An 81,802-nucleotide genomic window follows, 5' to 3' on the forward strand; every position below is an offset into this window, starting at 1 on the left:
CCCACTCACCGCCCCACCCCCACCCCGTCAGCGCCCCGTGCGCACCCCGTGAGCGGGCGCGCTCAGAGTCGGCGGTGTCGGAGGGAGCAGCCCCCGGCGCAAACCCCCGCCGGGCTCGCCGCCCGCAGGGCCGGAACAGGGAGCACACCATGTCGCAGCACCAGCAGGCCCGCACCACCGCCGCCACCACCCTTGCCGACAAGACCGCCCTCGTCACCGGCGCCTCCCGAGGCATCGGGCGCGGCATCGCCCAGCGGCTCGCCGCCGAAGGCGCCCTCGTCGCCGTCCACTACGGCACCGACGGGCCCGCCGCCCAGGAGACCGTCGACGCCATCGTCGCGGCCGGCGGCCGCGCCTTCGCCGTCGGCGCCGACCTCACCACCATCGACGGCGTCGAGCAGCTCGCCGACGCCGTCCGCAGCGGGCTGCGCGCCCACACCGGTGTGGAGTTCCTCGACATCCTCGTCAACAACGCCGCCGTCACCGGGCAGCACCTGGCGTACGCGGAGACGACCCCCGATCTCTTCGACCGGCTCTTCGCGGTCAACGTACGCGCCCCGTTCTTCCTCGCCCAGCGCCTGCTGCCGACCCTGCGCGACGGCGGCCGCATCATCAACATCGGCTCCGCCGTGACCCGCATCGCGCTGGAGGGCGAGTTGGCGTACACGATGACGAAGGGCGCGATGGAGACGTACACCCGGACCCTCGCCAACGAGGTGGGGGCCCGGCGGATCACGGTCAACCTGGTCGCGCCGGGGCCGACCGAGACCGACCGGACCCGTGCCTTCTTCCGGTCCTCTCCCGAGATGGAGGCGCGGATGACGCAGGCTCAGGCGCTGCCGTGGATCGGGCAGCCCGCCGACATCGCGGACCCGGTCGCCTTCCTCGCCTCGGAGGACGCGCGCTGGATCACCGGGCACGTCCTCGACGCCTCGGGCGGGACCTACCTGGGGCCGAAGCTCTGAGAACCGGGAGCCCGTGTCCCGACTCCGCACGCCTCGGCCCAACTGCCGTGGTGGGATGTGGGTCATGAACAATTCCCTCACCGATGTGGCCGGGTTCCTGGTCGGGCACGCGGCCGTGGCCGGACCGAACGCCCTGAGCGGCACGACCGTCGTGCTCGCCCCGCCCGGCGGCGCGGTCGCCGCGGTCGAGGTGCGCGGGGGCGGCCCCGGCACCCGGGAGACCGACGCCCTTGATCCGAAGAACGTCGTCGAGCGCATCGACGCCGTCGTGCTGACCGGCGGCAGCGCGTACGGGCTCGACGCGGCGGCCGGGGTGATGGCCTGGCTGGAGGAGCGGCAGCGCGGGGTTCGGGTCGGGCCCGAGCCGCACCAGGTGGTCCCGGTCGTGCCCGCGGCCTGCCTGTTCGACCTGGGGCGCGGCGGCGACTGGCGGGCCCGGCCCGACGCGGCGGTGGGCCGGGCGGCCGTCGAGGCGGCCGGGACGGAGGTCACGGAGGGGAACGTGGGGGCCGGGACCGGCGCCGTGGTCGGCGGCCTCAAGGGCGGCGTCGGCACCGCCAGCGTCACCCTGGCCTCCGGGGTGACGGTGGCCGCCCTCGCCGTCGTCAACGCCGTCGGCTCCCCCGTCGACCCCCACAACGGCGCCCTGTATGGGGAGTACGGGGAAGATTCACCGGCTCAACTGCCAACCCCCGAAAGACACTTGGGCGCCCAGGCTCGGCTCGCCGCCGCCCGTGTCGAGATGCCGCCCCTCAACACCACCCTCGCCGTCGTCGCCACCGACGCCCGGCTCACCCGGCCGCAGGCGCAGAAGCTCGCCGGGACCTCCCACGACGGGCTGGCCCGCGCCGTTCGCCCCGTACACCTGATGCACGACGGGGACACGATCTTCGCCCTCGCCACCGGATCGCATGATTCCGGGCCGGACGGGACGGACAAGGCCCTCAGCCCCGAGGAGTTGAACCACATTCTCGCCGCGGGGGCCGACGTCGTCGCGCGGGCGATCGTGCGGGGCGTGCGGGCCGCCGGCAGTGTCGAGGGGCCAGGGGGAACTTTCCCCTCTTATGGGGATCTGTACGGGAGTTGAGGGCCGAGAGGCTCTCGATTGTGACCTCCGTCACCATCGATTCTCGCAACCATTGGGCCATTTGGGTTCTCTATGTCCGTACTGGATTCATTTCGCAGTACACCACGCAGACATGGAGTAGCCCGTGACACCGCCGGCGTCGGACAACGCAGCGCAGCCTCAGCAGTTCAGCAGCACCCCGCGCCCCGCGCGTCCGTTTGCCCGGCGCCGGGTCCGGCTCATCGCGGGAGCGGCGGGCCTCCTGGTCGGCGCGCTCGCGCTGACCGCCTGCGGCGGCGACGCCAAGGCGAGCGACGACAGCAAGAACGGCAAGGGCGCGGACGCCTCGGCCGCCAAGGACGCCTCCACGCTGAAGATCACCATCTCGGCGAAGAACGGCTCCACCAACGCCTCCATCAACGACGTCACCGTCAAGGCCGAGGGCGGCAAGCTCTCCGACGTGACGATGACCGAGGTGCAGGGTGGCAAGGCCGTGCCCGGCACGCTCGCCGCCGACGGTCTTTCCTGGAAGCCGACCGGCAAGGTCGAGCGCGGCACCCAGTACAAGATCGCCGCCAACGGCAAGGACGACAAGGGCCGGGCCGCGACGGAGAACTCGCAGTTCTCCACCGTTTCGGCCAAGGACAGCTTCATCGCCAACTACACCCCCGAGGACGGCTCCACGGTCGGCGTCGGCATGCCGGTGTCCTTCGACTTCAACAAGGAGATCACCAACAAGAAGGACGTCCTCTCGCACATCACGGTGACCAGCAGCAGCGGGCAGCAGGTCGTCGGGCACTGGTTCAACTCCCAGCGCCTGGACTTCCGGCCCGAGGAGTACTGGAAGGCCGGCTCCAAGGTCACCATGAAGATCAACCTGGACAAGGTCGAGGGCGCCAAGGGCGTCTACGGCGTGCAGTCGAAGGAAGTCACCTTCACCATCGGCCGCAACCAGGTCTCCACGGTCGACGTGAAGACGCAGGAGATGACCGTCCAGGAGGACGGCAAGACCATCAAGACGATTCCGGTGTCGACCGGAAGTTCCGAACACCCCACCTACAACGGGCAGATGGTGATCTCCGAGAAGTTCACGCAGACCCGCATGAACGGTGACAGCGTGGGCTTCGGCGGCGAGTACGACATCAAGGACGTGCCGCACGCGATGCGCCTGTCCACCTCGGGCACCTTCATCCACGGCAACTACTGGGGCGACCCGTCGGTGTTCGGCAACGACGGCACCAGCCACGGCTGCGTCGGCATGAAGGACGTGAAGGGCGCCGCAGGCGACACTCCTGCCAAGTGGATGTTCGACCACAGCCTCATCGGTGACGTGGTCGTCGTGAAGGGCTCGCCGGACAAGACCATCGCCCCGGACAACGGCCTCAACGGCTGGAACATGCCGTGGTCGCAGTGGACGGCGGACAGCACCTCCTGACCAACTCCCTTTCTCCACAGCAGACTTGACCGGCCGGTAACCCTTTTACGGGGTGCCGGCCGGAAAAGTTTCGGCCATGCCCGCTGCGCGATCCGCCCTCAGGGGCTACGTTGAGCACCTTCTACGTGACCAACAGCGACGGCCAGGAGAAGCCTTGGTGCTCCATGTGCCCCACCCGCTCGACGGCGAGCGCGGCCCCGGCGACGACTCGGCCCAGGAACAACTGGCCGCAATCCTGGGGCGGGCCCTGAACTCCTTCGATCTGCCGGACGAGCTCGTCGAGCGCCTCGCCCTGGCGATGGCGCACACCACTTCGCTGCACTCCTCGCTGCACACCTCGGCGGCGGGCCCCGGCGGCCACCGCCTGAGCCGCGAGACGTACCGGCACTGCTATCTGCTCCTGGACGGCACCACCGTCACCCTGTGGGAGCTCGCCCACCACGACGGCCGCGAGTACGCGCACGAGGTGTACGCGGCCGAGGAGGACGCCCGCATCGCCGCCGCCCGGCTGCGCCGCCGGGCCCTGCCCCACGAGGCCACCCACCCGGACGACGAATTCGGCGCGCTGGAGGCCGAGTTGGGTGCGTACGGGGGCGGCGCCGTCGACCCGCTCCAGGACTTCGAGGACGGCTGGGAGGCCGGCTTCGGCCCCGACTTCCTCGCCGGGCAGGACCGCCCGTCCGCCGGGCGCCCCCACCCGTACGCCCCGGACGACTCCGCGGACCACGCGCGCCGGCTGCTTCGCCGCGCCGAGAACCCGGACCGGCCCGGCGAGCGCACCGCGCTCAGGCTGCGGGCCGCACACGCGCACCGGATCACCCAGGCCTTCGGCAGCCACTGCCGCACGACCGGCCGGGATGCCGCGTTCACGCTGTACGAGCACGCGTTCCTGCTGCTCGACGGCGGCGAGCTCAGCCTGTGGGAGGTCGAGCACACGGCGACCCCGGACGGCCGCCACATGTGCGAGGTGTACGCGACCGAGCGGGCCGCCAGAGCCGCCATGGAGCGCCGCGCGCACGTGAGTTGAGGGCCGCGGCCCGGGCCCCGAAGGACCCGCGGACCCTCACCTCACGGCCGTACGCTCACCTCACGCGCACGCGTCAGGAGCTGCGCGGGTCGAGCTGGCGGATCAGGCCCGCGAACGCGGCCCGCTCCGCCTCGGTGAGCGCGACCTTCTCCCGGGCGGGCGGCCCGGCCTGCCGGCCCACCGCGCGCAGGGTGCGCAGCGCATGCCACTCGGCCCGGTCGGCGCGCTCCCGGCGCAGGATGCGGACCAGGCCGACGACCCAGGCGACACTCGCCGCAGCGAGGACGGAAAGGCCTATCTGCTGAATGATCGTGATGTTCTGAGCCACGCGCCCCAGTAGACAACACAGGCCGGGACTTACGGCAGGGAGATGCAAGGACTTTGGTCCTCAAGTGGTACATGTCACGTCATGACGGCCGAAGATGCCCGGCCCCACGGTAGGGTCCGGGCATATCGGGTGTAATCCTTCAGGCGGCGACCGTCACCCTCTCCTCGTCGAGCGCCGGGGCCTCGTGCTCGGGCTGCCGCTTGCGCAGGCCCTTGAGCAGGATGACCAGGGCCGCGCTGACCGCCGTGCCGGCCGCCACGGCCAGCAGGTACAGGAAGGCGTTGCCGATCAGCGGGACCACGAAGATCCCGCCGTGCGGTGCCCGCAGGGTGCAGCCGAAGGCCATCGACAGGGCGCCGGTGACCGCGCCGCCCGCCATCGCGGAGGGGATGACCCGCAGCGGGTCGGCCGCCGCGAACGGGATCGCGCCCTCAGTGATGAAGGACGCTCCGAGCACCCAGGCCGCCTTGCCGTTCTGGCGCTCGGTGCGGGTGAACAGGCGGCCCCGCACCGTCGTGGCCAGGGCCATCGCCAGCGGCGGCACCATGCCCGCGGCCATCACGGCCGCCATCACCTTGAAGCTGCCGTCGGTGCCGTCGGCGAGCCCGCCGACCGCGAAGGCGTAGGCCACCTTGTTGAGCGGGCCCCCCAGGTCGAAGCACATCATCAGGCCCAGGATCACGCCGAGCACGATCGCATTGGCGCCCGAAAGACCGTTGAGCCAACTGGTCAGCGCGGACTGGAGCTTGGCGATCGGCTCGCCTATGACCAGGAACATCAGGAAGCCCACGATCGCCGACGAGATCAGCGGGATCACCACCACCGGCATGATGCCGCGCAGTGGCGCCGGGATCCTGACCTTCTGGATCGCCATGACCACGGCGCCCGCGATCAGACCGGCCGCGAGCCCGCCGAGGAAGCCCGCCTTGATCGCGACGGCGATCGCACCGCCCACGAAGCCGGGCACCAGACCCGGCCGGTCGGCCATGCCGTACGCGATGTAGCCCGCCAGGACCGGGACCAGGAAGCTGAAGGCCAGGCCGCCGATCTGGAAGAGCAGGGCGGCCCAGCTGGTGGCGTCGGTCCACAGGAAGTGGTCCATGACGGAGGGCGCCTTGTCGACCTTGTAGCCGCCGATGGCGAAGCCCAGCGCGATGAGCAGGCCGCCCGCGGCGACGAACGGCACCATGTAACTGACGCCCGACATCAACCACTTGCGCAACTTGGTGCCGTAGCCCTCGCCCGGCTCGCCCGCCGCCTCCACGGGGGACGGCTTGGCGCCCGGCTCGGCGATCTCGCCACAGGCCGCCTTGTCGCGGACTTCCGCGATCAGTTCGCCGGGGCGGTTGACGCCCGCCTTCACACCCACGTCCACCGTGGGCTTCCCGGCGAACCGCTCCTTGTCCCGTACGGGCACGTCGTGCGCGAAGATCACGCCGTCGGCGGCCGCGATGACGGCCGGGGCGAGCCGGGTGAACCCGGACGAGCCCTGCGTCTCGACCGCGATCTCGACGCCCTCGGCCCGCGCGGCCCGCTCCAGGGACTCCGCCGCCATGTAGGTGTGGGCGATGCCGGTGGGGCAGGAGGTGACGGCCACGATCCGGAAAGGCTGGGTTTCGTGCGACTGGGCCGCGGGCTCGGGAGCCTCTTCGACCTGCGGCTCGGCCGCCTCCTCGCCCCGGATCAGCGCCGCCGCCGCCTCCGCCGTGGCCGCCGCCCGCAGTGCCGCGGTGAACCCGTCGTCCATCAGCTGGCGGGCCAGGGAGGACAGGATCGACAGGTGGGCGTCGTCCGCGCCCGCCGGGGCCGCGATGAGGAAGATCAGGTCGGCCGGGCCGTCCGGCGCGCCGAAGTCGATCCCGGCCGCGCTGCGGCCGAAGGCCAGGGTCGGCTCGGTGACGTGGGCGCTGCGGCAGTGCGGGATGCCGATGCCGCCGTCGAGGCCGGTCGGCATCTGGGCCTCGCGGGCGGCCACGTCGGCGAGGAAGCCGTCGAGGTCGGTGACGCGGCCGAGCGCGACCATCCGCTCGGCGAGCGTACGGGCGGCGGCTTCCTTGGAGTCGGCGGCCAGGTCGAGGTGGAGGTCGACCAGTTCCGCGGTGATCATCTGGCTCATCGCGGGCTCCTTTGCGGGCGGTGAGGGGCGGGGGCGGGGGTCATGGCGCCGGTTCCGACAGGGGGCGGTCCAGCGGGACGGCGTCGGTGACGGTGACCGCCGCCGGATCGAGGTCGCCGGGCGTCGGCATCACGCTGCCGGGGAGCTGCACGGCGGCCGCGCCGTGGGCGACGGCCGCGGCGAGCGCCCGGGGGCCTTCGCCGCCCGCCGCGAGGAACCCGGCGAGCGATGCGTCACCGGCTCCCACGTTGCTGCGTACGGTCGCGACGGGGGCCGAGGCGAAGTACGTACCGGATGCGGTGACCAGGAGCTGGCCGTCGGCGCCGAGGCTGGCGAGGACGGCGCCCGCCCCCAGCTCCCGCAGCTCTTCGGCCGCCTTGACCGCGTCGCCGATGGTGGCGAGGGGGCGGCCGACGGCCTGGGCGAGTTCCTCGGCGTTGGGCTTGACCACGTCGGGGCGTTCGCGCAGCGCGGCGATGAGGGAGGGGCCCGAGGTGTCGAGGGCGACCTTGGCTCCGGCGGCGTGCGCGCGGGCGACGAGGTCGGCGTACCACTGGGGTGCGAGGCCCGGCGGGAGGCTGCCGCAGCAGGCGATCCAGTCGGCGCGGCCGGAGTGCCCGCGGACGGTGTCGAGCAGCAACTCGCTCTCGGCGGCGGTCAGTTGGGGCCCGGGCGCGTTGATTTTCGTCAGGGTGCCGTCGGGTTCGGCGACCGAGATGTTGGAGCGGGTGTGGCCCGCGACGGGGACGGGGGCGACCTCGATGCCCTCGGCGCCGAGGAGTTCGGCGACCAGGGCGCCCGGGGCGCCGCCGAGTGGCATGACGGCGACCGTGCGGTGTCCGGCGGCGGCGACGGCGCGGGAGACGTTGACGCCCTTGCCGCCGGGGTCCACGCGCTCGCCGGTGGCGCGCAGCACGTCGCCGCGCGTCAGGCCGGGGACCTCGTAGGTGCGGTCGAGGCTGGGGTTGGGGGTGACGGTGAGGATGTTCATACGGTGATCACGTCCGTGCCGGCGGCCTCGATGGCGGCGACGCTGTCGGGGGCGAGCCCGCTGTCGGTGATGAGGAGGTCGACGTCGGCGATGTCGCCGAAGCGGGCGAAATGTTCCTGGCCGTGCTTGGCGGAGTCGGCGAGCAGCACCACGCGCCGGGCGGCGCCGATCGCGGCCCGCTTGACGGCGGCCTCGGCGAGGTCGGGGGTGGTGAGGCCGTGGGCGACGGAGAAGCCGTTGGTGCCGAGGAAGACGACGTCGGCGCGGATCTCGCCGTAGGCGCGCAGCGCCCAGGCGTCGACGGCGGCCCGGGTGCGGTGGCGGACCCGCCCGCCGACGAGGTGGAGGTCGATGGCGGGGTGGTCGGCGAGCCTCGCCGCGACGGGCAGCGCGTGGGTGACGAGGGTGAGCCCGCTGTCCAGGGGCAGCTCGGCGGCCAGGCGCGCGATGGTCGATCCGGCGTCGAGGATGACGCTGCCCTCGGCGGGCAGTTCGGCGAGCGCGGCCCGCGCGATGCGGTCCTTCTCGTCGGCGGCGGTGGACTCGCGCTCGGCGAGGTCGGGCTCGAAGTCGAGCCGCCCGGCCGGGATGGCCCCGCCGTGCACGCGGCGCACCAGGCCGGCCCGGTCGAGTGCCTTCAGATCTCGCCGTACGGTCTCGGCGGTGACCTGGAAGGTCTCGGCGAGCGAGAGCACGTCCACGCGCCCGCTCTCCCGCGCGATCCGCAGGATCTCCTGCTGCCGCTCCGGTGCATACATGTCTGTTTACGTCCGTTTCCGTGCCCGAACCTGCGGTTACACCGCCAGGTTACGACCGAGTTCCCCTGAAGTAAATCGATTCGGGCATTCTGCGGACACAAACGGACTTAGGTCCCGGCGGCCGGGAGCCACCCGACCCGGGCCCGGACGGGCCGAAGATGCCGATGCGGGCGGGCACCAAGGCATTTAGGGGCGCGGGGAACTGCGCGACCAGCCACCCACGGTCCGCAGCCGAACTGGGGGTCCGGGGCGCAGCCCCCGGACAAGCCGATGGCCCGCACCTCAAGAGGTGCGGGCCATCGCGCGCAAGGGATCAGGCCGGCTGCGCCGACTTCGTGAGGTCGAGCAGCTCGGCCTCGTCGATCGCGCCCTCGACATGCTGCCGCGGCTTGGCCGGCAGCGCGAACATCACCAGGAAGATCACCGCGAGGACTCCGGCGACGTACCAGAGCGAATGCTGGAAGCCGTCCACGAAGGCCTGGTTCAGCTGCGGCGGTACGAGGTCGTCGCCGATCGAGCCGAAGAAGACGACCGAGACCAGGCCGAGGCCGAGCGCGTTGCCCATCTGCTGCACGGTGTTGATGAGCCCGGAGGCGGAACCCGAGTGCTCCTTGGGGACCTCGGAGAGCACCGCGTCGGTGAGCGGGGCGACGATGAGGCCCATGCCTAGGCCCATCACGACCAGCGGGAGCGCCATCTGCCAGGAGGCGATGCCCGTGCCGTAGTGGTCGGCCTCCCAGATGTAGATGAGCAGTCCGGCGACCATCGTCAGGGCGCCCGCCTGGAGGACCTTGCGGCCGAAGCGCGGGACGAGCTTCTGCACGGACATGCCGGCCGCCACCGACACCGCGATCGAGAACGGCACGCCGGTCAGGCCCGCGCGCAGGGCGCTCCAGCCGAGGCCGATCTGCATGTAGAGCGTCCACACCAGGAAGAAGATGCCGAGGCCGACACCGAAGGTGGCCTGCACGGCGATGCCCGCCGCGAAGCTCTTCACCTTGAACAGCGACAGCTCTATCAGCGGGGAGCCGTCGCGCCGCGCCTTCATCCGCTCGTACGCGATGAGGCCGGCGAAGACCAGGACGCTGCCCGCCATCGAGAGGTAGCCCCACAGCGGCCAGCCGAGCTCGCGGCCGCGGGTCAGCGGGTAGAGCAGCATCAGGAGGCCGAGGGTCACCAGGACCATGCCGACGAGGTCGAGCTTGAGGGCCTTGGGCGCCTTGGACTCGCTGATGAACTTGATGCCGAGGATCAGGCCCGCGATGCCGACCGGCAGGTTGATCAGGAAGATCGGGCGCCATTCCAGGCCGAACAGGTTCCACTCGGTGAGCAGCGCGCCGAGCAGCGGCCCGGAGACCGCGCCGAGGCCGACGACCGCCCCGAACAGGCCGAAGACCTTGCCGCGCTCGTGCGCGGGGAAGGTGGCGTGGACGATCGAGAGGACCTGCGGCACCATCATGGCGGCCATGGCGCCCTGCAGGATGCGGGAGGCGACCAGCATCTCCGGGTTCGCGGCGAAGCCGCACAGGGCGGAGGCGAGCGTGAAGCCGCCGATGCCGATGAGGAAGAGCTTCTTGCGGCCGTGGATGTCGCCGAGGCGGCCGCCGGTGATCAGGCCCGCGGCGAACGCGAGGGCGTAGCCGGCCGTTATCCACTGGATCGAGGAGAAGCTCGCCCCGGTGTCCTTCTGGATGGACGGAATGGCGATGTTGACGATCGTGACGTCGACCAGGTCCATGAAGGCCGCGGTCATCACGATGGCCAGGGCGAACCACCGGCGGCGGTCTGCTGCGGCGACGGCTGCGGACTCCGGTGTGGTGCTACTGGTCGTTGTGGAGGTCATGAGAAGAAAGTTAGACCCCCTATAGGTCAGAGAGTGTCCTCTTTGGCCCGGCATCCTGGATGCATGACCGATACCCCGGCACGGCTGCTGCAATTGCTCTCCCTGCTCCAGACCCCGCGCGAGTGGCCCGGCGGCGAGCTCGCCGACCGGCTCGGGGTGTCGCGGCGCACGGTACGTCGCGACATCGACCGGCTTCGTGAGCTCGGCTATCCGGTGCAGGCGGCGCGCGGCGCCGAGGGCGGCTACCGGCTGGTCGCGGGCAAGGCGATGCCGCCCCTGGTCCTGGACGACGAGGAGGCGGTGGCCATCGCGGTCGGCCTGCGCGCGGGCGCGGGCCACGCGGTGGACGGCGTGGACGAGGCCTCGGTACGGGCGCTGGCCAAACTGGAGCAGGTCCTCCCCTCCCGCCTGCGCCACCGCGTCGCGAGCCTCCAGGCCGCCACGATGCCGCTGTCCGGGCCCTGGCGCGGCGACGGCGCGACGGTCGACCCTCGCACCCTGACCACGCTCGCCTCGGCCGTCACCGGCCAGGAGCGGCTCCGCTTCGACTACGTCTCCGGCGACGGCACCGCCACCAAGCGCCTGGTCGAGCCGTACCGCCTGGTCTCGACGGGGCGCCGCTGGTACCTGGTGGCGTACGACGTGGAGCGCGGCGACTGGCGTACGTTCCGGGTCGACCGGGTCGCCGAGCCGTTCGCGACCGGCGCCCGGTTCGCGCCGCGCGAGCTGCCCGAGGCGAACGCGGCGGAATTCGTGCGCAACTCGATGAACCGGCTCCAGCCCGTCCTGGACGTCGACGTCACCTTCGAGGCGCCCGCCGACTTCGTGACCGCCCGGCTGCCCACGTCGATGGGCGCGCCCGAGCCGCTGGACGCCGGGCGCTGCCGGCTGCGCACCTCGTGCACCGACTCGCTGGAGTGGGTGGCGCTGCGCCTGGCCCTGGTGGACTGCGAGTTCACCGTCAACGGGCCGCAGGCAATGACCGGTTATCTGCACGAGCTGGGCGAGCGTCTCACGCGGGCGACCGCGCCCGGGCCAGGGGAATGAGGGGAATGAGAGGGGCCCCGACACCAGGGGGGGGGAGAGGTGCCGGGGCCGGGAGCCCACGGCACCAGGGGGGGGAAGGTGCCGGAGCTCGTCTTGGGGGCGGGGCCTAGGCCGCCGCGTCGAAGCCCGTGTCGCGGGCCATCTTCTTCAGTTCGAGCAGGGCGTGCTTCTCGATCTGGCGGATCCGCTCGCGGGTCAGGCCGTGCTCCTTGCCCACCTCTGTCAGCGTACGCTCACGGCCGTCGTCGATGCCGTACCGCATTTTGATGATGGAGGCGGTGCGCTCGTCGAGCTTGCAGATCAGATCGTCCAGCTCCTCACTGCGAAGGAGCGTGAGCACGGACTGCTCGGGCGAGACGGCGGAGGTGTCTTCGAGCAGGTCGCCGAACTGGGTCTCGCCCTGGTCGTCGACCGGCATGTTCAGCGAGACCGGGTCGCGCGCCCAGTCCAGGACGTCACCGACGCGCTCCGGCGTGGAGCCCAGCTCGGCGGCGATCTCCGTGTGCTCGGGGTCGCGCCCGTTCTCCCGGTTGAACTCGCGCTGGACCCGGCGGATGCGGCCCAGCTCCTCCACCAGGTGCACGGGCAGGCGGATGGTGCGGGACTGGTCGGCGATGGAGCGGGTGATGGCCTGGCGGATCCACCACGTCGCGTACGTGGAGAACTTGAAGCCCTTGGCGTAGTCGAACTTCTCTACCGCGCGCACGAGGCCCGCGTTGCCCTCCTGAATGAGGTCGAGCAGCGGCAGACCGGCCCTCGGGTAGCGGCGGGCGACGGCTACGACAAGGCGGAGGTTGGATCGGATGAAGAGGTCCTTGGCGCGCTCACCGGCGGCGTACAGCGCCTCCAGCTCCTCGCGCGAAGCGTCCCCTGCCTTGCTCTCGACCTGTCCGTCGAGGATCTGGCGTGCGTACACACCGGCCTCGATCGTCTGCGAGAGCTCGACCTCCTTGGCGGCGTCGAGCAGCGGCGTACGCGCGATTTCGTCGAGGTACATACCGACCAGGTCGCGGTCGGCGATCTCGCCGGTGACTGCGCGGACCCTGCTTCCCGACTCCGAACCGCCAGAGGCGGACTGTCGGCGGGCGACGGCGCGGGTTGCCATGCGTGCTCCCTTACTGAGTGGGTCGCGACACCCTCCCGGGTGCCCTGCATCCGATGGAAACAACGGCTGGAATCCGGACAGAATTCCCGTCCCGCCCATCGATTTTCGTGATCATGCAGTACCCTGTGCCGCCACGGGAGGGGTTCAGGTGCCGCAGGAACGTACAGAGGTGCAGGTCAGGCCCGGTGTGGAGGCCGATCTGGGGGCCCTCACGGACATTTACAACCACTTCATCCGTGAGACCGCCATCACATTCGATACGGCCGCCTTCACCACCGAACAGCGCCGTCCGTGGCTGCACTCCCACCCTGAAGACGGCCCGCACCGCCTTCTGGTTGCTCACGATGACCGTTTTGTCGGCCGGGCCGGCATTCTGGGCTACGCGACGAGCAGCCCCTTCCGCCCGAAGCCCGCGTACGCGACCTCCGTCGAGGTCAGCGTGTACTGCGCGCCGGAGGCGACCGGCCGGGGCGTGGGCACACTCCTGTACCGCTCGCTCTTCGAGGCGCTCGCAGGCGAGGACGTGCACCGGGCGTACGCCGGGGTCGCCCTGCCGAACGAAGCCTCCCTCCGGCTGCACGAACGCTTCGGCTTCACCCACATCGGCACGTACCGGGAAGTCGGCCGCAAGTTCGGCCGGTACTGGGACGTGGCCTGGTACGAGAAGGAGCTCGGGGAGGCGTAAGGGCCGGGCCTCACGAGAAAGCGGCCCAACTCCCTTTCCCCGCGCGCTCGTTCAGCCGTACTGCACCGACCGCTTGGCGAGCCCCATCCAGAACCCGTCGATGACGCTGCGCGCGCCGCCCGGCTCGCCCTCGCTCGCGCCCATCGTCACGAACAGCGGGGCGAAGTGTTCGGTGCGGGGGTGGGCGAGCCGCCCCGCCGGGGCCTTGTGCTCGAAGTCGAGCAGCGCGTCGAGGTCGCCGGAGGCCAGCGCCCGCGCGCCCCAGTCGTCGAACTCGGCCGACCAGCCGGGCACTTGGCCGCCGGTGTGGCGCAGCGCGGCCAGGTTGTGGGTGAAGAAGCCGCTGCCGACGATCAGCACGCCCTCGTCGCGCAGCGGCGCCAGCTTGCGGCCGATGTCGTAGAGCTCGCGCGGGTCGAGGGTCGGCAGGGAGATCTGGAGGACCGGGATGTCGGCGGCGGGGAACATCTCGACGAGCGGGACGTACGCGCCGTGGTCGAGCCCGCGGTCCGGGACGTCCTGCACGGGCATGCCGGGCGCGCGCAGCAACTTGCGTACGGAGTCGGCGAGTTCGGGGGCGCCGGGGGCGGCGTACCGCACCTGGTAGTAGCGCTCGGGGAAGCCCCAGAAGTCGTACACGAGCGGCACGGTCTCGGTGGCGGCGAGCGCGAGCGGGGCCTCTTCCCAGTGGGCGGAGACCATCAGGATCGACTTCGGCCGGGGCAGGTCGGCGGACCAGGCCGCGAGCTCGCCCGGCCACAGCGGGTCGTCCGCGAGCGGCGGGGCGCCATGGGAGAGGTAGAGGGCGGGCATGCGCTCGGCGCGGGCGACGGTCATGGCGACTCTCCGACTCACTCACTGACAGTCTGACCGGCCGGCCCGGCCATCGGGCATCGGGCGATCAGCCATTACTTGAAGTCTCAAGCTATGGGGCCCACCTTAACGCGACCTAGTTCAACTTTCAAGAAGTGTCCGTACAGTAGGTGTATGACCTCGGCACCCAACTGGCTCAGCGACGAGGAGCAGCGCACCTGGCGCGCCTACCTCCACGCCACCCGGCTCCTCGAAGACCACCTCGACCGACAGCTCCAGCGCGACGCCGGGATGCCGCACATCTATTACGGGCTGCTCGTCCAGCTCTCGCAGGCGCCGCGGCGCCGGCTGCGGATGACCGAGCTGGCCAAGAACTCGAAGATCACCCGGTCCCGGCTCTCGCACGCCGTCGCACGCCTGGAGAACAACGGCTGGGTCAGGCGCGAGGACTGCCCCTCCGACAAGCGGGGCCAGCTCGCGATCCTCACGGACGCGGGCTACGGGGTCCTGGAGCGGACCGCGCCGGGGCATGTGGCCGCCGTGCGGCAGGCGATGTTCGACCGGCTGTCCCCGGCCCAGGTGGACCAGCTCGGCGAGATCATGCGCGTGATGGCACAGGGCCTCCAGCCCACGGACGCCAAAGCGGACCTGCCCTGGCTCCGCTGAGGTCAGCGGGGCCAGGGCAGGGCGCGTCCGGGGTGCTACCGGGGCGTCAGTGGGCGACCACCGGGATGCGCACCTCGTCCTCGATGTCCTCACCGGCGCTCGATCCGGAGACCGAACTGCCGCCGGGGCGGCCGGTGTTGATGAGGGTGGCGGCGATGACGGCGGCCGCCGCCAGGATGCCGACCGCCCACCAGATGGCGGCGGTGAACCCGTGCACCATGGCCTCCAGCTTCAGGAGCTCGGGGTTCTTGGCGCCGAGCGCCATGTGGCCGGTGACGTAGGCCGTGGTCGCCGAGGCGGCGATGGTGTTCAGCAGGGCGGTGCCGATCGCGCCGCCGACCTGCTGCGAGGTGTTGACCATCGCGGAGGCGACACCGGCGTCCCGGGGCTCGACCCCGATGGTGGCGAGCGACATGGCGGGCATGAACGCCGTACCCATGCCGAGGCCGAGCAGGATCTGCGCGGGCAGGATCACGCCGGCGTACGACGTGTCGATGTCGAGCTGGGTGAGCAGCAGCATGCCGACGGCGGCGGTCAGGAAGCCGGGGGCCATCAGCAGGCGCGGCGGGACCCGGGTCATCAGGCGGGCGCCGATCTGGGTGGAGCCGGTGATCATGCCCGCGATCATGGGCAGGAACGCGAAGCCCGTCTTGACCGGCGAGAAGCCCTTCACGACCTGGAGGTAGTAGGTCAGGAAGAGGAACAGGCCGAACATCGCGATGATCGCGAGGCCGAGCGAGAGGTAGACGCCGCCGCGGTTGCGGTTGGTGATGACGCGCAGGGGCAGCAGCGGGTGCCGCACCTTGGCCTCAAGGGTGACGAAGGCGGCGAGCAGCACCGCCGAGGCGATGAACATCGAGATGGTCAGCCCGTCCGACCAGCCGGCCGACTCGGCGCGGGTGAAGCCGTAGACGAGCGCGACCAGACCGGTGGTGGACAGGATCACGCCGGGCACGTCCAGCGGCGAGCGGTTGCGGGTGCCCGAGGGCTCGCGGATGACGAGGTAGGCGCCGAGGGCCGCCACGATCGCGAACGGGATGTTCACGAAGAAGGTCCAGCGCCAGTTCAGGTACTCGGTGAGGAAGCCGCCGAGGATCAGGCCCACCGCGCCACCGCCACCGGCGATCGCACCGTAGATGCCGAACGCCTTGGCGCGCTCCTTGGCGTCGGTGAACATCACCGCGAGCAGCGAGAGGGCGGCCGGCGCGAGCAGTGCGCCGAAGGCACCCTGGAGCGCGCGGGAGCCGAGCAGCATGGCCTCGCCGGTGGCGGCGCCGCCGAGCGCGGAGGCCGCGGCGAAGCCGAGCAGGCCGACGACGAAGGTCCGCTTGCGGCCCCACAGGTCGGCGATGCGCCCGCCGAACAGGAGCAGCCCGCCGAACGCGAGCGCGTAGGCCGTGATGACCCACTGCTTGTTGGCGTCACTGATGTGCAGCGCGTGCTGGGCGGAGGGCAGCGCGATGTTCACGATGGTCGCGTCGAGGACGACCATCAGCTGGGCCAGGGCTATGAAGGCGAGTGCTTTCCAGCGACTGGGGTCGGGGGCCGAGAGCTGGCCCGTCTTGTCGAGACCGACTGTTTTTGACATGGGGGTAGCCACCTTGGGACGCGGATTACCGAGAGGAGTGCTGTAACTATGCTTGAACTACGACTGATCTACGACTGAATTACGTTGACAGACCAGGGAGTTGAAGAGGTGAACGGGGAGTTGAACGGGTACGGCGGTCAACTCCTCCGGAGGTCGTCGAGGGTCGCCGCACTGCCCGGCAGCTCGGACCGCGCCGGGGCCTGAAGCCCGTCGAGGAACAGTTGCAGGTGGCGGTGGACGAACTGGTCGATGTTCGGGCAGGGCGTGCCGGGCAGCGGCCTGGTCAGCTGGGAGAGGGCGACCATGAGGTCGCCGACGGCGACGTCGGTGCGGAGCCGGCCGGCCGCGCGGGCCCGCCGCATGAGCCCCTCGACGTCGCGTTCGAGGCGCTCGCGGGCCGCGTTCAGTTCCGCCTGGTCCTGGTCGAAGGTGTCGGAGAGCATCGGGCAGAGCGCCCCGATCCGCTCGTCGGCCGCCGCGTGCACGAAGCGGCGCAGGGCGTCGAAGGGGTCCGCCTCCTCGGCGGCCGCCGCCTCGGCCTGGCCCGAGACCCGGTCCATGACGTGGAGCACCACGCTGGTGATGAGCTCCGAGCGGTCGGCGAAGTGGCGGTAGATCGTGGCGTTGCCGACGCCGGCCCGGCGGGCGATCTCGTCCAGCGGCACCTCGGCACCGCACTCGACGAAGATCTCACGCGCGGCGGCGATGATCCGCTCCCGGTTGCGCAGGGCGTCGGCCCGCGGACGCGGGGCACGGCGCGGCGCTGCGGCGACGGGGGCGGCGGCAGTCTGCACGGCTCTGCTCCTTCTCGTAGGTGATCGGGTCGGTCGGGCTCTTCGCCGGGACCTGGCCCAAGCGGGGAAGCATTCCCCGTTTCGCGGGGACGAAGGTTCAAACGGGGAAACCTTCCCCGGTTATTTCCCGACCGGCATGTGACCTGAGCCACAACCATCTTTATGGGGAAAAACCCACATTCGGTCCACCCAGCGCGCGCACGCGACACGCCCGACACAGGGTGATCAGACGAGCGCAGTAAGGAACCGGCCTGCTGTCGCGTACCCGAAGGCGAGGGCGTGCGCATGCAGGACGCCAGCCAGTCCCGCCCGGCCCGGGCGCCCGGCCGCCGGATACCCCGCAGGCGCCGGACCACCTTCCTCGGCGCCGCCCTCGCCTCGGTCGCGCTCGCCACGCTGACCACCGGATCCACCACGCTGTCGATCGCCACCCGCGCCTCCGCGGGCCCGGTGGCCGCCCCCGGCGAGTCCCTGCTCGGCCCCTGCCGGATCCCGGCCGCGCTGGGCGTGCAGATGTCGGAGGGCCTGCCGACCCCGCCCGGCTACGCGCACTCCACCGGCATCGTCCGGGCCCTCACCCTCATGATCGACTTCCCGGACGCGGTGGGCTCCGGCTCCGCGCTCAGCCGGTACAAGGAATTCTTCCCGCAGACCAGCGACTGGTTCCGCAACGCCTCCTACGGCCGCCTCGACTACCGTGCCGAGGCCCCGATCCCGGATTGGCTGAGGATGCCGAAGGCGTTCACGGCGTACGGGATCGACCGCGGCTCGCCCTATGAGCCCGGCTACCACCGCCTGGTCCAGGACATGATCGCGGCGGCCGGCCCGAGGGTGAACTTCTCGAAATACGACCTGGTGAACGTGCTGGTGACCCCGAACGCGGGCCCGTCAGCCCTCGACACGGTCCTCTCGGTGACGTTCTCCGGCAATCAGGACGCGCCCTACGCGGACGGGGTGCCGCTCTCCAACACGTCGTTCGTCTACAGCCGCCAGGACGACGGCTCCGGCTCGTACGGGGAGACGGGCTACCGGGTGCTGCCGCACGAGAACGGTCACGTCTTCGGACTGCCCGACCTCTACACACCGCAGGGCGGCGGGGCCGTCGGGCACTGGGACATCATGTCCGAGGACTGGGGCGCCAACAACGACATGCTGGGCTGGCACAAGTGGAAGCTGGGCTGGCTCGACAACAGCCAGGTCTCGTGCGCGACGGGCAGCGGCGCGAGCCAGTACGCCCTGACCCCGCTGGCCACGGAGGGCGGCCCGAAGCTGGTCTTCGTGCCGGTGACGAAGGACAGCGGGTACGCGGTCGAGGTACGCACCCAGGCCGGCAACGACGAGGCGGTCTGCAAGCCCGGGGTCCTGATCTACCGCGTGGACGCAACCGTCGACACGGGCCGGGGCCCGGTGAACATCTCGGACAGCAAACCGAACACGGGCGGCTGCACCCGCCGCCCGAACGTCAACGCGGAACTGTCGGATGCGCCGTACACGACGGGAGAGACGTTCGTGGACCAGCCGAATGGGGTGCGGATAGCCGTGACGGGGGTGGATGGGATGGGGAACTATCACGTGAAGGTGACGAAATCTTGACGATTCCGGCCACCGCGCATTCCACCCTGCCCGGCGGTCGCGGGCATCAGCCCCCCCCCAGCCCGTCCGGCGAGTACGGACGGCAGCCCACTTCCAGCCCGTCATGGGGGTCCCCCCTGGCCCTTAAGGCCTTGGGGGAGTTTGAGGACGAGCGCCCTTAAGGCGCGAACGGGGGTCCGGGGGCGGAGCCCCCGAAGCAGGGGTGCAGGGGACGAAGTCCCCGCAGGGGGTCTGGGGCGCAGCCCCAGGAAACCTCCCTTCCCCCCTCCAACCGCCGGAGGCTCTAGGGAAGGGGCGGGGTGGGGAAAACCCCCCGGAGCTCCCGCTTCAGCACCTTCCCCGTCGCATTGCGCGGCAGAGCCTCCTCCCGCAGAACAACGTGCGCCGGCACCTTGAACCCGGCCAGCACCGCCCCGACATGCGCCCGCAGGGCATCCGCGGACACCCCGGACCCGCCCCGCACCTGAACCACCGCCCCCACCTCCTCCCCCAGCACCGGATGCGGCACCCCAACCACCGCGGCGTCCAGCACCGCAGGGTGATCGTGGAGCACCCCCTCGACCTCCACGCAGTACACGTTCTCCCCGCCCCGGATCACCATGTCCTTGATCCGGTCGACGATCCCGACCCGCCCGTCGCGAAGCGTCGCGAGGTCCCCGGTCCTGAACCACCCGCCCTGGAAGGCGAGTTGAGTGGCCGCCGGGTCGTTCCAGTACCCCCGCACCAAAGACTGCCCCCGCAGCCACAGCTCTCCGACCTCGCCGTCGGCGAGCGGGGACCCGTCGGCCCCGGCGATCCGCACCTTGGGGCGGCCGGTGGTGCCGGAGGTGTACATGATGGTGGCGTCGGCGTCCGGCGGGACGTCGACGTCGGGCGGCCCGGCGGCCGGGTCTGGCGAGGTGAGCTCAGGGAGGTCGTCGAACCGCTCGAATCCGTCGGGCAGCCCGCCCGCGTGGTGGCAGACCATGCCGCGCACGCCGTGCGCGGCGGCCCAGCCCGCCACCCGCTCAAGCCGCTCGCCGTCGACGAGCAGCACGCGCGGGGCGCAGTCGTCGAGGGCGTACGCGAACTCCTCCGCCGTCCACCACGCGTTCAGCGGCACGGCCACCAGGCTCGCCAACTGGGCGGCCCAGAAGGCGACTTGCCACTCGGGGTGGTTGCGCATGCCGATGACGGCCCGGTCGCCGGGGCGCAGGCCGTAGACGTCGGTGAGGCGGCGGGCCAGCGCGCAGGAGGCGGCGAAGAACTCGGCGTAGGAGTACGTGCCGCTCTCGGCGATCAGGAACGGCCGCTCCCCGAAGGCCCAGACGGTCTCGACGAACTCCCGCAGGGTGCGCGGCCCGGAGGCGTACTCAAGGGCGCCTCCCTCGCCGCGGACGACGGCGAACGGCGCACCGGCCGCGGTGAGCAGCCCCTCCGCGCGAGCGGGCTCGATGTGCGGCCCGGCCGCCCGCGTCCCACTGCCTGTCGTCTCCACGGGAAACCCTCCTAAGCGCCTGCTCAGTCCCAGTGGTCCACGACGCTATGCCGCTGCCCCGCCCCGGTCAAGGTCGGTGTAAAACACAACGGCCCGTGGGGTCAGCCCGACGTCACCACCTGGCCGATTCCGTTCGGTTCCGACGCCGTGCCGGTGAGCGCGTCCTCCGGAACCGGGCGGTCGGCCTTCAGGGCGGCCCAGAGCGTCTTGCCGCGGGCGGTGTCCGGCACGAGACGGTCCTGGTCGCCCTGCTCCAGTTGGGCCGGCAGGGTGACCATCTGGACGTCGCCGGCGCCGAGCCCCCTCATCGAGTACGCCAGCGAGGCGAGGCTGTCGACGTGGGCGAGGGAGGAGTCGGTGGTGAGGGACTTGGTCGCCGCCTCGGCGACGGCGAAGAGCCTGGCCGGGTCGGTGAGCAGGTTCTGGCCGGCCGTCTTGCCGATCAGCGCCGTCAGGAACTGGTGCTGGAGCTGGATCCGGCCGAGGTCGCTGCCGTTGCCGACGCCGTGCCGGGTGCGTACGAGATCGAGGGACTGCTGGCCGTTCAAGTGGTGCTTGCCGGCCTGGAGATGGACGCCGCTCTCCTTGTCGTCGATGGGCTTGGCCAGGGTGATGTCGGCCCCGCCGAGCGCGTCCATCAGCTCGGCGAAGCCGTTGAAGTCGACCTCGACGTAGTGGTTGATCCGCATGCCGCCGCTCAGCGACTCGACGGCGGCGACCGTGCAGGGTGCGCCGCCCGTCTCGTACACGGAGTTGAACATGACCCTCTCGTGCTCCGGCGGTTTCTGGCCGGATCCGGTGGCGCAGGCGGGGCGGTCGACGATGGTGTCGCGCGGGATGCTGACGAGCGCCGCCTTCTTGCGGCCGCCGTACACGTGGAGCAGCAGGGTGGTGTCGGAGCGCCCGACGTCGTCGCCCCCGCCCGCCCGCGTGGCGTTCTTCCCGGCCCGCGAATCGGAGCCGACGACCAGGATGTTGAGGTCGGAGGTGGCCGAGGCCTCCGGGGTGAGCAGCGAGCCGAGCTCGACGCTGCTGATGTTGTCGTTCAGCCGGTGCCAGGTGTACGCGGCCGCGCCGCCCGCGAGCAGCAGCACCCCGGCGAGCGCACAGAGCGCGAGACGTATCCGGGTGGACCGCGGACGGGTGGGCGGGCCCGTCCGGGGTATCCGCCTCCAACGGGGTCGGTACGCCATCCATCGACTCCGTCCGTCGGCGACCCAGAATTCCGCATGCGTACAAACAGGGCGTTACCGCACACTACAAGAAAGGTGCACAACCCCGCATAACGGGCATCCAAGCTGGCAGCTGCCGGAGGGGAGACGTCCAAGTTGAAGCCCACACCGAGGCCCCCGTCGACGTCCATATCGAAGTTCCCGGCGACCGGCAGACGCATACGGCCCGGCCGCCCCGGGATCGCACCGCTCCTGGCCCTGTTCGCGGTGGCCGTGCTGGCGCTCGGCGGCTGCTCGTCGGGCGGCGGCAAGGACACCTCGCCGAGCCCGAGCCCCACGGTGTCGAAGGCTCGGATCACCACCACGCCGAAGGACGGCGCGGGCAACGTCGGCATCACCGTCAAGGACGTCGGGGCGAGCGTCGCGGACGGCACGTTCACCTCGGTCACCCTGACGGCCCAAGGCGGCAAGGCGATACCCGGCGCGCTGGCCCCGGCCCGCGACGCCTGGCACCCGTCGGTGAACCTGACCCGCGGCACCGCGTACACGCTGACCGCCGAGGCGAAGGACCCGGACGGGCGGACGGCCACCGCGACCGCGCGCTTCACCACGGTCTCCGAGAGCAACTCGGCGATCGCGTTCTACACCCCCGAGGACGCCTCCACGGTCGGGGTCGGCATGGAGGTCTCCTTCAAGTTCGACAAGGCGGTGACCGACCGCAAGGCCGCGGAGTCCGCCGTGCGGATCACTTCGAGCGGCGGCCAGCAGGCGAGGGGGCACTGGTTCGGCGACCGCCGCATCGACTTCCGCCCGCAGGACTACTGGAAGCCGGACTCCAAGGTCACGGTCGCCTTCGACTTCGACGGGCTCGAACTGGCCAAGGGAATATACGGAGTTCAGGACAAGTCGTTCTCCTTCACGGTGGGCCGCGAGCAAATCTCCACGGTGGACGCGGCCACCCAGGAGATGACCGTCCAGCGCGACGGCGCCACGCTCAAGAAGGTTCCCGTCTCCACTGGCCAGCCCAAGTACGCCACGTACAACGGCACGATGGTCATCAGCGAGCAGGACCGGCAGACGAAGATGAACAGCACCACGGTGGGCCTCGGCGACGAGTACGACATCCCCGACGTGCCGCACGCCCAGCGCCTCACGAACTCCGGCACGTTCATCCACGGCAACTACTGGGCCGCGCCCTCCACCTTCGGCGCGAACGCCACCAGCCACGGCTGCATAGGCATCCAGGACACCCAGGGCGGCGGCGCCCCGGACTCCCCCGGCGCCTGGTTCTACGCGAACTCGCTGCTCGGCGACGTGGTGGTCGTCCGCAACTCGACGGGCGGCGGCACGGTCGCCCCGGACAACGGCCTCTCCGGCTGGAACCTGCCGTGGCCGGCGTGGACGGCGGGCAGCGCGCTCACGTGACGACCCCTGGGCGGGCTCAGCCGTCCGGCGTGCGGGCGCCCGCGCGTCGGCGGACGCCATGCACTGACGGAGAGGCCGGCGAGGCGGGGCCGGGCGGGCCTTGGGCCGACGCGGCTCGGCCCGCCGATGGGCCCGCCACCCGCACCCCGGCCGACGCCACGCGCTGACGTCGGGCCCGGCTCCCCCGCCCCGCCAGCAAGCTCCTCCCCGCATCCGCTACCCTGTCCAGGTCTGCCATCGGCAGCGCGCCTCCGTGCCTCCGTGCCTCCGTGGGGCTTGTCGAAAACCCCATCGTCGCAGGTCAGAGCGTTCTCTCCGACTCCGCCGGAAACGCTTGCCGGTAGATCTTGGAACGCAGCGGCAGTTGTCGCAGCTCAGGGGCCATGTCTGCAGGTCCCCAGAACACGCTGAGAAATTTCACCTCTCAGGGCCCGGCGAGCCCCAGTCCAGGACGCCGATGCCAGCCCTTCTGAGCAGTGTGTCGGACAGGCCGAGCCGCCGAATGGGTGACTTGCCATGCCGCGACAACCATCGTCTTCGGCGGGCCTGTTCCTCTGCGGTAAGGATGCTCCAGTCGTCGTACTGGATACCGGTGTCTGTGGCTGTTCCTGCTTCACGCGCAGCCTGTTGGACGAAGAGGAATTCGTCGGATCCAGCGCGAAGCGCTATCAGTGACCAGGCCGTTTCGTAGGTGAGGTGGGTGCCATGCGTTCTGATGAGTCGATGGGTACGCCACTGACGGAGCGGGGCGATGAGCCAGCGGCGCGTGTAGAGATTCACTGGGGTCCGTTCTCGTGGTGGTCAGGGGCGCGGACGGCGGTGAGCCAGGCATCCGCAGTGGCACGGAGTTCCGGACTGCCCAGAGATTGCAGCGTCTGGGTCAGTGCGCGGAGAAAAACTTCCTTCTGCTGCGGGGTGTGGAGGTCGGTGAATAGCCGATCCGTGAACCTGCTGATCTCGTCGCGTAGGACGTCCTGTGTTCGTTCGTGAGGCGGCTTCACGTCTTTCAGGCCCTCATTGAGTTCACCGAGCTCGCCCAAGCGGTCGGGATGCTCATCGATCCACCAGACTGTGCGGGTGTCCGTGTCAGCCAGGACGGCCTGGAGGAAGGCGAGGTGTCGGCGGGCTTCCTGCCGCGTCAGGTCGCCAGCCCTCTCAGCGCGAAGGTGCTTCCGTGCGAGCGCCCGATCCTGGCGTCGTGCCGACAGGGTGGCTTCGCCGCGGGCAGTGAGGCCAGGGGCGATGCGCACGCGTGTTGCGATGATGTCGTTCACGGCGTCCTGTGCTGCGGAGGCATCGAGAACCGAGTAGTTGGAGAGGACGCGGCGCGCTTGTTCTCTCAGGCCGTGCCGTGCCGGAACGGCAGGATCGTGGTGCGGGAATGGTCCTGGTTCGTCGAATTCCCAACTCCCGTCGATGCGTACGGTGAAGCGGATGCTGGGCACATGGCTCCGGGCCTGTTCTCTTGTGATGGCGAAGGTGCCGCTGTGCGGCGCGGGCACGCTGTTCGGGGACGCCGCTGCACTGTCCGTGGCAGGCGTCCCCGACTTTCCACGCCATCTGGCGAAGGCGCTCATCAGTGCGCTGGCTTACTCCTCCACCAGCCCGCTCATGTCGGATGCATCACCTACATCTGCGGGGCCCGTCTGTGCCACCAGCCGCTCGAAGACGAGCCTCCTGCGCCGGGTTCCGACGTCGGTACGTGCGCTGCCTCCCACGAGGAGGTCGGCAACGCCTGCGTCACCCAATCGCCCCGCGAGCACAGGTACCGCAGTGCCGATGGCGAGCTCGTCGGACACCTGCGTTGAATCGAGCCAGGCGGCGAGACGCGCCTGGGCTTGGGCGGCCGTGCCTTCATGACACCAGGCTGCCCGCCATCCTCGGACGAAGGGCTTTTCTTCCGTGGCGGTCGGCGGTTCAGCGCCCATCTCGGTGGCGAGTACCAGCGCAGTCGCGTTGTCATTGGCGAGGTCAGTGAGGGCGAGGAACCCCGTTGCCCCGGCCTGCCGGACGACTGGGTCTTCGCTCTCAGCCCATTCGACGACCTCCGCGAGCACCAGCTCCCGCTGCTCCGGGCGGGCCGCGAGTGCCCGAATGGCCTGGGCTACAGCGGTAGCGCCCCGTTGGTCCTGCCGGGAGGCCAGGAGCCGGAGTCGGGTGAGGGCGGCCCGAGGGTAGACCTGCCCGAGAGCTCCTCCGCACACGTCCGCGATGGTCTGGGCCAGTGCCTCGCTGAGACCTTTCGTTGTCGCCCAGTCGTACAGGTTCTTACGGACTGTGGTGCCGATGCGCGGGTGCGTCGCCATGTGCTCCAAGAGGCCGACCGCGAGTCGGCGGTGGTCGGCGGTGCCTGCCTGTGCCCACGTGGTGGCGATGTGCAGGACGGACTGTCCGCCTGGGCCCACGGCCAGACGGGTGAGGCTCGCGGCGATGGATTCCCGGTGCTTCACGGCGATGCCATTCGGCCCGCTGATCTCCGAGGCCCATTCCAGCAGCACCTTCCGCAAGGGCGGCCGTTGCTGCCAGACGTGCGTAAGGACCGCCTCGTGGAGGCCGGGCCGTGGGGTGCTGAGTGAGAGGGAGTCCCCGGACCGTTCGGCCTTGATGGATTTCAACCGGGTTTCGAGGTCAGGGCCAGCGAGGGCACCACCTGGTGGCAGCTCTCCCTTCACCAAACGGAACAAGAAATCGGCGGCCTCCATGACGACGGTGGACGGGCACCCTTCGAGCAGGGCGGTGGCGATCAGCAGAGCCCTATCCCAGAGCTTTGCCGGGCCGTCGTTGTCGGCAAACCATTTCAGTAGGTGCTCGCTCCAGTTCTCGAACTCTGGGCGGATCAGGTCGCGTTTGCCGTCCTCGGTTCGGGCGATGATCCCAGCGAGCCGTGCGGCGTCCGCGGGCAGTGTGGTGGGACCCAGCAGGCCTGCCAGGTCGGACCCATCGGCGATCCAGTCCAGTCGCTCCGGCCTGAGGTGCTTGACGTGCGCCTGAGCCACCGGCAGGGCCGGCGGCCTCACGTGGTCGATGCGCACCACGTCGCTGAGGTTGCCGGTGCGCCAGGTCTCGGGTGTGGCCAGCATGATCAAGTACGTGTCGACTCCGGCAGCTTCCCGCTGGTAGTCAACGAGCCCCTGGTAGAAGTCGTCGGGCAGGCTCCGGTAGTCCGACAGGTCGAGGACGAAGGCGTGACCTGGTGTGAGCGGGATCTGCTCCGTACGGGGCCGGTCCCAGTCCAGGACGAGGCTGCGGATGTTCTTGGCGGCGACATCAGCCTCACGCAGTACGCGTAATGCCGCGGCACGCCGTCCGCTGCCGAGCATGCCGGCCACTGCGACGATGTTGCGCCGCATCGGGTTTTTGAGTTCATCGGCGGCACGGGTGGTGCTGCGCGAGCGTTCGTCGTCGGTCTCGTGGACGTAGGCGCGCTCCACCAGTCGGAGTTCGTCCTCGTCAATGCTGACAGCGCCCAGGTACTCCCATCCGCGCACGTACCGGTGGTGGTGTTCCTCGTAGTCGCCGGCCACCTGGGTCACAACGGCGCGCCCCGATGCCTCAGCCTCCTGTTTTGCCCCCGCCTCGGAGGGCTCGCTGCTCACGCCTTCTCCGGGCGGATGTTGGTCTGATCGCCGCCGACTTGAGTGATCCGGGCATGTCCGCTTGCCTTGGCCTTCTGATTGACGGCTGCCGCGCGCCGGGCGGCTTCAGGCTGGTCGGCCTGCCACTGCCTCACCCACTCCAGCAATTCTTCACCCGCGGTACGGTCCATGTCGACGAGGTCCTGCAACCGTACGGCCCAGGCGTTGACGAGCGTCGCCGACGTCGCAGCTGCGTCCCCACCCCCGTCTGCCAATGCCGTCCGGTCACGATCAAGCCGGACAAGGCACTGCTCCTCCGCTTCGGCGTGTCCCCGGCCGAACCAGCGTCCGAACCAGGACCGAATCCCGCCCCACCCGTCCGTTGTCATTGCTGTGACCAACGCGGATGCGCCGGCCATCCCCACAGTCGCTAGTTCCCCGGACACGTCCAACGCCGTCTCCTCCCCCTGCACACGACAGTGACAAGTGCCATGCATTCCTCACCACTCCTGCCGGGAAGCAGACCGAAGCCACGACGGCGTGTTCCCTGCGTTAAGCGGCTGGAAAGAAGCAGTGTCTTGAACGCTTCAAACACAGCCGAAACTTCTGCCTCAATGGCCCAAGGTGATCCAGCCGTCTGGAATCCAGCCGTCGACATATCCCTCGATGAACTCGGGAAGTTCCGGGATGGCGAGACGGTCGAGTACGGGCAGAGCTTGACGCCACGGCAGCCAGACATCCCCCAGCTTTGCCTCCGCGGCTTGTCCGCGCCGTACGTGGGCAGTGAAGATCCGCGCCTCGGAGCGACCGCGGCTTCCTGCAGGGGGCTCGGCCTCCAGTCGGGCGACGACATCGCCTTGTCGCAGGTCCCGGCTGGCCATCAGGCGCCGGGCTGCTTGTTCGTACGTCTCGTGCGTGCGGCAGTGCCCCGTCGGCAAGGCCAGGCCGTGGGGAGCGACGGGGACGAGCAGAAGGCGATGGGTGCGGTCGAAGCAGAGCAGATAGAGCTCACGCCTCATTCTCGGTGCATACATGGACACCATGAATTGCTTGACCGACTGGCACGGGATACGCCTCATGCCAGCCGAACGGCGGATGCCCGCCGGGTCAGGGCCGCATGAAATCCGGCGGCAGTGCGGCCGGCCCGGGCCAGAGCTGGAGCCCGAAAGCGGCCTCCAGGCGGGCGAGGGTACCGAGGTCGGGCATGACCTTGCCGTTGAGGACGCGACTGACGGTCGAGTGGGTCACACCCGTCACCTCGGCGAGGCTGCGCAGTGTATGCCCTGTGGCATTCATGGCCCGTTCGAGGTTCCGGGCGAAGGCCTGCCCGTAGTACGCACTGACCGGGGCGCCAGGCGCGAGAGTGGCATGCGGCCAGACACCGTCGGCCACATACTCGGCCGGCACCTGATCGTTGCTGCTCCTGGGCATGCCGAGATCATCCCACGCACCCATGGGTCCGCACCTTCCGCTTCGTCGAGCACCTTCCTGAGCACTTCCCGAAGGTTGCATGTATGGAACCAGCATAGAGATGACGACCCGAGTGGGAGGGGTTTCCACACGGTTCTCGAAGGCGCGTCCCAGAAGCCGGGCCACGGTGGTCGGCAAGTAGCGCGAGCGATGTCCGCCGTCTTCGGCCCATGGCGGTCGCGCCGCCCACCTTCGCCACTCCGTGAAGGACAAGGGGACCACGCCCCTGCTGGGGAACGCGCTCAGCATCCTCAGAGGCCGCGACTCACGGAGCCGTTAGGGCAGGGGCGCAGGGGCAGCGCCGACGACCAGCCGCCCCCTCCTGCGGACTGATCAGCCCGTATCGGGGCGCCATCAGAGGCCGTCAGTACGGTGCCCGGTGACAGCGGACGCCCTTCGCGGCGATTCCGCAGCCCATCGAACGGCCACCCATCCCACCCCATCGCCGCGACACCCACGCCCTGAGCCACCACCAGTCGAAGACTGGACACCAGGGCGTTCTGGCAAGACCACGGCATAAGCAGCTGGAGCTCATTCACCGTGTCGGCGAGCGCGTTGCCATCAGGGTGCTCTGCCCACCGCCGACGCGCTACGGCCCTCCCGCACGCCGTGCCGAGACACGGACCGCCCGCACGCACAGAGCCAGCCCGCTCAGCCGGGGTTGGATCCCGAGCAGATCCTTGCCGAGTGATTCACCCGGGGCGGGGTCGGCGAGGAGGAATACCGCAGGTGCCCCGCCGCCCTGCGCATGACAGACCCGTGCCGCAAGAGTGAGGCAGTCGAGTTCGCTCCTGCTCTGCCGAGCCTCGATCACCCCCGTGCGCGGGCTCCCCGAAGCCGCCGCTAGTCCGATGCACCAGTGCGCTCCGCCTACGCAACCCTGCAGGGACAGAACGCGCCTTGAATGCAGTAACTTACGTACCCACCAGGCGAGTTCACCTCAACACGACGGTGAAGCCACCGCGTTTCTGCGGTCTTGCCAATTCTCCTGCGGTGTTTGCGCGTTGCCGCTACCGTATGGATCGATCAAGCGGGAGGAGGGGAGCATGCGGCAGGCAACTGGCGCGGCTGCGCATCCCCTTGTCGCCCATCTGCAGCAGGTCAAGGCTCTGGAGCAGGACCGGTTTACCTCTGCGGATGCTGCATACACCCAGGCGCGGGCGACCATTGAAGCAGCACGCCTTCAACTGACTGAGGCCGAGCGGGGATTCGCCGAGGCCGAGCGAGCGCGGCTCGTCGCCGCGGAGCGGCTGTCCGCAGTCACGGAGACCATTGCCGGTGCCGCCCCGTACCTCTTCGGTGAGGCCGTCGAGAACGAACCAGACACCGAGGCTTCCGCAGCAGAGCCGGAAGGGCCGACGCGCCCCGACACTTCCTCCACCGGCCGGGGCCCGGAAGACCCGGAATCCGTCTCAGCCGAAGCGAAGCCACGGCCGGTCACACAGCTCATCCTCGACGCACTGGCAGATGGCAAGGAGACCGCACTCGCCGTCGTGACCGCTCGCGTGCGCCAGCACCGTCCGCACACCGCCGGGAAAGTCATCCGCTCGACGGCCAGCACCCTCCGCAAGGGGGGCAAGGTCGAGTTCGTGAGGCGCGGCGTCTACCGACTAGTCATCCCTGGAGACACCCACGCATAACTGAAACCGCATGTCTCACGCCGACATGGAGGCGCCGCCAGGGCTCTAGCCAGCCCCAGCGGCGCCGATGACACGTCAGCTGAGGGCCCACGCGTCGCCACCAGATTAGGGCATTCGATGGCGACGTACCGGACCCTCGGCGAATTCGCATATCTCACAACTGACAAAGCTGAGGGCCCCATTCATGGTTACTGATCCGTACATGCACCACGAAGGCCGATGCGGCGGCTGCTTCGACCTGTCACGGCACACGCTCGGAGGTGCCCGGTGAGTCCCAAGATGTCCACCCCGGAGGGCGGCCAGCGCATCCTGCCGACCGAGCGGCTCATCCCCCGCCGCCAGCTTGAAGAGCTTGATCTGGTCGCCGAGTTGGGAGGCACCGAGCGGCTGCCCGTTCCGGCCGCTGACATCAGCGCCCGGATGAGCGTCAGCATCGATACCGTGACCGCCGCGCAGGGATTCCTCCGGCAGAACGGGCTCTTCGTCCCCGACCGCGGAGTCCTGGCCGTCACACCAGAAGGGCTGCGGCTGGCGGAGCTTCGCGCGGCGGACTCCGCCAGGGCCCGCCTCTTCCTCAAACAGCACTGGCGCTCGGCTTGGTTCACCACGGCGGCCGCCCGGCTGCTCACCCAGGGCCCGCTGGACAGCGCCGAGCTGGCCCGCCGCATCGGACACGGCTTGAGTCGCACCGCGGAGCGGGCGCGGCACTTGGTGGAGTGGCTCGACTACGCGCTCATCGTCCACTGCGACCAGCACGAGCAGGTCCGCCTCACAGACGGCTTCGGCCGGGCAGCCCATGCCTCAACGCCCCCGCCCACGAGCGCCCCGGTATTCGCCTCCGGCCAGGAGATCTCCGCTCTGTCCGACGAGCGGTTCTTCTCGATGATGCAGGCCTACCGGACCGTCCTCACTTCGCTCGCACCCGCCTCGCCCACAGGCGGCACGGAGCAGAGCCACACGCCACCCATGTGAGTCCGCCCGCGCCTACAGCGGGTGGCTGACGCCTGAGCCACTGTCGCCGGGCGTCAGCCGCCGCGCCCCCTCACTCATTCGCTCGCGATCGGTTGCAGTGGAGCACACCCATGACCAATGTGTTGCATGTACGGAACGATTTGAACGGTTCGCACGCCTACGTCCGGCATGCCTGCGGGGCGGTCGAGCTGTCCCGCCCCACCTCTTGGAGGCCCCCGATCGTGGGAACCGACCTCTCCTTGGCCCATGCCGTCGACCAAGTTCTTGAATCCTGGCGTGAGATGACCGCCCGTGACGAGATGAGCATGCAGACCTTCGACAAGTTCTCCCTGCTGCTGGGGCGCTTCCAGCGCAACGCGACCGTGCGGGGCGTCCTTCTGGTTGCCGACGTCCGGCAAGACATTGCCGAGGACTTCGTGACCGCCAAGGGCCGCAGCCGCCACGGCCATGTCACCGACTCGTCCCCGGCCACCCAGTTGGTGCGCCGCAGTGTCCTGCGCATCGCCTTTCGCACCCTGCGTGAACTCGGCCTCAGCGACCAGGACCCAACCCGGGACATCGTGCTGTCCGGCCGCACCTACGAGGGGGCACGGGCCCTCACGGAGGACGAGGCCGTTTCGCTCCGGCACCACGCCGCCTACGTCACCCGTCCTACCCGGCACGCAGCCGCGGCCGCCCTCGCCCTCGCCGGCGGGCACAGCGGCGAGATCGGGCACAGCGTGGCCGCCGACCTCGACCTGCCCCACAGCCGGGTCTGGATGCGCGGCGCCACCAAGTACGACGCGCGGTGGTGCCGCCTGGACGCGTGGGCGCGCGAGGTCCTGGCTGAACGGGCTCGCCACGTCCTCGGCCAGCACCCCGACCCGGCGTCCGCGCGTCTGGCCGTCTCCAGCTGCCCCGCGTCGGACGCCGCCCTCCAGGCCCGCGCGTGTGTCGCGCTCAGGGACCTGTTGCGCCGGATCGGGCTCAGCGACGACCCCGAGGTGAAGCCGGCATCAGTCACAGCCCGGGCCGCCGTCGAGACGTTCGAGTACACCGGTCGCATCGAGGCGGCGGCACGCCGCCTCGGCCTGCGCTCACTCGACCGCGCCGCGGCCGTCGTCGGCTACAACTGGCGCACCGATCCCGCGCACACGGACGGCGGGATGCTCGATGCCTGAAGACGTCTTCGGCGCCGCGCTGCCCGAATCTGAGCTCCCCAGCCGCAAGTTCCAGCTCACCGACAAGGACCAGCGGTCGGTGTCCGAGCGGGTCCGGGACTGCCTCGACTACCCGCTGCTGTACGAGATGGCGGAGCTGCTGCCCGCACCCAGCGCGGCCGGCTGCCCGCGGGAGTATCCGGCCATCGTCTACCTGATCATGGCTGCCCTCACGCCCGTCACGAAGTCGAAGCGCTCCACCGCCGGATTGCTAGCCTCTCCGCAGGAATGGCGCCGCGTGCGCGCGGGCGTCCGGCGCCATCTGGGCCGCCGGGTCGCCGCGCAACTGCCGCTCGACGCGCCGAGCCGCGGCCAGTACCACTACGCCGTGGGCAAGCTCCTCGTCCCTTCCATCGACCTCCTGGAGGAGGAGTTCCGCAGATACGCCACCCAACAGGCCTTGGTCCAAGGACTGTTCCCGGCCGGGGTGCACAAGGTGTGGAGCCGCCCCGAGCGCCGCCAGCTCCTGGTCGGTGACGCCACCGTCCCCAAGGCACCCTCCAAGTCCAGGCTGCGGGAGACGGTCGACCCGGTGACGGGCGAGCTGCGCAACCACCGGGTCGACCCGGCCGCGCGCGACTACTACGAGAACGGCGAGAAGGCCAAACGCCTGGTGCGCGGCACGAAGTGGTTCTTCGCGTCGGGCCGCGACGACGGCTACTGGACGAGAGTCATCCTCTCCTTCGCGCACGTGGCAGGAGGTGCGTACGGGGACGAGGCTGCCGTCGCAGTGCGTCAGTTCACCCTGCTCAAGAGCGAACTCGTTGACTGCATGGGCGTCGTGTACGACGGGGCGTTCCGCGGTGTGCACCGTGACGCACTGGCCCGGCAAGGCTTGCTGGCCGTCAACAAGCAGCACGGCTCGGTCGTGCCGGTCTTCTACGAGCGCGTCACCGCCTGCCGCCGCGGCCACAGCCTGTGGTGCGACCAGGGCCGCATCGCAGAGAGTGTGCGCCTCGACGACGGCACCCGCATCCTGGAGCCCGTCCCCGTCACCAAGCTGGAACACCGCGCCGGCGTCAGCAAGAGCCGCTGGTACCACGTCCTGCTGATCCCCTGCCGCCATGGCAGCCACGAATTCCGCGTGCCAGTCGGCATCACCACCACGCCCGCGGACCGTGCTCTGCGCGGCATCGACGGCCGCCCCCTCAAAAGTGACAGCCAACGCGGCTTCCACCGCGCAGAACTCCTCCAGCAGATCCCAGAACCCACTCTCTCCCACCAGCTCGTCTACCCGTACCGCAGCGACTCCGAGTCCGTCCACAGCCAGTTCGACCTCAGCCTGTGGAACCGTCGCATGATCGCCTACGGCGTGGAGCGCCAGAAGGTGTTCGTACTCGGCTTCGCCCTCTCCCAGAACGCCACCAGCCACCAGGTCTTCCGCGCACGCCAGAATGCCCAGCAGGTGTCGGCCACGGCCTGAGGCCCCCATACAGAACAGACAGGCACCGGTCATGCTCGTGCCCAAGAGCGTGACCGGTGCCCGCTGTCGGCGACAAGTCAGGGGCGGCCGAGGACGCGGAAGCTCCAGCCTGCCTCGCGCCAGGCACCGGTGTTGAGGACGCCGCGGCCATCAACAACCCTCGGGTGCCAGTACGGGCGTAGAGCGGGTGTGGGTCGATGTGGAAGTACGGCGGCCACTCGGTCAGGTGCACCAGAACATCGGTGTCTTGGAAGGCGGCGATCGGAGGCGGTGATGCAGTCGAGTGCCAGGGTGCAGGATCGGACTGGAGCGACAGCGGGCTCATCTTCAGCACGCCGACTGGCCAGCTTCTCGACCTTACCAACCTCACCCACCGCTTACGCAGCTTCCTCGACCGGGCCGGACTCCGCCGTATCCGCTTCCACGGCCTCCGACGCTCGACCGCGACGCTGCTCATGGAACAAGGCGTCTCCCTTGTCGTGATCAAAGAACTCCTCGGCCACGCCCACATCGGCGTCACCGCTGCCGTCTACGCTCACGTAAGACTCCGGCTCCAACACCAAGCCATCGATGCCCTGGGCCACGCACTCGATGCGACCGACGACGGCACCGGCGACCCACACGCCGTGGCGGCTGTCCGCTGACGTTGCCGTCAAACACCCCGGAAGCCCCGCCGGATTGAAATCCGGCGGGGCTTCCGGGGAACGCAATTAACGATCAGACTCCGACAATCCGAGCCCATCGCGATGTGCCCTCGCAAGAGCACCCTCTTCGATGCCGATTTTCCCTTCATCGGCGACACGAAGGAGCGCAACTCTCATGGGCGCATAATCAACGTGAGGCGGCACATCGATTGCCCACAAGTAGCCCGTCGTATCAATCTCCCAGGAACACTCAAAGCTGCGAAGCATGGCGTCAATCGCGTCCTTCGCGTCGTCATCTTTGATGATGACGCGGACCGTCGAATGTCCGGCCTCCGACACGAACTCCTCGAACACGAGCTCTCTCCGCTCGTGATCAGCTCTGACTCGCACTATGTCCCCGAAGGCGATTCCCTTCATGTAGAAGGGAGTGTTACGAACCTGGACCTCCATCTGTACGGACGTCTTCCCAGTCCAGAGCCGTTCCGAAGAGGCGTGGGCCCATTCGGCTGTCTCGTCGGGGAGGTCGAAGGCCACCTTGTACAGCCTCTCAGGCTTACCTGCCGGCGCCGACTCGCCGCCGCTAGGGGCCGAGGAAGTCTCTGAGCTCATCGTCCCAATCTTCCATGGTCTTCGTGGACTTATCCCTGTTGCATCGACGGCAGGCTACTGCACCGTTATGTTCGCCGCCATGCCCACCGCTGGCCCTCGGCTCTATGTGATCGATCTGGGCATCGTCAGGCCTTCCCGGGACGGGGTTGCCGTTGGCATCCCGGGATCCCCGCCGCTCCACCTTCTGCCCACAGTAATCACACCTGTACTCGCCGCCATTCTTCGCGGCATTGGCGTCGTAAACCTTCTGCCTCTCAGCATCGGTGAAATCCAAACCGGCTCTATTGCAGTTGTGCACAAGGACTGGCGTCTGTCCCGCCAGCACATAGTACGTGTGGAGTTCTTCAATCGTCAGATTGTAGGCAGCCTGCCTGTGCCTGAAGTGGGTGGCGTCGATGACCTTGACATCCGCTCCGCTTGCCGAGCGGAGAGTCATGCCCGGCTTCAGATCGGCGGCATCCAGCCAGGCATGGGCGCTGGGCGACCAGATCGGGTGGTGGTCCGTGGCCGTGAGAGAACTATGCTTCCCCGCACCATCTTCAATGGTGAGCGTCGTGAAGTCGACGTCGTCCGGAGTGACAATGGTTGCATCGACCTTGCGGGAACCGGACTTCGAGCGCTCGGGGTCCGCAGCTACGACTTCGTCGCCGACTTCGAGATTTTCAATTGGCTTGAGGGAACCATCTGCCAGAAGAACCAGGGTGCCGGCAGGGAAGCTGTTGCAGGTGCCACCCTTGGCTGCCTTGACAGCCTTGCCCTCTCCCTTCGCTATAGCCTTACCGACTACACTCCCAAGGAAGGACTCGCCCTCCCCCTCGAACATGGGAACGTTATCAATTTCCCACTGCCTCAGTTTTCCATAGAGATCCTCATACGTATCCGACGAGTGACATTCCTCGTCATCGAAGCAGGCGTTGACTGCCGCGGCGACATACTGGTGGAAGTCCTCCTTGGCGTCATACCCGAACTTGTAGCCATTTCGCTGATACTTCTTAACGTTTTCAGCGATTTTCTTCTGGAGCTTTTTATAGCTCTTGGTTTTCCCAACGACCACGCCACCGTAGAGGACTGTTTGCGTCTCGTTGCTTTTCTTGATCTCTACGGACCATTTGTCGGTGTCGTAGCTCCAAAGTTCTTTGACGATGACGCCGTCAGGGGTTCGGCATTCCGCAGTACCGTCGCACGTCCCTGCCGGGCGCTCGCCGCTCGGGTCGGCCAGGGTCAGCGGGTTGTTGTTGCTGTAGGTGTAGCCGTTGAGGGACTGCGGGTCCTGGTCGGCAAGAATGGGGTCGACGCTGATGAATCGACCAGTGTCAGGGTCGTATTCGCGGGCACCAAGGTGGGTGAGTCCGGTGTCTGTGTCCTTCGTACCGCCGATGAATCCCTTGGTCCCGGCCCACGTGCTGGGGGCCGTGCCGCGGTCCTCTCCGAACGGCGTGGAGCGGCGCTGGCTGAGGGTTCCGTCAGCGGCGCTGATGCTGGTGTCGGCGGTGCCGTGGTGGTCGGTGACCTGGAAGGTGACCTTGTTGTCGTCCGTACGGACAGCGGTGGCGCTACCCAGGGCGTAGTAGCGGGTGGCCTTCGGTTTGGCGGCGCCCTTGGTGAAGTTCAGCTCGGTACTGCCGAGGTACAGCGTGGTGTTTTCGGCGGCAGGGTCGGCTGTGTCGAGGGTGTGGGCGGTGAGCCGATTGCCGCTGGCGTCGTAGACGTAGTCAGTGTTCTTGTTCGTGGTGAACGTGGACGAGCCTGACTTCGTCTTGACGATGTCGGCGACGTTGCCGAGGCGGCCTTCCGAGTTCCAGGTCAGGGTCTGGTCGTTGGCGACAGTCGGACTGGGGTTGAGATGGCGTCCGGTGGTGTCGCCTGCCGCGTCATAGGCGTAGCTCTCGTCGACCCGCGTTCCCGTGCCGCCGCCCGTCAAGGTGCTGGTGGAGAGAAGCGAGTGCGGCTGAGCGGCGCCAGCGGCGGGATAGGTGTAAGAGCGAGTGCTGTCCTTGCTGGTGTCGCCCTTGGGGTCGTGCTGCGTTTCGGTCTTGCGGGTGCCGTCCGTGTTGTAGGTGTAGCTGCTCCAGTACGGGGCTGCGCCGCCGAGCTTGCTCCCGTCCACGATGCTGGGGCAGGTTGCGTCGGTGGGGGTGAATGCCTCGGTAAGGCGGGCCAAGTAGTCGTATTGGAAGCACTGGCGGTCGGTGCCCGAACGGGAGACATCACTCAGTGAAGTGACGTTGCCGGCTTGGTCATATGTGTAGGCCGTGGACCGGGCCGCGCCTGTGATGCCGTCCTGATCGGTACGGCTGCTCGACAGGCGCTGCGTCCCGTACTCGTAGCCGTTGGTGATCTGGGTGTTCTTGCCGCCGGCGTTGAGAGTGGACTGCAGGGGCTTGCCAGTCAGGCTGTAGGTCTGGTTGGTGAGATAGGTGGACAAGTTGCTGCCGGTGGATATTGGCCGGTGCTGCTTGTCGTAGGTGAAAGCGACGGTCTCGGCGGCGAGCCCGCCCGCTGCCGGGTAGGTCGCCGACTTGGGGGTGCCGTCCAGGTTGAAGGAACTGGTCGTGACGTAGTTCCCTGCAAGGCCCTCCTGGCCGGGGACCGATGGTACGGCGACCGTTGTCTTGGTCGGCCGGTACAGCGCGTCGTAACTGTTGACCGTCGTCTTGTACGCGTAGCTCTTGCCACTAATGGTGGCGTAGCGCGTCGAAGACGCCTGCTGGCCCTGGTTGTTGGCCGGGTCCCAGGCCTGGGACGTCAGCAACGGTCCGGCGGACGTGCCGTCGTGGGTTTCCAGGAGACGGGAGAGGTTGTCGTAGACGCTGGCGATGGTCTTGCCGCGGCCGTCCGTGGTGGAGGTGACTTCGCCCCGGTCGTTGTACGCCTTGGTGTTGGTGCCGCTGTCCGGGTCGACCGCCTTGACCTGCCGCCCGAGTTGGTCGTAGGTCCAAGTCCAGACGCTGCCGGCCGGGTCGGTCAGGCTGGCCAGATGACCGGCCGGATCGTAGCTGTAGGTGGTGCTGTCGTACAGACCGGTCGGGCCGGTGGGAACGTTGGCGTGATACTGGCGCAACTCGGTGGTGTGTCCGGCCGCGTCGGTGATCGTGGTGGTGGGGGTGGCTCCCAGAGGCGGGGTAACGGTCACCCGGTCGCCGCCGTACTGCGTAGTAGTGGTGGACAGCACGGTGTTCTGGCTGTCGCCCGCAAACAGCGTCGTCTTCGTGGGGCGGCCCAGGCCGTCGTACTGGGTGGCGGTCTGGGTTTCGACTCCTGTGGCGTCCTCCACCTTGAACAGGGCGGTGCTGGGAGCGCCGGTGGCGTAGTACGGGGCATAGGCGAGCTTGGTCTGCCCGCGCTCGTCGTAGAAGGTGTCGGTCAGGAGACGGCCACCGTCCTGGCCCAGTGCCTGGGTCTGGCGGGCGCGGCCGAAGCCGTCGTACAGCGTGTAGGCGGTGTCCTGGGACCCGTCGCTGTTCAGCGTCAGGCTGGCGACGGACTGGATGACGTTCGGGTCGTTGCTGTAGCGGAACTCAAGGTTCGGGCTCTGGCTGTCGGCCTTGGAGCGGTTGGGCTTCCAGACCTTCAGTGGCCGGCCGAGGGCGTCGTAGTCGGCTTCGATACGACGGCCGGTCGGGTCGGTGGACACGATGGGCAGACCACGCAAGAGGTCGAAATACGTCGTTGTGGTCTGAGCTGAGGCAGCGGTACCGACAGTGGCGGGCGGTGTGGTGACCGTTTGCGCTGTCGGACGGCCAGTGGGCGGCGTGTAGGCGGTGGTGGTTGTGCGGGCGTCTGCTGCTGGGGTGGTGACGGGGGCCTTGGTCTCGTCCGCCGGGTTGAAGACGCTCGTGGAGGTCAACGCGGTCGTCGTCAGCGGCCGTCCGTAGGTGTCGAACGTGGCCTTGTCGTCGAGGTATGTCGCGCTGTTTCCGCTGTGGGACTTGAGCGACTCGGTCATCGTCGCCTGGCCCTTGGTCGGGGCGGCGCCGTAGGCCTGGTCGTCATAGCGGATCCGGGTATCCGTCAGCACGACGGAGGAGCCGTCGCTCCGGGTGTCACGGTTGGGAGTGGCGGCGCAGTTCACGGCGACGGTCTCCGTGTGGATGGGAGCCGTCAGCAGCCAAGCGGTGGTGTTGTCCGCATAAGTGGTGCGGGTGCACGTGTCGTCCTTGTCCGTGCCGGTGTCGCCCAGTGACTCGGACTGCGTGGCTCGTCCTCGGTCGTCGAACGTGGAGTTGGTACGGGTCTCGCGCCAGTTGGTCCCGGCACCCGCATCGAGGGACGTGAAATTGCGTGCGGTCGCGACACCGGTGAGGTTGGCGGTCGTGGTGCCCCAGTCACGTACGCGCTTGGCGGTCTCCTTCTTCCACGGCGTGTTGACTACCTTGGACAGGATCTTGCCGCCGGGCTTGTCGTAGATCTCGGTGCGGTATTCGACGCCTGCCCATGGCTCGTCGTCGGTGAGAGTAGTGCCCTCGCCATCAGGGATGCTGACGTTGCGTGTCTTGGTCTTGTCGGACGGGTCGGTGCGGTCGCCGTTCATGCCGCGCAGGTAGTAGTGGTCGGTCTGCGTGGACATGGCCGCGTCGCCGCCGGTCTCCACCCTCACGTGGGCGTGTCCGCGCCACTGTGACCAGGTCTTGAGCTTCTCCTTGGTGATGCCGTCGTCATCGTCGAACGCCCACGCCCCGTCGTCGAGGTAGCTGTAGTGCGTGACCATGTCGGGAGCGCCGCCCGTGCGGTCGGTGGCGATGACGCTGTCGACGACGTACTTGTTGAACCACTCCGTGGTCATGGGCACGTCGTTGTTGGGCTGGTACTTCTGCGGGAAACAGTGCGTCGTGTTGGTCTGCGGTACGGGCAGGTGGTTCCAGTCGCATGCCGCCTGCGAGTAGTTCACGTCCAGCTGACCGCCGGATTCGTCCGCGACGGTGCTCAGGCGCTGCTTGTAGTAGGCGAGGCGGCCGTCACCGTCCTTGTCGAGGCGGCCGATGCGCGGCGTGTAGGAGAGGCTGGTCGTGGGCAGCTTGACCGGGGTCGTGCCTGCCAAGGCGGTGTGCTGGATGGAGTCGAGCAGCAGCTGGTAGTCGACGTCGGCAGTACCCCACTTGTGGTGCAGCGCCCATTCGTCGACCGGCTTGTAGGTGCCGTCGGCCTGGAGGGTCTGGGTGGTGACTTTCGCCAGCCGGTTGCGCGTCCAGAATGTCGGTGAGAAACGGTCCTGGTCGCACTTGCTGCCGACCTTGCAGTTCTGGTCCCACGGGACGTCGTACCAGTACTGCCGGTTGGTATCGATATTGGCCGGGTCGCACCGGGTGATGTCGTCTTCCAGGCAGCGCTCGCCGGTGGTGAAGTCCACACGGGCCATCGGCTTGACGGTGGCGGAGTAGATGTCGCCCTGCTGCTGTCCGTAGTCGATGTGGTCCAGAGTGGTGGCACGGACGTAGGCGGTACCAGCGGTGTCCTTGAGGTTGCGGCCGTAGGAGTTGGTTTCCGGCTTGTACCAGTAGGTGATGTCGTTGCCGTTGGTGTCGAGGACGAGGTCGAGGTTCCAGCGCCGTCCCTGCTGGCACCATGAGTCGGCAAACGTGGCTTTGTTGCACGGTTCGCCGCTGTTGTTGCCGTAGACGGGGACGGTTTCCACCGAATTGGTTTCCGCCTTGCCGGCACCCCAGTTGGGAAGCCGGTTGTAGCCGAAGTAGTAACGGGTGCCACTAGTGGTGGTGGCCTGGAAGTACTCGCCGTCGTTGTCGCCGTTGCCGCGGGCGGTGTCGCGCAGCCGGACGACCTTGGTGTTGTCGTCGCCCTTGATGCGCCATTCGTCGGTGCCGGTCGGTATCAGTTCACCGGCGTGCCCGGCGAAGCTGATGGTGGCGTTGTCGTATGCCCAGCACAGGTCGCCGGGCTCCGCACCATCGGTCTTGACGCCCTCGTCACCGCATGGTTTGTACGAACGCTCCACGAATCCCGGAGAAAGGTCGAAGCCGTCTCCGACCCAGGAGGCCTGGTTGTTGCTGTTGGCCGTACGGCCGTCAATGGCCCCCGAGGAGTAGGCCAGGCTCAGGTCGGGCTTCAGGTCCCCAGGGACTTTGGGGACTGGCATGCCGTAGGACCAAGAGAATGAGCCGCTGTTGAGCGCTGTGCTCCACGTCGTCGCTGACGACAGCGGTGAGGCTTTGAAGTCGCCGGAGAGTCCACCGGATGAGGGCGTGGCGGCGAGTACCAGGGCTCCGCCCGCCAGCGACGCTCTCGCGGCCATAGGAGACGCGGACTTCGGGCTGGTCAGGGTGCCGGGAACGGTGACCGCATCAGCGGTGACCGTCTTCCTCTCCGCATCATTGCGCCCGGCAAGCGGGGTGGACTTGCGGCATTCGGGCTTGTCCGGCGTTGTGAGAAGACAGGCCGGGAACTGGACCAAGTGCAGGCGTTCGCCGTACCCGGCACCCGCCGCATCCGCGAAGGCGCTGTAGTCGACGCTGACGTTCGCCGAGGTCCCCGGTCCACCGGCTGGGGTCACGGTCAGCAGCACGCCGTCCACCCCGGCCTGCTGGGCGGCCTGGTGATCGAGCACGCGAACTGCGGCTGCTGTGTCCTTGGCGGCCAGTTGTGACGGCGCCGCCTTCTGCGGTGCCAGTGGTCCGCTGGGCAGCGCTGTGAGGGCCACTGGAAGCGAGCCCGCCTTCACCGGTCCGCCCAGCGGGGCAGCTACCGACTTCGACGCGGCAGGGCTCTTGCCGCTGGCAGAGAGGGAGACAGTGGCATCTGCTGCGGCGGGCCAGGCAGCCTTGGGCTTGCGAGGCGCCGATACGGTCTGGTCGGGCTTGCGCGGCTTGGCCTTGGCGCTGGAACCCTTGACCGGCTTCTCCGCCGACTGGGCCGTCGGAGCGCCGAGGGCGATCGCGCTCGGCGCTGCCTGCAGCAGGCCGGCCACCAGCGCGGCCGATAGAAGTGTGGCGACTCTGCCCGTTGTGCGGGTGCCGAGTCTGCGGACCTGTTTGGTGCGCATAGTGATGTAACCCCCTGCCGCTCCCATGCTGTTGGGGCGGCCGATCGTGCCGGCCGTCGGCCGGTCGTGGAGATGCAGAGGCAAGTAGGTGTGGAGCGCCGGCCCGCTCAGGGCGAGCGGGCCGGCACCTCCGATTCAGGCGTGCCGTCAGCCGAATGCAGTTGCGCTGTCGAGTTCGTCGCCACCCGCCAGCGTGATGATCTGCGCCTGGCTCAACACACCTTGATAGGCCCAGACGTCGTCGATCTGGCCGGAGAACCATTCGGGCGCGGTGCCGACGTTGCGGCCGAACTGCAGATCACCCGTGGCTTTGAACGGTTGCTTAGCCGTCGTGGTGGACACCCGGTCCGTGCAGGTGCCCGCCGGGGCCTGGGCATCACACAGCTCGTTCTCCAGCACTCCATTGACATAGAGAGCCAGTTGGTCGGTGAAGGCGTCGTACGTGACGGCCAGATGGTTCCATCGGCTGCCGAACTCGTCCGGGGCGGCGAAGGTGTGCACGGCCTTGGTGTGGGCTGCCGGGTTGGATGTGTCGACAGTCTCCACCTGCCACCGCCCCCGGTTCTCCGTCTGGTGCGTGACGGGGTCGGTGACCGTGTCGAGGTAGTTCCATCTCACCGTCACTGCGCTGGTGTTGGCGTCACCGACGGAGAGCACTGTCATGTCGCGGTCGGGAACTCCAGCGGTTTGTGCCCAGCCGGCCACGGTAAAGCTCTGCCCCGTGTCGAAGGGGGTTCCTGTGGTCGCCGCGTAGGAACTGGTGCCGCCCAGGCCCAGCGCGCCGCCACCGATGTGCGCATTGCTTGTATCGATCGCAGCAGCGCCGGTCAGGCGGGCCCCATGCGTCCCTCGGTCGTCGGGTGAGACACCGGAGTCGGCGTTGTTGAACGTCCATCTGGCCGCGAGCTGAGGCCGCTCCTGCATCATCAGTTTGACTTCTGGTCCAGTGACGATGCGATCGAAGAGCCGGACGTCGTCGATGTCACCGCCGAAGTACTCGTCCGCTGCCCCCTCACGGTTGACCGCGCCGATACGGATCCCGCCCGTGGCCCCCCAAGGGGACGCCTGTGTATAAGGGGCCTCACCGACCAGGTAGCCGTTGATGTACAGACGGATCTTCTGGGCAACCGCGTCAGAGACGCCCACGAGCTGCATCCACTCCCCTGACGGCACCGCGAAACACGGCGCGCCGTTCACTGTCTGACCGGCCGTGCAGTCGGCCTGGGCTGCCTTGATCAGCTGCGCGTTCGCCGCATCCGACTGGTACCGGCCGAACACCCACTTCTTCTGCCAGACCGAGTAGTAGAGCTCGAACTCGCTGTTGTGGGTGCCGAACTGGCCGACAGCCACCTTGGCGTTCATGTCGCCGGCGGCAACGGCGGGCAGCCTGACCCATGCCGCGACAGAGAAGCTGCGCGTTCCGTCCACCTGAGGCCGAGAGACATCCGCGAAGCCGGTAGAACCGAAGTGCGTGGCCTTGCCCGCGATGCCGGAGACACCGGTCTGCACATCGCCGGAGGTCTTGGCGTCACCTGTCTCGGCCAGGCCGGGCATGACCTTGCCAGTCCCGTCCAGAGACCACACTGCCTTTGCTCCCAAGCCGGCGATCACGGTGCCTGACCGGACTGCGGTCACGTCAGTGGAGTTCAGGGCGCGGTCCCAGATCCGGACGTCGTCGAGGGAGCCCTTCCAGCCGTCGGTGTAGTTGTCGCGCCACAGCAGTCGGCCGAAGTTGAGAGCACCACGCGCCTGCCAGGTAGTCACGCCCGTCACAGGAGCGGACGGAGTTCCGTTGACGTACAGCGTCAGGGTCTTGGCCGGAGCGTCGTAGACACCGGCCAGATGCGTCCATTGGTTGGCCGCAGGTGCCACGTCCGAGGAGGCGGTGTACCAGGTCGAGTCAAGCGATACGTCCGCCGTGGGCATTTTGATGGCCCACTTGCCCTGGTTCAGGCCGAGGCTGAACGCAGCCTGGTGCTGGCCGCTCTGGCTGACCGCCGTCTGGTTCTTCGCCACGTCTGTGGGGTTCACCCAGGCTGAAACCGTGAAGCTTCGGTCCGTCTCCAATCCTGGAGTGTCGGTGGCGGCGTAGTCGGCGGGAGAACCGTCCGCTGCCGACGTTCCGGGCAGCGAGACCGCCGTTCCAGTGTGTCCAGCTGCACCCGGCACAGCTCCACCAGCCAGCGTCGCGGGCAAGTTGGATCCACTCGCCGGAAGGCTTGTGGCGCCGGGATCGCTGTCCATCGACCACCCCGTGCGCTGCGGCTGGCCATTGCGCACGACGAAGTAGAACGTGTTGTTCTGGGACGCATTGCCGGCCGCGTCCAAGGCCCGGGCAGACACCCAGCGGAGGCCCTGCTCGTCAACGAGCAGGTTCACCGACCTGGCGGCACCGCCGGTAGTGGCCACCTCGTTGGCAGCAGACGGGTCCTGGTTAATGCCGTACTGGTACTTCACCACATCGGTGGAGGAACTGGCGAAGGTGAAATTCGCGTAGCGGCCTACGCCGTCCGTCGGCGGCAGAGTCGCCTGTGAGTCGGAGGAGCCGGGAATCGCAGTGGAGGAAATCACCGGCCCGGAGGGCGCTGTCGTGTCGATGCGGAAATAGCAGTCCGTCGGAGTGTCACCGTCCGAACTCCATGGACCCCATTCCGCACCGTCCCAGCCTCGGACTTCCCAGCCGACCAGTTGGTTCTGTGGAACGGCCTCCGGTCTGCTCATCGCCAAGAGGGCCGACGAGGCTTTGTTCGGGGAGCCGGTGAGCTTGAAGGTGCTCGGCGCGGGCGCGATGCCTTCGCCTCCCGTGGAGAACCACCGTCGTTTGAACACCCCGTCAGCGCCCACCCAGGCAGCTGCGAACTGGACCCCGATCCTCTCGCCTTCGTCCGGGTCGGTGACGATCGCTGTCAGTTCCGGCATGCTCCGGATCGGCTTGGAGCTGGTCGTACAGGCCGAGCCCGGCTGCATCGAGAGGTCCTTCATGGCGGGCTGGCGCGGCGGCAGGTTGTAGAACACCTGCAAGGCGGCGTCATCGCTGAACCGCTTCCAGGCGTCGCCGTCCGACTCATCGGTGGCCTTGAGGCCCAGCGTGAGGTCGGGCCAGTTGTTGTTCGCCGCCGACTGCACCGAGAGCCTCAGAGCCGTCGGAGAGAACTCCAAGTAGCCAGCCGCGCAGTTCGTGTAGCCCATGGCGGCCGACCGCTCCTCCAGGAACTTCCCCCAAAAGGCGCCGGAGCTTGAATTGTCCCAAGTTGTACCCGAGTTGATCCGCCCGGTGTCATACAGCTGGATCGGCTTCGGCGTGCAGCTGAAGGAATGGGTCTCATAGACCTTGAACCGGGCATCCTGGATGTGCTTGCCGACGAACTTCTTGTCGACCGGCATCGAGTACAGGACCCGCTTCACATCAGCGGGCACACACCGGGAAGCAATGCAGTAGCCGGTGCCGAAGTCGTTGACGTAGGTGCTGTTGTAGCTGAAGTGCCAGTAAGACTGACCGGAGTTCGCGCGGGAGATACCTGCCCAGTTGCCCGCGTGCGGGGTGACGATGCCCGGGTCGATCATCACCGGGAAGACGGTGTCCGCGCTGTCCAGCAGCTTCTGGTCCGGCGTGAGGACGAGGGACTTCTGGTCGTCCGGGATCTCCACATCCACCGGGGCCGCGTGCACAGGGCTGCTCGTTGTGGCGTTCGGAACAGCGGCACGTGTCCTGAACAACGCCTGCGGCCCCACCGGAACAGTGGCCCCTCCGGGACCGTCCTTGGCTACCGCGGACGAGTCGAACATCATCGGCGGCGGCGCCTGGAACACCGTCCCCCCGCCCACGGTGTCGACCAGCGACAGCGAGCGGTCCGGGTTCTCCTTGGCGACCAGTTCGGGACTGGACATCCCCAGCTTGAGCCGGCCCAGCTCCGGATTCTTCGCCGCCTGCGGTGTCTTGACCACGACGAGTTGCGTGAAGCCGTCCTGGGTGGCGGTCATCCGCAGGTCCACATCCGGCAGGATCGACCGGTACTCGGCCGTATCTCCGTTGATCACAGGCTTGGGCAGCGGCTTGGGCCAGGTGAGCTTCAGCTCCTTGCCCGCCTTCGACATCCGCACCAACGGCTGCGTCCCACCACCGGAAAACTCCAAGTCGGACAGCGTCGCCTTCGGCGCCACCGCGCCTCCCGACGTGGCCTCCAGCGCGGTGTCGATCGTGTGCCAAGAGCCGTTCTTGCGCGTCCGGACCGGCTTGGTGTGGGTGGTGGATACGAGGGTGCCGTCCGGCCTCGCCGACACCTCGCTGGACTCGTCCTGGAGCGAGGGGACGTTCACCTCCTTGCCGCTGCGCTTCGCCTCCGCCACGGCCAGCGACTCCGCGGTGTCGCCATGGCCGGAAGAGTCACCGCCCCGCCCCGATTGCGCGCCAGACACGGCAAGGCCGCTTGCTGCCGCCGACAGCTGACCTCCGGACACCATCAGACCGGATACTGCAGCCAACACGGCCAGCCGCGCCACGGCACGATGCCCCAGCCTTCTCGTGACAGGCCTATGGCCCAGCACATTCACCACCGACGCTCCCCCCACAGGAACAACACAGAAATCACACAAGTGACCGAATCAAACGGTGATCACCGCTCGCGGTCAACCCATGACTCAGGCCACATTGGCCGGAAGGGGGCAGCCGCCGAGCCCAAGGCTGTAGACACCCGCCCCTCACCGCTGGGCGACCGACAGAACATGAACTTCCCTGCGCATTAGCAGGTTTGACTCATCGGAGGGTGATGCGGAGGCATACGCGCAACCGGCGCAAGACAGAGGGAAGCCAGTCACGCACGCCTCGCATTTCTTTAACAGCCCTTTATGGACTCCCGGTTGCACAGATGGATAGATCCTTCCGCTAAGCCTAGGTATCGCCCCTATATGCGCGATAGCGCATCCATCGGGGCAATCAGCCGTTCAGGCTGAAGCCGAGACCCGGGCCCGGGCGCGAAGATCCCGTTGGGCCATATCTGAGCATTTCTCACCTTCAGGCATAAAATGATCTATTCTCTCGAAAATCTGCATGCCCCCATCCGCCCCAGAAGCGATCGAGTGGCGCCGTTCGATAGCGTCACGACGCCCAGGCTTGGTCGCACCCGGCTTCACTCAGCGCGAGAGCGCGGCGCTATCGCTGCCGTTTCCACCTGCCACTTCATGAAGACACCCACTTGAAGCAAAGAGAGCCAGACCGAGCTATCGCACAGGTGTCCCACCGGCGGGTCTACGATCAGCGTCGACTGTGGCGGTTCCGCGTCCGCAGCGCCTGCCCATGACCGCCAGTCTCCGAGGTAGTCCACGTGACCCAGCTCGCTCCCCCGGCCCTCCGCTCCGACAGCAAGGACAAACTCAGCAAGAGCCGGGACCCGTACTACGACAATGCGAAGCTGCTGGCCGTCGTATTGGTGGTCTGCGGGCACTTCTGGGAACCGCTCATAGAACAGTCGGGGCAGCGCCACCTCAAAGCCCTCTACCTGCTCGTCTACGCCTTCCACATGCCCGCATTCATTCTCATATCGGGCTTCTTCTCTCGGACTTTCACCGCCCAACCGCAACAACTCAGACGGTTGGCCAGCGGCGTGCTCATACCGTTCGTGCTGTGGGGCACTCTGCTGACACTCTTCAACAACACGCTCTCCGGCGCCCACGCGAAGATCCAACCGCTTACGCCGGTGTGGATCACCTGGTTCCTGATCGCGCTCTGTCTCTGGCGCCTGACTGCCCCGATATGGCAAACCCTGCGCGCACCCGTGACGATCGCCACCGCGCTCTTCCTGGCCGCCGGCGCCTTCTCCCTCGGTGCCCAGTTCTCCATCACCCGCGTCCTGCAGTTCTTGCCCTTCTTCGTCATCGGGCTGACGCTGCGCCCGTCCCACCTGGCCTGGCTGCGCGAGTCCCGGTGGGTCAAGGGAGCAGCCCTCGCCGTGTTTGCCGTGGCAGGCACTGCGGCGTACTGGCTGGCCCCGCGTCTCGGAGCTGGATGGCTGTACCGCAGCAGCAGTGCCGACGAGCTCCACGTCTCATACACGCACTGGCTCGCCCAGTCCGCCGCGATCTACGCCGCCGGACTCGTCCTCACGGCAGCCTTCCTCGCCCTTGTCCCCAATCGCCGAACCTGGTTCACCGCACTCGGCGCCGGCACCATGAGCGCCTTCCTCATCCACGCCTTCGTACGCCAAGCCCTGGTCCACACCCACGTCTACAACCGTGAAGTCCTGCACCACCCGGCAGGCCAGGCCACCCTCACCGTCCTGTCCATAGCCCTCGCCCTCCTGCTCTGCACCCGTCCCATCCAGCACGTGATGAGGCCCTTCATCGAACCCCGCCTCAACTGGCTCTTCCGCCAAGGCGAAAGCACCCGGAACCGAGCCGTGTAACAGCAGTCGGCAAGCCTGCGACTTCTGCACCGGACGCTTGAGTTCTGAGCTTCGATGACCAACAGCAAGAGTCCAGGGCGGCTACCCAAGACCGGCTGTTCGGCGTGCCCGTCACCCGCTGCCTGGTCAGCCCCACCGACGACACCGCCCACCATGAGGGCAGAAGGCAACGCAGGCGGCCTCTCGGACGAAGTCGGCCGTGAACTCTTCAGTATGACTGGTGAGTTGTCGGGCCTGACGTGCTAGACGGCCTTCCATATCAATCAGCACGATGCAGCCCAGCGGCACTTCATCCAGGCCCTCTGCCTGCCCAGCGCCGACGACGACGTCCAGATCGGCTGCATTGCGCTGACCACGATGGCCATGCAGTCCCCTGATGCGAGGCTTCGCCTCCAAAGCCGTCGATAGGCCCAGGGTGCCTTCGAGCAGGCCAAGGCCAGCCGCCGCGAAGCTGTTGGCGTTCGCCAAGCTCATCAGGGCTCGTACCCATGCCCGCGAGAACGATCTCCGAGCCGCCTCACCGGCCCTGGCGGCTTCCGAAGATCTGCTGGACCAGACCACAGCACACAGCGCGACAAGTCCGGCTGGATCGACTTCTATCACCACGCCCGCCTCTCCGCGGACGCCGTCGAGGTCTTCCACGACCTGAAGAACCCCAAGGCCTCCCTGGCCTGGAACAAGCAGGCCACCGCCATACCGACCGGGATGATCACCCGCTCGGTCGACATGCGACGAGCCATCGTCGTCACCGCCCACCTGCAGGCCCACGACCTTGGCCACGGCATCGAACTCGGCAATCGAACGTCGGCTTCCTCGCCCGCGTCCAATCGACGGGCCAAGGACTACGTCGCCAAATTCGACACCGCCCTCGCCCCCCTGGCACCCCGAACCGGACGTCCGCAAGTTCATCCAGCGCACGTATCGCCGCCCGGAGAACCACAGCCCCTCTGCCCGTCTGCCCCCGTTGCCAGCGCACCGCGGACTTCGCCGCCAGCGTCCGGGGTCTGGGAAGGCCGCAGAACCAGATCCTCACGAATCAGCAGGCTCGCACAGCGCCAGAACCTCGAAACGGACATCACAGCAGGCGCACCCCGGACACATCCGCCTCCCTAGTAGCCTCACCGCAGCCGCAGCAGCCTTAGAAATCCCAGCTCAGAGGCCTATCACGCACATCCCGAAGACCGGGCACACCACCGGGTACCCCCTCCCGTCGCCCGATCCGCTAGGCTGTCCGCGGTCAGTCGGCTATCAGGCCGTGTGCTCGGCAAAGTGTCCCTGGGGCACCGTCACCGAGCCCGGCATCAGCAGCCTGACCAGGGCGTTTGTCCAGCCAGGCCAGGGACCCCGCACCGGGGTTTTCAGCAAGGTTTCCGACAAGCCCCCGCCTCCGTAGCTCAGGGGATAGAGCACCGCTCTCCTAAAGCGGGTGTCGCAGGTTCGAATCCTGCCGGGGGCACCAGCGAAGCAGCAGGCCGGAGGCCCTGCCGTCCTATTGGGCGGCAGGGCCTCCGGTTTCCCTACGCATACGGCACACGCGGGGTCGCGCGGAGCGTGGGGAATGGCGGGGCGAAAGCCCCATGGCGCGCGACGCCAGCGACCCAGCCTCCTAGGCCACGTACGCCCAACACCACGCAATCAGAACGAAGCGGCTTCCGTCAGCTAACTCTTCTGCCCCACAAGGCAGTTGGAAGCCGCCTACCCAGCGGCGCACCTCGTCCCCGCACAGCCTCACACCCAGGGCAACCGGGGGTGCTCCCGAAGTCCCCCGGAATCAAAGAGAGCCTGCTTCGTCGCGAAACGCCCCCCGGCCCCGTTGGCCGAGATCCCCTACGTGGACGAGACTGCATGGCATGCGCTCACAGGACGTACTCATCGACGGTTACGGACGCATCCAGGAAGAGGTGCACGCCGTCGTCGACGGGCTCTCCGCCGACGAACTCCACACCAGGCCGGGGGACGGCGAGGCGAACTCCATCGCATGGCTCGTCTGGCATCTCACGCGGGTGCAGGACGACCACATCGCCGACGCGGCCGGGGTCGAGCAGGTGTGGCTGGCGAAGGGCTGGGCAGACCGCTTCGATCTGCCTCTGGTGAAGACGGACACCGGATACGGGCACACGTCCAAGCAGGTCGGCCAGGTGCGGGTGGCGTCGGGCAGGCTGCTGCTCGACTACTACGACGCGGTCCACGAGCAGACGCTCGGCTTCCTCGGCAAGCTCGACGGCAATGCGCTCAACCGCGTCGTGGACGAGCGCTGGGACCCGCCGGTGACGCTGGGCATCCGCCTGGTGAGCGTGCTGGGCGACGACCTCCAGCATGTCGGCCAGGCCGCGTACGTACGGGGCCTGCTCTGAGAGCCTGCGTCTGATCGCTCGGGGATCTCGGCTCAGCCTTGCCCGGGCCGTATCAGGGCTCCGGAGCCATCCTCCCGCCCCCCTCCCTCAGCCCCAAGCCGCTTCCCCAGCACCCACGGTCCGGCCCAGCGCCTCGCGCCACCAGCGGCTCGGGGGCATCGAAGTCCTCGGCATCAACGACCACGCGGCCGACAAGCCGTGTCACCCTTCACATGCCGGTAGTCGTCTCCCCTGGCCCCACTCGACGCGCCCAGGTGGCTCTCGCCCGCGACCTTGATGGCGGCGCCCTCGATGGGCCGGTCGCAGGAGACGCAGAACTTGGTGCGGCTCATCGGCGTCATCGCGTCTGCTCCGTACAGCGGGAGGTGCTGTCGGCAGCAGTAGATGTCCTCGCCGACGCCTGCCGCCGTATGGGCTTCACCGATCTTGACCGGCTCGTCCGTGAGCACGCCGTCGTGGCAGCAGGGTTCCCTGCCGATCAGCAGGCGCTGGTCTCCAAGATCTGGCTGTTCCGTCATCCCGTACCTCACATGTGTGGCCCGGCGCGTGATCGCCTGTGGCTGCACCGTAGGGCGCGGTACAACGGAGACGGGCACGCAGAGTGCGTGGCCTGCTCGGGAGTGCGCCATGGACGCTGGCCGCATCGGCCGTCGCATCGCCCGCTGGCGGGAACGCCGCGGATTCACTCAGGCCGACTTCGGCCGCCTGATGGGGCAGGCCACGCGGTGGGTGCAGGACTTGGAGGGTGGGAAGCGCCAGAGAGATCCGCGCCTGTCGGTTCTGGTGCGCGCGGCGAGGGTCCTGCGCGTTCCTCTGGAGCAGCTCTTGTCCGATGCACCGCCCCCGCCACCCGCCGATGATGTGGCGCCTGCCGAGGCCGGTGCGGTCATCGACGCCCTCTACCGCAGGGCTGGCGATGACGTTCCGCCACCGCAGCTCGCCGACATCAAGCGGCGGCTTACGTACTGCTGTGAGGCCTTCCAGGCTTCCCATTACGGGGCTCTGGGCCGGGACCTGCCTCAGCTGATCGCGCTCGCCCGGGCCGCCGCCGATTCGGCAGAGGGGGAGGCCGCCGAGGCACACGTCCTGCTGTCGCGCACTCTGCAGCTGGCGGCCTCCTTTCTGCACAAGTACGGGCGGCCGACAGCGATTCCAGCAGCCGTGGTGGCCGACCGCGCGCTGGCTGCGGCCGAGAGGTCGGGGGACCCGGTTGCCATCGGAGCCGCAGCCCGTCGGGTGGCGAAGTCCTTGACGTATCAGCAACTTCCGCTTGCCGCAGTCGAGTTCGCCCTCGACGCGGCCGGCCGGCTCGCGGCGGACTTGAAGGCATGTGGGCCACTGGGTCTTTCGACGCTGGGCATGCTCTATCTCAATGCCGCGATCGCGGCGTCCAATGTGCAGCGGTCGCCGGAAGCGGTGCGGCAGGCCACTGAATACGTCGACCAGGCCGCGGACGTCGCCGCCCAGCAGGGTGCGGACCTGAACGAGGACTGGACGATGTTCGGGCCGACGAACGTGAAGATGCACCGGGTGGACGTGCTGACGCGCTTCGAGGACGGCTGGTCGGCACTGGAGGCCACGGCTGCGCTGGAACCCGGGGTACTGGCCGGCCTGACATACGAGCGCCGGGCGCAGCACCACATCACACTGGCACGCGCTCAGCTTGTGACACGGCACAAGGAAGAGGCGGCCAAGGCACTGCAGGAAGCGGCCAGGCTCGCACCGGAGGAGGTCTATGGGCGCCCGTCCACCGTCAGCCTGGTGAAGGACGTGATGGCGGCGACGGCAGCCCCGGACTCCGGCTTGCGCGCATTGGCCGAGCGCTGTGGACTCCCGGCATGACACGACGAGTTCTGTACTTGATCGCTTGCGCCGCCGGGCCCGCCGAGTTCGTCGAGGAAGGGGTGCGCCAGGCACAGGAACGGGGGTGGGACACATGCCTCGTGCTCACTCCGGCGGCGGCCCGCTGGTGGGAGCCGCGTCTCGGCGAGTTGGCGGAGCTGACGGGGCATCCTGTGCGCTCGCAGTACAAACTCCCGGGCGAGAGCGATGCGTTGCCGAAGGCCGACGCCATGCTGGTGGCGCCGTTGAGCTGCACGAGCCTCAACAAGTGGGGCGCGGGAATCGCTGACACGCTGGCACTCGGCCTCGTCTCCGAAGGCGTCCACATGGGTGTGCCGGTCGCCGCGATGCCGTACTTCAACCAGGCTCAGGGGGCCCAGCCCGCAGTGGCCCGGAGCATCTCGGACCTGCGGGCTCAGGGTGTGGCCTACCTCGACGGGAAGGCCGGGTACGCCTCGCACCCGCCCAAGCGGGGAAACCCGGCCGCATTCCCTTGGCATCTCGCGCTGGACGCGGTCGAGACGCTCACCCGGCCCAGGGGGCAGGCCTGATCCCCTGGGCCTCGGAGGCTTCCCGGCAACCCTGGTCCGGATGACCGACGGCAGGCAGTTCCTACCGTGCCCGGAACGTCTGCCGGGGGTGCGGAGCCCTCACGGCTCGACCACCCCCTCCGGGCACCCCGTCCCCCGGGGAATGCTGTACGGCGCGGCCACGTAATACGTGCCCGGTTTCGGGGCGAGGAGTTCGGTCCACTCGTCGCCCGAGGGCGTCATCGGGGCCTTGCGGAGGCAGCCGTTCGGGTTCGTGTACGTCTTCTGGCCGTGGCCGCGGAGTTTGGACTCCGGGGTCTCCTGCGGCGGCACGACCCCCTTGCCCTTCGCGTCGACCAGCTTCAGCCAGGGCGAGTACGGGATGCGGATCAGGATCTTGCCCGGGGAGCGGACCTCGACCGTGACCTCGCCCTCGCCGGCGTGCTTGACCGTGGCGGGCGGGTCCGCCAGCGGGGTCGGGTTGTCGACCGCGAACAGGCGCCAGTGCTCGTTCGACCAGATCTGCTTCAGGTACGGCAGACCCTCCTTGATGAGCTTGCCCTCCTGGACGGCGCCGTTGACGTCGGCCGGGCCCAGCGGCAGCACCACGTAGCGCACCGCCCAGCGGTTCAGCCAGGCGTGGTAGTTGTCCGCGTTCAGGGTGTCGTCGTAGAACAGCGGGTTGCGCTGCATGTCCGCCTGACGGTTCCAGCCGCGGGCCAGGTTCACGTACGGGGTGAACGCCGAAGCCTCCCGGTGGCTGGAGGCGGGGACCACCTCGACCCGGCCGGTCTCCGCGTCGAGCCCCTGCAACTGGTCGACCAGCGGCGCCAGATCGCGCGCCCAGGTCGCGGCGGGGGCAGTGCTCACGATGTCGTCCACCGACTTGAAGCCGATCCACCCGTTGAGGCCGACGAAGGCCAGCAGCACCGCGTACCACTTGCGGGACTTCGGCACCGTGTACGGGAGGGCCGCGAGCAGCACCACTCCGGCGAACAGCATCGCCATGCGCGTGATGTTCGAGCCGATCTGCGACTGGATCGCGAAGCACAGCAGCACCGCGACGCCGTACACCAGCGCCGCCGTGCGGACCGTCCGCCAGTCCTTCGGTACGAGGAAGAGGATGAGCAGCGCGAAAAGGAACGGGCCCGACGTCGTGGCCAGCGACATCGGCTGCGTACCCGAGAAGGGGAACAGCCACGCCGACAGGCCGACCACCACTACCGGCGGCAGGCCGATCACGTACGCGCCCGGGCGGCGCTTGTTCAGGAACAGCGCGGCCGCGACGAGGCCGAGGAACAGTCCGGCGACCGGGCTGCTCGCGGTGGCGAGCGCGGCACAGGGCGCGGCCACGGCCGCCTTCGGCCAGCGGTTCTCGCGCTTGTTGTGCGGCCAGCAGAACACCGCGGCCACCGCGCCGAGCGCGAACATCATGCCGAGCCCGAACGTCACCCGGCCCGACATCGCGTTGCACAGGAACGCGAACAGCGCGGCGAAAGAGCAGGCCAGCGGGTTGCGGACCGCCTTCACACGCACCAGGATCAGCGCGGTGAGCCCGGCCGACACGGTCCCGGCGATCATCATCGTCGTCCGCACGCCGAGCACCGTCATCAGATACGGCGAAACCACGCTGTACGAGACCGGGTGCATCCCGCCGTACCAGGCCAGGTTGTACGCGGACGTCGGGTGGCGGCCCACGAACTCGGCCCAGGCGTCCTGCGCCGCGAGGTCGCCGCCGCTGTTCGCGAAGAGGAAGAACCAGAGGACGTGGGTCACGGCCGCGGCCGCCGTCACGAACGCGACGGGGTGGCGCATCGGCCACGAGTCCGGGCTCAGCCCCGGTCCCGGTCCCATTCCGAGGCGTATTCGCGCCTTGGACCAGGGCGTGGTCCCTGTACTGGTCCCGGCCGGGCTCGTACCCGTGATCTCGGTCGTGCTCGTACTCGCGGTGCTGTCGGCGCGGGTGGGCGTCGGCTCAGCGGTGGTCACTGCGGCTCTCCCGCCTCACGCTGTCTCACCTGGCAAGCGCGACCGTGTGCATCTGCACATGGTCCGCGCGGAGGTTCCCCGAGGGTCTCCCCCGAGATTGTCCCCTGATTCCAAGGACGCCGTCCCCGCGTCCTCAGTTGCCCGAAGCTAGCACGGGGGCGCCCCGCAGGTCGGGGCGCCCTCGATGCGATCGGGGTGGTCAGCCCAGTCGGGTGAGCTTGTCGCCCGTGCCCGGTTCGGTCAGGGCGCTCTTCAGCTCGACCGGCGCGGTCAGCCTGCCGTTGCCCGAGCCGATGGACAGCTCGCCCACGACGGTGCCGGCCTTCGCCGAGTGCGGAACGGGCTTGCCGCCCGCGCCCAGCGTGACGTCCACCTTCAGGCCCGGCCAGCCGACCGCCTTGAGGTCCTTGGCGGCGACCAGCGGGGTCTTCCCGCCGAGCCCGTCGTCGACGTACCCGACGACGTCGCCCTTCTTGACGACCGTCGCCGAGGTGACGGCCTTCTGCACGGCCTGGATCAGCGTGTAGCTGTTGCTGATCGCGGCCTTCAGCTTGTTGTCGAGGGTGGTGCCGGTGCGCTGGCCCATGACGATGCCGTAGATCCGCTGGTTCTTGCCGTCGACCACCGTGTCGGCCGACCACAGCAGATTGCCGCCGGCCGGGGTCGAGGAGCCGGTCTTGATGCCGCTGACACCCGGCTTGAGCAGGATCGTGTTGTTGTTGTAGATCATCGTGTCGATGCCCGGGATCTTGATCTGGGGCGTGTTGACGATGCCGCGGAACACGTCGTTCTGCATGACGGCCTGGGCCAGCTTGAGCTGGTCGGTCGGCGTGGAGACCGTGGTCTCCTTCAGACCGCTCGGGTCGGTGTACGTGGTGCTGGTCATGCCGAGTTCCTTGGCGGCGTCGTTCATCTTCTGGATGAACGCCTCCTCGGATCCGGCGTCCCAGCGGGCCAGCAGACGGGCGGCGTTGTTGCCGGACGGGATCATCAGCAGTTCGAGCATCTGCTTCTCGGTGAACTGCTGGTCCTTGCGGATCGGCGCCGTCGACTCGTCGGGCTTCTTCGCGTCGTCCTCGGCCTGCTGGTCGACCGTGATCTTCTCGCCCTCCTGCTTCCCGGTTATCGGGTGGCCCTTGAGGATCACGTACGCGGTCATCGTCTTGGCCACGCTCGCCAGCGGCGCGGGCTTCTGCTCCCCGTGCGTACCGAGGCTGCCCACCCCGTCCACGGACACCGCCGACTGCCCCTCGGCCGGCCACGGCAGGTTCAGCGCGCCGCCGTCGAAGGTGTACGTCGCCGCCGAGGTCAGGGTCAGCTTCGGCGCCGGAAGCGGACGCAGGATCTGTACGACTGCAAAGACGATCAGGAGGAGCAGGACCAGCGGGGTCCAGATCTTGAACCGCCGCACCGTGGTGCGGACCGGGGTCTGCGGCGGGGGCGGGGTGTTCGTCAGCTCGGCGAGCAGATCGAGCGGGGGCTTCGGCGGGAGCGGCTGCTGCCGGGTCCGCTCGGCACGCTCGGGGATGGCCGCGGCGGGGCCGGGGCCGGCGGCCGGCGGCGGGGTGACCTTCGGCGCCTCGGGCTTCCTGACGGGGGCGTCGAGGCTGTTCGCCGGGGTGTTGAGGTTCTTGCCGGGGGCGGCCGTGCCCGCGCCCGCGTCGTCCGAGCGCAGCGGTATGAACTGGCTCGACCGCTTGCCGGTCCCCTCGCCGGCGGGCTCCCGCTTGGGCGCGGGCAGCTTGAGCATCGCGGTGGGCTGGTCGACGGCGGGCGGCGCGGGGGCCTTGAAGACGGCGGTGGGCTGGTCGATTCCCTTGGGCTCGGCAGGCTTCGCACCGGCTTCGGACGGGCTCGATCCGTCGGCCTCGGAGGCGGAAGGCGCTGCCTTGGACTCGGCCTTCGCGGGGCTCGCCTTCGGCTCGGAGGGGGTCGGTCCGCCGGCCTCGGAGGGAGTCGCCTTGGCCCCCCAGGAGGTGGCTCGCGCGCCAGGGGCCGCGTCTACGCCGTCGGCCCGGTCGTCGTCCGGCTTGGCGTGGTCGGCCTTGGCGTCGCTGGGCTCCGCGTCAGCGGCGGTGGCCGCGTTGTCGGACGGCTCAGGCTTGGCGCCGGGGGTCGCGGGCGCGGGCTTGGCGCCGTCCGGCTTCGGGGCGGCTGCCTCGGTTTCGGTACCGCTGTCCTTGGACTCTTCCGGCTTGGCCTGATCCGCCTTGGGGGCGGCCGACTCGGTGGCCGAATTGGCGACCCGCTCGGGGCTGGCGGGCTCGGCGGGCTCGGCCTTCGGAGCCTCGGCCTTCGCGGCGTTCTCCGGCTCGGCCGGCTCAGCGGCCGCCTCCGGCTCGGAAGCCGCGTCCTCAGACACCGCCTCGTCCTTCGGGTCCGCCTCCTGGTCGACCCATGCCGCGACCGCCGCGCGGAGCCGGGAGTCGCCGTCCTCCTGGCGCGGGGCCCGGAAGACCGCGGTCGCCTGATCGACGCCGCCCGCCGCGGAAGCCGCAGCGGTCGAAGCCGACGCGGAGGCCGGACCGGAACCCGTACCGGCACCGGAGCCGGAACCATTCGCCGCCTTGGCGCCGTCCTCTCGGGCAGGGGCCCCGGAGGGGGACGGGGAGTGGGAGACAGCGATGCGCGGGTCGCGTTCGCTCGTAGTCGTCTCCCCCGACGACTGCTTCTGCTCCGACTTGTCGGGGGACTCGCCCGCCACCGATGCCTCCTCCAGACGCCGGGTGGCGTCATCCGAAACTGTCCGAACCATGTACCAGTGTCCCGTGTGCCGGGTAGGACCCCCCGGCTAGACGAGAACGACATACCTGTCGGTTCCCGTACGAACCACCCAGGCGCTCTCGACAGATGAATGTGAGAGGGGTCACCCTGTCATTCATCCACGCGGGGAGGCATGGATGGGCAGGAGCCGCAGAACTATTCCGGAAGAGCTGTTGCTGCTCGCTCTGGACCCGGCCACGGGTACCACAGCGCAGCCGCAGTCGCTCGACCTCGGCCTCGCCGGAGCCCAGCTAGTGGAGCTGGCTCTGGCAGGACGGATAGCCCCAGACGGGGATCGTATCGCCGTGGTGATGGCACGGCCGACAGGAGATCCGACCTTGGACTCCGCACTGGAACTGCTGCGCAGGCGCGGCAGCCCGGTTCGGGCCGTCCACTGGATCGGCGGGCCCCGCCTCGGGCTCCGCCAGATTTACCTCGCGCACCTGGAGCGGTGCGGCATGGTCCATGCCGTGGCGGGCCAGATGTGCGGGGTGCTGCCGACGACTCGCTACCAAGCGACGGACACGGCGATCAGCCGGGACATCAGGGCCCGGCTGGACAGTGCGATCCGCACCGGCGTACCGCCGGACCCGCGGACCGCGGCGCTTGCCGCGCTGGCCCACGCAGTCGGGCTCGGCAAGCACCTGTACCCCGGCAACGAGGGGCGTTCATCGCGCTCCCGTCTCAGGGACCTGATCAGGCACGACCCGATGGGCGGTCTCGTCGCGCACGCCGTGATGGACGTCCAGAACGGTGTGGCCGCTCAGCCACGCCGAGGCGGCCAGGGCCCCGGCGCCGCGCCGGACAACGGAAGCCGCCACGCAGCGGCGGCCGGCGTCCCGATGCAGCCGCACCACGGGGCGATGGCGAGGGCCGTGGCTCACCACTAGCAGCACCGGCAGAATCCGCATCACCAGTCGCACCGCAATACCGCCGCACCGTCGTCCCCATGACCCGGTTCGGGAGCCGCACCATGAAACGCGCGGGGCTGTCCCAACAGCCCCGCGCGTTTGCGTAGTCGCTGTGTGTGGCCATTTTCCAGCGCGCGCCCGGATGTTGGTGGCAGTCTGCAGAGCAGAAGAACAGAAAAGCCGTGAGCCGGAGGTGCGTTTCCCGTGGCGTCCAATGTCAATCCCACCGTCAGGCGGCGCCGACTGGGCCAGGAGTTGCGCAGACTCCGCGAGCTGAAAGGCATGACCGCCGAAGAGGTCGCCGAACGCCTGCTGGTGTCCCAGTCGAAGATCAGCCGCCTTGAGAACGGCCGCCGTTCCATCAGCCAGCGCGACGTACGCGATCTGTGCGGGGTGTACGAGGTCGAGGACCACCGCATCGTCGATTCACTGATGCAGATGGCCAAGGACTCCCGCCAGCAGGGCTGGTGGCACGCCTTCGGCGACATCCCGTACAGCGTCTACATCGGCCTGGAGACGGACGCCGCGAGCCTGCGCGTCTACGATCCGCAGGTCGTCCCGGGCCTGCTCCAGACCCCGCAGTACGCGGAGGCCCTCATCGCGGGGGCGCTCCCGGAGACAGCCCCCACGGACGTCGAGAAACGGGTGAACGTCCGGTTGCGACGGCAGGAGCGGGTGCGGGCGGCGGAGAACCCCCTGCGGCTGTGGGTGGTCATCGACGAGGCGGCGCTGCGCCGCCGGGTCGGCGACAAGCAATTGATGATCGACCAGCTGGAGTTCCTCATCGAGCGGTCCCAACTGCCCCATGTCACCGTGCAGGTACTGCCGTTCAGCATGGGCGCGCATCCGGGAATCAACGGCCAGTACGCGATTCTGGAATTTCCGGACGCCTCGGACTCAAGCGTCGTCTACATCGAGGGCGTCACCAGCGACCTTTACCTGGAAAAGGCCAATGATGTCCAGAAATACAGCGTGATGTACGAGCACTTGCGTGCACAGGCCCTGAATGTGGACCAGACCCGGGAATTCATTACCGGGATCGCGAAGGACTACGCCCGCGGCACGGCCGGCTGAGAACTGAAGCGCGGCACCGTACACCCCTCGCCCACCGTGATGGAAGGCCCGGCCGGAATATGCCATCCGGTCGAGTGAATGGCCACCTCGTACCCCGGGACCTGCGAGTAGCGTCGATCACGCCAACGAAGAACGTTGGCCGAGAACGACCAACTGGCAAGAACCGGAGCGAACATGGCCATTCTTCAGGGCGCCACGGACACCTGGACCAAGTCCTCGTACTCCACCGGAAACGGCGCATGTGTCGAAGTCAAGTCCCCCGAGATGCACGCCATCGCCGTGCGGGACTCGAAAGTCGTCGAGGGCCCCTCGATCGCCTTCGCCCCCGGCGCGTGGAACGCGTTCGTGGCCGAGGTGACCCGGGATTCCCTCAGCTGACCACCACGACAGCCGACGTGATACCCGCATTACCGACAAGAGCCCTCTCGACTGGTCCGCCGTCCCGGCCGAGGGGGCTCGGCCACGTCCGCGCCCCCGGCCGCTAGCGGAGCTCGTCCACGTAGCGGTCGGTGCCCGGCACGGTGGGAATGAACGGCGCCGCCAACTCCAGCCTCCCCAGGCCCGTTCCGGCGACCTCGGCGTCGAGACCCGTGAAGTGGTCCGCCCACACCTCCCTCGGATCCCGCTCCAGGAACCACAGCAGCGTGAGCCGGGTGCCGACGCCCTCGACCTGCTTCACGTACGTCATGCGGTCGCCCGGCAGCGGCGTCGGCCGGAACACCGTCACCATCGCGGCGGGCCCCCCGGCGAGGCGCTTGGGCAGCTGCCGGGAGCGCAGCCACTCCAGCAACTCGGCCCGCGCCTCCGTGCTCTCGGCGTCGATGACCTCCAGGACGAGGCCCGCGTACGGGTGGTCCAGGGCGTGGTAGTCGCGCGGCCCCGCCGCGCCGTCGCGGTAGACGGTCGCCTCGTGGTCCTGGAACGCGGTGAAGACGTGGGTACGGTCCTGGTAGACCCGCCCGTCCCGGTTGAGCCGCTTGTTGATGCCGACGGTCCACTTCATGTGCTCGCCGTAGCGCCCGTCGGTGATCCAGTACGTGGAGAGGTAGCAGCCCGCGTTCACCGGCTGGGCGATCGCGGACTTCTCCGGGTAGCGCAGCTCCTGGAGTTCGCGGGTCGCCACCCAGCGGCGCCCCGCGTACATCCAGGGCATGGCCATCGCGCCGGCGTAGTAGTGGTCGTCCTCGTACCAGCGGTTGTACGCGTACTCATGGCCCGGGTGCGGCTCCACCATGGTGATCAGCGCGTGCCCCGGGCGCACCCCGTAGGGCCCCACCGACGCCAGCTCCGCGTAGGCCTCGGGCTGTGTGTCCTCCGTCATGCCGCATCCCTTCCCTCCACCACCGGACGGACTTACTCTGACGCCCCGTCAGAAGAAGTGCCAGAGCCGGGAGGCGACCGGATGTTGCTGAGTGGGAAGACCGTCATCGTGTCCGGGGTCGGGGCCGGGCTCGGGCACCAGGTCGCCGCGGCCGTCGTGCGCGACGGGGGCAACGCGGTGCTCGGCGCGCGCACCGGAGCCAACCTCGCGAAGTCGGCCGCCGAGATCGACCCGGACGGCGCCCACACCGCGCACGCGCCGACCGACATCACCGACGAGGCCCAGTGCGAGGCGCTCGCGGCGCTCGCCGTGGAACGCTTCGGCGGGATCGACGCGGTCGTCCATGTCGCCGCCTGGGACAGCTACTTCGGCGGGCTCCAGGACGCGGACTTCGCCACCTGGCAGCAGGTCATCGACGTGAACCTGCTCGGCACCCTGCGCATGACGCGCGCCTGCCTGCCCGCGCTCAAGGCGCGCGGCGGCTCGGTCGTCGTGATCGGCACGCAGTCGTCGGTGGCGGCGCCCTCACAGGTCTGGCAGGCGGCGTACGCGGCCTCGAAGGGGGCGTTGACGTCCGCGATGTACTCCATGGCGCGCGAGCTCGGACCGGACCGGATCCGGGTCAACACGGTGCTGCCGGGCTGGATGTGGGGGCCGCCGGTGCAGGCGTACGTCCAGTTCACCGCGCACACCGAGGGGGTGCCCGAGGAGGAGGTGCTCGGGCGGCTCACCGAGCGGATGGCCCTGCCGGAGCTGGCCACGGACGCCGATGTCGCGGAGTCCGTGATCTTCCTGGCCTCGGACCGGGCCCGGGCGATCACCGGCCAGTCGCTGCTGGTGAACGCGGGCGAGCTGATGAGGTAGCACCGCCCATCAACTCACGTACAGAACAAGGCAGTTGCACCTGACTCTCTCGGCCGCACGGGACCCGCATCCCGTGCGGCCGTTCGCGTGTGCAGGGAGTCCGATGCATGAAGTCCGATGTACGGAGCCCGACGAAGTGCCCCCATGGTGTGGCCCCCGTCACGTGCACGACAACACCCCTCGAAGCAAAGGGACGGCAAAATCGTTCGACTTTATGATCCGCGTTCATATCCGTGATCGCGAGATGTCTTGACCATCCCCTTGGACAAGGGGTTCAATCCCCGAAGTCCCCGCTCCCGCACGGGGCGCCGCTGAGCCGGACGTACTGACGAAGAGCACCCGAGTTCATTGACGTCGCGCAGTGACGTTCACAAGGCGGACCCCTTGGAGGGGGCACATGAACAGTCTCGACTGGGCCGTGCTCATCGGCTACTTCGGCGTGATGGTCGCGATCGGCATCTGGTCCCACAAGCGGGTCGACAATGTCTCCGACTTCTTCACCGCCGGCGGCAGGATGCCGTGGTGGCTGTCCGGCATCTCGCACCACATGTCCGGCTACAGCGCGGTGATGTTCACCGGCTACGCGGGCATCGCCTACCAGTACGGCGTCACGTCCTTCGTGACCTGGTCGTTCCCCATCGCCGTCGGCATCGGCATCGGCGCGAGGCTCTTCGCGCCCCGGCTCAACCGGCTGCGCTCCAAGCTGCACGTGGCCTCCCCGCTCGAATACCTCAAGAACCGCTACAACGTCTCGACCCAGCAGGCCCTCGCCTGGTCCGGGCTGCTGCTGAAGATCGTCGACGTGGGCGCCAAGTGGGCCGCGATCGCGACCCTCTTGTCGGTGTTCACCGGCATCACGATCACGCAGGGCATCTTCATCACGGGCTGCATCACCGCGGTGTACTGCACGGTCGGCGGGCTGTGGGCGGACGCGCTGACCGAACTGGGCCAGTTCATCATCCAGTTGTTCGCCGGGCTCGCGATGCTGATCGCCGTCATGGGCAAGCTGGACGGCTTCTCCACGCTGTGGACGGTCTGGGACAAGCTGCCCAGCGGTCACGCGCACGCCACCGCGGGCCCGTACACCGTCACGTTCCTGATGGCGTTCCTGTTCATCAAGACCTTCGAGTACAACGGCGGCATGTGGAACCAGGCCCAGCGCTACATGGCCACCGACTCGGCGCGCTCGGCGACCCGTTCGGCCCGGCTCTCGGCGATTCTGTGGGCGGTCTGGCCGACGGTGCTCTTCTTCCCGATGTGGTGCGCGCCGCTCCTGGTCCACGCCAAGAAGCCGGACGGGTCGGACAGTTACGCCCTGATGACCGAGACGCTGCTGCCGCACGGCATGCTCGGCCTGGTCGTCGTCGGCTTCTTCTCGCACACCATGGCCATGTGCTCCTCGGACGCCAACGCCATCTCGGCCGTCTTCACCCGGGACGTCATGCCCGTCCTGTCGAAGTCGGCCCGCGCCTGGAACTCGCGCGCGGGGCTCGTCGCCGCGCGCCTGTCGACGCTGGTCTTCCTCGGCCTGTCGATGACGGTCGCGACGCAGGTCAATTCACCCGCGTTCAAGGACATCATCACCGTCGTGATCAAGTGGGTGGCCGGGCTCATGGGCCCGATCGCGATCCCGTTCATGCTGGGCATGCTCAAGACCTTCCGCCAGTCAGGCCCCACGGCCGCGCTCACCAGCTGGGCGGCCGGGCTGCTCGCGTTCTTCTTCGTGAACTACGACCTGGACGGGTCGCAGAAGACCGGGGTGGCGCTGCAGTGGCAGGTGTCGGTGCCGCTGGCGATCTCGCTCGTCCTGTACATCGTGATCGGCCTGCTCAGGCCGGAGGACACCCCGGAGCGGGACGCGCTGCTCGCCCGCATCAACTCCGATGACGACGGCCCGGGTTCAAAGTCCGCCGCGGCGTCCGTGCCGGCTCAGCCGGAGGCCGGCGACGCGAAGGTGACGACGGCCGACTGACCTTCGACGGTACGGGTGTGACGGCCCGCCCTGGGCTCCCCGCCGGGCGCGGGCCAACGCGTCGCCGGGGTTCAGCCGACGATCCCCGGCTCGCGCCGGGCGTCGCCGCCGTTGGCGGGATAGGCGTCGTCGCGGTGCGGGCCCCAGCGCTCGTAACGGAGGAGCTTCGACTCGTCGTTCTGCGGCGGGCAGTGCTGGCCGTCGTCCTCGTTCTCGTCCATCACCATGTCGTCGACGGCCTGTTGGGCGTCCCGGGCGTCGTACGGCGGGAGGTCGCCCTCGCGGGCCGAGGGGGCGGTGAACGCGGGCTCCTCCTCGGACTGGACGTACTGCTGGTGGCCTGCGTCGTCGGCCGGGGCCGCGATCGAGGTGCCCGCGCCGCTGCCGAGCAGCACGAGGGCGACCAGCGGGGCCGTGAACCAGCGTGCCGACAGGCCGCGGGAGTACGCGGTGCGGGCCTTGGGGATGGGGGTCATGACGACGACCCTGGCGAACTCACGCGTGCGCGCGCGAAGGACACGCGGTTCTGGAGCCCGTCATCCGCCCGCACGAGTGGTTTCAGCCCCTCGGATAGCGCAGCAGCCAACCCGCCGTGTTGACGGCGGGACCGTGCAGCGCGGGGCCCTGGGTCATCTCCATCGCGAAGTCGTCGGCGAGTTCGAGCAGCGTGGATCTTCCTTCGAGCTGGGCGAGCCAGGCGGGCGGCAGCGCGGTCTCGCCGTGCATCGCGCCGAGCAGGCTGCCGCAGACGGTGCCGGTGGCGTCCGAGGGCCCGTCGTGGTTGACCGAGAGCAGCAGGCCGTGCCGGATGTCCTCGCCGACCAGCGCGCAGTACACGCCGATCGCCAGCGCCTCGGGGGCGGTGTGCCCGGTGCCGAGCGTGGCGACCAGGCTCGGGCTCGGCATGCCCTGCCGTACCGCGCCGAGCGCGTGCTTGAGCGCCTCGGTGACCGGCTGGTGCCCGGGGCGCACGGCGAGCTGCGCGAGGGCCCGCTGGACGGCGCCGTCCATGGACTCGCCCCGGGCCAGGCCGTGCACGACGACGGCGAGCGCGCCAGCCGACAGGTAGGCCGCCGGGTCGCCGTGGGTCTGCGCCGCGCACTCCACGGCGAGCTGGAGCACCAACTGCGGCTCCCAGCCGACCAGGAGGCCGAAGGGCGCGGACCGGGTGAGCGCGGCCGGGTCGTCGGCGCCCGGGTTCTTGGGCTGTTCCAGGGTGCCCATGACGTCGTCGCCGAGCCCTACGAGGCAGGCCTTGGCGGGGTCGCGGCGGGCGTAGAGCCACTCCTCGCGGGCCAGCCAGCCGTTGTCCTCGCGGCGCTCGTCGGGCCCCCAGTCGCGCTGCGTCGCGGCCCACCGCAGATGCGCCCGGTGCACATCGGTGGGCGGGTGCCAGGCGCCGGTGTCGCGGCGCACCTGGGCGCGTATGAGCCCGTCGACGGTGAACAGGGTGAGCTGGGTGGCCGCGCTCACCGCGCCCGCGCGGCCGTACGCGGGGACGAGGTCGCCGAGCGCGTCCGTGCCGTGCCGTTCGCGGATCTCTGCCAGGGCGAGCCCCGCGACGCCCGCGCCGAGCGTGTCCCCGATGGCCCCGCCGAGCAGACAACCCCGTACCCGGCTACGGAAGTCCTGCTGTTCGGCCCGGCCCCAGACGGGTGCGGTGGCTCCGGCTGCTGCGCTCATGCGGCAGCACGGTACCTGAACGGATGCGCCCGTTTAAGAGGGCAAATTGACCGACCCTGCGTGAATCCCCTTACGGTCTGGGCGTGGGCCCCGGCTCCGGCGGGACGCCCGGGTACGCCGGGTCGCCCTCGTCCGCCGGGAGCGGGCCGCGCGGGATGCCCTGGGCCGTGCCGGCCTGCGCCGCCCGCGCGAGGTCCGCCAGGGCCGCCTCCTCGCGGCCCTGAGCCCGGTGCAGCCTGGCCCGCTGCTGGTACGCCCACACGTAGCCCGGCACCAGCGCGACGGCCCGGTCCAGGTCGGCCAGCGCCTCGGTGGTGCGCCCCAGTTCCGCGAGGGCCACCGCCCTGCTGCCCAGCGCCCACGCGTACCCGGGGTCGAGGGCGAGGGCCCGCCCGTACGCCGCGACGGCCTCCTCGTAGCGCCCCGCGAACCGGTACACGTCGCCGCGCTCGCCGAGCACCCACGCCCACGACGGCGACAGCCGCTCGGCGTGGTCGAGGTCGGCGAGCGCGTCCTCGGTGTCGCCGAGCAGGCCCCGCACATGGGCCCGGCGCACCAGCGCCCAGCCGTAGTCGGGGTCGATGAGCAGCGCCCGGTCGAAGTCCTCCAACGCCGCGGCAGCACAGCCGAGTTGGGCCTTCGCCTGGCCCCGGCTGCCCAGGATGAGCGCGTCGCCGGGGTCGAGCGCGAGGGCCCGGCCGAGTTCGGCGACGGCCTCGTCGTAGCGGCCCGCACGCCGGTGGGTCTCGCCGCGCTCGCGGGGTGCGCGCGGGCGGCCCGGCTCCAGCTCTTCGAGCCGGTCGAGATCGGCGAGGGCGGCCGCGTGGTCGCCGACGGCCCGGTGGGCGACGGCCCGCCCGTGGTAGGCGTCCGCGCTGGAGGCGTCCAGGGTGAGCGCCCGGCGGTAGTCCGCGAGGGACTCCTCGTACGCCTCGGTCCTGAAGTAGCCCCAGGCGCGGGCGATGTGCACGGCGACCCGGTCCTCGTCGGTGAGTTCGGGGCGGGCGAGCATCATGCCGAGGACGTCGATGCCGTGGCGCCGCTCGGCCTCCAGCGCCGCGAGGCAGGCGGCGCCCCACTTGCGCAGCGGTTCGCGGTTGGCGTCCTCGCCGGCCTCGGCGATCACCCGCGCCCAGCGCCGGGCGGTGACCGTGCCCTGGCGGCAGGCCTCGATGCCGTCGCGCAGCACGTCCCCGAACGCGCCGGCGGGGTCGGCGCACAGCCGGTGGTAGAGCTCTTCGAGGCGCGGCTCGCGCCAGGTCTCGTCGCGCCAGCGCCCGTCGCCGGCCGCGGCCCGCTCCTGGGCGTACCAGGCGGCGAGCCGCTCGTGCCCGGCCCGCCAGCGCTGCGGCGAGGCGGTGCGCTGGAGGCGCTGCATGGGGGCGCGGACGACGTCGTGGTACTTGATGCGGCCGCCCTGGTCCCGTACGAACGGGAGCGAGCGCAGCCAGTCGAAGAGCCCGGCCGCGTCCCCGCTGACGGCCGCGCGGAACACGTCCTCGTCGAGCCGGCGCGGCAGCGCGCCTTCGAGGGCGGCGGACCTGCGCACCGGGTCGGGCTCCCACTTCAGGAACCGTTCCACCGCCGTCGCACTGGGGTCGCCGATGTCGCCCGGCGTCGCGGGCCGGCTCCCGGCGAGGGTACTGACGAGCACGGGCAGCCGCCCGGAGAGCCGCAGCACGTCACGTACGACTTCCTCGTCCAGCACCCCTTTGCTGGCGAGGAGTTGGCGGGCCTCCTCCTCCGTGAAGGGGTCGAGCGGCAGATCGGCGACGTAGTCCGCGGCGGCGGGCCAGCGCAGGGGGTCGGGCCGGCCCTGGCCGGACAGGGTGAGCACCGCGTTGGCGGGCAGCCCGCCGTACCGGTCGGTGGTGACCAGATCGCGCAGCCAGCCGTCCAGAAACGCCCCGGTCCGTTCATACGTATCGAAGAAAAGGACCACCCAAGGCACGTGGGCGGCCACCCGGCCCAGCTCCTCGACGAAGACGGGGGTGAGCACGCGCAGCGGGTCGAGGACGAGCTGCACGTCCTCCTGCCGCCCGAGCCGGGCGCTGAGAGCGGCCCTCAACCGCTCGGCGCCTTCCGCCAGTTGAACCGGGTCGACGGTGGAGGCGAGCACCCCGACCCCGGGCACGAGGCCCACCCCGGCGAGCCCCGCCTGGGCCGCGACGACCGCCCCCGCCGAGGGCCCCGAGCCGGCCCCGGCCGCCTCGGCCTCGTAGCGGCGCTGGCGGTAGGTGGCCAGGATCTTGTCGAGCGCCTTGAGCGGCCACCCCTGCCGGGCGAACCGCACACTGATCGCCCCAAGGGCCTCCGGCACACTGTCGACGCCCTCGTCGGTGTAGGCGGTCAGCGCCCCGCGCTCCAGGGCGGCCTGCTCCAACTCCCGTACGAGAAAGGTCTTCCCGACCCCGGCGTTGCCGTGCACGCGGAACACGAACCGGTGCCGCTCGTCGTCGACGGGAACGTCGAAGTTCCGCTGGAATTCGGCGAGTTCATCCCGCCTCCCCACGAACCCGGCGCGTTTGCGGCGCCGGATGAGCTCCTGCATCGAAGGCTGCACGCCTCCCACCACTCCCCCCAACCCCCGTCAGCCAAGACCGAGATACTCCCCGGGGTCGACCATATCGGGCAGCGCCAGAGCGCCGTGGGGCCGCAGCCCGTGGAGATAGACGGCGACATGCCGCGCGGCGAGGGCGCCCGCCGCCTCGCGGGGCAGATGCGGCATGGGCCGGCAGGCCATCGCCGCCGCCCCGACCAGGTCGAACGCCGTGATGTCGGCCCGTAGCACCCCTTCGTCCCGCCCCTCGGCGAGCACCTCCTCCAACGCGCCCAGAATCGCCCGCTGAAGCTTCCGTACGCGGGGGTCGCGCACGACGGGCCCCCCGACGAGCGGCATGACGAGCCGGTCCCGCTGCTCGACAACGCGCCGGAACACCTCACCGAGCACCGCCACCGCACCACCCCCACCGGCACGAGCCGCCTCGACGACAGCGAGGACCGTCTCGAAGCCCTCCAGGGCGACGTCCGTGATGAGCGCGTCCCGGTCGGGGAAGCGCCGATAGAGCGTCCCGATGCCGACCCCGGCCCGCCGGGCGATGTCGTCGAGGGCGACGGCCGTGCCCTGCTCACGGAACAGCTCCCGGGCCGCGGCCAGGATCTTCTCCCGGTTCCGCCGGGCATCGGCACGCAGTCCTGTCATGCGGAACATGCTAGGCGTCGCGAATTAACTGGAGCTTTTCCTCCACATAGCGCGTACGGTGGTGGAACCACCGACCACGGCACACCCGCCGCGGCACAGAAAGGCACGGCCATGCCCGCTGCATCCGACATGCCCGAGGACCGCTTCTTCGTACTCAAGCCGGGCGAGACCCGCCCCACCCGAGTCCCGCTCCCGCCCGGCTTCGGCGTGAAGGTCACCACCACCGACAGCGAGGGCCGCCTGGCCGTCCTGGAGAACCGCCTCGACGTCGACATCCCGCCCCATGTCCACGAGCTGATGGACGAGTTCGTGTACGTACTGGAGGGCGAGATGGAGATCGACTACAAGGGCACGACGCACCGCCTGACCCCAGGCATGTCGGCCCTGCTCCCCCACGGCGTCCCCCACGCCATGCGCAACGCCTCCCAGCCCCCGGTCCGCACCCTCCAGATCTCGGCTCCGGGCGGCTGGGACCGCTTCGTGGAGGACGTGTTCGAAGCGGGCCCGGCGATCCGCACCCCGGAGGGAACGATGGACCTGGAGCAGATCAACGCGCTGGGGGAGAAGTACGGGATGCGGTATACGCGGGGGACCATGGCGCTGGACTGAGCCGGGGCCATCAGGCAGAGCCGCTCCAAGCTGAGTCCGAGGTGAGGTCGGGCATGGGGATCAGCGGTCCGTACGGGCCGTCTGGCTGGGCGCTCACGCTGGCTTCCGGTGCGGGTGTTTCGGTCTCCTCGTACGGTACAGGCGGGGCTTCGGCGGCGCGTGCGAACAGGGGGCGGGCGCAGAACACCCCGGCCGACTCCGACTGGTCCGACCCGACCGATCGCACCGCCACCTCACTCCCTAAAGCCCCCTCAGTCCCCAACCACAGGCAACAACTCCGGCAGATGCCCGTCCGAAGCATGGGCCGCCCTCACCCGCTCCTGAGGCACCTCCCCGTACAGCGTCGTGCGTGGGCGGGACGGGCGGTTCGCCGCGTCCGCGATGGCCACCAGGTCCTTGATCGAGCGGTACGAGCCGTAACTGGAGCCCGCCATGCGGGAGATGGTCTCCTCCATCAGGGTGCCGCCCAGGTCGTTCGCGCCCGAGCGCAACATCTCCGCCGCGCCCTCCTGGCCCAGCTTCACCCAGCTGGTCTGGATGTTGGGGATGTGGGGGTGCAGGAGGAGACGGGCCATCGCCGTCACCGCCCGGTTGTCGCGGGTCGTCGGGCCCGGGCGGGCGATGCCCGCCAGGTACACCGGGGCGTTCGTGTGGATGAACGGGAGCGTCACGAACTCCGTGAAGCCGCCCGTCTGTTGCTGGATGCGGGCCAGCGTGCGGAAGTGGCCCAGCCAGTGGCGGGGCTGGTCCACGTGCCCGTACATCATGGTCGACGACGACCTGATGCCGAGCTCGTGGGCGGTCGTTACGACCTCGATCCACGTCGCCGTCGGCAGTTTGCCCTTCGTCAGGATCCAGCGGACCTCGTCGTCCAGGATCTCCGCCGCCGTGCCCGGGATCGAGTCCAGGCCCGCCGCCTTCGCCTCGGTCAGCCACTCGCGGATCGACATGCCGGTGCGGGTCGCCCCGTTCACGACCTCCATGGGGGAGAACGCGTGGACGTGCATCCCGGGGACGCGCTCCTTCACCGCCTTCGCGATGTCGAAGTAGGCCGTGCCCGGCAGGTCGGGGTGGATGCCGCCCTGCATGCAGACCTCGACCGCCCCCACGTCCCAGGCCTGTTCGGCCCGGTCCGCGACCTGGGACAGGGACAGCGTGTACGCGTCGGCGTCCGTGCGGCGCTGCGCGAAGGCGCAGAAGCGGCAGCCGGTGTAGCAGACGTTGGTGAAGTTGATGTTGCGGGTGACGATGTACGTCACGTCGTCGCCCACCATGGATTTGCGGACGTCGTCCGCCACCCGGCACAGCGCGTCCAGTGCCTCGCCGTCCGCGTGCAGCAGCGCCAGCGCCTCCGCGTCGGTCAGCTTCGTCGGGTCGTCGGCGGCCACCGAAAGGGCCTGGCGTACGTCCGCGTCGATGCGGGACGGCACCATGCCCGGGGCCGCCGCCTCGCGCAGGGCCCCCCAGTCGCCGTACACGGAGTCGAAGTCCTCGCGGCGGTCGCCGGTGCGGCCCTCGGTGTCGATGGTGCGGTGGAGGTCCGTGCGGCCGGACGCCGCGAAGCCCTCGTCGGGCTCCTGCCACGGCAGGCCGCGCACCTCGGCCGTCTCGTTCGCAAGGCCCGTCTCCGGGTCCGCGAGCGCGCGTACGTGCGGCAGCAGCCGGGGGTCGAGCCACGGCTCGCCGCGCTGCACGAACTCCGGGTAGATGCACAGGCGCTCGCGGAGGGAGAAGCCGGCTTCCTTCGAGCGATCCGCCAGTTCGTCGATCTGGGGCCACGGACGCTCGGGATTCACGTGGTCGATGGTGACCGGGGACACCCCGCCCCAGTCGTCGATCCCCGCGCCGATCAGCCGCTCGTACTCCCCCGCCACCAGGTTCGGCGGCGCCTGAAGACAGGCGGCCGGGCCCATGATGTGCCGGGCGACCGCGACCGTCGCCACCAGGTCGTCGAGCTCGGCGTCCGGCATGCCGCGCATCGCCGTGTCCGGCTTGGCGCGGAAGTTCTGGATGATCAGTTCCTGGATGCCGTGGTACGAGCGCGACACGCGGCGCAGCGCGAACAGCGAATCCGCGCGCTCCTCGTACGTCTCGCCGATCCCTATCAGCAGCCCGCTGGTGAACGGCACCGACGAGCGCCCCGCGTCCTCCAACACCCGCAGCCGCACGGCCGGTTCCTTGTCCGGGGAGCCGTAGTGCGGGCCGCCCGGCTCGGACCACAGCCGGGTCGCGGTCGTCTCCAGCATCATGCCCATGGAGGGTGCGACCGGCTTCAGGCGCTGGAAGTCCGTCCACGAAAGGACGCCCGGGTTGAGGTGCGGGAGCAGGCCCGTCTCCTCCAGGATGCGGATCGCCATGGCGCGCACGTACGCGATCGTGTCGTCGTAGCCGTGCGCGTCGAGCCACTCGCGGGCCTCGGGCCAGCGGTCCTCGGGCTTGTCGCCCAGCGTGATCAGGGCTTCCTTGCAGCCGAGTTCGGCACCCTTGCGCGCGATGTCGAGCACCTCGTCGGGGGACATGAACATGCCGTGCCCGGCCCGGCGCAGCTTGCCCGGCACGGTGACGAAGGTGCAGTAGTGGCACTTGTCCCGGCAGAGCCGGGTGAGCGGGATGAACACGCTCTTCGAGTACGTGATGATCCCCGGCCGGCCCGCCGCCTCCAGGCCCGCGTCGCGGACCCGGGCGGCCGAGGCGGTGAGGTCGTCGAGGTCGGCGCCGCGGGCCTGGAGCAGCACGGCCGCCTCGGCGACGTCGAGCGCGACGCCGTCCCTGGCGCGTTTCAGCGCGCGCCGCATCGAGTTGGCGGTCGGTGCGGCGGACTGCGGTGAGGCAGGGCCCGGTCCTTCTGCCTGCGGGGGCTGCGTGCTGGAAGTCATCCACCGAGCATACGAGCGTGCGCTCGCCCGGGGACCGTGGGCATCGTCACCAGCCCCATGGGATCAAGCCGCCGTACATTTCCGGCCGTTCTGCGCGAAAGCACATCGCTACACAGCGCGTCCGAGTCGATACTGGGGGTCGCTCCGGGCCCGAGCGGTGACACCCGTGCACGTTCCGTACAAGTTCGACGAACTGGGATGGGACCGACGTGACTTCAAAGGGTTCAAAGGGAACGCAACCGGCCGCCGTGGTGAGCCTCTACCCGGAGCTGGACGAAGGCGCACTCGTACAGGTCGTGCAGGCGCTGCGCACCGGCGACACCTCCAAGCTCGCCCCCGCGCGGGCGGCCGAGGTGGCCGAGACGCGGGAGGCGGCGACCTTCCTGGACGGCGTGAAAGTGCCCGTCGAGGAGGGCGTCGAGCTCGACGCCGCGTTATGGCTGCACAACGGCGAGGGGTCGCACCCGCTGATCGTGATGCCCTCGCCGTGGGCCAAGCAGGGCTGGACCGTCTACACCGTGCAGGCGATGCGCTTCGCCCGCCGCGGCTACCACGTACTGGCCTACACGACGCGCGGCTTCGGCGAGTCCGGCGGCCAGGTCGAGGTGGCCGGCGAGAAGGACATCGCGGACGGCATCAAGGCCCTTGACCACCTCATCTCCCAGGCGGGCGGCCCGAGTTCGATCGGCAAGGTCGGCTTCCTCGGCGACTCGTACGGCTCCGGCATCAGCCAGCTGGTCGCCGCCGAGGACCCCCGCGTGCACGCCGTGGTCGCGCTCAGCACCTGGGGCGACCTGGGCGAGGCGTTCTACGAGAACAACACCCGGCACGTGGCCTCAGTGCGGACGCTGCTCGGCGCCGCCGCCACGGCCCGGCTCAGCGCGCGCACCCAGAAGGCCTTCGACGACGTGCTGGCCAACGAGAACGTCGAGGAGACGCTGAAGTGGGCGGCCGAACGCTCGCCCTACCACCGCGTCGACAAGCTGAATGAGCGCCCGGTGCCGGTGCTGTTCGCACAGGCCTGGCACGAGACACTGTTCCCGGGCAACCAGACGCTGAAGATGTTCAACGCCCTGAGCGGCCCCAAGCGGCTGCTCTGGTCGATCGGCGACCACTCGGGCCCCGAGATGACCGGCATGCTGGGGCTGCCCAACCGGATCTGGCAGGAGGCGCACCGCTGGTTCGACCGCCACCTGCTCGAAGTGAACGGGGACGAGGCCGCGGCCGCCGCGTTCGACTCCGAGTCCGGCGCCGAGGACCAGGTCGTCAGCGAGATCATGTGGGGCCGGGCGCTGGAATCCCGCGCCACCTGGCACGCGGCGACCGGCACCCCCGAGCGGTTCTATCTGGCCGGCCCGTCCGAGGGCGCCAAGGACGGCGGGCTCCTGGACAAGCCCACCAACGGCTGGCACACCACGTTCACCACCGGCACCGACACCCCGGCCACCGTCGCCGACCAGATCCTGCTCACCGGCTACGCCGAACTGGCCGGGCTCCCCAAGGCGTACCGGACGGGGAAGATCGACCGGAACGCGGCCGGGGTGTGGACGAGCGCCCCCCTGCCCTCCCGCCACCAACTGCGCGGCGTGCCACGGCTGCGGCTGACGGTGGCGCCGAGCGAGCCGGACACGACGTTCGTGGCGTACCTCTTCGACGTCAACGCGCTCGGGATCGCCCGCATCATCACGCACGCGCCGTACACGCTGCTCGGCGGCGTCCCGAAGACGCCGGCCACCGTCGACATCGCGCTCCAGGTCACCGGGTACGACGTGCGGGCCGGCCACCGCCTGATGCTCGTCGTGGACTCGGTCGACCCGTTCTACGGCGAGCCCGCCAAGACCCCCGGCACGATCACGATCACCTCGCCCGACGAGGACCCGTCGTATCTGGACATCCCGCTGAACTGAGCCGAGCGCACCGGGGGCGGCCCACGAGGCCGCCCCCACTTCCCGTTTACAGATACGAGGCGTACTCGTCCAGAACCTTGAGCACCCCGGTCTCGTCGGCGGGCGGCAGCTGGAGGACGACCTCCTCGATGCCGAGCTCCGCGTAGTGGGCGAGCTTGCCGGGGGCCGGGAGCACGGCGTACGGGACGATCTGGAGGTCCCGCGCCTCGCGCCCGGCGTCCTCCCACGCCCGGCGGAGCACGGGCAGCGACTCGGTGAGGCCGCGCCCGCCGATGGGCAGCCAGCCGTCGGCGTACTCGGCGATGGCCGCGAACAGCTTCGGCCCGGCGGCCCCGCCGATGAGGGTGCGGGGAGCGCCGTTGCGGACGGGCTTGGGGAAGGCGTACGAAGCCTTCACGGACCCGAACTCGCCCTCATATGAGGTGGGTTGGTCGGCCCACAGGGCACGCATCAGAGCCATCCGGTCGCGGACGAGTTCGCGCCGGGTGGCCCACTCGACGCCGTGGTCGGCGGCCTCCTCCTTGTTCCAGCCGTAGCCGAGCCCGAGGGTGAAGCGGCCGCCGGAGAGGTGGTCGAGGGTGGCGATCTGCTTGGCGAGGTCGATCGGGTCGCGCTGGGCGACCAGCGTGATCCCGGTGCCGAGGTCGAGGTTCTCGGCCACCGCCGAGGCCTGGCCGAGCGCGACGAACGGGTCGAGGGTGCGCCCGTACTCCGGCGGCAGCTCCCCGCCCACCGGGTAGGGGGTGACCCGCTCCACGGGGATGTGGGTGTGTTCGGGCAGGTAGAGCCCGGAGAACCCGCGCTCCTCCAGCTCGCGGGCGAGGCGTACGGGGGTGATCGTCTGGTCGGTCAGGAAGATGGTGACGGCGATGCGCATCGGCATACCTTCCGGTCGGTCTGCGGTGGGGATCACTTCCTATCTCCAGCGGGGCGCAGCCGCAAGGGACGCCAGGAGCCGGCGCCCAGGCCTTGCCGGAATCGGCCACAGGCCCTCAACCCCTCAACTCCCCGACTCCCCGCGTTCACGCGGGGGTACGAGAGTGGACGGGCACCCCGGGAGGGGGCATCGCTCCCGGGGAAATATCTCGCCCCTTCTCCCGACTGTCCTGACTCCCCCGACCCTCCCGACTCTCTCGACTCATTTGGAGCTGAGCTCATGACCGAGAACGGATCCGGATCCATCGGCAGACGCGGTCTCATCGTGACGGGCGCGGCGACCGCGCTTACCTTGGGAACCGTGAGCTTCGCGAACGCGGCACCCGGCGGCGGCGCGGGCGGGCGCCCCGACGAGACCAGGGTGGTGCGCGGCACGCTGCCGCCCGGCTCGCCCGACTTCGTGTACCTGCCGGTCGAAGTGCCGCACGGGGTAAGGGAGTTGGCGGTCTCGTACACGTACGAGAAGCCGTCGGAGCCGGCCGGCACGCAGGGCAACGCGCTCGACATCGGCGTCTTCGACGAGCGGGGTACGGGGCTCGGCGGTGCGGGGTTCCGGGGCTGGTCGGGCGGGGCGCGTACGGAGTTCTTCATCCGCGCGGACGACGCGACCCCCGGCTATCTGCGCGGCCCGGTGCGCGCGGGGACCTGGCACGTCGCGCTGGGCCCGTACACGGTGGCGCCGCAGGGCCTGCCGTACACGGTGACGGTCACGCTGAAGTACGGCGCGCCCGGCACGACGCCGGCGCCGGTCTACCCGCCGACGCGGGCGAAGGGGCGGGGCCGGGCCTGGTACCGGGGCGACTGCCACATGCACTCGGTGTACTCGGACGGCGGCCGCACCCCGGCCCAGATCGCGGCGCTTGCCCGGGCGGCGGGCCTCGACTTCATCAACACCTCGGAGCACAACACGAATTCGGCGCACCGGGCGTGGCAGGGCCTGTGGGGCGACGACCTGCTGATCATGACGGGCGAGGAGATCACGACCCGCAACGGCCACGTGGTGGCGCTCGGAACCGACCCGGGCACGTTCATCGACTGGCGCTACCGGGCCCGGGACAACCGTTTCGGCCACTTCGCGCGCGCGGTCCGCACGGCGGGCGGCATCGTGGTCCCGGCCCACCCGCACGCCACGTGCGTCGGCTGCGGCTGGAAGTTCGGCTTCGGCGAGGCGGACGCGGTGGAGGTGTGGAACGGCCCGTACACCCCGGACGACGAGGTGACCCTCCAGGAGTGGGACAACTCCCTTACGGTGTCCGCCCGTTCGGGCAAACCATGGACCCCCGCGATGGGCAACAGCGACGCCCACCGCGACCCGGACCGCATCGGCGGCCCCCAGACGGTGGTCCTGGCCGACGACCTGACCCGGGAGGCGATCCAGGCAGGCCTGAAGGCGGGCCACTCGTACGTGGCGGAGTCGGTGGCGGTGTCGCTGTCCTTCTCCGTCGCCGGCGGCCACGGCCAGCACGCGGGCATCGGCGAACGCCTGCGGGCCGCCGCCGACGAGCCGGTGACGGCCCACCTGGAGGTGACGGGCGCGCCGGGCTGCTCGGTGGCCTTCGTGACGGACCAGGGCACCCTGTACACGACCCAGCTCCCCGCCTCGGGCACGGGCACGGCGCAGTGGCAGACGACCCCGCAGTACGCGACGTACATCCGGGCCGAGGTCCGCCACGCCCCGGTCGTCCCGGGGCTGCCGGGGCCGCTGGCGGCGTTCACTAATCCGGTGTTCTTGGATGCCCGGTAACCGGACGTGACCCCGCGTCCGTGCTTATCGTTGTACTGCGCGGCCGTGTTCGTTCGAGAGACGGCCGGGGAGGAGCGCCACGATGACCGTTGTCGACGACCGGATCACGGACGACAGGATCGAGATGGCCGAGCACAGGGACAGCGAGCACACGCTCGACACGCTGTTCGAGTGGCTGGAGAAGACCGCCCCCGACGGTTACCGGATCGACATTGTCGAGGGGGACATCTTCATGACGCCGCAGCGGAGCATCCACTGGGACATCATCGCGGACATCTTCGAACAACTACGGACAAAGTTCCCCCGGAAGCGGATCCTCTCCGACGTCCGGATCGACTATCCCGGGCACCTCAACGGCTTCTGCTCCGACATCACCCTCGTGTCCGAGGCGTCTGTCGAACACGGCGCGCGGCGCTTCGTCCACAATGACGTCGAGTTCGTAGCCGAGGTCATCTCGAAGGGAACCGGCCACAACGACTACCTTCCCAAGCGGATCGCGTACGCGAAGGCCGAGATCCCCGTCTACCTGATCGCCGACCCGTACCAGGGCAGGTGCCACGTCTACACCCAGCCCAAGAAGGGTGACTACGTCAGCGAGCTCCGGGTGACCTTCGGCGACGAGCTCGACCTGACGGACACGGTCGTCGGCCTCGTCTTCTCCACGGAAGAATTCCCCCGGGAGTGACCGGGGCCCGTACCCTCGCCCCATGACCAGCAGCACCCCCCAGTCCGTCGACCGTGCGCTCGCGATTCTCGATGCCGTGGCCGATGCGCCCCGGCCGGTGGGGGCCAAGGAGCTCGCGCGGGGGGTCGGCTGTTCGTTGTCGACCGTCTATCACCTGCTCGGGGCGCTCACCGCGCGCGGGCATCTCACGCGGACCTCCCAGGGGTACGTTCCCGGGCCGCGCGTGCCCGTTCTGCACCGGGCCTTCCAGCGGCATCTGCGGCTCGACCCCGGCGTCGGTGAGCTGCTCGGGCGGCTGCGCCGGGCGACCGCGGCCGAGGCGTACTACACGGCCTACCGCGGCGGGCTGATCACCGTGGTCGACAGCACCGCCCCCGTCACCGACACCGCCAACCCCTTCACCCCCGGCCCCGAGGTCCGCGCCCACGCCACCGCGCACGGCAAGGCGCTGCTCGCCGGGCTCCCCCGGCCGGTGCGCCGGCGCTACCTCGACGAGCACGGCATGGCCAGGTTCACCGACCGTACGATCACCGCCGCCGAGCGGTTCGAGGCGGAGCTCACCCGGGTCCGCGGGCAAGGGTTCGCCGTGTCCATGGGGGAGGCCGATCCGGCGTACACCTGTCTCGCCGTGGCCCTGCCGGGGCCGCGCGCGGACGGGAGCGTGCACGCCGTGTCGGTGTCGCTCGCCACCGCCGAGTTCCGTACGCGGCGCCGGGCGATCCGGGGCGCCGTGGCCCGGGCGGCTGCCGAGCTGGTGCCGGGGGCCTGAGCGGCCCGGCTGCGACAGGGTCCGGCCCGGATTCCGAGGGAGCCGGAATCGGCCGCATCCCCGCTTGCACCGGCCCCGCCCGCACCGCACCGTAGAGGCATGATCTTCATCGCCGTCAGGTTCACCGTCCGTCCCGAGCACGCCGACAACTGGCTCGCCATCGTCGACGACTTCACCCGTGGCACCCGTGCCGAGCCGGGCAACCTGTTCTACGACTGGTCCCGCAGCGTGGACGACCCCACCCAGTACACCCTCCTCGAAGGCTTCGCCGACGCGGCCGCGGGGGCGGCGCACGTCGACTCCGACCACTTCCGCGCGGGCATGGAGTCGATGGCCGGCGCCATCGCCGCCACCCCCGAGATCATCAACGTCGAGGTGCCCGGCCAGGGCTGGAACAAGATGGCCGAGCTGTCCCCGAAGTAGCCGGGCAAGAAGTAGCCGAGCAAGAAGTAGCCGACTAGCCCGGCCAGACGATCGACTGGAGCTCGCTGTACGCGTGCAGGGCGTACGATCCGACGTCCCGGCCCACCCCGCTCTTCTTGAAGCCGCCGAACGGCGCCTCCATGTTGCGGCCGATCGTGTTCACGCCGACCCCGCCCGCGCGCAGCCGCCGTGCGACGCGGAAGGCGCGGGCCACGTCCCCGGACCAGACGTAGTCGAGCAGGCCGTACTCGCTGTCGTTGGCCAGCGCGATGCCCTCCTCCTCCTCGTCGAAGGGGATGACCACGACGACCGGGCCGAAGATCTCCTCCCGGGCCACCCGCATGTCGTTGGTACAGTCCGCGAGGAGGGTGGGCGCGACATAGAACCCCCGGTCGCGCGCCGGGCGTTCGCCTCCTGCCACGACCGTCGCCCCCTCCTTCCTGCCCAGCTCCACGTACGACTCGATGCGGTCCCGGTGGGCGGCCGAGATCACCGGGCCGACCACCGTGTCCGGCGCCGTCGGATCGCCGACCTTCAGGAAGCCCGCGTACCCCTTGAGCTTCTCGATCAGCTGGTCGTGGACCGCGCGCTGCACCAGGACGCGGGTGGGCGCGGTGCAGATCTGGCCGCTGTAGAAGGCGAAGGTCGTGCCGATGCCCATGACCGCCGAGTCGAGGTCGGCGTCGTCGAAGACGAGCGCCGCGCCCTTGCCGCCCAGCTCCATCAGCTGCCGCTTCATGTCGCGGCCGCACACCTCGGCGATGCGCTGTCCGACGGCGGTGGAGCCGGTGAAGCTGACCATGTCCACGTCCGGTGAGTCGACCGCCGCCTCGCCGACGGCCGGCGCGGACCCGGTGACGACGTTCACCACCCCGCGCGGCACCCCCGCCTCCGCCAGCGCCTCGGCCATCTTGAACACCGACAGCGGGTCCTGCGGGGCGGGCTTCACCACGACCGTGTTGCCCATGGCGAGCGCGGGTGCGACCTTGCCGGCCGGGTTGGCCCAGGGGTTGTTGTACGAGGTGACGCACGTGACGACGCCGACCGGCTGCCGCACGGCGAGCGCGCCGAAGACCCCGGCCCTGCCCATGGGGCCCGCTTCGTTGATCTGCGGTACGAGGGCTTCCTCCACCGGCTCCAGGGCACCCTTCGCGTACCGGCGGAACCGGGAGACCCCCACCCCTACCTGCATGCCGCGCGCGGTGGCGGTGGTGGCGCCGGTCTCGGCGCGGGCGAGCTCCGCGTTCGGGGCGAAGTCGCGCTGCATGAGGTCGGCCGCCCGGTCGAGGATCGCGGCCCGCTCCTCGGGGCGCGTACGCGACCAGGAGGCGAAGGCCTCACGCGCGGCGGCGGCCGCCCGGTACACCTGCTCGCGGCTGGCCTCGGGCGCGAGCCCGACGACCTCCTCGGTGGCGGGGTCGAGCACGGGATAGTGCCCGCCGTCGGGCTCGACCCACTCGCCACCGATGAACAACTTCCGTTCATGGTCTGGCAGTTGAGGCGGTTGAGATTGACTCACTTGGTGCTCACCGTCCTGGTGTCGCGGCCGGAACGGAGCACCGTGCCGGGCACGGCCCCCGTCACCCGGTCGTCGCGGAGGGTCTCGATGCCGTTGACCCGGACCGAGACGATGCCGATCGCCTTGGAGTCGAGCCGGGGGCTGTCGCCGGGCAGGTCGTGTACGAGGGTGGCGGGGCCGGCCTCGATCCGTTCGGGGTCGAAGAGGACGAGGTCGGCATGGAAGCCCTCCTCGATCCGGCCGCGCTCGCGGAGTCCGAACAGCCGGGCAGGATCGTCGGTGAGCATCTTCACGGCTCGCTCAAGGGGGACGAGCTTGCGGCCGCGCAGGCAGTCCCCGAGGAAGCGCGTGGTGTACGGGGCGCCGCACATCCGGTCGAGGTGCGCCCCGGCGTCGGACCCGCCGAGCAGGACGTCCTCGTGCTCCCACGTCTCGCGGCGCAGCGCCCAGGTGGCGGGGTCGTTGTCGGTCGGCATGGGCCAGAGCACGGTACGCAGCCGGTCGTTGGCGCAGATCTCGACGAGGCAGTGGAACGGGTCGAGCCCGCGCTCGGCGGCGATGTCGCCGACGACCCGCCCCGAAAGGCCCTCGTTCTCGGGGCTGTAGGTGTCGCCGATGACGTACCGCCCGAAGTTGGCGAGGCGGCGGAAGATCCCGGCCTCCTTGCTGTCGGCGCGGCGCAGCATCTCGGCCCGTACGTCCGCGTCGCGCAGCCGCTCGATGCGCTCGGGGACGGGCAGGGCGAGGATCTCGCCCCAGCCGGGGATGAGGTTGAGGGCGCAGAAGGTGCCGAGCGACATGTTCATGGGCGTGAGGATCGGCATGGTCAGCGCGACGATCCGGCCACCGGCCTTGCGGGCGCGCTCACTCGGTACGAGCTGGCGGGGTACGCGTTCGGGTACGGCGGCGTCGATGGTGAGGACGTTCCAGTTGAGCGGACGCCCCGCGGTGGCGCTCATCTCGACGAGCAGGTCGATCTCGTCGTCCGCGAACTGGTCGAGGCACCCGGCGACGATCGCTTCCAGCTGCGTGCCCTCGTGCTCCCCAACTGCCCTGCTGAGCGCGAGCAGTTCGGCGGGCAGGGCGTGCCGGGAGGCAACGGGCTTTCCGTCGCCGTCGGAGTGGGTGGAGGACTGGGTGGTGGAGAGCCCCCAGGCCCCGGCGTCCATGGCGTCATGGAGCAGGGCGAGCATCGCGTCGAGCTGCTCGGGGGTGGGCTGCCCGCCGACGGCGTCCGGGCCCATGACGTGGCGGCGCAGGGCGCAGTGGCCGACCATGAATCCGGCGTTGACGGCGATGCGCCCGTCGAGGGACGAGAGGTAGTCACCGAAGCTGTACCAGCCCCAACTGACGCCTTCCTCAAGGGCTTTGAGGGACATCCCCTCCACCTTGGACATCATGCGGCGGGTGTAGTCGGCGTCCTCGGGGCGGTCGGGGTTGAGCGGGGCGAGGGTGAATCCGCAGTTGCCGCCGGCGACGGTGGTGACGCCGTGGTTCATCGACGGCGTGGCGTACGGGTCCCAGAAGAGCTGGGCGTCGTAGTGGGTGTGCGGATCGACGAACCCGGGGGCGAGTACGAGCCCGGTGGCGTCCTCGGTGCTCGCGGCGGCCTCCTCCACGGTGCCGGGGTCCGCGATGACGGCGATCCGGCCGCCCCTTATGCCGACGTCGGCGGGCCGGGCGGGGGCGCCTGTGCCGTCCACGAGGGTGGCGCCCTTGATCAGGTGGTCGAGCATGGGGTCCCTTTCCTGGGTGCGGGGCGGCTTCGTCTTGCCGGGGGCGGTTCTGGGTACGCAGGGTCCCGCCCCCGCTTTCCGCGTACGCGGGGCTGCCCCGGCCGGGGGCCGCCGCGAATGGCCTCCGGCCGGGGCCGGTTACGGGGCGGCGGTCCGGGAAGACACCACCCCGCGTCTTTCAGCCCGGGGGCCTCCGCCCCCGGCACCCCCTGGGCTGGGGCGGGCCCGGGGGCCCACCCGCCCGCCCGTATGCGCAGGATCGGATGGCCCGGGCC

60 protein-coding genes, 1 tRNA gene and 1 pseudogene are annotated in these 81,802 nt (G+C 69.6%); 30 read left to right on the top strand and 32 right to left on the bottom strand.

Features of this window, described 5'->3' with window-relative positions:
* Positions 1–149: 149 nt before the first annotated feature.
* The 4 genes from ADK54_RS21315 to ADK54_RS21330 all read left to right on the top strand — a co-directional run bounded on the left by ADK54_RS21315 (position 150) and on the right by ADK54_RS21330 (position 4,493).
* Positions 150–965, top strand: coding sequence for an SDR family oxidoreductase (locus ADK54_RS21315; protein ID WP_053727265.1), 816 nt, complete (start codon positions 150–152; stop codon positions 963–965).
* Positions 966–1,029: 64 nt separating this feature from the next.
* The gene (locus ADK54_RS21320) at positions 1,030–2,052 is read left to right on the top strand and encodes a P1 family peptidase (RefSeq protein WP_053727319.1); all 1,023 of its coding nucleotides are present in this window, start codon (positions 1,030–1,032) and stop codon (positions 2,050–2,052) included.
* A 124-nt stretch (positions 2,053–2,176) separates the two neighbouring features.
* Complete coding sequence (locus ADK54_RS21325; protein ID WP_420717347.1) at positions 2,177–3,466, top strand: L,D-transpeptidase; 1,290 nt, start codon at positions 2,177–2,179, stop codon at positions 3,464–3,466.
* Positions 3,467–3,632: 166 nt separating this feature from the next.
* The gene (locus ADK54_RS21330) at positions 3,633–4,493 is read left to right on the top strand and encodes a DUF6227 family protein (protein WP_053727321.1); all 861 of its coding nucleotides are present in this window, start codon (positions 3,633–3,635) and stop codon (positions 4,491–4,493) included.
* A gap of 73 nt (positions 4,494–4,566) precedes the next feature.
* Here ADK54_RS21330 and ADK54_RS21335 read toward each other — a convergent pair whose 3' ends face one another.
* The 5 genes from ADK54_RS21335 to ADK54_RS21355 all read right to left on the bottom strand — a co-directional run bounded on the left by ADK54_RS21335 (position 4,567) and on the right by ADK54_RS21355 (position 10,529).
* Positions 4,567–4,821, bottom strand: coding sequence for a hypothetical protein (locus ADK54_RS21335; RefSeq protein WP_053727266.1), 255 nt, complete (start codon positions 4,819–4,821; stop codon positions 4,567–4,569).
* Positions 4,822–4,960: 139 nt separating this feature from the next.
* Positions 4,961–6,937, bottom strand: a complete 1,977-nt coding sequence (locus tag ADK54_RS21340; protein WP_053727267.1) for a PTS fructose transporter subunit IIABC — start codon at positions 6,935–6,937, stop codon at positions 4,961–4,963.
* 40 nt (positions 6,938–6,977) lie between these two features.
* The gene (pfkB, locus tag ADK54_RS21345) at positions 6,978–7,928 is read right to left on the bottom strand and encodes a 1-phosphofructokinase (RefSeq protein ID WP_053727268.1); all 951 of its coding nucleotides are present in this window, start codon (positions 7,926–7,928) and stop codon (positions 6,978–6,980) included.
* A complete protein-coding gene (locus ADK54_RS21350; RefSeq protein WP_053727269.1) occupies positions 7,925–8,686 on the bottom strand; it encodes a DeoR/GlpR family DNA-binding transcription regulator in 762 nt (253 codons plus the stop codon). The genes pfkB and ADK54_RS21350 overlap by 4 nt, the downstream gene beginning before the upstream one ends.
* A gap of 313 nt (positions 8,687–8,999) precedes the next feature.
* Positions 9,000–10,529 (bottom strand): MFS transporter, encoded by a 1,530-nt coding sequence (locus ADK54_RS21355; RefSeq protein ID WP_053727270.1) that lies wholly within the window; start codon positions 10,527–10,529, stop codon positions 9,000–9,002.
* Between the two features lie 63 nt (positions 10,530–10,592).
* Here ADK54_RS21355 and ADK54_RS21360 point away from each other — a divergent pair, with 63 nt between their 5' ends.
* On the top strand, positions 10,593–11,576 hold the full coding sequence (locus ADK54_RS21360) for a helix-turn-helix transcriptional regulator (RefSeq protein WP_053727271.1): 984 nt from the start codon (positions 10,593–10,595) through the stop codon (positions 11,574–11,576).
* Between the two features lie 106 nt (positions 11,577–11,682).
* Here ADK54_RS21360 and ADK54_RS21365 read toward each other — a convergent pair whose 3' ends face one another.
* A complete protein-coding gene (locus ADK54_RS21365; RefSeq protein WP_053727272.1) occupies positions 11,683–12,681 on the bottom strand; it encodes a sigma-70 family RNA polymerase sigma factor in 999 nt (332 codons plus the stop codon).
* Between the two features lie 148 nt (positions 12,682–12,829).
* Between ADK54_RS21365 and ADK54_RS21370 the strand changes: the two genes are divergently transcribed.
* The gene (locus tag ADK54_RS21370) at positions 12,830–13,366 is read left to right on the top strand and encodes a GNAT family N-acetyltransferase (RefSeq protein WP_078966517.1); all 537 of its coding nucleotides are present in this window, start codon (positions 12,830–12,832) and stop codon (positions 13,364–13,366) included.
* 51 nt (positions 13,367–13,417) lie between these two features.
* On the opposite strand, the gene ADK54_RS21375 is transcribed toward ADK54_RS21370, so the two are convergent.
* On the bottom strand, positions 13,418–14,203 hold the full coding sequence (locus tag ADK54_RS21375) for a dioxygenase (RefSeq protein ID WP_053727274.1): 786 nt from the start codon (positions 14,201–14,203) through the stop codon (positions 13,418–13,420).
* A 150-nt stretch (positions 14,204–14,353) separates the two neighbouring features.
* Between ADK54_RS21375 and ADK54_RS21380 the strand changes: the two genes are divergently transcribed.
* Complete coding sequence (locus ADK54_RS21380) at positions 14,354–14,845, top strand: MarR family winged helix-turn-helix transcriptional regulator (protein ID WP_053727275.1); 492 nt, start codon at positions 14,354–14,356, stop codon at positions 14,843–14,845.
* 46 nt (positions 14,846–14,891) lie between these two features.
* On the opposite strand, the gene ADK54_RS21385 is transcribed toward ADK54_RS21380, so the two are convergent.
* Entirely contained in the window at positions 14,892–16,433 is a 1,542-nt protein-coding gene (locus ADK54_RS21385) for an MFS transporter (protein ID WP_053727276.1), read from the bottom strand.
* Positions 16,434–16,570: 137 nt separating this feature from the next.
* Positions 16,571–17,227: a TetR/AcrR family transcriptional regulator gene (locus tag ADK54_RS21390; RefSeq protein ID WP_053727277.1), complete on the bottom strand. Its 657-nt coding sequence runs from the start codon at positions 17,225–17,227 to the stop codon at positions 16,571–16,573.
* Positions 17,228–17,512: 285 nt separating this feature from the next.
* On the opposite strand from ADK54_RS21390, the gene ADK54_RS21395 reads away from it, so the two are divergent.
* Positions 17,513–18,820 carry a M6 family metalloprotease domain-containing protein gene (locus tag ADK54_RS21395; protein WP_053727322.1) on the top strand — a complete coding sequence of 436 codons (1,308 nt, stop codon included), beginning with the start codon at positions 17,513–17,515 and terminating at the stop codon, positions 18,818–18,820.
* Positions 18,821–19,103: 283 nt separating this feature from the next.
* Here the strand turns inward: ADK54_RS21395 and ADK54_RS21400 are convergent, their stop codons facing one another.
* Both ADK54_RS21400 and ADK54_RS21405 read right to left on the bottom strand, forming a co-directional pair.
* Positions 19,104–20,297 carry an AMP-binding protein gene (locus ADK54_RS21400; protein WP_053727278.1) on the bottom strand — a complete coding sequence of 398 codons (1,194 nt, stop codon included), beginning with the start codon at positions 20,295–20,297 and terminating at the stop codon, positions 19,104–19,106.
* Between the two features lie 101 nt (positions 20,298–20,398).
* Positions 20,399–21,490: an LCP family protein gene (locus ADK54_RS21405; protein ID WP_053727279.1), complete on the bottom strand. Its 1,092-nt coding sequence runs from the start codon at positions 21,488–21,490 to the stop codon at positions 20,399–20,401.
* Between the two features lie 198 nt (positions 21,491–21,688).
* On the opposite strand from ADK54_RS21405, the gene ADK54_RS21410 reads away from it, so the two are divergent.
* Positions 21,689–22,894, top strand: coding sequence for a L,D-transpeptidase family protein (locus tag ADK54_RS21410; protein ID WP_053727323.1), 1,206 nt, complete (start codon positions 21,689–21,691; stop codon positions 22,892–22,894).
* A 776-nt stretch (positions 22,895–23,670) separates the two neighbouring features.
* Here the strand turns inward: ADK54_RS21410 and ADK54_RS21415 are convergent.
* From ADK54_RS21415 to ADK54_RS46140, 5 genes are all read right to left on the bottom strand, one after another.
* Complete coding sequence (locus ADK54_RS21415; RefSeq protein ID WP_159047860.1) at positions 23,671–24,396, bottom strand: hypothetical protein; 726 nt, start codon at positions 24,394–24,396, stop codon at positions 23,671–23,673.
* 87 nt (positions 24,397–24,483) lie between these two features.
* The gene (locus tag ADK54_RS21420) at positions 24,484–26,490 is read right to left on the bottom strand and encodes a hypothetical protein (RefSeq protein WP_053727281.1); all 2,007 of its coding nucleotides are present in this window, start codon (positions 26,488–26,490) and stop codon (positions 24,484–24,486) included.
* A complete protein-coding gene (locus ADK54_RS21425; protein ID WP_159047861.1) occupies positions 26,487–26,888 on the bottom strand; it encodes a hypothetical protein in 402 nt (133 codons plus the stop codon). The genes ADK54_RS21420 and ADK54_RS21425 overlap by 4 nt, the downstream gene beginning before the upstream one ends.
* 192 nt (positions 26,889–27,080) lie before the next feature.
* Positions 27,081–27,488 carry an NUDIX hydrolase gene (locus ADK54_RS21430; RefSeq protein WP_159047862.1) on the bottom strand — a complete coding sequence of 136 codons (408 nt, stop codon included), beginning with the start codon at positions 27,486–27,488 and terminating at the stop codon, positions 27,081–27,083.
* An 88-nt stretch (positions 27,489–27,576) separates the two neighbouring features.
* Complete coding sequence (locus ADK54_RS46140; protein WP_063802029.1) at positions 27,577–27,900, bottom strand: helix-turn-helix domain-containing protein; 324 nt, start codon at positions 27,898–27,900, stop codon at positions 27,577–27,579.
* A gap of 1,085 nt (positions 27,901–28,985) precedes the next feature.
* Between ADK54_RS46140 and ADK54_RS21440 the strand changes: the two genes are divergently transcribed.
* The 5 genes and pseudogenes from ADK54_RS21440 to ADK54_RS43670 form a co-directional block, all read left to right on the top strand.
* Positions 28,986–29,579, top strand: coding sequence for a hypothetical protein (locus tag ADK54_RS21440; RefSeq protein WP_053727285.1), 594 nt, complete (start codon positions 28,986–28,988; stop codon positions 29,577–29,579).
* Positions 29,580–29,846: 267 nt separating this feature from the next.
* The gene (locus ADK54_RS21445; RefSeq protein ID WP_159047863.1) at positions 29,847–30,551 is read left to right on the top strand and encodes a hypothetical protein; all 705 of its coding nucleotides are present in this window, start codon (positions 29,847–29,849) and stop codon (positions 30,549–30,551) included.
* 110 nt (positions 30,552–30,661) lie between these two features.
* Positions 30,662–31,711, top strand: a complete 1,050-nt coding sequence (locus ADK54_RS21450) for an integrase (RefSeq protein ID WP_159047864.1) — start codon at positions 30,662–30,664, stop codon at positions 31,709–31,711.
* Complete coding sequence (locus tag ADK54_RS21455; protein ID WP_053727288.1) at positions 31,704–33,173, top strand: hypothetical protein; 1,470 nt, start codon at positions 31,704–31,706, stop codon at positions 33,171–33,173. The genes ADK54_RS21450 and ADK54_RS21455 overlap by 8 nt, the downstream gene beginning before the upstream one ends.
* Before the next feature lie 281 nt (positions 33,174–33,454).
* Positions 33,455–33,817, top strand: a pseudogene (locus ADK54_RS43670) (tyrosine-type recombinase/integrase); the annotation flags it as partial.
* 66 nt (positions 33,818–33,883) lie between these two features.
* Here ADK54_RS43670 and ADK54_RS21465 read toward each other — a convergent pair.
* The 3 genes from ADK54_RS21465 to ADK54_RS21480 all read right to left on the bottom strand — a co-directional run bounded on the left by ADK54_RS21465 (position 33,884) and on the right by ADK54_RS21480 (position 45,974).
* Positions 33,884–34,426 carry a DUF4265 domain-containing protein gene (locus ADK54_RS21465; RefSeq protein WP_053727290.1) on the bottom strand — a complete coding sequence of 181 codons (543 nt, stop codon included), beginning with the start codon at positions 34,424–34,426 and terminating at the stop codon, positions 33,884–33,886.
* Positions 34,398–41,420 carry a polymorphic toxin-type HINT domain-containing protein gene (locus ADK54_RS21470; RefSeq protein ID WP_159047865.1) on the bottom strand — a complete coding sequence of 2,341 codons (7,023 nt, stop codon included), beginning with the start codon at positions 41,418–41,420 and terminating at the stop codon, positions 34,398–34,400. Before ADK54_RS21470 ends, ADK54_RS21465 begins: the two co-directional genes overlap by 29 nt.
* A gap of 147 nt (positions 41,421–41,567) precedes the next feature.
* On the bottom strand, positions 41,568–45,974 hold the full coding sequence (locus tag ADK54_RS21480; protein ID WP_159047866.1) for a LamG domain-containing protein: 4,407 nt from the start codon (positions 45,972–45,974) through the stop codon (positions 41,568–41,570).
* 767 nt (positions 45,975–46,741) lie between these two features.
* On the opposite strand from ADK54_RS21480, the gene ADK54_RS21485 reads away from it, so the two are divergent.
* On the top strand, positions 46,742–47,818 hold the full coding sequence (locus ADK54_RS21485; protein WP_053727294.1) for an acyltransferase family protein: 1,077 nt from the start codon (positions 46,742–46,744) through the stop codon (positions 47,816–47,818).
* A gap of 126 nt (positions 47,819–47,944) precedes the next feature.
* Here ADK54_RS21485 and ADK54_RS46145 read toward each other — a convergent pair whose 3' ends face one another.
* Positions 47,945–48,598 (bottom strand): hypothetical protein, encoded by a 654-nt coding sequence (locus tag ADK54_RS46145; RefSeq protein ID WP_159047867.1) that lies wholly within the window; start codon positions 48,596–48,598, stop codon positions 47,945–47,947.
* 603 nt (positions 48,599–49,201) lie between these two features.
* On the opposite strand from ADK54_RS46145, the gene ADK54_RS21495 reads away from it, so the two are divergent.
* Together ADK54_RS21495 and ADK54_RS21500 are read left to right on the top strand one after the other, a co-directional pair.
* Positions 49,202–49,277, top strand: a tRNA-Arg gene (locus ADK54_RS21495).
* A 391-nt stretch (positions 49,278–49,668) separates the two neighbouring features.
* Positions 49,669–50,172, top strand: a complete 504-nt coding sequence (locus tag ADK54_RS21500; protein WP_053727296.1) for a mycothiol transferase — start codon at positions 49,669–49,671, stop codon at positions 50,170–50,172.
* Positions 50,173–50,345: 173 nt separating this feature from the next.
* Here ADK54_RS21500 and ADK54_RS21505 read toward each other — a convergent pair whose 3' ends face one another.
* Entirely contained in the window at positions 50,346–50,690 is a 345-nt protein-coding gene (locus ADK54_RS21505; protein WP_053727297.1) for a hypothetical protein, read from the bottom strand.
* Positions 50,691–50,799: 109 nt separating this feature from the next.
* Between ADK54_RS21505 and ADK54_RS21510 the strand changes: the two genes are divergently transcribed.
* Together ADK54_RS21510 and ADK54_RS21515 are read left to right on the top strand one after the other, a co-directional pair.
* The gene (locus tag ADK54_RS21510; RefSeq protein ID WP_053727298.1) at positions 50,800–52,014 is read left to right on the top strand and encodes a helix-turn-helix domain-containing protein; all 1,215 of its coding nucleotides are present in this window, start codon (positions 50,800–50,802) and stop codon (positions 52,012–52,014) included.
* A complete protein-coding gene (locus ADK54_RS21515; protein WP_053727299.1) occupies positions 52,011–52,565 on the top strand; it encodes a flavoprotein in 555 nt (184 codons plus the stop codon). The genes ADK54_RS21510 and ADK54_RS21515 overlap by 4 nt, the downstream gene beginning before the upstream one ends.
* Before the next feature lie 99 nt (positions 52,566–52,664).
* Here ADK54_RS21515 and ADK54_RS21520 read toward each other — a convergent pair whose 3' ends face one another.
* Together ADK54_RS21520 and ADK54_RS21525 are read right to left on the bottom strand one after the other, a co-directional pair.
* Positions 52,665–54,533, bottom strand: a complete 1,869-nt coding sequence (locus ADK54_RS21520) for a hypothetical protein (protein WP_053727300.1) — start codon at positions 54,531–54,533, stop codon at positions 52,665–52,667.
* A 199-nt stretch (positions 54,534–54,732) separates the two neighbouring features.
* Positions 54,733–57,237, bottom strand: coding sequence for a serine hydrolase (locus tag ADK54_RS21525; RefSeq protein WP_053727301.1), 2,505 nt, complete (start codon positions 57,235–57,237; stop codon positions 54,733–54,735).
* Between the two features lie 196 nt (positions 57,238–57,433).
* Between ADK54_RS21525 and ADK54_RS21530 the strand changes: the two genes are divergently transcribed.
* The 3 genes from ADK54_RS21530 (at position 57,434) to ADK54_RS21540 (ending at position 59,659) form a co-directional block, all read left to right on the top strand.
* Positions 57,434–58,186, top strand: a complete 753-nt coding sequence (locus ADK54_RS21530; protein ID WP_053727302.1) for a GOLPH3/VPS74 family protein — start codon at positions 57,434–57,436, stop codon at positions 58,184–58,186.
* 225 nt (positions 58,187–58,411) lie between these two features.
* A complete protein-coding gene (locus tag ADK54_RS21535; RefSeq protein ID WP_053727303.1) occupies positions 58,412–59,281 on the top strand; it encodes a helix-turn-helix domain-containing protein in 870 nt (289 codons plus the stop codon).
* Positions 59,282–59,455: 174 nt separating this feature from the next.
* On the top strand, positions 59,456–59,659 hold the full coding sequence (locus ADK54_RS21540) for a DUF397 domain-containing protein (RefSeq protein ID WP_053727304.1): 204 nt from the start codon (positions 59,456–59,458) through the stop codon (positions 59,657–59,659).
* Positions 59,660–59,762: 103 nt separating this feature from the next.
* Here ADK54_RS21540 and ADK54_RS21545 read toward each other — a convergent pair whose 3' ends face one another.
* Entirely contained in the window at positions 59,763–60,602 is an 840-nt protein-coding gene (locus tag ADK54_RS21545; protein WP_053727305.1) for a hypothetical protein, read from the bottom strand.
* An 81-nt stretch (positions 60,603–60,683) separates the two neighbouring features.
* Between ADK54_RS21545 and ADK54_RS21550 the strand changes: the two genes are divergently transcribed.
* Together ADK54_RS21550 and ADK54_RS21555 are read left to right on the top strand one after the other, a co-directional pair.
* Positions 60,684–61,466, top strand: coding sequence for an SDR family oxidoreductase (locus tag ADK54_RS21550; protein ID WP_053727306.1), 783 nt, complete (start codon positions 60,684–60,686; stop codon positions 61,464–61,466).
* Positions 61,467–61,863: 397 nt separating this feature from the next.
* Entirely contained in the window at positions 61,864–63,438 is a 1,575-nt protein-coding gene (locus ADK54_RS21555; protein ID WP_053727307.1) for a sodium:solute symporter family protein, read from the top strand.
* 71 nt (positions 63,439–63,509) lie between these two features.
* Here the strand turns inward: ADK54_RS21555 and ADK54_RS21560 are convergent, their stop codons facing one another.
* From ADK54_RS21560 to ADK54_RS21575, 4 genes are all read right to left on the bottom strand, one after another.
* Positions 63,510–63,914 (bottom strand): hypothetical protein, encoded by a 405-nt coding sequence (locus tag ADK54_RS21560; RefSeq protein WP_053727308.1) that lies wholly within the window; start codon positions 63,912–63,914, stop codon positions 63,510–63,512.
* 82 nt (positions 63,915–63,996) lie between these two features.
* Positions 63,997–65,121 (bottom strand): ADP-ribosylglycohydrolase family protein, encoded by a 1,125-nt coding sequence (locus ADK54_RS21565; protein WP_053727309.1) that lies wholly within the window; start codon positions 65,119–65,121, stop codon positions 63,997–63,999.
* Between the two features lie 70 nt (positions 65,122–65,191).
* The gene (locus tag ADK54_RS21570; RefSeq protein WP_324610190.1) at positions 65,192–67,684 is read right to left on the bottom strand and encodes a tetratricopeptide repeat protein; all 2,493 of its coding nucleotides are present in this window, start codon (positions 67,682–67,684) and stop codon (positions 65,192–65,194) included.
* A gap of 27 nt (positions 67,685–67,711) precedes the next feature.
* Positions 67,712–68,323 (bottom strand): TetR/AcrR family transcriptional regulator, encoded by a 612-nt coding sequence (locus ADK54_RS21575; protein WP_234392153.1) that lies wholly within the window; start codon positions 68,321–68,323, stop codon positions 67,712–67,714.
* A gap of 111 nt (positions 68,324–68,434) precedes the next feature.
* Between ADK54_RS21575 and ADK54_RS21580 the strand changes: the two genes are divergently transcribed.
* Positions 68,435–68,932, top strand: coding sequence for a cupin domain-containing protein (locus tag ADK54_RS21580; RefSeq protein WP_234392154.1), 498 nt, complete (start codon positions 68,435–68,437; stop codon positions 68,930–68,932).
* 251 nt (positions 68,933–69,183) lie between these two features.
* On the opposite strand, the gene ADK54_RS21585 is transcribed toward ADK54_RS21580, so the two are convergent.
* Positions 69,184–71,808 (bottom strand): bifunctional FO biosynthesis protein CofGH, encoded by a 2,625-nt coding sequence (locus ADK54_RS21585; RefSeq protein ID WP_078966521.1) that lies wholly within the window; start codon positions 71,806–71,808, stop codon positions 69,184–69,186.
* Positions 71,809–72,056: 248 nt separating this feature from the next.
* Here ADK54_RS21585 and ADK54_RS21590 point away from each other — a divergent pair, with 248 nt between their 5' ends.
* Positions 72,057–73,715 (top strand): CocE/NonD family hydrolase, encoded by a 1,659-nt coding sequence (locus ADK54_RS21590; protein ID WP_234392155.1) that lies wholly within the window; start codon positions 72,057–72,059, stop codon positions 73,713–73,715.
* Between the two features lie 46 nt (positions 73,716–73,761).
* Here ADK54_RS21590 and ADK54_RS21595 read toward each other — a convergent pair whose 3' ends face one another.
* On the bottom strand, positions 73,762–74,592 hold the full coding sequence (locus ADK54_RS21595) for a TIGR03619 family F420-dependent LLM class oxidoreductase (RefSeq protein ID WP_053727324.1): 831 nt from the start codon (positions 74,590–74,592) through the stop codon (positions 73,762–73,764).
* Positions 74,593–74,871: 279 nt separating this feature from the next.
* Between ADK54_RS21595 and ADK54_RS21600 the strand changes: the two genes are divergently transcribed.
* The 4 genes from ADK54_RS21600 to ADK54_RS21615 all read left to right on the top strand — a co-directional run bounded on the left by ADK54_RS21600 (position 74,872) and on the right by ADK54_RS21615 (position 78,272).
* Positions 74,872–76,395 carry a CehA/McbA family metallohydrolase gene (locus tag ADK54_RS21600; protein ID WP_053727314.1) on the top strand — a complete coding sequence of 508 codons (1,524 nt, stop codon included), beginning with the start codon at positions 74,872–74,874 and terminating at the stop codon, positions 76,393–76,395.
* An 82-nt stretch (positions 76,396–76,477) separates the two neighbouring features.
* Entirely contained in the window at positions 76,478–77,080 is a 603-nt protein-coding gene (locus ADK54_RS21605) for a Uma2 family endonuclease (RefSeq protein WP_053727315.1), read from the top strand.
* Between the two features lie 22 nt (positions 77,081–77,102).
* Positions 77,103–77,849 carry an IclR family transcriptional regulator gene (locus ADK54_RS21610; protein WP_053727316.1) on the top strand — a complete coding sequence of 249 codons (747 nt, stop codon included), beginning with the start codon at positions 77,103–77,105 and terminating at the stop codon, positions 77,847–77,849.
* Between the two features lie 99 nt (positions 77,850–77,948).
* Positions 77,949–78,272, top strand: a complete 324-nt coding sequence (locus tag ADK54_RS21615) for a putative quinol monooxygenase (RefSeq protein ID WP_053727317.1) — start codon at positions 77,949–77,951, stop codon at positions 78,270–78,272.
* Between the two features lie 34 nt (positions 78,273–78,306).
* Here the strand turns inward: ADK54_RS21615 and ADK54_RS21620 are convergent, their stop codons facing one another.
* Both ADK54_RS21620 and ADK54_RS21625 read right to left on the bottom strand, forming a co-directional pair.
* Complete coding sequence (locus ADK54_RS21620) at positions 78,307–79,746, bottom strand: aldehyde dehydrogenase family protein (protein WP_420717348.1); 1,440 nt, start codon at positions 79,744–79,746, stop codon at positions 78,307–78,309.
* A 41-nt stretch (positions 79,747–79,787) separates the two neighbouring features.
* Positions 79,788–81,527, bottom strand: a complete 1,740-nt coding sequence (locus ADK54_RS21625; protein WP_053727318.1) for an N-acyl-D-amino-acid deacylase family protein — start codon at positions 81,525–81,527, stop codon at positions 79,788–79,790.
* Positions 81,528–81,802 lie beyond the last annotated feature (275 nt).

This window comes from Streptomyces sp. WM6378 (assembly GCF_001279695.1).
GTDB lineage: Bacteria > Actinomycetota > Actinomycetes > Streptomycetales > Streptomycetaceae > Streptomyces.

Coding starts and splice junctions, on each gene's coding strand:
- ADK54_RS21315 (WP_053727265.1), top strand. CDS start 150: ATGTCGCAGCACCAGCAGGCCCGCACCACCGCCGCCACCACCCTTGCC.
- ADK54_RS21320 (WP_053727319.1), top strand. CDS start 1,030: ATGAACAATTCCCTCACCGATGTGGCCGGGTTCCTGGTCGGGCACGCG.
- ADK54_RS21340 (WP_053727267.1), bottom strand. CDS start 6,937: ATGAGCCAGATGATCACCGCGGAACTGGTCGACCTCCACCTCGACCTG.
- pfkB (WP_053727268.1), bottom strand. CDS start 7,928: ATGAACATCCTCACCGTCACCCCCAACCCCAGCCTCGACCGCACCTAC.
- ADK54_RS21350 (WP_053727269.1), bottom strand. CDS start 8,686: ATGTATGCACCGGAGCGGCAGCAGGAGATCCTGCGGATCGCGCGGGAG.
- ADK54_RS21355 (WP_053727270.1), bottom strand. CDS start 10,529: ATGACCTCCACAACGACCAGTAGCACCACACCGGAGTCCGCAGCCGTC.
- ADK54_RS21360 (WP_053727271.1), top strand. CDS start 10,593: ATGACCGATACCCCGGCACGGCTGCTGCAATTGCTCTCCCTGCTCCAG.
- ADK54_RS21365 (WP_053727272.1), bottom strand. CDS start 12,681: ATGGCAACCCGCGCCGTCGCCCGCCGACAGTCCGCCTCTGGCGGTTCG.
- ADK54_RS21375 (WP_053727274.1), bottom strand. CDS start 14,203: ATGACCGTCGCCCGCGCCGAGCGCATGCCCGCCCTCTACCTCTCCCAT.
- ADK54_RS21380 (WP_053727275.1), top strand. CDS start 14,354: ATGACCTCGGCACCCAACTGGCTCAGCGACGAGGAGCAGCGCACCTGG.
- ADK54_RS21385 (WP_053727276.1), bottom strand. CDS start 16,433: ATGTCAAAAACAGTCGGTCTCGACAAGACGGGCCAGCTCTCGGCCCCC.
- ADK54_RS21395 (WP_053727322.1), top strand. CDS start 17,513: ATGCAGGACGCCAGCCAGTCCCGCCCGGCCCGGGCGCCCGGCCGCCGG.
- ADK54_RS21405 (WP_053727279.1), bottom strand. CDS start 21,490: ATGGCGTACCGACCCCGTTGGAGGCGGATACCCCGGACGGGCCCGCCC.
- ADK54_RS21425 (WP_159047861.1), bottom strand. CDS start 26,888: ATGGCCGGCGCATCCGCGTTGGTCACAGCAATGACAACGGACGGGTGG.
- ADK54_RS21430 (WP_159047862.1), bottom strand. CDS start 27,488: ATGAGGCGTGAGCTCTATCTGCTCTGCTTCGACCGCACCCATCGCCTT.
- ADK54_RS46140 (WP_063802029.1), bottom strand. CDS start 27,900: ATGCCCAGGAGCAGCAACGATCAGGTGCCGGCCGAGTATGTGGCCGAC.
- ADK54_RS21440 (WP_053727285.1), top strand. CDS start 28,986: ATGCGGCAGGCAACTGGCGCGGCTGCGCATCCCCTTGTCGCCCATCTG.
- ADK54_RS21450 (WP_159047864.1), top strand. CDS start 30,662: ATGACCAATGTGTTGCATGTACGGAACGATTTGAACGGTTCGCACGCC.
- ADK54_RS21455 (WP_053727288.1), top strand. CDS start 31,704: ATGCCTGAAGACGTCTTCGGCGCCGCGCTGCCCGAATCTGAGCTCCCC.
- ADK54_RS21465 (WP_053727290.1), bottom strand. CDS start 34,426: ATGAGCTCAGAGACTTCCTCGGCCCCTAGCGGCGGCGAGTCGGCGCCG.
- ADK54_RS21470 (WP_159047865.1), bottom strand. CDS start 41,420: ATGCGCACCAAACAGGTCCGCAGACTCGGCACCCGCACAACGGGCAGA.
- ADK54_RS21500 (WP_053727296.1), top strand. CDS start 49,669: ATGCGCTCACAGGACGTACTCATCGACGGTTACGGACGCATCCAGGAA.
- ADK54_RS21505 (WP_053727297.1), bottom strand. CDS start 50,690: ATGACGGAACAGCCAGATCTTGGAGACCAGCGCCTGCTGATCGGCAGG.
- ADK54_RS21510 (WP_053727298.1), top strand. CDS start 50,800: ATGGACGCTGGCCGCATCGGCCGTCGCATCGCCCGCTGGCGGGAACGC.
- ADK54_RS21515 (WP_053727299.1), top strand. CDS start 52,011: ATGACACGACGAGTTCTGTACTTGATCGCTTGCGCCGCCGGGCCCGCC.
- ADK54_RS21530 (WP_053727302.1), top strand. CDS start 57,434: ATGGGCAGGAGCCGCAGAACTATTCCGGAAGAGCTGTTGCTGCTCGCT.
- ADK54_RS21540 (WP_053727304.1), top strand. CDS start 59,456: ATGGCCATTCTTCAGGGCGCCACGGACACCTGGACCAAGTCCTCGTAC.
- ADK54_RS21545 (WP_053727305.1), bottom strand. CDS start 60,602: ATGACGGAGGACACACAGCCCGAGGCCTACGCGGAGCTGGCGTCGGTG.
- ADK54_RS21550 (WP_053727306.1), top strand. CDS start 60,684: ATGTTGCTGAGTGGGAAGACCGTCATCGTGTCCGGGGTCGGGGCCGGG.
- ADK54_RS21555 (WP_053727307.1), top strand. CDS start 61,864: ATGAACAGTCTCGACTGGGCCGTGCTCATCGGCTACTTCGGCGTGATG.
- ADK54_RS21560 (WP_053727308.1), bottom strand. CDS start 63,914: ATGACCCCCATCCCCAAGGCCCGCACCGCGTACTCCCGCGGCCTGTCG.
- ADK54_RS21565 (WP_053727309.1), bottom strand. CDS start 65,121: ATGAGCGCAGCAGCCGGAGCCACCGCACCCGTCTGGGGCCGGGCCGAA.
- ADK54_RS21575 (WP_234392153.1), bottom strand. CDS start 68,323: ATGACAGGACTGCGTGCCGATGCCCGGCGGAACCGGGAGAAGATCCTG.
- ADK54_RS21580 (WP_234392154.1), top strand. CDS start 68,435: ATGCCCGCTGCATCCGACATGCCCGAGGACCGCTTCTTCGTACTCAAG.
- ADK54_RS21585 (WP_078966521.1), bottom strand. CDS start 71,808: ATGACTTCCAGCACGCAGCCCCCGCAGGCAGAAGGACCGGGCCCTGCC.
- ADK54_RS21595 (WP_053727324.1), bottom strand. CDS start 74,592: ATGCGCATCGCCGTCACCATCTTCCTGACCGACCAGACGATCACCCCC.
- ADK54_RS21600 (WP_053727314.1), top strand. CDS start 74,872: ATGACCGAGAACGGATCCGGATCCATCGGCAGACGCGGTCTCATCGTG.
- ADK54_RS21605 (WP_053727315.1), top strand. CDS start 76,478: ATGACCGTTGTCGACGACCGGATCACGGACGACAGGATCGAGATGGCC.
- ADK54_RS21610 (WP_053727316.1), top strand. CDS start 77,103: ATGACCAGCAGCACCCCCCAGTCCGTCGACCGTGCGCTCGCGATTCTC.
- ADK54_RS21615 (WP_053727317.1), top strand. CDS start 77,949: ATGATCTTCATCGCCGTCAGGTTCACCGTCCGTCCCGAGCACGCCGAC.
- ADK54_RS21625 (WP_053727318.1), bottom strand. CDS start 81,527: ATGCTCGACCACCTGATCAAGGGCGCCACCCTCGTGGACGGCACAGGC.